General features: G+C 71.4%; 106 protein-coding genes and 5 tRNA genes (1 of these 111 only partly in view). 30 read left to right on the top strand and 81 right to left on the bottom strand.

What is annotated here, in order from left to right; all coding sequences use genetic code 11:
* From rlmN to rpsB, 6 genes are all read right to left on the bottom strand, one after another.
* Positions 1-631, bottom strand: the 5' portion of a protein-coding gene (rlmN, locus tag ACH5AO_RS30230) for a 23S rRNA (adenine(2503)-C(2))-methyltransferase RlmN (RefSeq protein WP_398930132.1). Its footprint begins 482 nt before the window's first position; 631 of the gene's 1,113 nt are visible here — the first part of the coding sequence; it begins with the start codon at positions 629-631; the stop codon falls past the left edge of the window.
* Positions 632-789: 158 nt separating this feature from the next.
* Positions 790-1,914, bottom strand: coding sequence for a phosphatidate cytidylyltransferase (locus ACH5AO_RS30225; RefSeq protein ID WP_398930130.1), 1,125 nt, complete (start codon positions 1,912-1,914; stop codon positions 790-792).
* A complete protein-coding gene (frr, locus tag ACH5AO_RS30220; protein WP_362489209.1) occupies positions 1,914-2,471 on the bottom strand; it encodes a ribosome recycling factor in 558 nt (185 codons plus the stop codon). Before frr ends, ACH5AO_RS30225 begins: the two co-directional genes overlap by 1 nt.
* Positions 2,472-2,592: 121 nt before the next feature.
* Positions 2,593-3,351, bottom strand: coding sequence for a UMP kinase (gene pyrH, locus ACH5AO_RS30215; RefSeq protein ID WP_398930128.1), 759 nt, complete (start codon positions 3,349-3,351; stop codon positions 2,593-2,595).
* Positions 3,352-3,542: 191 nt separating this feature from the next.
* Positions 3,543-4,379, bottom strand: coding sequence for a translation elongation factor Ts (tsf, locus tag ACH5AO_RS30210; protein WP_398930126.1), 837 nt, complete (start codon positions 4,377-4,379; stop codon positions 3,543-3,545).
* A 155-nt stretch (positions 4,380-4,534) separates the two neighbouring features.
* The gene (gene rpsB / locus ACH5AO_RS30205) at positions 4,535-5,419 is read right to left on the bottom strand and encodes a 30S ribosomal protein S2 (protein ID WP_398930124.1); all 885 of its coding nucleotides are present in this window, start codon (positions 5,417-5,419) and stop codon (positions 4,535-4,537) included.
* Positions 5,420-5,701: 282 nt separating this feature from the next.
* On the opposite strand from rpsB, the gene ACH5AO_RS30200 reads away from it, so the two are divergent.
* Positions 5,702-6,307, top strand: a complete 606-nt coding sequence (locus tag ACH5AO_RS30200; protein ID WP_398930122.1) for a M23 family metallopeptidase — start codon at positions 5,702-5,704, stop codon at positions 6,305-6,307.
* A gap of 19 nt (positions 6,308-6,326) precedes the next feature.
* Here the strand turns inward: ACH5AO_RS30200 and ACH5AO_RS30195 are convergent, their stop codons facing one another.
* The 17 genes from ACH5AO_RS30195 to ACH5AO_RS30115 form a co-directional block, all read right to left on the bottom strand.
* Positions 6,327-6,884 (bottom strand): helix-turn-helix domain-containing protein, encoded by a 558-nt coding sequence (locus tag ACH5AO_RS30195; RefSeq protein WP_398930178.1) that lies wholly within the window; start codon positions 6,882-6,884, stop codon positions 6,327-6,329.
* Between the two features lie 91 nt (positions 6,885-6,975).
* Positions 6,976-7,818 carry an RNA polymerase sigma factor WhiG gene (gene whiG / locus ACH5AO_RS30190; RefSeq protein ID WP_398930120.1) on the bottom strand — a complete coding sequence of 281 codons (843 nt, stop codon included), beginning with the start codon at positions 7,816-7,818 and terminating at the stop codon, positions 6,976-6,978.
* 281 nt (positions 7,819-8,099) lie between these two features.
* Positions 8,100-9,260 carry a DNA-processing protein DprA gene (gene dprA, locus ACH5AO_RS30185; RefSeq protein ID WP_398930118.1) on the bottom strand — a complete coding sequence of 387 codons (1,161 nt, stop codon included), beginning with the start codon at positions 9,258-9,260 and terminating at the stop codon, positions 8,100-8,102.
* Positions 9,257-10,882 carry a YifB family Mg chelatase-like AAA ATPase gene (locus tag ACH5AO_RS30180; protein WP_398930116.1) on the bottom strand — a complete coding sequence of 542 codons (1,626 nt, stop codon included), beginning with the start codon at positions 10,880-10,882 and terminating at the stop codon, positions 9,257-9,259. Before ACH5AO_RS30180 ends, dprA begins: the two co-directional genes overlap by 4 nt.
* A gap of 1 nt (position 10,883) precedes the next feature.
* Positions 10,884-11,357 (bottom strand): YraN family protein, encoded by a 474-nt coding sequence (locus tag ACH5AO_RS30175; protein WP_398930114.1) that lies wholly within the window; start codon positions 11,355-11,357, stop codon positions 10,884-10,886.
* Between the two features lie 79 nt (positions 11,358-11,436).
* Positions 11,437-11,745 carry a DUF2469 domain-containing protein gene (locus ACH5AO_RS30170; protein WP_003965949.1) on the bottom strand — a complete coding sequence of 103 codons (309 nt, stop codon included), beginning with the start codon at positions 11,743-11,745 and terminating at the stop codon, positions 11,437-11,439.
* A gap of 53 nt (positions 11,746-11,798) precedes the next feature.
* Complete coding sequence (locus tag ACH5AO_RS30165) at positions 11,799-12,326, bottom strand: NUDIX hydrolase (protein ID WP_398930112.1); 528 nt, start codon at positions 12,324-12,326, stop codon at positions 11,799-11,801.
* On the bottom strand, positions 12,316-13,077 hold the full coding sequence (gene lepB, locus ACH5AO_RS30160; protein ID WP_398930110.1) for a signal peptidase I: 762 nt from the start codon (positions 13,075-13,077) through the stop codon (positions 12,316-12,318). The genes ACH5AO_RS30165 and lepB (ACH5AO_RS30160) overlap by 11 nt, the downstream gene beginning before the upstream one ends.
* Before the next feature lie 33 nt (positions 13,078-13,110).
* Entirely contained in the window at positions 13,111-14,100 is a 990-nt protein-coding gene (gene lepB / locus ACH5AO_RS30155; RefSeq protein WP_398930108.1) for a signal peptidase I, read from the bottom strand.
* Positions 14,012-15,079: a signal peptidase I gene (gene lepB / locus ACH5AO_RS30150; RefSeq protein WP_398930106.1), complete on the bottom strand. Its 1,068-nt coding sequence runs from the start codon at positions 15,077-15,079 to the stop codon at positions 14,012-14,014. Before lepB (ACH5AO_RS30150) ends, lepB (ACH5AO_RS30155) begins: the two co-directional genes overlap by 89 nt.
* A complete protein-coding gene (lepB, locus tag ACH5AO_RS30145; RefSeq protein ID WP_398930104.1) occupies positions 15,072-15,815 on the bottom strand; it encodes a signal peptidase I in 744 nt (247 codons plus the stop codon). The genes lepB (ACH5AO_RS30150) and lepB (ACH5AO_RS30145) overlap by 8 nt, the downstream gene beginning before the upstream one ends.
* A gap of 45 nt (positions 15,816-15,860) precedes the next feature.
* On the bottom strand, positions 15,861-16,211 hold the full coding sequence (gene rplS / locus ACH5AO_RS30140; RefSeq protein ID WP_030866123.1) for a 50S ribosomal protein L19: 351 nt from the start codon (positions 16,209-16,211) through the stop codon (positions 15,861-15,863).
* A gap of 133 nt (positions 16,212-16,344) precedes the next feature.
* Positions 16,345-17,178 carry a tRNA (guanosine(37)-N1)-methyltransferase TrmD gene (gene trmD / locus ACH5AO_RS30135; RefSeq protein WP_398930176.1) on the bottom strand — a complete coding sequence of 278 codons (834 nt, stop codon included), beginning with the start codon at positions 17,176-17,178 and terminating at the stop codon, positions 16,345-16,347.
* Positions 17,178-17,753: a ribosome maturation factor RimM gene (gene rimM, locus ACH5AO_RS30130; protein WP_398930102.1), complete on the bottom strand. Its 576-nt coding sequence runs from the start codon at positions 17,751-17,753 to the stop codon at positions 17,178-17,180. The genes trmD and rimM overlap by 1 nt, the downstream gene beginning before the upstream one ends.
* Positions 17,754-17,862: 109 nt before the next feature.
* Positions 17,863-18,102: an RNA-binding protein gene (locus ACH5AO_RS30125; protein WP_005479813.1), complete on the bottom strand. Its 240-nt coding sequence runs from the start codon at positions 18,100-18,102 to the stop codon at positions 17,863-17,865.
* Positions 18,103-18,104: 2 nt separating this feature from the next.
* Positions 18,105-18,524 (bottom strand): 30S ribosomal protein S16, encoded by a 420-nt coding sequence (gene rpsP, locus ACH5AO_RS30120; RefSeq protein ID WP_217128865.1) that lies wholly within the window; start codon positions 18,522-18,524, stop codon positions 18,105-18,107.
* 407 nt (positions 18,525-18,931) lie between these two features.
* On the bottom strand, positions 18,932-19,531 hold the full coding sequence (locus tag ACH5AO_RS30115) for a hypothetical protein (RefSeq protein ID WP_030866134.1): 600 nt from the start codon (positions 19,529-19,531) through the stop codon (positions 18,932-18,934).
* A gap of 585 nt (positions 19,532-20,116) precedes the next feature.
* On the opposite strand from ACH5AO_RS30115, the gene ACH5AO_RS30110 reads away from it, so the two are divergent.
* Positions 20,117-20,965, top strand: coding sequence for a methyltransferase domain-containing protein (locus ACH5AO_RS30110; protein WP_398930100.1), 849 nt, complete (start codon positions 20,117-20,119; stop codon positions 20,963-20,965).
* Between the two features lie 59 nt (positions 20,966-21,024).
* Here the strand turns inward: ACH5AO_RS30110 and ffh are convergent, their stop codons facing one another.
* The 5 genes from ffh to ACH5AO_RS30085 form a co-directional block, all read right to left on the bottom strand.
* Complete coding sequence (gene ffh, locus ACH5AO_RS30105) at positions 21,025-22,575, bottom strand: signal recognition particle protein (RefSeq protein ID WP_398930098.1); 1,551 nt, start codon at positions 22,573-22,575, stop codon at positions 21,025-21,027.
* Between the two features lie 216 nt (positions 22,576-22,791).
* Positions 22,792-25,218: a [protein-PII] uridylyltransferase gene (locus tag ACH5AO_RS30100; protein WP_398930096.1), complete on the bottom strand. Its 2,427-nt coding sequence runs from the start codon at positions 25,216-25,218 to the stop codon at positions 22,792-22,794.
* A gap of 43 nt (positions 25,219-25,261) precedes the next feature.
* Positions 25,262-25,600, bottom strand: a complete 339-nt coding sequence (locus ACH5AO_RS30095; RefSeq protein ID WP_004924863.1) for a P-II family nitrogen regulator — start codon at positions 25,598-25,600, stop codon at positions 25,262-25,264.
* Positions 25,597-26,937: an ammonium transporter gene (locus tag ACH5AO_RS30090; RefSeq protein ID WP_398930094.1), complete on the bottom strand. Its 1,341-nt coding sequence runs from the start codon at positions 26,935-26,937 to the stop codon at positions 25,597-25,599. The genes ACH5AO_RS30095 and ACH5AO_RS30090 overlap by 4 nt, the downstream gene beginning before the upstream one ends.
* Positions 26,938-27,284: 347 nt before the next feature.
* Positions 27,285-28,781 (bottom strand): hypothetical protein, encoded by a 1,497-nt coding sequence (locus ACH5AO_RS30085; protein ID WP_398930092.1) that lies wholly within the window; start codon positions 28,779-28,781, stop codon positions 27,285-27,287.
* A 446-nt stretch (positions 28,782-29,227) separates the two neighbouring features.
* Between ACH5AO_RS30085 and ACH5AO_RS30080 the strand changes: the two genes are divergently transcribed.
* Together ACH5AO_RS30080 and ACH5AO_RS30075 are read left to right on the top strand one after the other, a co-directional pair.
* Positions 29,228-29,893 carry a bifunctional DNA primase/polymerase gene (locus ACH5AO_RS30080; RefSeq protein WP_398211880.1) on the top strand — a complete coding sequence of 222 codons (666 nt, stop codon included), beginning with the start codon at positions 29,228-29,230 and terminating at the stop codon, positions 29,891-29,893.
* Between the two features lie 402 nt (positions 29,894-30,295).
* Positions 30,296-30,475 (top strand): hypothetical protein, encoded by a 180-nt coding sequence (locus ACH5AO_RS30075; RefSeq protein ID WP_398930090.1) that lies wholly within the window; start codon positions 30,296-30,298, stop codon positions 30,473-30,475.
* Here ACH5AO_RS30075 and ACH5AO_RS30070 read toward each other — a convergent pair.
* Positions 30,472-31,416, bottom strand: a complete 945-nt coding sequence (locus ACH5AO_RS30070) for a zinc-binding alcohol dehydrogenase family protein (protein WP_398930088.1) — start codon at positions 31,414-31,416, stop codon at positions 30,472-30,474. The two genes, ACH5AO_RS30075 and ACH5AO_RS30070, sit on opposite strands and share 4 nt — an antisense overlap.
* A 2-nt stretch (positions 31,417-31,418) precedes the next feature.
* Positions 31,419-32,090: an NADPH-dependent F420 reductase gene (locus ACH5AO_RS30065; RefSeq protein WP_398930086.1), complete on the bottom strand. Its 672-nt coding sequence runs from the start codon at positions 32,088-32,090 to the stop codon at positions 31,419-31,421.
* A gap of 78 nt (positions 32,091-32,168) precedes the next feature.
* On the opposite strand from ACH5AO_RS30065, the gene ACH5AO_RS30060 reads away from it, so the two are divergent.
* Positions 32,169-33,083 carry an AraC family transcriptional regulator gene (locus ACH5AO_RS30060; RefSeq protein ID WP_398930084.1) on the top strand — a complete coding sequence of 305 codons (915 nt, stop codon included), beginning with the start codon at positions 32,169-32,171 and terminating at the stop codon, positions 33,081-33,083.
* Between the two features lie 343 nt (positions 33,084-33,426).
* Here the strand turns inward: ACH5AO_RS30060 and ftsY are convergent, their stop codons facing one another.
* The 5 genes from ftsY to ACH5AO_RS30035 form a co-directional block, all read right to left on the bottom strand.
* Positions 33,427-34,629 carry a signal recognition particle-docking protein FtsY gene (ftsY, locus tag ACH5AO_RS30055; protein WP_398930082.1) on the bottom strand — a complete coding sequence of 401 codons (1,203 nt, stop codon included), beginning with the start codon at positions 34,627-34,629 and terminating at the stop codon, positions 33,427-33,429.
* 201 nt (positions 34,630-34,830) lie between these two features.
* Positions 34,831-36,249 carry a sugar porter family MFS transporter gene (locus ACH5AO_RS30050; protein ID WP_398930080.1) on the bottom strand — a complete coding sequence of 473 codons (1,419 nt, stop codon included), beginning with the start codon at positions 36,247-36,249 and terminating at the stop codon, positions 34,831-34,833.
* Positions 36,250-36,442: 193 nt separating this feature from the next.
* Positions 36,443-40,132: an AAA family ATPase gene (locus ACH5AO_RS30045; RefSeq protein WP_398930079.1), complete on the bottom strand. Its 3,690-nt coding sequence runs from the start codon at positions 40,130-40,132 to the stop codon at positions 36,443-36,445.
* 283 nt (positions 40,133-40,415) lie between these two features.
* A complete protein-coding gene (locus ACH5AO_RS30040; protein ID WP_073936471.1) occupies positions 40,416-40,619 on the bottom strand; it encodes a hypothetical protein in 204 nt (67 codons plus the stop codon).
* Between the two features lie 377 nt (positions 40,620-40,996).
* A complete protein-coding gene (locus ACH5AO_RS30035; RefSeq protein ID WP_217130622.1) occupies positions 40,997-41,278 on the bottom strand; it encodes an acylphosphatase in 282 nt (93 codons plus the stop codon).
* Between the two features lie 176 nt (positions 41,279-41,454).
* Here ACH5AO_RS30035 and ACH5AO_RS30030 point away from each other — a divergent pair, with 176 nt between their 5' ends.
* A complete protein-coding gene (locus ACH5AO_RS30030; RefSeq protein WP_398930077.1) occupies positions 41,455-42,654 on the top strand; it encodes a CAP domain-containing protein in 1,200 nt (399 codons plus the stop codon).
* Between the two features lie 20 nt (positions 42,655-42,674).
* Here the strand turns inward: ACH5AO_RS30030 and ACH5AO_RS30025 are convergent, their stop codons facing one another.
* Genes ACH5AO_RS30025 through ACH5AO_RS30010 form a run of 4 tightly spaced genes read right to left on the bottom strand, consistent with a single transcriptional unit; the run spans position 42,675 to position 46,058 of the window.
* On the bottom strand, positions 42,675-43,916 hold the full coding sequence (locus tag ACH5AO_RS30025; RefSeq protein WP_398930075.1) for a tyrosine-type recombinase/integrase: 1,242 nt from the start codon (positions 43,914-43,916) through the stop codon (positions 42,675-42,677).
* Entirely contained in the window at positions 43,916-44,110 is a 195-nt protein-coding gene (locus tag ACH5AO_RS30020) for a helix-turn-helix domain-containing protein (RefSeq protein WP_070390434.1), read from the bottom strand. Before ACH5AO_RS30020 ends, ACH5AO_RS30025 begins: the two co-directional genes overlap by 1 nt.
* On the bottom strand, positions 44,107-45,504 hold the full coding sequence (repSA, locus tag ACH5AO_RS30015; RefSeq protein ID WP_398930174.1) for a replication initiator protein RepSA: 1,398 nt from the start codon (positions 45,502-45,504) through the stop codon (positions 44,107-44,109). Before repSA ends, ACH5AO_RS30020 begins: the two co-directional genes overlap by 4 nt.
* A 26-nt stretch (positions 45,505-45,530) precedes the next feature.
* On the bottom strand, positions 45,531-46,058 hold the full coding sequence (locus ACH5AO_RS30010; protein WP_398930072.1) for a hypothetical protein: 528 nt from the start codon (positions 46,056-46,058) through the stop codon (positions 45,531-45,533).
* Positions 46,059-46,252: 194 nt separating this feature from the next.
* Between ACH5AO_RS30010 and ACH5AO_RS30005 the strand changes: the two genes are divergently transcribed.
* Both ACH5AO_RS30005 and ACH5AO_RS30000 read left to right on the top strand, forming a co-directional pair.
* Positions 46,253-47,011, top strand: coding sequence for a GntR family transcriptional regulator (locus tag ACH5AO_RS30005; RefSeq protein ID WP_398930070.1), 759 nt, complete (start codon positions 46,253-46,255; stop codon positions 47,009-47,011).
* Entirely contained in the window at positions 47,008-47,565 is a 558-nt protein-coding gene (locus tag ACH5AO_RS30000; RefSeq protein ID WP_398930068.1) for an AAA family ATPase, read from the top strand. Before ACH5AO_RS30005 ends, ACH5AO_RS30000 begins: the two co-directional genes overlap by 4 nt.
* A 397-nt stretch (positions 47,566-47,962) precedes the next feature.
* Here the strand turns inward: ACH5AO_RS30000 and ACH5AO_RS29995 are convergent, their stop codons facing one another.
* A complete protein-coding gene (locus tag ACH5AO_RS29995; RefSeq protein WP_133027291.1) occupies positions 47,963-48,430 on the bottom strand; it encodes a hypothetical protein in 468 nt (155 codons plus the stop codon).
* 277 nt (positions 48,431-48,707) lie between these two features.
* Here ACH5AO_RS29995 and ACH5AO_RS29990 point away from each other — a divergent pair, with 277 nt between their 5' ends.
* A complete protein-coding gene (locus tag ACH5AO_RS29990; RefSeq protein WP_398930066.1) occupies positions 48,708-49,106 on the top strand; it encodes a winged helix-turn-helix transcriptional regulator in 399 nt (132 codons plus the stop codon).
* Here the strand turns inward: ACH5AO_RS29990 and mutM are convergent.
* The 9 genes from mutM to ACH5AO_RS29945 all read right to left on the bottom strand — a co-directional run bounded on the left by mutM (position 49,079) and on the right by ACH5AO_RS29945 (position 58,278).
* Positions 49,079-49,939: a bifunctional DNA-formamidopyrimidine glycosylase/DNA-(apurinic or apyrimidinic site) lyase gene (gene mutM, locus ACH5AO_RS29985; protein WP_398930064.1), complete on the bottom strand. Its 861-nt coding sequence runs from the start codon at positions 49,937-49,939 to the stop codon at positions 49,079-49,081. The genes ACH5AO_RS29990 and mutM overlap by 28 nt on opposite strands.
* A gap of 209 nt (positions 49,940-50,148) precedes the next feature.
* On the bottom strand, positions 50,149-50,967 hold the full coding sequence (gene rnc / locus ACH5AO_RS29980; RefSeq protein ID WP_398930172.1) for a ribonuclease III: 819 nt from the start codon (positions 50,965-50,967) through the stop codon (positions 50,149-50,151).
* Between the two features lie 19 nt (positions 50,968-50,986).
* The gene (gene rpmF, locus ACH5AO_RS29975) at positions 50,987-51,160 is read right to left on the bottom strand and encodes a 50S ribosomal protein L32 (protein WP_003951102.1); all 174 of its coding nucleotides are present in this window, start codon (positions 51,158-51,160) and stop codon (positions 50,987-50,989) included.
* A gap of 2 nt (positions 51,161-51,162) precedes the next feature.
* Positions 51,163-51,807 (bottom strand): YceD family protein, encoded by a 645-nt coding sequence (locus ACH5AO_RS29970; RefSeq protein WP_361738968.1) that lies wholly within the window; start codon positions 51,805-51,807, stop codon positions 51,163-51,165.
* Between the two features lie 128 nt (positions 51,808-51,935).
* Positions 51,936-53,000 carry a cell division initiation protein gene (locus ACH5AO_RS29965; RefSeq protein WP_398930062.1) on the bottom strand — a complete coding sequence of 355 codons (1,065 nt, stop codon included), beginning with the start codon at positions 52,998-53,000 and terminating at the stop codon, positions 51,936-51,938.
* An 88-nt stretch (positions 53,001-53,088) separates the two neighbouring features.
* On the bottom strand, positions 53,089-53,568 hold the full coding sequence (gene coaD, locus ACH5AO_RS29960; RefSeq protein WP_398930060.1) for a pantetheine-phosphate adenylyltransferase: 480 nt from the start codon (positions 53,566-53,568) through the stop codon (positions 53,089-53,091).
* Positions 53,569-53,594: 26 nt separating this feature from the next.
* Positions 53,595-54,182, bottom strand: a complete 588-nt coding sequence (rsmD, locus tag ACH5AO_RS29955) for a 16S rRNA (guanine(966)-N(2))-methyltransferase RsmD (protein ID WP_398930058.1) — start codon at positions 54,180-54,182, stop codon at positions 53,595-53,597.
* Positions 54,183-54,231: 49 nt separating this feature from the next.
* Positions 54,232-56,439 carry an ATP-dependent DNA helicase RecG gene (gene recG / locus ACH5AO_RS29950; protein WP_398930056.1) on the bottom strand — a complete coding sequence of 736 codons (2,208 nt, stop codon included), beginning with the start codon at positions 56,437-56,439 and terminating at the stop codon, positions 54,232-54,234.
* A gap of 27 nt (positions 56,440-56,466) precedes the next feature.
* Entirely contained in the window at positions 56,467-58,278 is a 1,812-nt protein-coding gene (locus ACH5AO_RS29945) for a DAK2 domain-containing protein (protein WP_398930054.1), read from the bottom strand.
* 267 nt (positions 58,279-58,545) lie between these two features.
* Between ACH5AO_RS29945 and rpmB the strand changes: the two genes are divergently transcribed.
* The gene (gene rpmB / locus ACH5AO_RS29940; protein WP_004924906.1) at positions 58,546-58,731 is read left to right on the top strand and encodes a 50S ribosomal protein L28; all 186 of its coding nucleotides are present in this window, start codon (positions 58,546-58,548) and stop codon (positions 58,729-58,731) included.
* 371 nt (positions 58,732-59,102) lie between these two features.
* Here the strand turns inward: rpmB and thiD are convergent, their stop codons facing one another.
* Together thiD and ACH5AO_RS29930 are read right to left on the bottom strand one after the other, a co-directional pair.
* Entirely contained in the window at positions 59,103-59,900 is a 798-nt protein-coding gene (thiD, locus tag ACH5AO_RS29935; RefSeq protein ID WP_398930052.1) for a bifunctional hydroxymethylpyrimidine kinase/phosphomethylpyrimidine kinase, read from the bottom strand.
* Positions 59,897-60,862, bottom strand: a complete 966-nt coding sequence (locus ACH5AO_RS29930) for a thiamine-phosphate kinase (RefSeq protein WP_398930050.1) — start codon at positions 60,860-60,862, stop codon at positions 59,897-59,899. Before ACH5AO_RS29930 ends, thiD begins: the two co-directional genes overlap by 4 nt.
* Before the next feature lie 206 nt (positions 60,863-61,068).
* Here ACH5AO_RS29930 and ACH5AO_RS29925 point away from each other — a divergent pair, with 206 nt between their 5' ends.
* Positions 61,069-61,302, top strand: coding sequence for an Lrp/AsnC family transcriptional regulator (locus tag ACH5AO_RS29925; RefSeq protein WP_030866193.1), 234 nt, complete (start codon positions 61,069-61,071; stop codon positions 61,300-61,302).
* 20 nt (positions 61,303-61,322) lie between these two features.
* Entirely contained in the window at positions 61,323-61,823 is a 501-nt protein-coding gene (locus tag ACH5AO_RS29920) for a DUF3515 domain-containing protein (RefSeq protein WP_398930048.1), read from the top strand.
* A 19-nt stretch (positions 61,824-61,842) separates the two neighbouring features.
* Here the strand turns inward: ACH5AO_RS29920 and ACH5AO_RS29915 are convergent, their stop codons facing one another.
* The 3 genes from ACH5AO_RS29915 to ACH5AO_RS29905 form a co-directional block, all read right to left on the bottom strand.
* Complete coding sequence (locus ACH5AO_RS29915; RefSeq protein WP_398930046.1) at positions 61,843-63,000, bottom strand: D-alanine--D-alanine ligase family protein; 1,158 nt, start codon at positions 62,998-63,000, stop codon at positions 61,843-61,845.
* Between the two features lie 81 nt (positions 63,001-63,081).
* The gene (locus ACH5AO_RS29910; protein WP_398930044.1) at positions 63,082-64,092 is read right to left on the bottom strand and encodes an NAD(P)H-dependent glycerol-3-phosphate dehydrogenase; all 1,011 of its coding nucleotides are present in this window, start codon (positions 64,090-64,092) and stop codon (positions 63,082-63,084) included.
* The gene (locus tag ACH5AO_RS29905; RefSeq protein ID WP_398930042.1) at positions 64,089-64,886 is read right to left on the bottom strand and encodes a lysophospholipid acyltransferase family protein; all 798 of its coding nucleotides are present in this window, start codon (positions 64,884-64,886) and stop codon (positions 64,089-64,091) included. Before ACH5AO_RS29905 ends, ACH5AO_RS29910 begins: the two co-directional genes overlap by 4 nt.
* Positions 64,887-65,107: 221 nt before the next feature.
* On the opposite strand from ACH5AO_RS29905, the gene cofC reads away from it, so the two are divergent.
* Together cofC and ACH5AO_RS29895 are read left to right on the top strand one after the other, a co-directional pair.
* Positions 65,108-65,746: a 2-phospho-L-lactate guanylyltransferase gene (cofC, locus tag ACH5AO_RS29900; protein ID WP_398930040.1), complete on the top strand. Its 639-nt coding sequence runs from the start codon at positions 65,108-65,110 to the stop codon at positions 65,744-65,746.
* Between the two features lie 9 nt (positions 65,747-65,755).
* Positions 65,756-65,959 (top strand): hypothetical protein, encoded by a 204-nt coding sequence (locus ACH5AO_RS29895; protein WP_398930038.1) that lies wholly within the window; start codon positions 65,756-65,758, stop codon positions 65,957-65,959.
* 95 nt (positions 65,960-66,054) lie between these two features.
* On the opposite strand, the gene ACH5AO_RS29890 is transcribed toward ACH5AO_RS29895, so the two are convergent.
* The 4 genes from ACH5AO_RS29890 to leuC all read right to left on the bottom strand — a co-directional run bounded on the left by ACH5AO_RS29890 (position 66,055) and on the right by leuC (position 69,362).
* Positions 66,055-66,693, bottom strand: a complete 639-nt coding sequence (locus tag ACH5AO_RS29890) for an HU family DNA-binding protein (protein ID WP_398930037.1) — start codon at positions 66,691-66,693, stop codon at positions 66,055-66,057.
* Positions 66,694-66,829: 136 nt separating this feature from the next.
* Positions 66,830-67,060 carry a hypothetical protein gene (locus ACH5AO_RS29885; protein ID WP_398930035.1) on the bottom strand — a complete coding sequence of 77 codons (231 nt, stop codon included), beginning with the start codon at positions 67,058-67,060 and terminating at the stop codon, positions 66,830-66,832.
* A gap of 277 nt (positions 67,061-67,337) precedes the next feature.
* The gene (leuD, locus tag ACH5AO_RS29880; protein WP_398930033.1) at positions 67,338-67,931 is read right to left on the bottom strand and encodes a 3-isopropylmalate dehydratase small subunit; all 594 of its coding nucleotides are present in this window, start codon (positions 67,929-67,931) and stop codon (positions 67,338-67,340) included.
* Between the two features lie 6 nt (positions 67,932-67,937).
* Positions 67,938-69,362, bottom strand: coding sequence for a 3-isopropylmalate dehydratase large subunit (gene leuC, locus ACH5AO_RS29875; RefSeq protein ID WP_398930031.1), 1,425 nt, complete (start codon positions 69,360-69,362; stop codon positions 67,938-67,940).
* A 194-nt stretch (positions 69,363-69,556) separates the two neighbouring features.
* Between leuC and ndgR the strand changes: the two genes are divergently transcribed.
* Positions 69,557-70,270 (top strand): IclR family transcriptional regulator NdgR, encoded by a 714-nt coding sequence (ndgR, locus tag ACH5AO_RS29870; protein WP_030866220.1) that lies wholly within the window; start codon positions 69,557-69,559, stop codon positions 70,268-70,270.
* Between the two features lie 120 nt (positions 70,271-70,390).
* Here the strand turns inward: ndgR and ACH5AO_RS29865 are convergent.
* From ACH5AO_RS29865 to ACH5AO_RS29840, 6 genes are all read right to left on the bottom strand, one after another.
* Positions 70,391-70,463, bottom strand: a tRNA-Glu gene (locus ACH5AO_RS29865).
* 27 nt (positions 70,464-70,490) lie between these two features.
* Positions 70,491-70,562 (bottom strand) — tRNA-Gln (locus tag ACH5AO_RS29860).
* Between the two features lie 21 nt (positions 70,563-70,583).
* Positions 70,584-70,656: transfer RNA gene (locus ACH5AO_RS29855), tRNA-Glu, on the bottom strand.
* A 29-nt stretch (positions 70,657-70,685) separates the two neighbouring features.
* A tRNA-Glu gene (locus ACH5AO_RS29850) sits at positions 70,686-70,758 on the bottom strand.
* Between the two features lie 39 nt (positions 70,759-70,797).
* A tRNA-Gln gene (locus ACH5AO_RS29845) sits at positions 70,798-70,869 on the bottom strand.
* 90 nt (positions 70,870-70,959) lie between these two features.
* Positions 70,960-71,694 (bottom strand): HAD family hydrolase, encoded by a 735-nt coding sequence (locus ACH5AO_RS29840; RefSeq protein ID WP_398930029.1) that lies wholly within the window; start codon positions 71,692-71,694, stop codon positions 70,960-70,962.
* Between the two features lie 298 nt (positions 71,695-71,992).
* Here ACH5AO_RS29840 and ACH5AO_RS29835 point away from each other — a divergent pair, with 298 nt between their 5' ends.
* Entirely contained in the window at positions 71,993-72,838 is an 846-nt protein-coding gene (locus ACH5AO_RS29835) for a Scr1 family TA system antitoxin-like transcriptional regulator (RefSeq protein ID WP_398930027.1), read from the top strand.
* On the top strand, positions 72,835-73,035 hold the full coding sequence (locus tag ACH5AO_RS29830; protein ID WP_398930025.1) for a DUF397 domain-containing protein: 201 nt from the start codon (positions 72,835-72,837) through the stop codon (positions 73,033-73,035). The genes ACH5AO_RS29835 and ACH5AO_RS29830 overlap by 4 nt, the downstream gene beginning before the upstream one ends.
* Positions 73,036-73,300: 265 nt before the next feature.
* On the opposite strand, the gene gltX is transcribed toward ACH5AO_RS29830, so the two are convergent.
* The 3 genes from gltX to ACH5AO_RS29815 all read right to left on the bottom strand — a co-directional run bounded on the left by gltX (position 73,301) and on the right by ACH5AO_RS29815 (position 75,906).
* Positions 73,301-74,785 carry a glutamate--tRNA ligase gene (gltX, locus tag ACH5AO_RS29825; protein WP_398930023.1) on the bottom strand — a complete coding sequence of 495 codons (1,485 nt, stop codon included), beginning with the start codon at positions 74,783-74,785 and terminating at the stop codon, positions 73,301-73,303.
* Positions 74,769-75,554 carry a fumarylacetoacetate hydrolase family protein gene (locus tag ACH5AO_RS29820; RefSeq protein ID WP_398930021.1) on the bottom strand — a complete coding sequence of 262 codons (786 nt, stop codon included), beginning with the start codon at positions 75,552-75,554 and terminating at the stop codon, positions 74,769-74,771. Before ACH5AO_RS29820 ends, gltX begins: the two co-directional genes overlap by 17 nt.
* 163 nt (positions 75,555-75,717) lie before the next feature.
* Positions 75,718-75,906 (bottom strand): hypothetical protein, encoded by a 189-nt coding sequence (locus ACH5AO_RS29815; protein WP_398930019.1) that lies wholly within the window; start codon positions 75,904-75,906, stop codon positions 75,718-75,720.
* Positions 75,907-76,511: 605 nt separating this feature from the next.
* Between ACH5AO_RS29815 and ACH5AO_RS29810 the strand changes: the two genes are divergently transcribed.
* The 8 genes from ACH5AO_RS29810 to ACH5AO_RS29775 all read left to right on the top strand — a co-directional run bounded on the left by ACH5AO_RS29810 (position 76,512) and on the right by ACH5AO_RS29775 (position 87,169).
* Positions 76,512-80,330, top strand: a complete 3,819-nt coding sequence (locus ACH5AO_RS29810) for a nitrate- and nitrite sensing domain-containing protein (RefSeq protein WP_398930017.1) — start codon at positions 76,512-76,514, stop codon at positions 80,328-80,330.
* A 9-nt stretch (positions 80,331-80,339) separates the two neighbouring features.
* Positions 80,340-80,753 (top strand): roadblock/LC7 domain-containing protein, encoded by a 414-nt coding sequence (locus ACH5AO_RS29805; RefSeq protein WP_003973453.1) that lies wholly within the window; start codon positions 80,340-80,342, stop codon positions 80,751-80,753.
* Positions 80,754-80,864: 111 nt separating this feature from the next.
* The gene (locus ACH5AO_RS29800) at positions 80,865-81,260 is read left to right on the top strand and encodes a DUF742 domain-containing protein (protein ID WP_004924977.1); all 396 of its coding nucleotides are present in this window, start codon (positions 80,865-80,867) and stop codon (positions 81,258-81,260) included.
* On the top strand, positions 81,241-81,831 hold the full coding sequence (locus ACH5AO_RS29795) for an ATP/GTP-binding protein (RefSeq protein WP_217130596.1): 591 nt from the start codon (positions 81,241-81,243) through the stop codon (positions 81,829-81,831). The genes ACH5AO_RS29800 and ACH5AO_RS29795 overlap by 20 nt, the downstream gene beginning before the upstream one ends.
* A 376-nt stretch (positions 81,832-82,207) precedes the next feature.
* The gene (locus ACH5AO_RS29790) at positions 82,208-85,516 is read left to right on the top strand and encodes a nitrate- and nitrite sensing domain-containing protein (protein WP_398930015.1); all 3,309 of its coding nucleotides are present in this window, start codon (positions 82,208-82,210) and stop codon (positions 85,514-85,516) included.
* A gap of 10 nt (positions 85,517-85,526) precedes the next feature.
* Positions 85,527-85,940 (top strand): roadblock/LC7 domain-containing protein, encoded by a 414-nt coding sequence (locus ACH5AO_RS29785; protein WP_004983065.1) that lies wholly within the window; start codon positions 85,527-85,529, stop codon positions 85,938-85,940.
* A gap of 94 nt (positions 85,941-86,034) precedes the next feature.
* Complete coding sequence (locus ACH5AO_RS29780; protein WP_398930013.1) at positions 86,035-86,607, top strand: DUF742 domain-containing protein; 573 nt, start codon at positions 86,035-86,037, stop codon at positions 86,605-86,607.
* Positions 86,588-87,169: an ATP/GTP-binding protein gene (locus tag ACH5AO_RS29775; RefSeq protein ID WP_030216560.1), complete on the top strand. Its 582-nt coding sequence runs from the start codon at positions 86,588-86,590 to the stop codon at positions 87,167-87,169. Before ACH5AO_RS29780 ends, ACH5AO_RS29775 begins: the two co-directional genes overlap by 20 nt.
* Before the next feature lie 314 nt (positions 87,170-87,483).
* Here ACH5AO_RS29775 and ACH5AO_RS29770 read toward each other — a convergent pair whose 3' ends face one another.
* The 3 genes from ACH5AO_RS29770 to ACH5AO_RS29760 form a co-directional block, all read right to left on the bottom strand.
* The gene (locus ACH5AO_RS29770) at positions 87,484-87,678 is read right to left on the bottom strand and encodes an acyl-CoA carboxylase subunit epsilon (RefSeq protein WP_398930011.1); all 195 of its coding nucleotides are present in this window, start codon (positions 87,676-87,678) and stop codon (positions 87,484-87,486) included.
* Positions 87,679-87,713: 35 nt separating this feature from the next.
* The gene (locus tag ACH5AO_RS29765; RefSeq protein WP_398930009.1) at positions 87,714-89,297 is read right to left on the bottom strand and encodes an acyl-CoA carboxylase subunit beta; all 1,584 of its coding nucleotides are present in this window, start codon (positions 89,295-89,297) and stop codon (positions 87,714-87,716) included.
* A gap of 258 nt (positions 89,298-89,555) precedes the next feature.
* A complete protein-coding gene (locus tag ACH5AO_RS29760; protein WP_398930170.1) occupies positions 89,556-90,419 on the bottom strand; it encodes an SDR family NAD(P)-dependent oxidoreductase in 864 nt (287 codons plus the stop codon).
* 284 nt (positions 90,420-90,703) lie between these two features.
* Between ACH5AO_RS29760 and hpnR the strand changes: the two genes are divergently transcribed.
* Together hpnR and ACH5AO_RS29750 are read left to right on the top strand one after the other, a co-directional pair.
* Positions 90,704-92,203, top strand: coding sequence for a hopanoid C-3 methylase HpnR (gene hpnR, locus ACH5AO_RS29755; protein ID WP_398930007.1), 1,500 nt, complete (start codon positions 90,704-90,706; stop codon positions 92,201-92,203).
* A gap of 23 nt (positions 92,204-92,226) precedes the next feature.
* The gene (locus ACH5AO_RS29750; RefSeq protein WP_398930005.1) at positions 92,227-93,105 is read left to right on the top strand and encodes a DMT family transporter; all 879 of its coding nucleotides are present in this window, start codon (positions 92,227-92,229) and stop codon (positions 93,103-93,105) included.
* Positions 93,106-93,339: 234 nt separating this feature from the next.
* Here ACH5AO_RS29750 and ACH5AO_RS29745 read toward each other — a convergent pair whose 3' ends face one another.
* Positions 93,340-94,632: a glycosyltransferase gene (locus ACH5AO_RS29745; protein ID WP_398930003.1), complete on the bottom strand. Its 1,293-nt coding sequence runs from the start codon at positions 94,630-94,632 to the stop codon at positions 93,340-93,342.
* A gap of 137 nt (positions 94,633-94,769) precedes the next feature.
* On the opposite strand from ACH5AO_RS29745, the gene ACH5AO_RS29740 reads away from it, so the two are divergent.
* Positions 94,770-95,375 carry a YceI family protein gene (locus tag ACH5AO_RS29740; protein ID WP_398930001.1) on the top strand — a complete coding sequence of 202 codons (606 nt, stop codon included), beginning with the start codon at positions 94,770-94,772 and terminating at the stop codon, positions 95,373-95,375.
* A gap of 486 nt (positions 95,376-95,861) precedes the next feature.
* Here the strand turns inward: ACH5AO_RS29740 and ACH5AO_RS29735 are convergent, their stop codons facing one another.
* From ACH5AO_RS29735 to ACH5AO_RS29700, 8 genes are all read right to left on the bottom strand, one after another.
* Positions 95,862-97,232 (bottom strand): hypothetical protein, encoded by a 1,371-nt coding sequence (locus ACH5AO_RS29735; RefSeq protein WP_398929999.1) that lies wholly within the window; start codon positions 97,230-97,232, stop codon positions 95,862-95,864.
* A 97-nt stretch (positions 97,233-97,329) separates the two neighbouring features.
* Positions 97,330-98,934 (bottom strand): citramalate synthase, encoded by a 1,605-nt coding sequence (gene cimA, locus ACH5AO_RS29730; RefSeq protein WP_398929997.1) that lies wholly within the window; start codon positions 98,932-98,934, stop codon positions 97,330-97,332.
* Between the two features lie 303 nt (positions 98,935-99,237).
* Entirely contained in the window at positions 99,238-100,515 is a 1,278-nt protein-coding gene (locus ACH5AO_RS29725; protein ID WP_398929995.1) for a hypothetical protein, read from the bottom strand.
* 291 nt (positions 100,516-100,806) lie between these two features.
* The gene (locus tag ACH5AO_RS29720) at positions 100,807-101,895 is read right to left on the bottom strand and encodes a branched-chain amino acid aminotransferase (RefSeq protein WP_398929993.1); all 1,089 of its coding nucleotides are present in this window, start codon (positions 101,893-101,895) and stop codon (positions 100,807-100,809) included.
* Positions 101,896-102,144: 249 nt separating this feature from the next.
* The gene (locus tag ACH5AO_RS29715; protein ID WP_398929991.1) at positions 102,145-103,188 is read right to left on the bottom strand and encodes a 3-isopropylmalate dehydrogenase; all 1,044 of its coding nucleotides are present in this window, start codon (positions 103,186-103,188) and stop codon (positions 102,145-102,147) included.
* A gap of 67 nt (positions 103,189-103,255) precedes the next feature.
* Complete coding sequence (locus ACH5AO_RS29710) at positions 103,256-103,387, bottom strand: hypothetical protein (RefSeq protein ID WP_398929989.1); 132 nt, start codon at positions 103,385-103,387, stop codon at positions 103,256-103,258.
* Positions 103,388-103,691: 304 nt separating this feature from the next.
* A complete protein-coding gene (pruA, locus tag ACH5AO_RS29705) occupies positions 103,692-105,323 on the bottom strand; it encodes an L-glutamate gamma-semialdehyde dehydrogenase (RefSeq protein ID WP_398929987.1) in 1,632 nt (543 codons plus the stop codon).
* Positions 105,324-105,358: 35 nt separating this feature from the next.
* Complete coding sequence (locus tag ACH5AO_RS29700) at positions 105,359-106,285, bottom strand: proline dehydrogenase family protein (RefSeq protein WP_398929985.1); 927 nt, start codon at positions 106,283-106,285, stop codon at positions 105,359-105,361.
* 138 nt (positions 106,286-106,423) lie between these two features.
* On the opposite strand from ACH5AO_RS29700, the gene ACH5AO_RS29695 reads away from it, so the two are divergent.
* The gene (locus ACH5AO_RS29695) at positions 106,424-107,641 is read left to right on the top strand and encodes a PucR family transcriptional regulator (RefSeq protein WP_398929983.1); all 1,218 of its coding nucleotides are present in this window, start codon (positions 106,424-106,426) and stop codon (positions 107,639-107,641) included.
* Here ACH5AO_RS29695 and ACH5AO_RS29690 read toward each other — a convergent pair.
* Positions 107,622-108,212, bottom strand: a complete 591-nt coding sequence (locus tag ACH5AO_RS29690) for a TetR/AcrR family transcriptional regulator (RefSeq protein WP_398929981.1) — start codon at positions 108,210-108,212, stop codon at positions 107,622-107,624. The two genes, ACH5AO_RS29695 and ACH5AO_RS29690, sit on opposite strands and share 20 nt — an antisense overlap.
* An 84-nt stretch (positions 108,213-108,296) precedes the next feature.
* On the opposite strand from ACH5AO_RS29690, the gene ACH5AO_RS29685 reads away from it, so the two are divergent.
* On the top strand, positions 108,297-109,838 hold the full coding sequence (locus ACH5AO_RS29685; protein ID WP_398929979.1) for an MFS transporter: 1,542 nt from the start codon (positions 108,297-108,299) through the stop codon (positions 109,836-109,838).
* Between the two features lie 46 nt (positions 109,839-109,884).
* On the opposite strand, the gene serA is transcribed toward ACH5AO_RS29685, so the two are convergent.
* Positions 109,885-111,474 carry a phosphoglycerate dehydrogenase gene (gene serA, locus ACH5AO_RS29680; protein ID WP_398929977.1) on the bottom strand — a complete coding sequence of 530 codons (1,590 nt, stop codon included), beginning with the start codon at positions 111,472-111,474 and terminating at the stop codon, positions 109,885-109,887.
* Positions 111,475-111,774: the final 300 nt, after the last annotated feature.

The following is a 111,774-nucleotide window of genomic DNA, read 5'->3' as shown; positions in this document are numbered from 1 at the left end:
CGAGGCCGTCCGGCTCGGGGTCGGTGAGGCGGCGGATGGCGCCGACGACCCGGTTGTAGTTGGCGAGCGGCTCGCCCATGCCCATGAACACGATGTTGCTCAGCCGCGCCGGGCCGCCGGGCACCTCGCCGTCCCTGAGCGCCCGCATCCCGTCCACGATCTGGTGCACGATCTCGGCGGTGGACAGGTTCCGGTCGAGGCCGGCCTGCCCGGTCGCGCAGAACGGGCAGTTCATGCCGCAGCCCGCCTGGGAGCTGATGCACATGGTCACCCGGTCCGGGTAGCGCATCAGCACGGACTCGACGAGCGTCCCGTCGAACAGCTTCCACAGCGTCTTGCGGGTGGTGCCCTGGTCGGTCGACAGGTGCCGTACGACCGTCATCAGCTCCGGAAGCAGCGCCTCCCGCAGCTTGCCGCGCGAGGCGGCGGGGATGTCGGTCCACTGCTCCGGGTCGTGCGCGTACCGCGCGAAGTAGTGCTGCGAGAGCTGCTTGGCTCGGAACGCCTTCTCACCGGCCGCGACGACCGCCTCCTTGCGCTCGGCGGGCGTGAGGTCGGCGAGGTGCCGCGGCGGCTTCTTCGCTCCGCGGGGGGCGACGAAGGTGAGCTCACCGGGAACGGGACGGGCCACGGTCGGGCAACTCCTCAGGACGATGGGGGCCTGGCGACTCCGCACAGGCGGGGACGGCGGCACCTCTGTGCCTGGGCCGGGAGACGACCCGCGCGGGGCGGGGACGTACGAAAGGGCCCGCAGTACACCGCGAGCCCTTCCAGAGTACCTGTTCGCCGTCAACCCGATCCGACGAAGATCACCAACAGCAGCCACACCACCGGTGCCGTCGGCAGCAGGGAGTCGAGGCGGTCCATGATGCCGCCATGACCCGGGAGCAGGGTGCCCATGTCCTTGATGCCCAGATCGCGCTTGATCATGGACTCGCCCAGGTCGCCCAAGGTGGCGCTGACCGCGACCGCGAGGCCCAGGAGCAGGCCCTGCCACCAGACGCCGTCGTCGATCAGGTACTGCATGCACAGCGCGCCGGCGACCATCGCGAAGGTCACCGCGCCCAGCAGGCCCTCGCGGGTCTTGCCGGGGCTGATGCGCGGGGCGAGCTTCGTCCTCCCGAAGCGCCAGCCGACCGCGTACGCCCCGGTGTCGCTGACGACCGTCAGCAGCAGGAAGGTCAGGACGCGCCACGGGCCGTCGTCGGCGGTGAGCATCATCGCGACGAAGGTCGCCAGGAACGGTACGTAGAACGCCGCGAAGACGCCCGCCGTGACGTCCTTGAGGTAGCCCTCGGGCGGCGCCGCCATGCGCCAGACCAGCACCGCCAGCGCGGTGAGCGCCACGGCGACCCATGCGCCCTCGGCCCCCCGGACGTAGCCGGCGACGACCATGGCCGCACCGCCCAGCGCGAGCGGTATCAGGGGCGCCTTGATGCCCTTGCGCTCCCGCAGCCGTGACGTCAGCTCCCACAGGCCCACCACCACGGCGACCGCGACCACGCCGACGAAGACCGCTTTGACGACGAACAGCGACGCGACGATCACCACGCCGAGTCCGACGCCGACGCCTATCGCGGCACCGAGGTCCCGCCCCGCGCTCTTCTTCTGCGGTGCGGCTGCCGGCTGCGGGGCGTCGGGCATGGGCTCCGGATTCTGCGGCACCTCCCCGGGAAGGGGGCGGGCCCGCGTCGGCTCGTCTCGGAACAGGGGGCCGCTCAGCCGAGCGGCCCCCCGGTCCGCATCCTGGTCTCCGCCGTGTTCGGGTACGTCGGGCACGATGGGCATGGGGCGCGTGTGCTGCGCGTTGTGCGCATCGTACGCGGGACCCGCCGGAGCGGCCCCCCAGCCTTGCCCGTGGTCGGACGGCCCCCAGTACCCGGTCTGCGGCGTCCCCCAGGAAGAGTCGTTCATCAGACCTCGAGCAGCTCCGCTTCCTTGTGCTTCAGGAGCTCGTCCACCTGGGCGACGTACTTCGCGGTGGTGTCGTCGAGCTCCTTCTCCGCACGGCGGCCCTCGTCCTCGCCGACCTCGCCGTCCTTGACCATCTTGTCGATGGCGTCCTTGGCCTTGCGGCGCACGGAGCGGATGGAGACCTTGGCGTCCTCACCCTTGCCCTTGGCGACCTTGATGTAGTCGCGGCGGCGCTCCTCGGTGAGCTCGGGGAACACCACCCGGATGATGTTGCCGTCGTTGCTCGGGTTGACGCCCAGGTCGGAGTCGCGGATCGCCTGCTCGATGTTGCGCAGCGCGCTCTTGTCGAACGGCGTCACCACGGCCATGCGCGGCTCGGGCACGGAGAACGAGGCCAGCTGGTTGATCGGCGTCGGCGCGCCGTAGTAGTCGGCCACGATCTTGTTGAACATCGCCGGGTGCGCACGGCCGGTGCGGATCGCGGCGAAGTCCTCCTTGGCGACCACGACGGCCTTCTCCATCTTCTCCTCGGCCTCGAGGAGGGTCTCTTCGATCACCACTTGCTCCTGCGTGTCTTGAGTAGGCCCGGCTGCGGTTCCTGGTCAGGGGTTGCGGCCGGCTGCGTCGCGTCTTCTTCCTGCACGGTTCCCGACCGGCAGGCCATTGTCCATCCCCCGGTCAGCCGCGGCCGGCCGGGTCACCCACCAGCGTGCCGATCTTCTCACCCTTGACGGCGCGGGCGATATTGCCCTCCTTCAGGAGCTCGAAGACGACGATCGGGAGGCTGTTGTCACGGCAGAGCGTGACGGCCGTGGCGTCGGCGACCTTCAGGTCCCGGGTGATGACCTCGCCGTAGCCGAGCGCGTCGAACTTCACCGCGTCGGGGTTGGTCTTCGGATCGGAGTCGTAGACGCCGTCCACACCGTTCTTGCCCATGAGCAGCGCCTCGGCGTCGATCTCCAGGGCGCGCTGGGCGGCGGTGGTGTCGGTGGAGAAGTACGGCATGCCCATTCCGGCGCCGAAGATGACCACGCGGCCCTTCTCCAGGTGCCGCACGGCGCGCAGCGGGATGTAGGGCTCGGCAACCTGACCCATGGTGATGGCGGTCTGCACGCGGCAGTCGACGCCCTCCTTCTCCAGGAAGTCCTGGAGGGCGAGGCAGTTCATCACGGTGCCGAGCATGCCCATGTAGTCGGAGCGTGCGCGGTCCATGCCGCGCACCTGGAGCTCTGCGCCGCGGAAGAAGTTCCCGCCGCCGATGACGATCGCGATCTGCGCGCCGTCCCGGACGACGGCCGCGATCTCACGCGCGATGGCGTGCACCACGTCGGGATCGACGCCCAGGCCTCCGCCACCGGAGAAGGCCTCTCCGGACAGCTTCAGCAGAAACCGGCCGCGTACTTTGCCGTCGTCGCTCTTCTCAGCCTTGGTGGTCATCGTCGGATCCCGCCTCTTTCACGTGTTGCACATACGAAGAAGGCCATTGCCGGTGGGGCGTGGTTCGCATCCCATGCGGCAATGGCCTCCTCGTCAGATCTGCTGTCGTCCGGCACGCGCCGTCGCGTGGACGCGTGTCCGAACGACTGCTGTCGACCCTATCGGGGTCGCGCGCCCGTCGCGGTGCGGACTCAGATGCCGACCTTGATGCGCGTGAAGCGCTTCAGGGTGACACCGGCCTCGTCCAGGACCTTCTGGACGGACTTCTTGTTGTCCAGCGCGTAGGGCTGGCCGAGCAGCGTGGCGTCCTTGAAGAAGCCGTTGAGGCGACCCTCGACGATCTTCGGCAGGGCGGCCTCGGGCTTGCCCTCGGCGCGGGTGGTCTCCTCGGCGACGCGGCGCTCGGACTCGACGACCTCGGCCGGCACGTCCTCCTTGGAGAGGTACTTCGGCGCGAAGGCGGCGATGTGCTGGGCGACGCCCTTGGCGATCTCGGCGTTCGGCTTGTCGAACTCGACCAGGACACCGATCTGCGGCGGCAGGTCGGGCATGGTGCGGTGCATGTACGCCGCCACGTAACCGTCGGCGAACTGGGCGAAGCGGTCCAGGACGATCTTCTCGCCCAGGTTGGCGTTGGCCTCGTCCACGAACGCCTGGACGGTCTTGCCGGCCTCGATCTCGGAGGCGAGCAGGGCCTGGATGTCGGCCGGGGAGGTCTTGACGACGTGCTCGGCGATGGCGGTGGCCACGGCCTGGAACTTGTCGCCCTTGGCGACGAAGTCCGTCTCGCACTTCAGCTCGACGAGGACGCCGGAGGAGTTGTCGTCGGCGATGATCGAGACCACGGCGCCGTTCTCGGCGGAGCGGCCCTCGCGCTTGGCGACGCCCTTCTGGCCCTTGATACGGAGCGCCTCGACGGCCTTCTCGACGTTGCCCTCGGCCTCGTCCAGCGCCTTCTTGCAGTCCATCATGCCGGCGCCGGTGAGCTCCCGGAGCTTCTTGACGTCGGCGGCGGTGTAGTTCGCCATGAGTCTGTGAGTCTTTCTCGAAGTCTGGAGGTTCGGAGATCTGCGGATCAGGACCTACTCGAGGGCAGGCGTGTGACGCTCCGCCGATCCACGGGTGAACGGCGGGAGCGGATCACTTGTCACCGCTCCCGCCGTCATCGCCTGTGACGGGGCGGTCAGGCCTGCTCGGCCTCGGCGGCGGGAGCCTCGGCAGCGGGGGCCTCAGCGGCGGGGGCCTCAGCAGGCTTCTCGGCCTCGGCCTCGGCCGGAGCGGCCTCCTCGGCCTTCTTCTCGCCCGCGAGCAGGTCGCGCTCCCACTCGGCCAGCGGCTCACCGGCGGCCTTCTCACCCTTGCCGGCCTCGGCGACGCCGGAGCGGGACATCAGGCCCTCGGCGACGGCGTCGGCGATCACACGGGTGAGCAGGGTGACGGAGCGGATCGCGTCGTCGTTGCCCGGGATCTTGTAGTCGACCTCGTCGGGGTCGCAGTTGGTGTCGAGGATGGCGACGACCGGGATGTTGAGCTTCCGGGCCTCGCCGACCGCGATGTGCTCCTTCTTGGTGTCCACGATCCAGACGGCGCTGGGCACCTTCTGCATCTCGCGGATACCGCCGAGGGTCTTCTCCAGCTTGGCCTTCTCGCGGGAGAGGACCAGCAGCTCCTTCTTGGTGAGGCCGGAGGCGGCCACGTCCTCGAAGTCGATCTGCTCGAGCTCCTTGAGGCGCTGCAGACGCTTGTAGACGGTCGAGAAGTTGGTGAGCATGCCGCCCAGCCAGCGCTGGTTGACGTAAGGCATGCCGACGCGGGTGGCCTGCTCGGCGATGGCCTCCTGCGCCTGCTTCTTCGTGCCGACGAACATGACCGTGCCGCCGTGGGCGACGGTCTCCTTGACGAACTCGTAGGCGCGGTCGATGTACGACAGCGACTGGAGCAGGTCGATGATGTAGATGCCGTTGCGCTCCGTGAAGATGAAGCGCTTCATCTTCGGGTTCCAGCGACGGGTCTGGTGACCGAAGTGGACGCCGCTCTCCAGCAGCTCCCGCATCGTGACGACGGCCATGGCCGTATCTCCTTGAATTTCTCGGTTGTGCCGCGGATGCCGGACGGCTCCCGCGCCTGACGCCCACGACGCGCCGTTGCCACGAAGGACCGAGGGGCGCTGACATCCGGAACCCGGCCGTGACCGGTCCGGATGTCGGGGCGTGCGAAGTCGACCCGGTGGCCCGGGTCGCCACCAGAAGTGTACGGGACCCGCGAGGCGCCGGGTGACGCCGTTGTCCACAAACGGCCGGTGGTCCACGGGCCCGGGCGGCGATCACGGAGGTCCGGAAGGCTTCACCGCATGCGAAAGAGTGCATTCACGAGGGCGTGTACGCGACTGGTCCTTCTGGTGGTCCTGACCCTGGCGGCGCTGCTGGCCCCGCCGCCGCCGGGCCTGTCCGCGGCGGGGACGGCGAAGGTGGCGCCGGCGGGCGAGGACGCCGGGACGCCGGCCGTCGGACGGGCGTGGCCGGTGGGGGTACGGCCGCGGGTGCTGCGCGGCTGGGAACCGCCGGCGACGGTGTACGGGCGCGGGCACCGGGGCGTGGACCTGGCGGCTCCACCGGGGACGCCGGTACGGGCGGCGGCCGCGGGCCGGGTCTCCTTCGCGGGCCGGGTGGCCGGAAAGGGCGTCGTCTCGGTGGAGCTGTCCGGCACGGGCGACCCCCCGTTGCGCACCACCTACGAACCGGTCCGCGCGTCGGTGACCGAGGACGAGGAGGTGACGGCGGGCGAGGTGATCGGCACGGTGGCCCCCACGGGCTCCCACTGCACGGCCCCGTGCGTCCACTGGGGCCTGCTGAGCGGGGACACCTACCTGGATCCGCTCATCCTGCTGCCCCCGTGGCTCCTGTACAGGGGCCCGTCGAGACTGCTGCCGGTGCTGGGGGTGCCGGTGCCGGAGTGAGGGGCCGGGGACGCGCCCGTCAGCCCCGTACGCCGCGGAGCGCCATCGAGACCGCCGCCTGCGTGATCACGTCCGGGTGCTCCGCCGCGCCCAGCTCGATGCGGCGCACGGCGGCGTCGACCACTCCCTGGAGGAGCATCGCCGCGAGGCGGGGCTCCGCGTGGCCCAGGCCCGCCAGGGCCTCGACGATCATCGCGACGAGACCGCCGTGGGCCGCGCGGATCTTTTCCCGCGCACCCGCGTCGAGCTCGCTCGCGGAGATCGCGACCACGGCACGGTGCCGCCGGTCCCCGACCAGTTCCAGCTGCTTGCGGACGTACGCCTCGATCTTGGCCTCGGCACCGGCGGCGGCCGCCATGGCCGCCTCGACCTCCGCCGCCCAGACCGGGAAGTCGACCTCGCACAGCTCCTCGACCACGGCGGCCCGCGAACGGAAGTACTCGTACACGGACGAACGCGCGAGACCGGTGCGCTCGGCGAGGGCCGGGAAGGTCAGCGCCTCCGTACCGCCCTCGGACAGCAGGGAGCGTGCCGCGTCCAGCAGGGCGGCTCGCTGCATCGACCGGTGCTCGGCCACGGAGGCCGCTCGAATCCTTGGCACGCCATCCACTTTACGGACGCCCCGCCCGCGGCGGCCAGGGGATCGGCCGGCTCTCCGCCGGAACGGCTCAGCGGCCGAAACCCGCCAGCTTCGCGCGCAGCTGCAGCACGGACTTGGTGTGGATCTGGCTGACCCGGCTCTCGGTCACGCCCAGCACGTTGCCGATCTCGGCGAGGGTGAGCCCTTCGTAGTAGTACAGGGTGACCACGGTCTTCTCCCGCTCGGGCAGCGTGTTGATGGCCCGCGCCAGGAACCTCCGCAGCTCCCGGTCCTCGGCCACCTCCACCGGATTGTCGGCGGCGGTGTCCTCCAGGGTGTCCATGAAGCTCAGCTGGTCGCCGCCGTCGCCCCCGGCGTGCAGCAGCTCCTCCAGGGCGACGACGTTCGCCAGCGACAACTGGCTGAAAACCGCGTGCAGCTCGGCCACCGTGATGCCCATCTCCTCGGCGACCTCGCTCTCGGAGGGGGTGCGCCGCAACCGCGCCTCCAGCGTGGCGTAGGCGCGCTCCACGTTGCGCGCCTTCTGCCGCACCGAGCGCGGGATCCAGTCCAGGGCCCGCAGCTCGTCGATCATCGCGCCCCGGATACGGGTGATCGCGTAGGTCTCGAACTTGATCTCGCGGTCGACGTCGAACTTCTCGATCGCGTCGATCAGCCCGAAGACCCCGGAGGAGACGAAGTCCGCCTGGTCGACGTTGGGCGGCAGCCCCACACTGACCCGGCCGGCCACGTACTTCACCAGCGGTGAGTAGTGCAGGATCAGCTGCTCCCGCAGCCGCTCGTCCCCCGTCGCCTTGTACGACCGCCACAGCTCGTCGAGCGTCGAGGGAGCGGGCGGCCGCACGCTGCCACCGTCGCGGGCGGCTGGGGGGATCGCCGCCCGGTCGGACCCGGAGGTGTGCTGGGGCATTCGTCGCCTTGTGCCGTTCTGCCGTGGACCGGTGCCGCCTGAGTGCGCCGTCTGTCCGATGTCTGGGTGCCTGTCCTTGCCTGTCCGTGTCGGGATCCTCGTGAGCGTAGCGTGACTGCGGCGTCGCGGTGTGCGAAGAGGTGAGGTGGGACCGTGCGCAGATTCGTTCCGGGTGCCGTCCCGCCGGGGCACACCCGTCGCTCTGAGTGATCGACGGGTGGCCCAACTGGCGTGAATTTCAAGGAGTGTGGGGGTTCCCCCGGACGGCCGAACACGCTGCGTCAGCGAGGCTCGGGGCCGTCCCGGACCGGTGTCGTCGCCTGGCGCGTCAACTTCCAGCCGTCGCCGTGTCGTTCGACGTAACCAAGTGCTCGCAGTTCGTACAGTCTCGCGATCGCGTCGTCCGGGGTGGTCCGCGCGGTGAGCGCGATCTCCTCCGGCCGGGCCGTTCCGCGTCCCGGCAGCGCGTCGAGGACCTGCCGTCCGGCCGGGTCGAGCAGGTCCCGGGGCAGCACCGGCCCCCGGCGTTCCGGCGCGAGTTCGCCCATGTCGCCGACCAGCTCGACGACCTCGGCGGCGTCGGTGACCAGCACCGCGTCCTGCCGCAGCAGTTCGTGCACCCCGGCGGAGAGTCCACTGGTGGCCGGCCCCGGCACTCCCATCGTGTGGCGGCCCAGCCGCTGGGCCGCCCGGGCCGTCACCAGGGAGCCGCTGCGGTGGGCGGCCTCGACGACGACGGTGCCCCGGGTGAGCGCGGCGATCACTCTGTTGCGGAGGATGAATCTGCTCGGTGTCGGGTGATCACCGGGCGGCAACTCCCCGACGACGAGGCCCTGTTCCGCGATTCTGCCGATCAGCCCGGTGTGGCCGCGCGGGTAGGGCCGGTCGACTCCGCAGGCGAGCACGGCGACGGTGGCGCCGCCCGCGCCGAGGGCGCCGCGGTGGGCGGCGCCGTCGACCCCGTAGGCGCCGCCGGAGACCACGATCCAGCCGCGTTCGGCGAGGCCGGCGGAGAGGGTGGCGGCCATGTGGGCGCCGTACTCGGTGCAGGCGCGGGCACCGACGACGGCGACCGAGCGCAGCGCCCACATCCGCAGGTCCGCTCCCCCGCGCACCCACAGACCGAGCGGCCGGGCGTCGCCCAGGTCGTCGAGCTGTCCGGGCCACTGCGGGGTGCCGGGACCCACGAAGCGCACCCCGGCGTCCCGCGCGACGGCGAGGTCCCTGCGCGGTTCGGCCCGCTCCGCCCGGGCCAGTAATCCGGCCCACCGCTTGCCGCTCGCTCCCGGCAGCGGATCCCCCCGTTCCCTCAGCCGTCGTACCACGGCGTCCACGCCGAGCTCCCGCACCCAGCGCCCGCCGGCCTCGTCACCGGGTTCGATGACCCGGGTGAGGAAGACCCGGCCGAGCAGTTCGCCGTCGGGGCCGTCCACGGCGCTCACACCCCCGCCCCGACGGCCATGGGCACCCCGCGGGGGACGCCGGTGCGCAACTGCAGGGCGAGGGCGACGTCCGCGGCGTCGGGCCGCTCGTGGCCGGTCAGGTCGGCGACGGTCCAGGCGACCCGCAGGACCCGGTCGAGTCCCCGGGCGGTGAGCACGCCCCGTTCCAGGCTCCGCTCGGCGTCGTCCATGGCGCCGGGGGCGGCGTGCCAGCGGCTGCGCAGTTCCCGTCCGGGCACTTCGCCGTTGGTGCGCCACGGGGTGCCGGCGAGCCGTGCCGCGGCGCGGTCCCGGGCCGCCCGCACCCGGTCGGCGACCGTGGCGGTGCTGTCCCCCCGGGCGCCGCTCGCCGTCAGTTGGTCACGCGTGACGCGGTCGACCTCGACCCGCAGGTCGACCCGGTCGAGCAGCGGCCCGGACAGCCTGGCCTGGTAACGGCGGATCGCCGAGGGCGGGCACTCGCACTGCTCGTTCGTCCGCGAGAAGCGTCCGCAGGGGCACGGGTTGGCGGCGAGCACCATCAGGAAGCGCGCCGGGAAGCGCACGACACCGGCACTGCGCGCGATGATCACGTGCCCGGCCTCCAGCGGCTGCCGCAGGGCGTCCAGGGCCCGGCTGCTGAACTCCGGCGTCTCGTCCAGGAAGAGGACGCCCCGGTGCGAGAGGGACACCGCTCCCGGCCGCGCCGTACCGGGGCCGCCGCCGACGAGTGCCTGCATGGTGGCCGAGTGGTGCGGGGCGCAGTAGGGGGCCGTGTCGATCAGGGGTTTGTCCGGGGGGAGCAGTCCCGCCACCGAGTGCACGGCCGTCACCTCGAGCGAGGCCTGCCGGTCCAGCGGCGGCAGGATCGACGGCAGCCGCTCCGCGAGCATGGTCTTACCGGCGCCCGGCGGTCCTTCCAGGAAGAGATGGTGTCCGCCCGCCGCGGCCACCTCCACGGCCGTCCGCGCCGCGAGCTGGCCCACGACGTCCGCGAGGTCATGGCCCTGGTCGTGCGGTGCCGCGCCGACGCCGTGCGTCCCGGTGTCCGCTCCGGTGCCCGGGGCGCGCAGCCCCGCCAGCAGCGAGTCGGGCCGCGCCTGATCCCCGGTGTCCTCCTCCGGTACGGGCTCGTCGGCGAGCACCGCGATCAGCTGACGCAGGCTGCGGATGCCCAGGACGGAGATCCCCGGCACCAGCGAGGCCTCGGCGGCGGCGCACTCGGGCACCACCACCTGCTCGTATCCCGCGTCGGCCGCCGCCAGTACGGCGGGCAGGATGCCGCGCACCGGCCGCACCCGGCCGTCGAGGCCCAGCTCGCCGATCATGACGATGTCGCCGAGCACCCGCGGATCGATCCGTTCGGCGGCGCCGAGCACGGCACAGGCGACGGCCAGGTCGAAACCGCTGCCGGCCTTCGGGACCGACGCCGGGCTGAGTCCCACGGTGAGTTTCTTCTGCGGCCACTCGCCGCCGGAGTTCACCACGGCGGCCCTGACCCGGTCCCTGCTCTCCGTCAGGCTCTTGTCCGGCAGCCCCACCAGGGTGAAGGCCGCGACCCCGGGCTCCAGGTCGGCCTGGACCTCCACGACCACACCCTCGACGCCCACCAGCGTCACCGAGCACGTGCGCGCGAACCCCATGTCAGGCCACCCCCCGGACGTGCTCGACCACGGGTGCGCCGCGGGCCGGCAGCAGCACGCCGACCAGGTCGATGCGGACCCCGCCGGGCGGCGCTCCCCCGTGCTCCCGGAGCCAGCGTTCGGCGAGGTCCCGCAGGCGGTCGGCCTTGGCGGGCGTGACCGCCTCCATGGGGTGCTGGAAGGATCCCGCCCTGCGGGTCTTCACCTCGCAGACGACCAGGGCGTCCCCGTCCCGGGCCACGATGTCGATCTCACCGGTCCTGCCGCAGCGCCAGTTGCGCTGCAGGACCGTCATCCCGCACTGGGTGAGCCGCCGCGCGGCCAGTGTCTCGCCGTACCTGCCGAGTGCACTGCGCGCCCGATGTGCGTTCTGCGCGTTCTGCGCGTTCTGCGCGCCCTGCACGTTCTGTGCGTTCCGCGCACTCTGTGTGTTCTGTGCGTTCATGTCGGCACCACCTCCGGCGCCAACGGTCACGCATCCCGTCCGACGGAGTGGATCTTGGTGCAGAACTCGGCGACTGTGGACAACCCCGTCACCCGCACGAGTGCGCCGGTCACCCGCCCGGCAGCTCCAGATCGCTCTTGTTGAGCTCCTCGATGTTCACGTCCTTGAACGTCAGGACGCGCACCTGCTTCACGAACCGGGCCGGCCGGTACATGTCCCAGACCCAGGCGTCCGCCATCGACACCTCGAAGAAGACCTCGCCCTGAACCGAGTGCACCTGCATCTCGTAGTCGTTGGTGAGATAGAAACGCCGCTCGGTCTCGATCACGTATTTGAACAGACCGACGACATCGCGGTACTCCCGGTAGAGCTTGAGCTCCATCTCGGTCTCGTACTTCTCGAGGTCCTCGGCGCTCATGGCATGTTCCCCTTCAGCCGTGCGATCCCACCATTGTGCGCCAGCCCCGGGAGTCACTGGACGATTTCGGTGTCCAGGGTCACGGGCCCGGCCGGGGGGCCTTCGTCGAGCAGCGTGCGCAGCAGCTCGGCGAGTCTGGTCGGATACACCGTCTCATGCGCCCGGGCGAGTTCCGGGCACGTCCACCAGCGTGCTCCGGTGACACTGCGCCGCTCCAGCTCGGTCAGCGCCGTGGCCGCGACCTCGGTCCGGGTGGTGCGGGCGAGGTAGTACCACTCGTCCTGGTCCCAGCGGCGGCCGGCGAACGGGAAGGAGCACCTCCGCCGCCACAGCACCGGGCCGAGCTCGACCTCGGTGATGCCGGTCTCCTCGGCGAGTTCCCGCAGGGCGGCCTGTTCACGGGTCTCGTCGCCCTCCACGCCACCGCCGGGCGTGAACCACCAGTCGTCGGCCGGATCGTCCAGTTCATGGCCGTGCAGCAGCAGGATGCGGTCCCGCGGGTCGAGCAGGACGACCCGGGCGACCCTGCGCGGTCCGCCCGTGCAGGAGTCCTCGGACGCCGGGACGGGCTCAGCGGACACCGGCGGTCCCCGCGTCGGCGCGGGTCCGGGACGCGCCCGCCCGCTTGGCGACGGGGCCGTACGCGGCCCCGCCGAGGATCAGCACGGCACCGGCGATCACCAGCGCGACGACGGTCCTGAACGGCCCCGGCGAGGAGAGCGCACCGAGCTGCTCGAAGCCGGTGGGCGCCTCGAGCATGCCGTTCATCGGCCAGACCACGGCGTCGACCCTGGCCTGGACCGCGTCACGGGAAACGGTGCCGCCGGCGGCGTCGGTCAGATGGGCCGTGGAGTCCAGCGACCCGGAGCGCTCGTCACCGAGCAGGAACAGGCGTCCCTCCGGCACGGTCACCTCAGGAATGGCACCGAACTCGGCCGCCGTGCCCCCGGCGAGGTACGGCTCGTCGATCTCCTTGCCGTTGACCTCCAGCTTGCCGTCCCGGCAGCAGGAGACCGTGTCACCGCCAACGGCGACCACCCGCTTCACCATGGGCAGGTCCGACCACGTCGTGTCCGTGAAGACGACCACGTCACCACGGCGGACGTCGGCGCCGTCGATGCGCTCGGCCAGCACCCGGTCACCGGCGCCGATCGTCGGCTCCATCGACGGGGTGGGCACGGTGTACGGCCGGTACAGCACCGCTCCCCAGACGAATCCGCCGAGGAACAGCACCATGCCCAGGGCCACGGCCAGCCCGGACAGACGCTGTCCGGCCCCGCTGCCCGGGCTCCTGGTGCCAGGGACCGTACGCGTCGTGCTCTGACCACTCATGGGCGGCACCCTACCCGGCGGTACCGGACCGGGTCAGCCCTCCCGGCGGCCCTCTCCGGCCCCGTACCGCCGGCGCCGCCAGAGCACCAGCGGCACCACGCCCGCGAGCGCGAGTGTCTGGGGCGCGGCCGTCAGGACCGCGGCGGACGACGGTCCCGCGGCCAGACCGGGCTGGTCGAAGGTGTCCGGGACGGGCAGGTTGGTCCAGCGGTTGACCGGCCAGGCGATGACGACGGCGCGGCCGACGACCTCGTCCACGGGGACCATGCCGTGGTTCTTGTCGCCCTGGTTGTAGCGGGAGTCCCGGGAGTTCTGCCGGTGGTCGCCCATGACCCAGATGCGGCCCTCGGGGACCTTCACCTTGAACTGGCCGCCCTGTTCGTCCTGGCTGCACGGGGTGTTGCCGGGGTACACGTACGGCTCGTCCAGCGCCGTGCCGTTGACCTTCAGCGGGCCGGTGCCCTTGCACTCGATCGTGTCGCCGCCGACCCCGATGACCCGCTTGATCAGGTCCTTCTCCTCCGCGGACGGCATCAGGCCGATCCAGCTGAGGGCCTTCTGCAGGAGGTTCGGGTCGGGCGTCGGCTCGCCGGCCAGCCAGTTGTCGGGGTCGTGGAAGACGACGACCTCACCGCGCTCGGGCTCGGAGCCGAACCAGGGGGTGAGCTTGTCGACGAGCACCCGGTCGCCCTGCTGGAGGGTGTTCTGCATCGAGTCGGAGGGGATGGAGAACGCCTGCACCAGGAACGTCTTGATGAGCAGCGCCAGCACCAGCGCGATGCCGATCAGGATCGGCAGTTCCTTCCAGAAGGAGCGGGGCCGCTGCGTCTGGGGGGTGCCGTCGCCCGAACCGCCTCGCGCCGTGGGGGGCTGATCGTCCCCGGGTCCGTCGCCGCCACCCGCCGGGGAGCCGTTCCCGGAGGTCACGAAGTCGTCAGCCGCCGGACCCGTCGCTCCCACGGGACGCCCGCGGTGTTCCTCGCCCTCGCGCCCGGACCGTGCGCCAACCGCCGCATCCCCCACGCCAACTCCTCACTCTCTGCCGCCGCCCGCGCCATGCCCGGCGCAGGCCCACCACTCCCATAACGAGCGGGAGTTCCGCAGGGCTCGGGAGCTGGACCATTCCATCGGGATCGTCCGGGGCAACCCTATGCGACAGCGGGGCGGCAGCGGTCGACCCGGACGCCGAGTCCGACACGGACGCGTAGGCCGTCGGCTCCTCCAGCGTGCTCCAGTGGCCGAGCGGCCAGGCGATGACCACGGCCCGGCCCACCACCTCGTCCTCGGAGACGGTGCCACCGTAGTCGGTGTCCTGGTGGGAGCGGGAGTCGGCGGAGTTCGCGCGGTGGTCGCCCATCACCCACAGCCGCCCCTCGGGGACGGTGACGTCGAACGGGGTCGTGGACGGGGCGTTGCCGGGATACAGGTAGTCCTCGTCGAGGGGAACGCCGTTGACCGTGACCCGGCCCTGCTTGTCGCAGCACTGGACGCGATCGCCACCGACGCCGACGACCCGCTTGATGAGGTCCTTCTCGTTCTCGGACGGCAGCAGTCCGATGAAGGTGAGCCCGTCCTTGATCTGCTTGATCCCGACGGGGTCGTCCTTCTGCGGCGCGGTCCCCTCGTCCTGGAGCCAGCCGCCGGGGTCCTTGAACACGACCACGTCCCCGCGCTGCGGCTTGGAGCCGAACCACGGGGTGAGCTTGTCGACCAGCACCCGGTCGCCGATCTGGATCGTCTGCTCCATGGAGCCGGACGGGATGACGAAGGCCTGGACGAGGAACGTCTTCAGCACCAGCGCTATCACGACGGCGACCCCCACGAGGAGGGGGATCTCCTTGACGGCGCTGCGCCTGCGGCGCCGCTTGACCTTGCGCTGGAGCTTGCGCCGTTCGGCCCGGCTGCGTCCGGGTGCCGGCCCGGACGCGCGGCGGGAGCCGGTGGGCAGCAGGTTCTCCGCGGCACTGTCCGGGACACCGCGCGGTTTGCCGCGGTTACCCATGGGTGCCCTCCGTCGCGTTCGTCGCCGGGGCGGGCACCCGCGCGTAGGCGTCGGGCCGGTGCAGCCGGGTGGCGCGGCCGAAGGGCCAGACGATCCCGTCGGCGCGGCCGATCACGTTGCCGACGGGGATCATGCCGCCGCCGGGCGAGCCGAGGTGGTCACGGGAGTCGCTCGAATCGCCGCGGTGGTCCCCGAGGACGAACAGGCGCCCGTCGGGCACGACGACGTCGAAGGGGACCGTGGAGGGGCTGTCGCCGGGGAACAGGAAGCCCGACTCGTCGACCGACCGGCCGTTCACCCGGAGCCTCCCCTCCCCGTCACAGCAGACCACGTGGTCCCCGCCCGTCCCGACGACCCGTTTGACGTAGTCGGCGTCACCGAAATAGCCGGTGCCGTCGAACACGATCACGTCGCCGCGCTGCGGCCCGGCGCCGAAACGGTATGCCAACTTGTTCACGAGCACGCGGTCCCCGACCCTCAATCCGTGTTCCATCGATCCGCTGGGGATCTGGAACGGTCGCGCCACGAACGTGTTCAGCGCCAGCAGGAACAGCAGACAGAGCAACAGGGTCAGGGTAATCCGCCCGCCGGGCAGCCATCGCGTGAGGCGCGACACCGAACGCGACACCAAAGCGGAGCGCGACCGCTCCTCCGGCCCCGCCGTCCCCGAGGTGTTCTCGGGTCCGGCCGGGGGGAGGGAGCGGTCGCGCTCCGTCGGCTGTGCTTCGGTGTCCATCGGGGCCAGATGCTATCCGGCCGCGATATGACGCCGGTAAAGCGCTCAGCTGTCGCGCTTCTCCTTGATCTTCGCCGCCTTGCCGCGCAGCTCGCGCAGGTAGTACAGCTTGGCGCGACGGACGTCACCGCGGGTGACGAGCTCGATCTTCTCCACGATCGGGGTGTGCACCGGGAAGGTGCGCTCGACGCCGACGGAGAAGGAGACCTTGCGGACCGTGAAGGTCTCGCGCACGCCGGCGCCCTGGCGGCGGATGACCACGCCCTTGAACTGCTGCACACGGGAGCGGTTGCCCTCGATGACGCGCACGTGGACGTTCACGGTGTCGCCGGGACGGAAGGCGGGGACGTCGCTGCGCAGCGACGCGGAGTCGACGGAGTCGAGCAGGTGAGACATTTCGTCTGCTTTCTTCGCTGATGCCGCAGGTCATCAACGGCAACTAGAGGCTGGGATCGATGCCGTGCGGTTCGGGACGGGCGTCGTGTCCCCCTGCGGCAGGGGCGCACGCCGGACGACGCACAGCAGCGGCCTATTCTTCCACGTCGCCGGTCCTGCGCCAAAATCGGCCGTACGGCTCTCCGGCGGGATCCGGTTCCCAGCCCAGGACGGACAGCGTCTCGCGGTCCTTCTTGTCGAACGCCCCGGGTTCGCAGCGCTCGATGAGGTCGGGCCGGTTGGCGGTGGTCCGGCGCAGCGCCTCGTCGCGCCGCCAGCGGGCGATCTTCCCGTGGTGGCCGCTGAGCAGCACGTCCGGGATGCCGCGCCCGCGCCACCGCGGCGGCTTGGTGTGGACGGGGCCCTCCAGGAGGCTCGCCATGGCCCCGGGCGCGAAGGAGTCGTCGCGGTGCGACTCGGCGTTGCCGAGGACGCCGGGGAGCAGCCGCGCGACGGCCTCCGTGACGACGAGGACCGCGGCCTCGCCGCCGGCCAGTACGTAGTCGCCGATGGACACCTCGTACACGGGCATCCGGGTGGCGTACTCGTCGATGACGCGGCGGTCGATGCCCTCGTAGCGGGCCGGGGTGAAGACCAGCCAGGGGCGCTCGGAGAGCCGGACGGCGAGTTCCTGGGTGAAGGGGCGGCCGCTGGGGGTGGGGACGATCAGGGCCGGCTCGCGGGAGCCGGTCTCGTAGCCGTCCGCCAGGACCGAGTCGAGCGCGTCGCCCCACGGCTCGGTCTTCATGACCATGCCGGGTCCACCGCCGTACGGGGTGTCGTCGACGGTGTTGTGCCGGTCGTAGGTCCAGTCGCGCAGGTCGTGCACGTGCACGTCCAGCTGTCCGCGTGCGCGTGCCTTGCCCACGAGGGAGACGTTCAGCGGTTCGAGGTACTCCGGGAAGATCGTGACGACGTCGAGCCGCATCACGCCTCGTCTCCGGAGTCCTGGGACGAGGCACTGTGCCCACCGGCGGCTTCGTCGGGGGCCGCGTGGTCGTCGATCAGGCCCGGCGGCGGGTCGATGACCGCGCGCTGCTCCTCCAGGTCGATCTCGGTGACGATCTCCTCGACGAACGGCACGTACACCTCGGTGCCGTCGGGGCGCTCGACCACGAAGAGGTCCTGGGTGGGCAGGTGCGAGATCTCGGTGATCCGGCCGACCTGCTCGCCGTCCTTCGTGACGACGTCGAGGTCGATCAGCTGGTGGTCGTAGTACTCGTCCTCGTCCTCGGGCCGCTCGTCCGGGTCAACGTCGGCGATGAGGAGGGTGTTGCGCAGGGCCTCGGCGGCGTTGCGGTCGCGGACGCCCTCGAAGCGCAGCAGGAGGCGGCCGCTGTGGACGCGGCCGGTCTCGATGGTGAGCGGCCCGGCGGAGGCGGGGTCGGTGGTCAGGACGGCGCCGGGCCCGAGCCTCAGCTCCGGTTCGTCGGTGCGGACCTCCACGGTGACCTCGCCCTTGATGCCATGGGCGCGGCCGATGCGCGCGACTACCAGCTGCACTGTGCTTGATCTCCTGTCGAACTGCGGCGAGCCGCCCACGGCTCGTACGACTGCGGGCCGGGGACGGCCCAGTGGCCTTCCCCGGCCCGAGCCGGTACTGCGTTCGGCGTCAGCGGACGTGGTCCACGTCGACGAGGTCGACGCGGACACCGCGGCCGCCGATGGCGCCCACGACGGTACGCAGAGCGCGTGCGGTGCGGCCGTTGCGGCCGATCACCTTGCCGAGGTCGTCCGGGTGGACCCGGACCTCGAGCACCCGCCCACGGCGCAGGTCACGCGAGGCGACCTGCACATCGTCAGGGTTGTCGACGATGCCCTTCACGAGGTGCTCGAGAGCCTCCTCGAGCATGCTCAGGCCTCGGTCGACGCGGACTCGGCGGCGGCCTCGTCCTTCTTCTCAGCCTTCTTCTTCTGGGTGATGGCCTCACCCTTGCCCTCGTCCTCGCCACCGAGCGCCTCGAAGGACGGGCGAGCAGGCTTCTCGGCCTGCTGCAGCAGCGGAGCCGGGGCGGGCTCGCCCTTGAACTTCTGCCAGTCGCCGGTCTTCTTCAGGATGGCGAGCACGGGCTCGGTCGGCTGGGCGCCGACGCCGAGCCAGTACGCCACGCGCTCGCCGTCGACCTCGATCACCGACGGGTTGTACGTCGGGTGGTACTTGCCGATCTCCTCGATGGCCCGGCCGTCACGGCGGGTACGGGAGTCGGCGACGACGATGCGGTAGTGAGGCGAACGGATCTTGCCCAGACGCTTCAGCTTGATCTTGACTGCCACGGGAGTGGGTTCTCCTGAATTTGACGTGGTTGGGCACGGCGGGATGTGCCGCGTGGGGTTGCGGTACCCGAGTGCCCGATGGACGCGTCAGCCGGAGGAGAGAGGGGTCCTGTGCGACTGTCGAGTACAGCTAGCCATTGTGCCACACCCCGCGGGGCGCGTTCGGCGGGGGGTGAGCGTGCTTCGGGGACACCCGGCGGTGGCGCGTACCGGGAGGAGGTCGCGACGGCCCGGCGCTCGCGGGGTGCCTCCCCTGAAGGAGACACCCCGACGCCCCGGAGGGGGCACGCCGGCACCCTGGAGGTGCCCCCGGGCCCTCGAGGCCCCGGGGAAGGCACGATCGCCCGCAGGGGCGGCGCGCACGACGGCGCCCCGTGTCTCCGGCACCCACGAGATGCCGGAGACGGTCAGCTCGCCGCCGCCACCACTTCCGGGATCCGGAAGGGTTTCCCGCAGCCGCCGCAGACGATGGGGGCCTGGGCGAGGACCGAGGGAACGACGCGGACGTTGCGGCCGCAGTCGCAGACGGCCTTGACGCGGACACCGCCCCCGGAGGAGCCGTGCCGGGCGGCCGGACCGCGGAAGCTGCGGGCCGTGTCGCCCGCGGTCGCCGCGGAGTGGGCCTTCAGGGCGCGCTGGAGGCGTTCCGTCGTCGGACGGTAGCGGCGCTTCGCCTCCGGGGTGAGCGTGACCAGCGAGAAGCCGCTGCTGGGATGCGGTTCCTCGGGGTGGTCCAGGCCCAGTTCCTCGGCGATCGCGAGGAATCTGCGGTTGTGGTATCGGCCGGCGCGGGATGTGTCGCGTACGCCGCGCGCGGCGGCGACGCCGTGGACTGCCTCGTGCAGCAGTCGTTCGAAGGAGAGTTCGTGACCGCACGCGGACGACGACTCCCCGATCAGGGACTCGGGCGCGGCAAGATCGGGCAGCTCGGGGTGGTACCGCTGAATGTCGGCCCACGCCTGCGCCAGTTCTGCGGCGAGAACAGGTGGTGTCTGTGTCGTGCTCACGTAACGACAACGAGCCTGGGTGTCCCTGTGTTCCGATTCCGGGGCATCCCAAATAATTTGCACGTACCCGTCAGTTGCCGCTGATGCGTCCTGACGAGTACGGGTGCGCTGATCTGCGGAGAAGCCTCGCAGCTCGCCTCAAGGTGGTGCGTAGGCTGACGTACGCCCCCGCGCGTAAGCGGTCTCGGCGCGCCGGTGCGTGTGGGGCTCGCGGATGCGCAAGAGGCGTTTCGGTCGCTCTCGCGGCGACGCGACGTCCGGCTCGGCGGACATGCCACGGGCGCGACGTTACCGGGTCCTCCCCCGCCTCCGCGCACCGACCCGCCACAAGCCGCTCCGGGCTTCGTCGACCTTGGCCGGAATCGGCGTACGGGTGCCTTCGTCATGGCGGATCAGCCGGACCGGGATTACCGGAATGTGAATTCTTGCCACTGGCACGAGCCGACTGCCGACCGTCGCCGCATTCCACTGGACGACACGACGAGGGCGGAGTTTCCTGGCATACGGGGGGTGTGCGGGGCGCACTGTACGGGGGCCAGGGAATCGGGCACTGCGGCAACTCTCGGCTGATTGGGGCGCTTACCTATGACACCTACGCTCGTGCGGCAGCACCCGCCTCGTACGGGGACCGTCCCCCGTGTGGACCCGCGCGCACGCGCGCGTGACTGGTCCGAGATCCAGGAGCGGATGCTCGTACCGCTCTACGAGGCCGTCTACGAGCGACTGGACGTGGGACCCGCGACACGGCTGCTCGGCCTCGGCTGCGGTTCCGGGCTGGCCCTGCTGATGGCGGCCTCGCGCGGCGCCACGGTCACCGGTGTCGACACCTGTGCCGACCGGCTGACCCTCGCGCGGGAGCGGTTGCTGCCCGACGAGCGGGACGCACGCGCGCGTGACGACACCCGGATCGTGCACGGCACGCCCGCACAGGCCGCGCGCACGGACACGTACACCGTGGTGACCGCCTTCGAGCCGATCGGCTGCCTGGCGGGCGACGCGGAGAGGCTGGACGACCTGCTCGCCGAGGCGGTGCCGCTCGCCGGCCGTGGAGCGGCCGTGGTGCTGGCCGGCTGGGGGCCGCCGGAGCGGTGCGCCACGGCGTCCGTGCTCCGGGTGGCCACCGAACTGGCGGAGCCGCTGCGCGGCGCGGGCAGCTGGCGCCCCACGGACCGCGACGACCTGGAGCGGGTCGCCGCGCGGGCGGGGCTGCGGCCGGACGGCTCCGGGCGGGTGGCCTGCCCCTTCGGCTACGCCGACGCGGACAGCGCGGTACGGGGGCTGAAGTCGACCGGGCTGTTCGACCCGGCGGTCACGGCCACGGACCAGGCGCAGGTCGACAAGGAGCTGGCGGAGGCCCTGCACCCGTACCGGCGGCAGGACGGGACCGTGTGGATGCCGAACGTGTTCCGGTACCTCGTCGCGCGCGTTCCCTGAGACACGCCACCGGGGCGCCCCCACGATGGGGGGACGCCCCGGTGCCGCACGACGGGCTCTCAGCCCATGAACTTCTTGAACTCGTCGGGCAGCTCGAAGTCCTTGCCGCCCTGCTGCGGCAGACCGAAGGCGCCCGCGCCCTCCGCGGCGGCGGCGCGGCGCGCGGCCTCTTCCTGCTCCTGCTGCTTGCGCTTCATCGGGTTGCCGGAGCGCTGCTTGCCCTTGGCCTGCTTCTGCTTCTTCTTCTGCCGGCCCGGACCGCCGCCCATGCCCGGCATCCCGGGCATCCCGGGCATGCCGCCGCCCTGGGCCATGCGGGACATCATCTTGCGGGCCTCGAAGAACCGCTCGACCAGATTCTTCACCGCGCTGACCTCGACACCGGAACCCTTGGCGATACGAGCGCGGCGCGAGCCGTTGATGATCGTCGGTTCCTGGCGCTCGGCCGGGGTCATCGACTTGATGATCGCGGCGGTGCGGTCGACGTCCCGCTCGTCCAGGTTGTTGATCTGGTCCTTGATCTGGCCCATGCCGGGCAGCATCCCGAGCAGCTTCGAGATGGAGCCCATTTTCCTGACCTGCTCCATCTGGGCCAGGAAGTCGTCCAGGGTGAAGTCCTGGCCCTTCTTCGACGCCAGCTTGGAGGCCATCTTCTCGGCCTCTTCCTGGCTGAACGTCTTCTCCGCCTGCTCGATCAGGGTGAGCAGGTCACCCATGTCGAGGATGCGGGAGGCCATCCGGTCCGGGTGGAAGGCGTCGAAGTCGTCGAGCTTCTCGCCGTTGGAGGCGAACATGATCGGCTTGCCGGTGACCTGCCGGATCGACAGCGCCGCACCACCGCGCGCGTCACCGTCGAGCTTGGACAGCACCACGCCGTCGAAGCCGACGCCGTCGCGGAACGCCTCGGCGGTGTTGACCGCGTCCTGACCGATCATCGCGTCGACGACGAACAGGATCTCGTCAGGGCTGACGGCGTCCCTGATGTCCGCGGCCTGCTGCATCATCTCCTGGTCGATGCCCAGGCGGCCGGCGGTGTCCACGATCACGATGTCGTGGACCTTGGTCTTCGCGAAGTCGATCGAGTCCTTGGCGACCTTCACCGGGTCGCCCACGCCGTTGCCCGGCTCGGGCGCGTAGACGGCGACGCCCGCGCGCTCGGCGACGACGCTGAGCTGGTTGACGGCGTTGGGGCGCTGGAGGTCGGCGGCGACCAGCACCGGCGAGTGGCCCTGCTCCTTCAGCCAGCGGCCGAGCTTGCCCGCGAGGGTGGTCTTACCGGCACCCTGCAGACCCGCCAGCATGATCACGGTGGGGGGCTGCTTGGCGAAGCGCAGGCGGCGGGTCTCGCCGCCGAGAATGGTGACCAGTTCGTCATTGACGATCTTGAGCACCTGCTGCGCCGGGTTCAGCGCCTTGGAGACCTCGGCGCCGAGCGACCTTTCCTTCACGTTCTTGATGAAGGCCCGGACGACGGGCAAGGCCACGTCCGCTTCAAGGAGGGCAATGCGGATCTCACGCGCCGTGGCGTCGATGTCCGCTTCGCTCAGCCGGCCTTTTCCGCGGAGATTTTTGAAGGTCGCGCTGAGGCGGTCGGAGAGAGTATCGAACACGGCGGCGTCGGTCCTCAGGGTCGGAGTCGGTACGGGCTGCCCTCCAGGGTATCCGGACCGGCAAGCAAATCGTCCCCTCCACCGACGTCGGTGGAGGGGACGCACACCCCGCTTCAGCGGGGACCACGCATTGCGCACCTCAGCGCCAAGGGCGCGTTCCGGACCACCCCCGCGACGGCGGGGACCACCCGATCAACGCATGGAACGACCGCAAGGTCACGCCCTCAATGTCTCCTCCAGTTTCCGCGCCACCGCCACCGCCTCCTCGGTGGGAAGCGACGTGCCGTCGAAACCGGTGACGTAGAAGGCGTCCACCGCGTTCGCCCCCAGTGTGCTCACGTGCGCGCTCCGCACCCGTACCGCCGCGTCCTCCAGTGCCCGCCCGATCCGGAACAGCAGCCCCGGCGCGTCCTGCGCGCGGACCTCCATCACGGTGGCGTGCCGGGAGGCGGCCGGGGCGACCGTCACGCGCGGCGGCGGGGCGATCACGCCCCTGCGGCGCGGGTAGGCGGCGTCCCGTTCGGCGAGGCGGGCGGCGATGTCCAGGCTGCCGTCGAGGGCGCGTACGAGGTCCGCGCGGAGCCGGGCGGCCTGGGGCAGGGAGCCGTACTCGGCGGCGACCCGCCAGTCCAGCAGCAGCACGGAGCCGTCCACGCCGTCCGGGAGGTCCACCGCCCGCAGCTCCGCGGTCCGCACGGTCAGCCGGTGCAGGGCGAGCACCCCGGCCACGGCGGGCAGCACGCCCGCCTGGTCGGGTACGGCGATGCGCAGTTCCACGCCCAGCGGTTCGGGGTCGCCGGAGGGCTCGGCGGGCGGCTCGGTCTGGGCCCGCAGGGACAGCACGGGCGCGCCCGTGGCGACGGCCTCGATCGCGAGGCGCTCCTGTTCCGCGGTGGGCGCGGCCTCCTCGGGCCCGTCCGGGGCGTCTCCGGAGAGCACGGCGGAGACCCGTTCGACCAGGTTCGTGACGAGCGAGGCGCGCCAGGACGACCAGGCGGCCGGCCCGGTGGCGAGGGCGTCCGCCTCGGTGAGGGCGTGCAGCAGTTCGAGGGTGCCCTGGGTGCCGACGGCCTCCGCCACCGCGCGCACCGTGGCGGGGTCCTCCAGGTCGCGCCGGGTGGCGGTCTCGACGAGCAGCAGATGGTGGCGTACGAGGGTGGCGATCACGGTGACGTCGTCGGCGTCGAAGCCGATGCGGGCGGCCACGTCCCGGGCGATGACCTCGCCGGCCACCGAGTGGTCGCCGGGCCAGCCCTTGCCGATGTCGTGCAGCAGCGCGGCGACCAGCAGCAGGTCGGGGCGGCTGACGCGGCGGGTGAACGCGGAGGCGCGCACGGCGGTCTCGATGAGGTGCCGGTCGACGGTCCACAGGTGCACGGCGTTGCGCTGTGGGCGGCAGCGCACCCGGTCCCAGTCCGGCAGCAGCAGGCTGACCAGGCCCTCCGCCTCCAGTGCCTCCCAGACCTCGACGGTGGGGCGGCCGGAGCCCAGCAGGGTCACGAGCTGTTCCCGTGCCTCGGCGGGCCAGGGCGTGGTCAGGGGGCGTGCGCCGGTGGCCATGCGCCGTGCGGCGTGCAGGGAGAGCGGGAGCCCGGCCTGGGCGGCGGCGGCCGCGGCGCGCAGGGGAAGCACGGGGTCGCGTTCGGGGCGTGCCGCGCGGGCGAGCACCACCTCGCCGTCCTGCTCCACGACCCCTTCGGCCAGCGGGGAACGCTCGGGTGCCGGTTTCCCGCCGCTCCACATGGCGCGCAGTCGGGGCCGCACCGCGCGGGAGCGCAGGACGCGGCCGACTTCGCGCCAGGTGACGTCACCGGCGTAGGCGATGACCCGCGCGGCCTCGTAGACCTGCCGCAGCAGCGCGTCCGCGTCGAGCACGCCCAGTTCGGCCGCGACCTGGTCCTGTTCCTGGAGCGCGAGCCGGTCGGTGGCGCGCCCGGTCGTCAGGTGCAGGGCGTCCCGTACGTCGAGGAGCCGGCGGCGGGCGTCGGCGAGGCCCTCGCGTGGGGCGTCGGCGAGCCAGGAGGCGGCCACGGCGCGCAGCGCGGTGGCGTCGCGCAGTCCGCCGCGGGCCTCCTTGAGGTCGGGTTCCAGGAGGTACTGCAGTTCGCCCTGGCGTTCGGCGCGTTCCTCGCACAGCTCCCGCAGGGCGGGGAGGCGTTTCGGCGCCTGGTTGCGCCAGTCGGCGAGGACCGCCGTGCGCAGGGCGGTGGTGAGGCCGAGGTCGCCGGCGACGTGCCGGGCGTCCAGGAGTCCGAGCTGCACTTTGAGGTCCTCGCCCGCGGTCTTGCGGGCCTCGGCCGGGGTGCGGACGGAGTGGTCGAGGGCGAGGCCCAGGTCCCAGACGGGGTACCAGAGGCGGTCCGCGAGGGCGGCGACCGCCTCGGGGTCGCCGCCGTCGTGCAGCAGGAGGAGGTCGAGGTCGCTGCGCGGGGACAGTTCCGCGCGCCCGTAGCCGCCCACGGCGACCAGGGACACCCCGCGCGCCCCCTGCGCGCCCGCGGCGAACAGCCCGCCGAGCCAGTCGTCGGTGAGGTCCGCGAGGGCGGCACGGCGCGGCGGCCCGGACCGCGCCTCCTCGGTGAGAAGGTGCAGCCGGGCCGCCGCGTAGCCGCTGGGTCCCGAGTCCGCTGTCCCGTTGTCCATGTCCGTCCCCGTCACCCGGCGGCTCCTATTCCGTTCGCCTGCCTCAGAGCGCGTCCGGACCGCGCTCGCCGGTCCGTACCCGTACGGCCGTCTCGACCGGGACCGACCAGACCTTGCCGTCGCCGATCTTGCCGGTGCGGGCCGCCTTGACCACGACGTCGATGAGCTGCTCGGCGTCGTCGTCCTCGACGAGCACCTCGATGCGGATCTTGGGCACCAGGTCGACGGTGTACTCGGCGCCGCGGTAGACCTCGGTGTGGCCGCGCTGGCGGCCGTAGCCGCTGGCCTCGGTGACGGTCAGGCCGTGTACTCCGAAGGCCTGCAGGGCCTCCTTGATCTCGTCGAGCCGGTGCGGCTTGACGACGGCGGTGATGAGCTTCATGCGTCCACCTTCTTGCTCTCGGCCGGGGCGACGGGGGCGGTGACGGCGGTGCGGGCCGCGCCGCCGCCGGCGCCGCTGAAGTCGTATGCGGTCTCGGCGTGCTCGGCCTGGTCGATGCCGGCCACCTCGTCGTCCTCGGAGACTCGCATACCGATGGTCTTGTCCAGGAGGAAGGCCAGGACCGCGGAGACGACCAGGGAGTAGGCGAGGACGCCGAAGACGCCGGCGCACTGCTTCCAGAACTGGTCCAGGCCTCCGCCGTAGAAGAGGCCCGCGACGTCGGACTGGCCCTTGCCGGTGGCGAAGAAGCCGATGAGCAGGGAGCCGAGGATGCCGCCGACGAGGTGCACGCCGACGACGTCGAGGGAGTCGTCGTAGCCGAACTTGTACTTGAGGCCGACGGCCATGGCGCACAGCACACCGGCGATGACGCCGACGGCGATCGCGCCGAGCGGGGAGACCGCGCCGCCGGCCGGGGTGATGGCGACCAGGCCGGAGACCGCGCCGGAGGCGGCGCCCAGCGTGGTGAAGGCGCCGTGGCGGATCTTCTCGTAGGCGAGCCAGCCGAGGACGGCGGCGCCGGTGGCGACCTGGGTGTTGACGAACATCAGCGCGCCGACGCCGTCGTCGTTGCCGAGCCAGGAGCCGGCGTTGAAGCCGAACCAGCCGAACCACAGCAGGCCCGCGCCGAGCATGACCAGCGGGAGGCTGTGCGGGCGCATCGGGTCCTTCTTGAAGCCGACGCGCTTGCCGATCACCAGGATCACACCGAGCGCGGCGGCACCGGCGTTGATGTGGACCGCCGTACCGCCGGCGAAGTCGATGACGCCGAGTTCGAAGGCCCAGCCGCCGGCGCCCCAGACCCAGTGCGCGACCGGGAAGTAGACGATCGTGGCCCACAGGGCGATGAACAGCGCCCACGCGGTGAACTTCACGCGGTCCGCGAGGGCACCGCTGATCAGCGCGGGGGTGAGGACGGCGAACATCAGCTGGAAGACCAGGAAGACGAAGACGGGGATGGTGTAGCCGTCCCAGAGTTCGGTGAGGCCGATGTCGCTCAGTCCGACCCAGTCGGAGTTCCAGCCGATGACGCTGCCGGAGTCGGCGCCGAACGCCATGGAGAAGCCGTACAGCACCCACAGGACGGTGACGATGCCGAGGCTGATGAAGCTCATCATCAGCATGTTCAGGGTGCTCTTGACGCGGACCATGCCTCCGTAGAAGAAGGCGAGACCCGGGGTCATGAGCATCACCAGGGCGGAACAGATGAGCATGAACCCTGTGTTGGCGGCGGACAGCGTGGGCGCGTCTGCGGCCAGGGTGATGGCTGGTGCCATCGGCGTCTCCTCGTCGTTGGTACGGCCCCGTGCGGGCGAAGCCTTGAGCGGATTGAGGGGTGGGCCGGTTATGCGCCATGAGATTGGCGCAGCGCCGTTTCGGTGGGAGCCCCTCGTTGTTTCGCCGCCGTGACGAAGGCGCCTGGCGTGTTACGGGTCGGTGAACTGCCGGATCCGGGGCGCGCCGATCGTTATCGTGGCGCAACCTTCGGTGTACGGCGGTGAGTCGTGGCCGGGCGGACACGCGACCGGCCGCGGCCGGCCTCCGAATGACCTGGCGTGGGGGAGCCGAGTCGGGCGGTTCGGGAGGGCCTGCCGCGGCCGGGGCCAGCGGTACCTCGGGAGTGTCAGACCGCGTCCGCGGTCTCGGGCAGCTCGATCGCGAGCCGCTCGCTGAGCTCGACGACTTCGGCGAGGTCCCCGAAGTCGCGCACGGCGGTGTCGACCGTCTTTCGGATACGAGTGTTGACGCGCTCGGAACGGACCTTCTTGGCCGCCTTGATGGCGTCGGTGGCGAGAACCGCGCTCTGCTCGGGCTCGCTCTGCAGCAGGTGGACGGTGGCCATGCCGATCAGGTTGAGGGCGTAGGAGCGCTGGTGCTCGCCGCCCTCCTTGCCGAACAGCTCCACGGCCCGCCGCATCAGCGGCTCGGCGAGCGAGGCGTAGGTGGGGCTGCGGCCGGCGACGTAGGCGAGGTCGCGGAAGGAGTGGGCGTTCTCCGCGTACAGCTCGGCCTCGGAGAAGAAGCCGATCCAGTCGGCGTCGGGCTCGTCCCACTCGTCGGCCTCGGCGAAGGTGTCCTCGGCCATCCGCACCGCCCGCTTGCAGCGGCCGGGCTGGCCCATGTTGGCGTAGGCGCGGGCCTCCATCGCATACAGCATCGACTGGGTGCGCGGGCTGGCGCAGTCCCGGCTGCCGTACTGCGCGAGGTGGATCAGCTCCAGGGCGTCCTCGGGCCGGCCGAGGTGGATCATCTGCCGGCTCATGCTGGACAGCACGTACGAGCCGAGCGGCCGGTCACCGGCCTCCTTGGCGGCGTGCAGGGCGAGCACGAAGTACTTCTGCGCGGTGGGCTGGAGCCCGACGTCGTACGACATCCAGCCGGCCAGCTCGGCGAGTTCGGCGGCGACCTTGAACAGGCGCCGGGTGGTGGCCTCGGGCTGGGGTTCCTGGAGGAGGTCGGTCACCTCGTGCAGCTGTCCGACGACCGCCTTGCGGCGCAGGCCGCCGCCGCACTGGGCGTCCCACTGCCGGAACATCACGGTGGTGGTCTCCAGCAGGTCCAGCTCCGGCTTGGACAGCCGGCCGCGGGCGCGCGCGGAGGAGGACACCGGGTCGGCCTCGGGCCGCGGCAGCGGGACGGACGGGGAGGGGACGAGCCAGCGCTGCATGGGCTCGATGAGGGACGGGCCCGCGGAGAGGGCCAGCGAGCTCCCGAGGAAGCCGCGCCGCGCCAGCATCAGGTCGCTGCGCGAGAACTCGCTGAGCAGGGCCACGGTCTGCGGGCCCGTCCAGGGCAGGTCGACGCCGGTCGCGGAGGGTGCCGGGCGGGTGGTGCGCAGGCCCAGGTCCTCGACGGAGACGACGACGCCGAAGCGTTCGGAGAACAATTCGGACAGGATTCTGGGGATCGGCTCGCGCGGGTTCTCGCCGTCCAGCCAGCGGCGCACGCGCGAGGTGTCGGTGGAGATGTGGTTGGCGCCCAGCCGACGTGCCCGGCGGTTGACCTGGCGGGCGAGCTCGCCCTTGGACCAGCCGCTGCGGACGAACCACGACGCGAGCAGCTCGTTCGGGCGTTTCTCCGCACTCGCAGCGCTCGTCCCGCCACCGTCGTTGCCGCTCACTGGAACGCCCCCATCCCTGAAGACCACTTGTCGCCGAGTGCGTCAAGCCCTATCAGAATGCCGGTTGTCGGGGCCGCCCGTCCGATGATTGTCACCCTTCGAACGGAAAGCCGCGTTGCCTCCGGCATACCCGCGAGTGCATGTGCCCCAAGAAGCCGTGCACACAAAGTAACCCTATGATCACTCGCCCCACCATGGCGGAACCGCAATCGCCACCATTCGCCACCCCTTCGAATGAACTCACCGTTGCCATCTCGCGATTCACTTGACACGGGACAACCAAAAGCGGGTGCAGCGGTGCATCGAGGGGCGCGCATTGCCTGACTCACCACCCCGGGCGCTTCGGGGCGCCGGTTGAGTGGAGCGGCACCGGGAAGCTGGAAACAGGGAGTCACATACCGCGTTCGGTGCGTGACCACCGGTATGTCGGACCCGTTGGAGGGGGCATGGGCTTCACGATCGGCATCAGTCGGGGCATCCGCGACATCCGGTCCGGTTCGCGTCGCCGGAGCCGCTCCTCGGACGGCACCGTCGTGGCGGAATACACCGGGCTGTGGGGCTGGGAGGTGGTGCCGGGTGTCCGGGCCGCCGCGGGCGCCTGCTCCTGCGGCCGCGCCGACTGCCGGGCTCCGGGCGCGCATCCGCTGGACCGCGCGCCGGTGATCCGCGCCGGGGCCCCGCTGGACGAGGTGACCGCGATCTGGTCGGAGTTCCCGGGGGCCTCGCTGATGCTGCCGGTCGGGCGGGCGTTCGACGTGATCGAGGTCGCGGAGGCCGCCGGACGGCACGCCCTGGCCCGGCTGGAGCGCATGGGTCTGCCGGTCGGGCCGGTCGCCGCCACCCCGGACGGCCGCGCCCACTTCTTCGTCGCCCCCGGTGCCGCCGCCGCGCTGCCCGAGCTGCTCTACCGCATGGGCTGGGACGATCCGGCCGCCCTGGACCTGCACGGCCTCGGGCCCGGCACGCACATCACGGCACCGCCGTCCGACCGGGGCGACCTGGGCCCGGTGCGCTGGCTCCGCTCCCCCGCCCTGGACTCGGCGTCCCGCCCGCCGGAGGCCCGCCTGCTCCTGGGCACGCTGGCGTACGTGGCGCACCGGTCGGGCGCCTAGCCGAGGCACCGGGGGCAGGCACGACCGCCCGCGGGAACGGCGACGAACAGCCGTGTGCGGTACCGAGGGGCGGGGTGGCCGCCGTACGGCTGGTGCTCCAGCAGCGGTTCGTGTCCTGAGCCGGCGACTGCCGTTGCCCCGGCACGGGGTTGTCCCGGCATGGAGGGGACGATCGAAGCCGGTTGCCTGGCTGTGGAGCCGGAAGCGGTGTTCGAGCGGATGGCGAGCCGGTTCGGTCAGGCGGATCCGCGGTGGCGGATGCGAAACCACGTGCGGGGCCTGCCGGGCCCGGCGGCAAGGAAGAACGGCCGACGGCCCGTGGAACGGCAGGCCACCGCACCCCGGACGGCTTCCAGCGGCTGCCGGACAGCAGCGTCCGTGAGGCGGATGCCCTGCTTGACGATGTCCGTGATCACGTCGGTGAGCGTCTCGGCCCGGACCGGGCTTCTGATCACCGGCGACACCGGGTTCGTCGAGGAGGGCATCGCGTCGGCGAGGGCGGGCCGGCCCCCGGCGCTCGAGGCCACCCGGCGCGACGCCACGACGCCACAGGCCGGCAGCGACGCGGGCCGGGGGGCCTAGAGCGGTGTGAACACGATGCGCTTACCGCTGTCGGCCGGGCGCGACCATGCGCGTTCGACGTCGCGCAGCGGTACGGGGTCGGGCTCCACGGCGAAGGTGCCACGGACTGCCTCGGCGGCCACGGCGGGGATCTCGGACGCCATTTCGGCACCGCTCAGCGATCCCTGGCCACTGCCGATGAGCCGCAGCCTCGACGATCGCAGCGCTCCGGCCGGCAGTGCGGCCCGCGCGCCGGCCATCTCGCCGAGGTTCACCCAGGCAAGCGGGCGGCCGAGGTCGGCGCGCCCGGCGACCAGGGCGGCCATCGCCGTGGCGGCCGGTTCGCCCCAGAGGAAGTCGAGCACCACGTCGACCTCGGAGCCGAGCCGGCCGATCGTCTCCGGAGCGCCGGTCAGGGCGGTCGCGGTGGCACCGGGGATCGCGGCGAGGCGCTCGGGATCGCGTCCCACGGCGATCACCTGGCCGGCCCCGAGCAGTCGGCACACCTCCACCGCCATGCGCCCGGTGCCGCCAGTGGCACCGACGACCATGACGTTCTGCCCCCGTTCGAAGGTGATCCGCCGCTTGAGCGCCAGCCAGGAGGCGATCACACAGTTCAGCGTCGCGGCCACCGACACCGGGTCCGAGCCGTCGGGCAGGACGACGCTGCGCCGGGTGTCGATCACCGCGCGCTGGGCCATCGAGCCGTACCGGCCGGCGAGGGACATGAAGTACCAGAGCCTGCCGTCGCCGCCGCGCCCCACGCCGTCGATGCCGGGCACAAGGGGCAAGGTCTCGCGCGAGCTGGTGTAGTGCGATCCGCCGGCCTGCATCCGGACCCGGGGGTGCAGGCCGGCGGCCAGCACGTCGACCGGGATCTCGTGCTCGTTCGCCGGCTGCGGCTCGGCACATTCCCGGTACTGCGGTGCCTTGCCGTACGCGGTGACCACCGCTGCCTTCATCGTCACCTCACCTCGTCGAGAAGGGCCGCGAGGTCGGCTGAGGTGGCCGGGCGGCCGGGGGCGGAGAACATGCCGTCCGGGTCCAGGAAGGCGAGCTGCGCGGGGGTGCCGGGCGCGAAGCGGCGGCTTTCGGCAAGTGGTCCCACGTCGTAGGCGTCGTAGCCGAGCGAGTCGATCAGGTCGACGACCACCGTCTTGGCCGCGGCGTCGTCGCCGGCGATGGGCACGGCGCTGCGGTCGGGTGCGCCGGCCGGGCGTGCGAGGTCCGCCAGGTGCTTGAAGAACACGGTGGTGAACGCCCTGACGACGGACGAATCCCTCAGGTGCGCCTGGAGCAGGAGGTGGGGCAAGGTGTCACCGGCTTCGATCTCCGGGACGCTGCCCTGGCGAGCCGGGTCGTAGTTGAGCGTGTCGAGGACGACCTTGCCGCGCAGCGGCTCGGCCGGCACCTGCCGGTAGGCCCGGACCGGGACGGCCACCACGACGACGTCACCCGCGGCGGCGGCCTCGGCCGGAGCCGCCGCGCGGGCCCGGGATCCCAGCCGTGCGACGAGCTCTCGCAAGGTCTCCGGCCCGCGGCTGTTGCTCAGGACGACGTCATGTCCGGCGCCGACTGCCAACCGCGCGAGCGCACTACCGATATTTCCACTGCCGATGAAGCCGATCGTTGTCATGATCCGAACCTAAACGGGCGATGCCGTACGTTCTATGCTTGAAAGCCCGTGTTTTGTTCGCGATCGTCCGGAGACCTGATGGATCCGCTGAGCGAGGTGCTCTCCCTCCTGAAGCCGCGCAGCTACATCACGGCCGGGTTCGACGCCGGTGGCCCGTGGGCGCTGGAACTCGACGACCTGGCCGGCCGGATCAAGTGCTACGCCGTCGTCAAGGGCTCCTGCTGGCTGACGCTCGAAGGCGGCACACCGGTGCGGGTCCAGGAGGGCGCCTGCTTCGTGCTGCCCACCGGTCGCGACGCCGTCATAGGCAGCGACCCGGACATCGAACCGGCGCGGGCGTCCGACGTGCTCGAACCCGACCGCAGCGGCCAGGTGGTCACTTACAACGGCGGCGGCGACGTCTATCTGGTCGGCAGCCGCTTCGAGGTCGACGGCCCGCACTCCGAGGTGCTTCTGCGCACCCTGCCGCCTCTCATGCTGGTCGAGACCCTCGGCGACCGTGCCAGGCTGCGCCGGTCCATCGACCTCATGATGGAGGAATTCCGTGAGGCACGGCCCGGCTCGGCCCTGATGGCACAGCACCTGGCCCACATGATGCTGGTCCAGGCCCTGCGCCTGTACCTGTCCACACGCTCGCACGACGACGTCGGCTGGTTCGCCGCCCTCGCGGATCCGCGGATGAGCGCGGCCCTCTCCGCGGTGCACGCCGACCCGGCCCACCCGTGGACCGTGCGGGAACTCGCCGCGCTCACCGGCATGTCCCGCTCCACCTTCGCCGAACGCTTCCGTGCCCGTGCCGGCGAGACGCCCATCGCCTACCTCACCCGCTGGCGCATGATGCTCGCCGGCGAAAGACTCCGTCACGGTGACGACACCATCGCCCGAATCGCGAGCTCCCTGGGCTACGAATCCGAGCACGCCTTCAACACCGCCTTCAAACGCGTCATGGGCATGCCGCCTCGACGCTACGCCCGCTCCACCTCGCTCGCATGAGCACCGTCCGCGGGGTCGGTGAGGATGCCGCCCCGGCCGTGCTCCGGCCGGCTCGGCCGTCCGGCCGGCCTTCTCGGCGCCCACCGGTTCGCCGCCGTCCTCGCCGGCGTGCCTCCGCCTGCCGGGCAGGGGGCCTGGAAGAGGTTCCCGGGGGCGGCGCGGACGGGCACGACGGCGTCCCGCGGGCGCCGGGCCGCGCGAACGCTCCCGGCCCGCACCTGCGCCGGGCGCCCGTGCGCCGGGAGCCGCACACCCCCGGACACGGCGAAGCGCCCGTCCCCTGGTCTGCTCGGGGGCGGGCGCTTCTTCGCGTCTGCCGGATCCGTCTGACGGAATCAGGGCCTCACTCCCCGATAAGGGCATCCACGAACGCCTCCGGTTCGAACGGCGCCAGATCGTCCGCGCCCTCGCCGAGCCCGATCAGCTTGACCGGTACGCCCAGCTCGCGCTGCACGGCGATCACGATGCCGCCCTTGGCCGTACCGTCCAGCTTGGTGAGCACGATGCCGGTGATGTCGACGACCTCGGCGAACACCCGCGCCTGTACCAGGCCGTTCTGCCCGGTGGTGGCGTCGAGCACGAGCAGCACTTCGTCCAGCGGGGCCTGCTTCTCCACGACCCGCTTGACCTTGCCGAGCTCGTCCATCAAGCCGGTCTTGGTGTGCAGCCGCCCCGCGGTGTCGATGAGCACGGCGTCGGCGGCCATCTCCTTGCCCTCCTTGACCGCGTCGAACGCGACGGAGGCGGGGTCACCACCCTCCGGGCCGCGCACGGTGTGGGCGCCGACCCGCTCGCCCCAGGTCTGCAGCTGGTCGGCGGCGGCGGCACGGAAGGTGTCGGCGGCGCCGAGCACGACGGTGTTGCCGTCGGCGACCAGGACACGGGCGAGCTTGCCGGTGGTGGTGGTCTTGCCGGTGCCGTTGACGCCGACGACCATCACGATGCCGGGGCCGCCGGCCGCGTTCTCGGTGTGCACGGTGCGGTCCATCTGGGGACCGACCAGCGTGATCAGCTCCTCGCGGAGCAATCCGCGCAGCTCCTCGGGGGTGCGGGTGCCGAGCACCTTCACGCGCTCGCGCAGCCGCTCGACCAGCTCCTGGGTGGGCTGCACACCGACGTCGGCGGTGAGCAGGGTGTCCTCGATCTCCTCCCAGGTGTCCTCGTCGAGGTGCTCGCGGGACAGCAGGACGAGCAGGCCCTTGCCCAGGGCGTTCTGCGAACGGGAGAGACGGGCCCGCAGCCGGACCAGACGGCCGGCGGTGGGCTCCGGGATCTCGATCTCGGGAGCCTCGGCGGCGGGCGGTTCCTCGATGACGACGGGACCCGCGCCCGCCGGAAGATCAACCTCCTCTATGGTGCGCCGCGGTTCCTCCCGCGGCGTCTCGGCCTCTTCGCCGACGTGCGGTTCGGCCGGAGGGGCGGTGATGTCGGGCGCGGCGGGCGGCGGCGGGGGCAGCGGCTTCTTGCGCCGGCTGCCGACGATGAGCCCGCCGAGCGCGCCGAGCACGACCACGGCGATGACTACAGCAAGGATGACGATGTCCATAACAGCCCCAGTATGGCGTGACCTCCCACGAGGCCGTTCGTTCTACGCGCGGGGTCCGCGGAGGCGCGCCCGGCACCCTGTCCCGGGGAGAACACGCCGCCGCCCTCGCCCGGGTGACCCGGGCGAGGGCGGCGGTGAGGGGACGAGGAGAGGGACAGCGGGGACTTGGGTCCTTCTCCCCGGACTCGGGGGGCCGTCGGCTCAGCCCATCTCCTCCAGCCTCTTGCCCTTCGTCTCCTTCACGAACTTCAGCACGAACGGGATGGAGAGCGCGGCGAAGACCGTGTAGATCACGTAGGTGAGCGACAGGTTCCAGTCGGCCAGCGAGGGGAAGCTGGCGGTGATGGCCCAGTTGGCGACCCACTGTGCGGCGGCGGCGACGCCGAGGGCGGCGGCGCGGATGCGGTTGGGGAACATCTCGCCGAGCATGACCCAGACGACCACGCCCCAGGACAGGGCGAAGAAGAGGACGAAGAGGTGGGCGGCGATCAGGGCGACCCAGCCCTGGGTGGCGGGCAACTGTCCGTCGACGAGGTCGGCGGAGAAGGCCCAGGCTTCCAGCGCCAGGCCGATCACCATGCCGACGGAGCCGATGACCGCCAGCGGCTTGCGGCCGATGCGGTCGACGAAGATCATCGCGATGACGGTGCCGACGATGTTGATGATCGAGGTGGTGAAGGAGTAGAGGAAGGAGTCCGTCGGGTCGACGCCGACCGACTGCCACAGCGTCGAGGAGTAGTAGAACGCGACGTTGATGCCGACGAACTGCTGGAACACCGACAGGCCGATGCCGATCCAGACGATCGGCTTGAAGAAGAAGCCGCCGCCGAGCAGGTCCTTGAAGCTGGACTTGTCCTCGCGGTGCATCGCCGACTCGATCTCGGTGACGCGGGCGGTCAGGTCGATGTCCGTGCCCTCGACCTCTTCGAGGATCTGCCGGGCGCGTTCGTGCTTGCCCACCGAGATCAGGTAGCGGGGGGACTCGGGGATGGCGAAGGAGAGCAGGCCGTAGAGGACGGCCGGGATCACCATGACGCCGAGCATGACCTGCCAGGCCTCCAGGCCCATCAGCTCGCCGCGCTGGTCGCCGTCGGCGGCGTTGAGGATGCCCCAGTTGACCAGCTGCGAGACGGCGATGCCGACGACGATCGCGGCCTGCTGGAAGGAGCCGAGCCGGCCGCGGTAGGCGGGCGGGGCGACCTCGGCGATGTAGGCCGGGCCGATCACGGAGGCCATGCCGATGGCGAAGCCGCCGACGACCCGCCACAACGCGAGGTCCCACAGGGCGAAGGGCAGCGCGGAGCCGACGGCGCTGAGGGTGAACAGGACCGCGGCGATCTGCATGCACCGGATGCGGCCGATGCGGTCGGCTATCCGGCCGGCGGTCGCCGCACCGATCGCGCAGCCGATCAGGGCGACGGCGATGACCTGCGCGAGCGCGGCGGAGCCGATGTCGTAACGGTCACGAATGGCCTCGACGGCACCGTTGATCACGGAACTGTCGTAGCCGAAGAGGAAACCGCCCATCGCGGCCGCCGCCGCGATGAAGACGACATGCCCGAGATGTTCGGGTTGAGCCGCCCGGGCTCCTGACTTCTGTGCCTGCGCTGTGCTGGTCACGTGTACTCCTCGGGCCACCGGCAACGCCGCCGGATGGGGGTCAGCCCTTCGAGGTCCAGCTGAAGGTACCTGAAGGTAAAAACAACATTGCAGAGACTATGCCTTCAACTTTTGAAGTCAATAGGCCATGTGCTGTGAGTTTTAAGACGTGAGGAAGTAGAGATCGTTCAGGACTTGAAGATTGTGTGCCGGTCTAGCGGAGCCGCTGGCTGATGACCTTGGAGACGCCGTCGCCCTGCATGGAGACGCCGTAGAGCGCGTCGGCGACCTCCATGGTGCGCTTCTGGTGCGTGATCACGATCAGCTGCGAGGCCTCCTGCAGCTCCTGCATGATCCGGATCAGCCGCTGGAGGTTGGTGTCGTCGAGGGCGGCCTCGACCTCGTCCATGACGTAGAACGGGCTGGGCCGCGCCTTGAAGATCGACACGAGCATCGCCACGGCGGTCAGCGACCGCTCGCCGCCCGAGAGCAGGGAGAGCCGTTTGACCTTCTTGCCGGGCGGACGCGCCTCGACGTCCACGCCCGTGGTGAGCATGTTGTCCGGGTCGGTCAGCACCAGCCGTCCCTCACCGCCCGGGAACAGCCGGGAGAAGACGCCCTCGAACTCGCGCGCGGTGTCCCGGTAGGCCTCGGTGAAGACCTGCTCGACGCGTTCGTCGACCTCCTTGACGACCTGGAGCAGGTCCGCGCGGGTCTTCCTCAGGTCCGCCAGCTGTTCGCTGAGGAACTGGTGGCGTTCCTCCAGCGCCGCGAACTCCTCCAGGGCGAGCGGGTTCACCTTGCCGAGTTGCTGGTAGGCGCGCTCGGCGGCCTTCAGTCGCTTCTCCTGCTCGGCCCGTACGAAGGGCCGGGGCCTGTTGCGCGGGTGCTCGGGGTCCTCCGGCAGCTCCTCACCCTCGGCGGGGGGCGAGGGCGGCACCGGCTGCTGCGGGCCGTACTCCGCCACCAGCCCGGCCGGTTCGACACCCAGTTCCTCCAGCGCCTTGGTCTCCAGCTGCTCCATCCGCAGCCGTTTCTCGGCGCCGAGTACCTCGCCCCGGTGAACTGAATCCGTCAACTTGTCGAGTTCCGCCTTGAGATCGCGCCCCTCGGCGCGGGCGCGGGCGAGTTCCCGCTCGCGGCGGGCCTTGGCGACGTCGGCGGCGGTGCGCTCCTGGTCGGCGCGGGCGAGGGAGACCTCGACGTGCGCGAGGAGGGTGCGGGCGCCGGCGGCGACGGCCCGGGCGACTTCCGTCTCGTGGCGCAGCCGGGCCCGGCGCTGTTCGGCACGCGCGCGTGCCTCGCGTTCCGCGCGGGCGGCGCGGTCGAGGGAGTCGGCCCGTCCGGCGAGCCCCTTGACCCGTTCCTCGTGCGTACGGGCCTGGAGGCGGGCCTCCATCTCGGTCTGGCGGGCGTTGGCCCCGTCGGCGGCGAGCCGGTCGCGCACGGAGGTGTCGGGCTCCTCCTCGAACGGCGTCTCCTCGGCGACGGCGAGCCTCTCGGCGAGTTCCTCGACGTCGGCGAGCGCCTTGTCGAGGGCTTCCTGCGCCCGGGCCGCGGCGGCATCGGCCCGCTCGGCCTCTCCGGCGGCGCCGCGCGCCTGCCCGGCGAGCCTGCCGAGCCGCTGGGCGACGGAGGACTTCTCCCGGTCCGCGGCCCGGCGCCGCTCGGCGAGTTCCTCGACGAGGGCCGCGCACTCCCGGCGCCGCCCGGCCGCCGTCTCCTGCGCCTCGGCCAGCTCCGCGCACCGCACGGCCAGCTCCTCCAGCTCGGCGGCGGCCTCGTCCACGGACGCCTGTACTTCCAGCAGGCTGGGGGCGCCTGCCGAACCGCCCTGCGCGAGGTGGGTGCCGAGGAGGTCGCCTTCGGCGGTGACGGCGGTGAGGTCGGGGTGGGCGGCGACGACTTCCCCGGCGTCCTCCAGGGTGCCGACGACGACGATGCGGTCCAGTAGCCGTCGCACGGCCGGCATGAGAGCGGGGGGTCCGCTGACGAGGTGCTCGGCGGGGAGGGCGGCTACGGGTTCGCTGCGGCCGGTCGCGCGGTTCCCCGTGTCCCTTCGAGGCGCTGCGGCGGGCCCCTCCGCCAGGTTCTCGGCGGGACGCTCCGCGGATGCGCCGGCGGCTGGGGGTTCGCTGTGGCCGGTCGCGTGGTCTCCCTCGTCCCTTCGGGGCGCTGTTTCGGCTGCTTCCGCCAGGAGGAGGGTCGCTCGGCCCGCGTCCTGTTTGCGCAGGAGACGGATCGCGTCGGCCGCGGCGGACGGTGAGGTGACCGCGAGGGCGTCCGCCGCCGTGCCGAACGCGGCCGCGAGCGGTACCTCGTAGCCGGGCGTCACCGTCAGCAGTTCCGCGGCCGGCCCCAGCAACCCGGTGAGGCGGTCCTTCGCGTTCAGCAAGGCGCCGGTGCCGTCCTTGCGGCGCAGGCCGAGCGCGAGGGTCTCGTGGCGGGCCTGGGTCGCGGCGCGCCGTCGTTCCGCGGCGGTGACCGCCTCGCGGGCGGCGGCGAGTGCGGTCTCGGCCTCCGCGAGCCGCCGCTTGGCGTCCTCGTGCCGCTCGGCGAGTTCGGCGTCGTCCGCGTCGAGGCCGTCGACCTCGGCCTTGAGGGCCTCGTACTCCTCCTGCGCGGCGACGGCCCGCTCCCTGGCCTCGTCACGGGCGGCGGCCAGCCGCTCGATCTCCGCCTGGGCGGCGGCGGCACGCGAACGGGCCGCGCCCACCTGTCCCTTGAGCCGGGCGAGCCCTTCACGCCGGTCGGCGATGGCCCGCGCGGCGTCCTTCAGGCGCCGTTCCTCCTGGGCGAGTTCGCGTTCCAGCTCCGCGCGGTGGGCGACCGTGTCCTCCAGGGCGCGTTCGGCCGCCTCCAGGGCTGCCTCCAGTTCGGCCTCCTGTTCCCGGATGCGCGCGGCCTCGCGCTCCATGTCCTCCGGGTCCCGGCCGCGCCGCTCCTCGGGGGGCGCGGAGGTCGCGCTCTTCACGCGCGCGTCGGCCAGCGAGATCGTGCCGCGCACCCGCTCGGCGAGCTGGGAGAGCTCGTACCAGGTCTGCTGGGTGCTGTGCAGCCGCGGGGTGAGCCGGCGCACCTCGTCCTCCAGGTGGGCCTCGCGCCGGAGGGCCTTCCCCAGCTCGGCCTCGGCCGCCTCCTTGCGCTCCTTGAGGGCCGCCTCGTCGGCGATCTCGGCCTGCAGCGCCTCGCGCAGCCGTACGAGGTCGTCAGCGAGCAGCCGCAGCCGGGCGTCGCGCAGCTCGGCCTGGATGACGGCGGCCCGTCGCGCGACGGCGGCCTGGCGGCCGAGTGGCTTGAGCCGGCGCCGCAGTTCTTCGGTGAGGTCCTGCACGCGGGCGAGGTTGGCCTGCATCGCGTCCAGCTTCCGCAGCGCCTTCTCCTTGCGCTTGCGGTGCTTGAGGACACCGGCGGCCTCCTCGATGAAGGCGCGGCGGCCCGTGGGGTCGGCGTGCAGCACGGAGTCGAGCCGGCCCTGGCCGACGATGACGTGCATCTCCCGGCCGATGCCGGAGTCGGAGAGCAGTTCCTGGATGTCGAGGAGCCGGCAGGTGTCGCCGTTGATCTGGTACTCGCTGCCGCCGTTGCGGAACATGATCCGCGTGATGGTGACCTCGGCGTACTCGATGGGGAGGGCGCCGTCGGAGTTGTCGATGGTCAGGGACACCTCGGCACGGCCCAGCGGCGGGCGGCCGGTGGTGCCGGCGAAGATGACGTCCTCCATCTTGCCGCCGCGCAGCGACTTGGCGCCCTGCTCGCCCATGACCCAGCTGAGCGCGTCCACGACATTGGACTTGCCCGAGCCGTTCGGACCCACGACGCAGGTGATCCCCGGCTCGAAGCGGAGTGTGGTCGCGGAGGCGAACGACTTGAAGCCGCGGAGGGTCAGGGCCTTGAGGTGCACGCCGTCGGACTCTACCCGCCGGTCAGGTCTCACTCCATGAACGCACGGTTTCGCGGGTGAACGCGCAGGGCACACCAGACGTTGAAGACGGTGAAAGGATGCGCGGGTCAAGGAGCGCCGTGCGCGGGGGCGTGGGTGCCGGGGGCGAGGTCGCGGAGGCGGGAAAGAAAGAAGGGACGCCGGGGGCGTCCCTTGCAGTTCTGACTGCTTGGCGGTGGTGACGGGCGGGCCCGACCACCGCTGTGCTGTTCGTACAGCGGTGAAGTGATCAGCGGTGCGATGATCAGGTGAGCGCAGGCTCCGCCTGGTGTGCGTCAACGCTCTCCATGATCCTGTCGTGAGAAGCGGCAGCCGAAAGCGCGTCGTTCTCCGCCTGGATCCGTACGAGCTCGGATTCCAGGTCCTGGACGCGCTGCTGGAGCCGTCGCATCTCGGCGAGGAGTCGCGGGTCGGAGCCGCCGACGTAACCGAGAAGCGCCTTTGCCATGATGGATGGTCCTCCACAATGAGTGACCGACCGATGCGGTGTGGGTCGTGAGGGATTCGCACCCGCGGTGCTTGGCAGGCCTGGAGTTGTGCTGCCGTTCAGCCATGCCAAACAGCTAAGGTGCGCGGGGCTTTCAGCGTCTCACCAAAAAGTTTGAGGGTCAACACGATCACGCCCCGTATGGGCGGACAACCGGGCGCGCACGGCCGGCGAACGGCGGCGGCGCGCGTCTCACGGGTCCTCGGGACGTGGCGATCATCCTGGCGGCCGGCGCCGCCCACGGCAAGCCCTTCTCGGCAATCACCAGGACTTTTTCTCCGGAAAGGGCTTGGCGCCCGGACCGTCCGCGACGCTCGGGGCCGCCGGAGCGAGCGGGATCAGCGGACGGCGAAGCCCTCGTAGCCGCCGCGCGGTGTGTCCCAGATCTCGGTGACCCCGTCCACGCGTCCGGGCGTGTCGCCGCCCTGGAGCCAGCCGAGCAGCCCTTCGCAGCGTTCGCGGGCGCCCTCGGCGACCACTTGGACCCTGCCGTCGCCCAGGTTGAGGGCGAAACCACTCAGGCCGCCGATCTCCAGCGCCTTGGCCCGGGTGAACCAGCGGAAACCCACACCTTGGACATGGCCGCGCACCCAGGCGACCAGTCGCACATCCTCGCTCATGGCTGCAACCTAACCGGACAAAGCCACTAGGGGCACACCGTGCCCTTGCGTCATGCGGTAGCGTCCCCACCCATGAATCTCATATGAAACTCACTCGTTCGTGTGAGTTTCGTGATCGTCGCGTTTCGGGTTGGTCGCCAGCACGAGTCGACCGCAAGGACGAGGAAGGCCAGGACATGGGACGCCACCGACGCTCCGCCGCCGGCCGCGCCGCCACGGGCCGCGCCACCGGGGTCACCCACGACGACCTCCACGGCGGCGGCCCGCACTCGAGAGGCGACCGGGGGGACGGCCCGCCCACGATGGGCACCGCGCCGTACCTGAACCCGGAGGCGTACGCCGAGACGTACGCGCGGAGCGCGGCCTACCTCTACGCGACGGACGGCGCCGACATCCCCGCCGGGGGCAGCGACTTCACCCGTGGCGGCTTCCCCGACGCCGGCTTCTCCACGGGCCCGGACCGGATCGGTCACGCCTTCCCCGGTGACGGACTCCCGCCCGACGACGCGCCCCGCGGCGGCGGACACCGGCGCCGGAAGAAGAAGGCCGCGGCCCCGGTCCGTACCGGCCTGCTCGGCGTCTCCGCCGCGGTGGCCCTCGGCACGGTGGCGGTGGCCACGGGCGCGGTGCCCGGTCTGGAGAACTACCGGCTCGGCGGCGACAGCACCCCCGGTGACAGCGTGCAGGCCGGGGACCTGCCCACCAACTCGCCCGGTGAGCAGGGCGGCAGGTCCGGCAGCCTGGAGAGCCCGAGCCGTGACGCCGGCACCCCGGCGAGCCGCGGCACCGAGCGCTCCACCTCGCCCGAACCGTCCGCGTCGGCCTCGGCGTCGGCCGCGCCGACGAAGACTCCGGAGAAGAAGACCCCGGAGAAGAGGACTTCGGAGAAGGAGGAGACCGCTGCGGCCCCGGAGAAGACCGCGGAGGAGGTGCCGTCCCGCAAGGCGACGCCGGAGCCGGAGAAGGAGACGAGCAGCAGTCCGGTGGCCGGGTCGGCGGAGGCCGTCGCCGGGGCCGAGGTGCTCCGGCTGGTCAACGTGGAGCGGGCCAAGGCGGGGTGCAGTCCGGTCACCTCGGACAGCGCGCTGACCGGTCTGGCCACGGCGTTCAGCGACGACATGGCCGCCCGCGGCTTCTTCGACCACACGAACCCCGACGGCGACACCCCGTGGGACCGGGCCGAGGCGGCCGGCATAAGCAACCTGGGCGGCGAGAACATCGCCCGGGGCCAGAGCGACGCCGAGTCCGTGATGCAGTCCTGGATGGACAGCCCCGGCCACAAGGCGAACATACTGAACTGCGACTTCAAGACGCTGGGCGTGGGCGTCCACATGGGGTCGGGCGGCCCGTGGTGGACCCAGAACTTCGGGTATTGAAATAACCGCAGGTCAGACGGCTAGGCACCCTCGTGGGCCGTCTCCGGGCCGTCAACGGCGGGTTCCGCCTCCGAGAAGATGCGGTCCACGGCGGCCCGGGTCCGGCTCCCGCTGGACGGCATCAGGTGCGTGTACGTCCGGAGCGTGAAGCCGGGGTCGTGGTGTCCCAGGTACTCGCTGAGAGCCTTGATGCTCTCCCCCGCGTCCAGCAGCACCGAGGCGTAGAAGTGTCGCAAGGCGTGCATGCCGTTGTCCCGGCCGGTCTCGACACCCGCGTCCCGAAGCGCCGGCCGCCACACGCGATCGTTGAAGCGGTTCCGGTCGAGCGGCAGCCCGGCAGGGCCAGTGAAGATGAGAGATGCCGTCATGGGAGGACCATCGAGGTTCTTCCACGGAAGCGTGACCCGCGTCGCGGGATGGCGCTTGAGGTGAGCAGCCAGGGCGAAGGCCACGGACGTGGGCAGAGGAACGTCACGCTCCTTGCCGCCCTTCGGCGGAGCGAACACCGGCCGGTGCTGCCGCAGTAGCTTGACCTGCCGGACGACGTGGACCACTCCCCCGAGGAAGTCGACGTCTTCCACGGCCAGGCCGAAGACCTCCCCCTGGCGCAGTCCGCACCCGGCAGCGACGTTGACGAGCGCCTGGTAGCGGTCCGGCAGAGCCGAGCGCACATCCATGATCCGCTCAGCAGGCCACGGCTTGACCTTGCGAGGCTCCGGACGCGGCGCCCGCACAGACCGAGCACTGCACGGGTTGGCACGGATGATCCGGTCTTCCACGGCAGCGGTGAACACCGTGGACACGTGGGCGAAGATGCCGCGTCGGTACCCGGCGGAGAGCCCGCGGTCCTCCAGCGTCCGCAGCCAGACACGCAGATGCGACGGTGTGAAGGACGCCAGAGGCCGCGTGCCCAGGTACGGGATCGCGTGCAGGCGCAGACGGCTTTCCACCGACTCACGGGTCAGCGGGTCAGTGATCTGCGAGGCCATCCACTCGGTGGCGTACTGCTCAAACGTGATCTTGCCAGCTCCGGGGTCCACGTAGTCGCCGCGCGACATGTCGGCCTCGATGTTGGCCAGCCACTGCTCTGCCTTGCGCTTCTGCTTGTCAGGGAAGCTCTTGGACTTCTCGGAGCCGTCGGGCCCGACGTACCGGGCGCGGTAGCGCAGGCCGACGCCGAAGCGATCGGTCCTGACCTTGACGGTCTTGCCGTCGGGGTCGGTCTCGACCTTGTACCAGCGGTCTTGGACGTGTCCGGCCATCAGGCGGCCCTTTCCATCTGGGACTCGACCCAGACGCGGACGTCTTCGGGGTCGAAGCGAAGGTGCCGGCCGACGCGGAAGCCCCGCGGTCCGGTCTGCTTACGGCGCCACTGGTAGACGGTCTCGACCGGGACGCCGAGAAGGTCAGCCAGGTCGACCGGGGTCAGGTAGCGGTCGGGCAGCGAGCGCTTCATGCCCACACCTCCATGTCGTCCATGTCGTGCAGGTCAGCGAGTGCTTCGCGTGCTGTCTCACGGTTCAGGCGCAGGTCCCTGGCGATCGAGGCGGCGAGCCAGGATTCGCCAGGGGTGTGGCCCTGTCCGGCGTAGGTCCAGTGGGCGAGGACGAGCGTGGAGCCCTCCGTGTCGTCGAGGTCTTCGGAGAGCCCGCGTTCGCGGCGTTCCTGCTGGGCCCGGAAGTCGGCCCGCACCTGGCGCAGCGCACCCAGGGTGGTGGAGTACTGGCGGGACTTAGTGGAGAAGTGTCCGCGGAAGCCGAGCATGTGAGCCCACCGGGCCAGCAGCCGTTCCGGGTAGGCGTCATCGAGCGTCCAGCACGCTTCGATGAGCCGTCGGGTGTGCGTGGGCAGCGACAGCTTGTCCAGCTCGGAGAGCTCCCCAATCCGGCGGTCGACGGTGCCGGTGGTCTCGGCCGCCTTGGTGGCGTACTTGGCGACGTAGGAGGCGACCGCCTGTTCGGTCAGCTCCTCACGGCCCAAGGCACCGATGGCCTGGACGTCGACCTGGGAACCCCACCGCAGGACCCGCGCCGGGTGGTCACCGGAGGCGGACACCGGTACCGAGACGCGCCCGGCGGCAGCCCGGATCGCCCCGTCCAGCAGAGCCACCGTGGCCCACGCCGGCGGAGCGGTGTCGGGACCGGCCGGGCCGTCCAGGCGCACCACGGCGTGGAAGTGCACGGCTCCGCGCTTTTGGAACTCGGCGACCTTGCCGAAGGAGACCCGGCACACCTCCCGCATGGCCGACTGTGTCAGGCCCGCCCGCGCGGCGATCTCCCGGCGCAGGTAGATGGTGAAGCGCCGCCACAGGTCCCCGGCGTAGTTGTTGAACAGCACCGACCCCGCGTAGTCGTACGAGGCAGGGTCGAGGGCCGTACCGAGGGCGGGGTCGTCCTCGGTGTGGGAGCTCCCGCAGCGGCAGCGGCCGGAGTCGGGACGGTTGTGGACCGGGCCGAACGAGGGCGCGGTGAGGGTGGCGAAGACGCGGGGGTGATCCCGCACGGTCGCGGGCACGTCCTTGCGTTCGTCGCCGGTGATCCCGGCCCGGATCAGGTGGTAGGTGTCGCCCGCGTAGGTCCAGGCGCAGGCCGGGCAGCGCGAGGCCCGCCGGTTGCCGCACGCCACGCGGAGCATGCCGCCCGGCTCAGCCTCTGTGCTGTAGGAGTACAGGACGTCACCGGTCTTGGCATCGCGGGTCACGGTCTGGCCCTGAAGCCGGATCGGGTGAGCGCAGCCGCCGGTACGGCGAACCTGTTCCTGCCAGCGGTCGAAGCCCGGCGCGTTCGCCACCCGCAGCAGGTCCGCCAGGGTCACGGGGTCAACGCCCAGGGAGGCCGCAGCACCGGCCACGGCCTCCGGGGGGACGGGGAACACCGTCACGCGGCACCCCCGCACAGCGAGCACGGGCCGTAGCCCTCCTCGTACCACTCCGCGTCCACGTCCACGGCCCAGCACGCCCACACCTGCCGGGTGTCGCCGCACTCGGGGCACGGCCCGTCCAGCAGGAACCGAAGACCCCGCTCCCGCGCCTCATCACTCATGGAGACGGAGTACGTCACCAGCGACGCCAGCTCACCGGCCCGCCGGTCACGCTCGGGGTCAGGGAACCGCTCGGCGTGGGCCCTCTCCTGCTCGGCCGTGGCCATGTTCCGCGCGACGAAGCGCCGGTATCCGCCCTCCAGCGCGGCGACATGGCGGAGCCGGTCCAGACCCAACCGGTTGGCCCCCTGGATGATCCAGGCGACAAGCTGCGCGGTGTCCCCGCGCTTGTAGTGGTAGCCGTCCGGCAGGTCCGAGGCGTACAGCGCCACGGTCCGCTCACCGTTCGACAGATCTTCGACCGACACGGACGGCACAGATAAAGCGACCGAGGAGACGTGCTCAGCAACCAGAGTTGCGGGCATGATGGGACTTCCCTTCAAGGGAGCCAGGGGCGGCGGTTCTTCTTGGCGGTTGAGCGCCGCCCCTGGGCATGCGTAGTTGGTGCCGGACCTCGCTGATTCACGCAGCGGGTACATCCCTAAGGTTCCCTAGGGCACCTTAGGGTGTCAAGGGGTACGCTAGGGATGCAACCAACTGAGACAAGGGAGCTGACCCGATGGCAGACCAGGCCGACAATCGAGCGCCCTATGCGCAGATTGCCGCCCATTACGCGGAACTGATCACGTCCGGCGAACTACAGCCTGGCTCGCTTCTGCCGAGTATCAAGAACCTCTCGCAGGAGTGGAAGGTCAGCGCCGCGACCGCCGAGAAGGCGTTGCGGAAGCTGCGTAACGAGGGGCTCGTTAGGGGCATCCACGGCATCGGAACCGAGGTCCTGGACCGTCCTGCCCCTATGTCCTCCGGGTCTCAGCGCCAGGACCGAGGCCGCCGCACCGGGTCCAGTTGGGGAACCGGCGAACGGTCCGACTCGCACCAGGCGTCGGTGGTGCCGGCGCCCGCAGACGTGGCGCAAGCACTGGACCTCAAGCCCGGTTCCAACGTGATCCGGCGCAGCCGGGTCTACCGCGACCGACACGGCATCGTCGCGCACTCGACGTCATGGATTCCCGTCCGATACGGAGAGCTGATTCCACAGCTCACGAGCAGTGAGCGACTGACCGGGGGGACGTCCCTGCAACTCATCGCTCAGGCAACCGGACGCCCCATCACGCACCGGTTCGACACCGCGTCGGCTCGACTACTCACGCCCGAGGACGCGGAGCTGTTGGAGCTGGACCCCGAGAAGGCACCGCGGGACCCGGTGGTCGTCATGACTGCGAAGTTCGTCGACAGTGAAGGCGCCGTTGTTGAGTACGGCGTCGACCTCGGCGGCCCCGGTCGTACGTGGCAGACGGAATCGGAAGTCACCCAGTGACCGCCGTAGACAGCACTCGTCAACCGTTCTGCGTTCTCATGGCGGGGCTCCCCGGCTCAGGGAAGACCACTCTGGCCCGTGCGCTGACAGCACGAGGGTTCGTCAGACTCTGCCCGGACGAAGAGATGTTCCGCCGACATGGGGTGTACGGGGTCGACTTCCCCCGAGGGACGTTCCCGACCCTTGAGCGGCCGATCCTCGAAGAGACTTCGGTGGAGCTCCGTGAGCAGCTCCAGGCCGGGCACGATGTGGTGGTGGACCATGGCTTCTGGACGCCGGAAGACCGTGCTCACTGGCGATTGGTTGCGACCGAAGGCGGCGCGGTCTCCGTCGTTGTCTACCTCGAGGCCAGCCACGAGGAGCTGTGGTCCCGCGTGAGCAAGCGCAATGCCCGGCACGAGGACGATCCGAACTCGATCTACTTCGCCGAGAGCGACCTGATCCGCTACCGCAAGCGATTCGTGGCCCCGGAGCCCGACGAGCCACACCTTGTCTACGACGGGGACCCTGAGTCTGTTCTTAAGACGCTGCAATCGGAGCTCGACCGCTCATAGCCGGGACCACGGGGCTGCCAAGGCACGAGTTACAGGTTTCCCTACCTCATCAAGCCCCGGCTGCGCTCCGCTCCGCCGGGCGCGCTTCCCGGCTCCGCTCCGGGCGCCGCTCCTGCCTTCGGCCCGCTCCGCCCGCGCTGCGCCGACGCGCGCCCTGGTGAGGGTTGGCCGGCGGCATGAGGTCAGAACACGTCGTGGCTGGGGCGGTCGGCTCCACGGCTTTAGGCAGCCACTTTGGGGCGAGCCTCTAAGATCATGGCCCCAACGTCGTGCTTTAACGGGCAGGTCCACAGACTGCCCGACGCGCCGGAAGCTTACGGGGCCATGATCACTCGCCCCAAAGCAGCTCCAGCCCAAAGCCGCTACGCCGACCTAGTCGCGGAGGCAGGAGGAGCGCCTATGAACGACGCTCCAGACTGAAGCGCATGGCGTCGATCAGTCGATACCGAGCTTCCCGGTAAGCCCTTCGTGCCTCTACACACTCAGGATCTTCCCTCATGAAGCCGTTGATCACGCTGTCCCGGTAGCCCGCTAATTCGTTTGCAGCATTGATCGCGAGTCGTACAACCTTCACCGGCGCTGTGAGTTCAAGCTGATGCTGCCTGGCATACACGCCATGCCGTCCGATGACAGTGCGCACGTTCTCAGCCCGTTGTTCGGCTGTAAGGCCAGGGTCACGACTGGTCTGGGTGATCTCATCACGTGCTTGGGTCAGCGCCTCAACGTACTGGGCGTACGAAGTCCGCATCGCATCCCTGTCCCGCTCAGAAAGATCACGTCGCCATCGGACATGGTCTGCGGTCAGAGTGCTCACAACGCCAATGACTGCGCCAATCGCAGTCGCCACTATCGCCGTCCACTGCATGACCAGCAGCGTAAGAAGACCGAAGGCAGCTTGTTGCCCCTTTCGCCTTCTGTCCTGGCTCAGCGCCCCGCTGCTTCCAGAACTGGGGCCGTCTCCGGGCCGTCGAAGGGTGCTCAACGACGACCAACGCTGACAACCACCGACAGCTAAGTCGCAGGTCGCAGCGTTGATCGATTGCATGGCCGCAGGTCAGAACCTCGGCCCACCACTTCTTCGGGTACTGACTTTCAGTTAGCGCAATCCGGTGGTCAGCGCTGCTCTGGCGTAGGCTGGTCGTATGACGACCGTGCGGCGCCCGGAGGAGCGGGAGCTCCCCTTCAACGTGTTCGCCAAGGCGTGCCCGTCCCGCGGCACGCTGGAGCATGTGACCGGGCGCTGGGGCGCGCTGACCCTCGGCGCGCTCCACGAGGGCTCGCTCCGGTTCAACGAACTGCGCCGCCGGGTCGACGGGGTGAGCGAGAAGATGCTCTCCCAGACGCTGCACGCGCTGGAGCGCGACGGGCTGGTGCACCGCGAGGCCCAGCCGACCAACCCGCCCCGTGTGGACTACGAACTGACGCCGCTGGGCCACGAGGTCACCCGGCGTCTGCTGTCCCTCATCGAGTGCGTCGAGGGCAGCATGGACGCGGTGCTCCGGGCGCGTGATCGCTACGACGAGACGCGCGGCGCCCGCTGACACCTCGGGCAGAAGTAGCTGGACCGGTTCATCCACGCCCGTCGGCACATCGGCGTACCGCAGCGGCGGCAGGGCAGACCCTCACGTCCGTACGCGTCCAGGGACCGGTCGAAGTAGCCGGACTCCCCGTTGACGTTGACGTAGAGGCTGTCGAAGCTGGTGCCGCCCACCGCGAGCGCGGCGTTCATGACGTCCCGGACGTGGCCCAGCAGGAGCAGGGTGCGCGGGCGGGTGAAGCCGGCCGTGGGGCGCTCGTAGTGGATGCGGGCCCGCCACAGCGCCTCGTCGGCGTAGATGTTGCCGACGCCGCTGATCAGTGACTGGTCGAGCAGGGCCCGTTTGATGGTGGTCCGCCTGCGGCGCAGTGCCTGGTGGAACGCCTCCTCGTCGAAGAGCGGGTCGAGGGGGTCCCGGGCGATGTGCGCGATGACGTCGGGCAGTCCGTCGGGGGTGGTGTCGTGCAGCGACAGACCGCCGAAGGTGCGCTGGTCGACGAAGCGGAGTTCGGTGTCCAGGGCGTCGGTGAAGCGGACGCGGACGCGCAGGTGCTTCTCGTCCGGCGCCGTGCGCGGCTGGACCAGCAGCTGGCCGCTCATGCCGAGGTGGGCCAGGACCGACTGGCCGGTGTCCTCCAGGGGCAGCCACAGGTACTTGCCGCGGCGGCTGGGGACGCCGATGCGGTGCCCTTCGAGCCGGTGCGCGAAGTCGTCGGCGCCGGCCACGTGACGGCGTACCGCGCGCGGGTGCAGCACCTCGGCGTCGGCGACGGTCCGGTGGGCGACCCACCGCTCGAGTCCGCGCCGTACGACCTCGACCTCGGGCAGCTCGGGCATGGTGTCCCCTCCAAGGACCGGTGTACTGGGAGCCGTCCGGGAGGGCGTCGGCGGTCGGCGGCCCGCCGCGCCCGGCCTCTCCCCCGTGCACGGAGGCCCCGTCGCGTTCAGGTCCCCCGGACGGCTCCGGCCCGGACGGCCGGACAGGCTCTGGCGTCACGAGCGCCCGCCCCCGGTCCGGGTGCGGGCGCTCGGGTCGTGCTGTTCTCTCAGGCGGAGGCCGACGGGGCGTCGGCGCTCTCGTCGGAGGCATCGGCCTCGGCGGTCCGGACGACCTCCTCGGCCTCCGCCGCCGCCTTGGCGCGCTCGTCCGCGGCGGCGCGGATGGCGCGCCACGCGGACTCGGCGGCCTGCTGCTCCGCCTCCTTCTTGCTGCGGCCGGTGCCGGTGCCGTACGAGACGCCTCCGACGCGGGCGGCAGCAGTGAAGGTCTTCTCGTGGTCGGGGCCGGTCTCCGTGACCAGGTACTCGGGCACGCCGAGTCCTTCGGTCGCGGTGAGCTCCTGGAGGCTGGTCTTCCAGTCCAGGCCGGCACCGAGGTTGGAGGACTTCTCGATCAGCGGGTCGAACAGGCGGTGCACCAGCTCCGCCGCCGAGTCCAAGCCCTGGTCGAGATAGACCGCGCCGATCACCGCTTCCAGGGTGTCGGCGAGGATGGACGCCTTGTCCCGGCCGCCCGTGCCCTCTTCACCGCGACCGAGCCGGATGAAGGAGCCCAGGTCGAGCCCACGGCCCACCTCCGCCAGCGCACGCGAGTTGACCACCGCGGCCCGCAGCTTGGCCAGCTGTCCTTCGGGCAGGTCGGGGTGGGTGCGGTACAGCGTGTCCGTGACGACGAGGCCGAGCACGGAGTCCCCGAGGAACTCCAGCCGCTCGTTCGTCGGCAGGCCGCCGTTCTCGTACGCGTAGGAACGGTGGGTCAGCGCACGCACCAGAAGGGCGGACTCGAGCTTGTACCCGAGCCGCCCTTCCAGAAGCGTGTGGGACGAGGCCTGGTTGTCCGCTGAGTTCTTCTTCGGCGTCGACACAGTGCCTCTCACCAGCCGCTCAGACCTCGAGGACCTGGCGCTTGTTGTAAGTGCCGCAAGACGGGCACGCGATGTGCTGCTGCTTGGGCTCGTGGCAGCGCTCGCACGCAACCAGGGTGGGGACCGCAGCCTTCCACTGCGACCGGCGGTGGCGCGTGTTGCTGCGCGACATCTTCCGCTTCGGAACAGCCACGGCTACTTCTCCTGCTTCTCGTCGACGCCCGGTTCGGCGCCGCTCATCTCGTCCTTCTCGCCGTCCTTGACGGTGCCGGCGAGTCCCTGCAAAGCCGCCCAACGGATGTCGACGGCGTCATGGTGGTGGTCCGGGTCGTCCGCGAGCCGTGCTCCGCACTCGGAGCACAGACCCGGGCAGTCTTCCCGGCACACCGGCTGCATCGGCAGTGCGAGCACCACCGCATCGCGCAGCACGGGCTCGAGGTCGAACATGCCGTCCTCGAGGAAGAGCCTGTCCTCGTCGTCCTCGGCGTCGTCGCCCGGTTCCGCGATCACGCGGCCCCGGTCGTCGGCGTCAGGGTACGAGAACATCTCCTGGAAGTCCGCTTCGAGCTCCTGCTCCAGCGGCTCCAGACACCTTACGCACTCCCCCTCGGCCTTGGCACGGGCGGTGCCTGTGACGAGCACACCTTCCATGACCGACTCGAGCCGGAGTTCGAGCTCCACCGGGGCGCCTTCCGGCACTCCGATGACGTCCTTGATCCCGAGGTCCTGGGGAGCGTCGACCGTGCGGGTCAGGCGCTGCAGCGCACCGGGCCGCCGCCCCAGCTCGTGCGTGTCGAACACGAGGGGGTTGCGGTGGTCGAGGCGGGCGTTCAGAGCCATTCCTGCTTTCGGTCTTCGAGCTCAGAGGTACCGCTGCCGTGCGATGTTCCCGGGCAGCGTGGATCGCGGACACAAGCGCGACCGAAGAGCCAGGATACTGGACCTTTCGCTCTCGGCCCAATCCGCCCCTACAGGCCCCGCTCGCGCTCGTAGGCCCGCAGTTGTTCGGGCGTGATCATGCTGGTGTCGAAGAGGCTGGTCTCGTCCAGGGCGTAGCCCTGCTGGGCCTGCTGTGCCTGCTGGTCGTGCCCGGCCTGCCGCCCCTGGTCCGGGTCGTACGCCTGCGCGTCGTAGCCCTGGTACGCGGCGTACGGGTCCGGCTGCTGCTGATAGCCGTAGGCGTCCTGCCCGGCGCCGTACTGCTGCTGGTAGTCGGCGTAGGGGTCCGGCTGCTGATAGCCGTACGCGGGCTCCGGCTGGGCGTAGGGCTGCTGCTGCGGCGGCTCGGGCTGCCTGGCCGGGGCGGCGTCCTGCTCGGCGAGGGACGCGAGGTCGGCGAGGTAGTCGGCGTCGCTGGAGTGCCGGACGGTCGTCGGGTCGTCGGCGAGGGCGCCGAGGTCGTCGCTGGCGATCCGGCCGTGCAGCTTCTGCCGGCCCTTCCCGACCGCCTCCAGGGTCTTGGCGAGGACCGCCTCGAAGGCGCCGAGCTTGACGTCGACGTACTCGTCGGCGGTGCGGCGCAGGGTCTCCGGGTCGTGGCTGCGCTCGGGGGCGTCCTCGTCCTCGTAGCCCTGCTCGTCGAGGCCGGGGCCGGTGCCGAGCAGCTTCTCCCGGCCGCGGCCGACCGAGCCGAGCGTCTTGGTGAGGACGACCTCGAAGTTGGCCAGCTTGGAGTCGACGTAGTCGTCGGCCTCCGCGCGGACCTCCTCGGCCTCCCTGCGGGCCTCCTCGAGGATCCGGTCGGCCTCGGCCTGGGAGCGGCGGGCGATCTCCGTGTCGGAGATCAGGGAGCCGCGCTGCGCGTGCGCGCCCTCGATGATCCGCTCGGCCTCCTGGCGGGCCTGCTCGACCATCTGCTCCCGGCCGCCGATCAGTTCCTCGGCCTGGGCGAGGGAGTCGGGCAGCGCCGCGCGCACCTCTTCGAGCATCGCGAGCAGTTCGGCGCGGTTGACCACGCACGAGGCCGACATGGGCATCGACCGGGCACTGGAGACCGCGGCGACGATCTCATCGAGCTTCTTCTGCACGTCCACCGTGTGCTCGCCACTCCCTACAGCTGTGTTGGAGACGGACGGGACGACTGTACGGCGCTGGGGCGTCCGGTGGACACCGGGCGGCCGGTCAGTCCCGGCGCAGGCGTTCGGTGAGGGCCGTCAGAACCTCCGGCGGCACCAGGTGGGAGACGTCGCCGCCCCAGGCCGCGACCTCCTTGACGAGCGAGGAGGACAGGAAGCTGTAGGTGGGGTTGGTGGGGACGAAGAGGGTCTCCACGCCCGAGAGGCCGTTGTTCATCTGGGCCATCTGCAGTTCGTAGTCGAAGTCGCTGACCGCGCGCAGGCCCTTGACGATGGCGGGGATCTCGCGTTGCTTGCAGAAGTCGACGAGCAGGCCGTGGAAGGCCTCGACGCGGACGTTGCCGTACTCGGTGGTGACCCGGCGGATCAGGTCGATCCGCTCCTCGATCTCGAACAGGCCCTTCTTGGACTGGTTGATCATCACCGCGACGTAGACCTCGTCGTACAGCCGGGAGGCCCGGGCGATGATGTCGAGGTGTCCGTTGGTGATCGGGTCGAACGACCCGGGGCATACGGCGCGGCGCACTTGTGATCCCTCGCTCTCCGGTCCGGTCATCGTGCGTCTTCGCACGTAGAGGCGGCGCGACCGTACCAAAACGTTCCCTCGCCGTAGCGACGGGCCCGGATCGCCTCGAAGCCGGGTGGCCAGCCGAATTCCCCTCCTCGGGTGCTGCGCTCCACGGTGACGAGGGCTTCCTCGGCGAGCCAGCCCTCCGTGCGGAGTGTGAGCAGGATCTCGCGAAGATCGGCGTCGGAGACGGCGTAGGGCGGGTCGAGGAAGACGAGGTCGTAGGGCTCTCGCGGGGGCGCGGCACGGATGATCTGTTCCGCTTTGCCGGATCTGACCTCGGCGCCGGGGAGTCCGAGCGACTTCACGTTCTCCCGGACCGTGCGGACGGCGCGGGCGTCGGCCTCCACCAGCAGGACGTGTCCCGCGCCCCGGGACAGTGCCTCCAGGCCGACGGCGCCGGAACCGGCGTACAGGTCGAGGACGCGGTCGCCGTCCAGCGGGCCGCCGAGCAGGGACTGCCAGGTGGAGAAGAGGCCCTCGCGCGCGCGGTCGGAGGTCGGGCGGGTCCCCTGTCCCGGCGGAACGGCCAGGCGGCGTCCGCCGGCCGCGCCGGCGATCACGCGAGTCATGTCCTCGGTCCTTGTCGGTGTGTGCTGGTCGGTGGGCCGTCCCAGTCTGTCAGCCCTTCTCCAGGTACTGCTCCCGCTCGTCGTCCAGCAGGGCGTCCAGCGCCGTGCGCAGGGCGGGCAGGCCGGTCAGGTCCGGGTCGGCGGACACCACCGCCGTCGCCTCCTCCCTCGCCTCGGCGATGATCTCCTCGTCGTCGATGACGGCGAGGACGCGCAGGCTGGAGCGGGTGCCGGACTGGGCCTGGCCCAGGACATCGCCCTCGCGGCGCTGCTCCAGGTCGATGCGGGAGAGTTCGAAGCCGTCGAGGGTGGAGGCGACGGCGTTCAGCCGCTGCCGGGCCGCGCTCGCCTCGGGCATCTCGGTGACCAGCAGGCACAGGCCCGGGGCCGAGCCGCGGCCGACCCGGCCGCGCAGCTGGTGGAGCTGGGAGACGCCGAAGCGGTCGGCGTCCATGATCACCATCACGGTGGCGTTGGGGACGTTGACCCCGACCTCGATGACGGTGGTGGCGACCAGGACGTCGGCCTCGCCGGCGGCGAAGCGGCGCATGACGGCGTCCTTGTCGTCGGGCTGCATGCGCCCGTGCAGGACCTCCACCCGGAGCCCTCGCAGCGGCCCCTTCGCCAGTTGCTCCGCGATGTCCAGGACGGCGAGCGGGGGCCGCTTCTCCGCCTCGTCCTCGGGGGACTTCTTCCGGCCGGCCTTCTTCGGGTCGTCCTCCTCGTCACCGATGCGCGGGCAGACCACGTACGCCTGGTGCCCGTTCGCGACCTCCTCGCGGACGCGCTCCCAGGCGCGGGCGAGGAAGTGCGGCTTGTCGGCGGCCGGGACGACATGGCTGGCGATGGGCGAGCGGCCGGCCGGGAGCTGGTCGAGGACGGAGGTCTCCAGGTCGCCGAAGACCGTCATCGCGACCGTGCGCGGGATGGGGGTGGCGGTCATGACGAGCAGGTGCGGGGGCTGCTTGCCCTTGCCGCGCAGGGCGTCGCGCTGCTCCACGCCGAAGCGGTGCTGTTCGTCGACCACGACCAGGCCCAGGTCGTGGAACTTCACCTTGTCCTCGATCAGCGCGTGCGTGCCGATGACGATGCCGGCCTCGCCGGTGGCCAGGTCGAGCAGCGCGTGGCGCCGCGCCGCCGCCCCCATGGAGCCGGTGAGCAGCACCACTTTGGTGGCGCCGTCGGCTCCGCCGAGCATCCCGCCCTCGGCCAGCTCCCCCATCATCTCGGTGACCGACCGGTGGTGCTGCTGGGCGAGCACTTCGGTGGGCGCGAGCATCGCCGCCTGTCCGCCCGCGTCGACGACGGCGAGCATGGCGCGCAGGGCGACCAGCGTCTTGCCCGATCCCACCTCGCCCTGGAGCAGGCGGTGCATGGGGTGTTCGGTGGCGAGGTCGGCGAAGATCTCCGCGGAGACCTTCCGCTGGCCCTCGGTGAGGGTGAAGGGGAGGCGGTCGTCGAAGGCGCTGAGGAGGCCGTCCGGCTCGGGGCGGCGGGCCACGGCGGGAAGCTGCGCGTCGGCGTGGCGGCGGCGGGCGAGGGCGACCTGGAGGACGAAGGCCTCGTCCCACTTGAGGCGGGCGCGGGCGTCCTCGATGTCCGCCTTGGTGTGCGGGCGGTGGATCTTGAGGAGTGCTTCGGGGAGGGCCACCAGGCCGCGGCCCTCGCGGAGGGACTCCGGAAGGGGGTCGACGGCCTCCTGGGCGCTGGGCAGCACCGTCTGGAGCGCCTTGCCGATCTTCCAGGACTCCAGCTTGGCGGTGGCGGGGTAGATCGGGATGAGCGCGCCGGCCCAGGTCTCGACCGTCTCCTCGGCGTCGCCGCGCAGCAGTTCGTACGCGGGGTGGGCGAGCTGGAGGCGGCGGTTGAAGACGGAGACCTTGCCGGCGAACATCGCGCGGGTGCCCGGCAGGAGTTCCTTGTGCGGCTTGTGGACACCGGCGCCGAAGAAGACCAGTTGCAGCCGGCCGCTGCCGTCCGTGATGGTCACCTCCAGGCGCTGGCCCTTGCCGCGCGGGGCCTTGGCGGAGGCGAAGGTGTGCAGGCGGGCGTCGGCGACCTGGGCGACCACCGTGACATGCTCGTCCATGGGGAGGTCGGCGAGGTGGGTGAGCTGTCCGCGCTCCTCGTATCTGCGCGGGTAGTGGTGCAGGAGGTCGCCGACGGTGTGCAGGCCGAGGTGCTCGGCCATCACCTTGGCGGTGGCGGGGCCGAGCACTTTCTTCAGTGGTTCTTCCAGTGCGGGCACGGCATCCATTGGACACCACGCCACTGACAACGGAGGTCACTCCACCCCGATGAGCAGCAGGGCGCCCTGCCTGCCGCCGTGGTACACCACCGTGTCGACGGCGAGGTAGCCCTCGCGGACGCGGGTCCGCAGGTGCGCGGCGACGGAGTCGGGGGTGTCGTCGCCGAGGACCAGGGTGACCAGTTCGCCGCCGGCCGCGAGCATGCGGTCGAGGACGGCCTCGGCGATGGCCGTGAGGTCCTGCCCGATCACGGCCACGTCCCCGTCGACCAGGCCGAGGACGTCCCCCGCCTGGCAGATGCCCGCCATGGTCCAGGACTGGCGCTCGGCGACGGTGACCTCGGCGTAGCGGGTCGCGCCCGCCGCCGACGTCATCGACACCACGTCCTCGTCGAAGCGGCGCTCCGGCTCGTGCACCGCGAGCGCCGCGATGCCCTGGACCGCGGAGCGGGTCGGGATGAGGGCCACCCTGACCCCCTCCGCCCGGACCTGCTCGGCCGCCGCGGCGGCGGTGTGGCGCAGGTCGGCGTCATTGGGCAGCAGCACCACCTCGCGCGCGTGCGCACGCCGTACCGCCTGGACGAGTTCACCGCTCGCGGGCGGCTCCCCGGGACGGGCCAGCACGGTGGTCGCGCCGGCCTCGGCGTACAGACCCGCCAGGCCCTCGCCGGGCACCACGGCCACGACGGCCCGCTGAGCGCGTTCCCCGGGCGCCGCCGGCTCCGCCCCGGTCGTGTGGACGTCCCCCGCGCCGAAGTGGGTGATCCGGATCCGGTACGGCCGTCCGGCCTCGACCCCGGCCTCCACGGCGGCGCCCGCGTCGTCGACGTGGACGTGGACGTTCCACAGCCCGTCCCCGCCGACCACCACGAGCGAGTCGCCCAGCGCGTCGAGCCGGTCCCGCAGCCGCGCGACGGCCGCGTCCCCGGCCTCCAGCAGGTAGATCACCTCGAAGGCCGGACCGCCGGCCCCCGGTACGGCCCCGGCGTCGGCGCACTCACCGGATCCGGCGGCCCCCTGGGGGAGATCTCCGCACGCGTCGACGCGCGCGTGATACGGCGCCCCGTCACCCGGATCCGCCGCGCCCCCGGCGGGCGGCTCGGCCACCTGCCGCACGCGCGCGTGCGGCCCGGGACCGGTGACGCGTACGGAGCCGCTCCACGAGCCCCCCACCGCCGGCATCGCCCGCGGCGCCTCCCCCGTGAGCGTCTCCACCAGTGCCGCGAGCACTGCCACCAGCCCCCTGCCGCCCGCGTCGACCACTCCGGCGCGCCTGAGGGCGGCCAGCCGGGCCGGGGTCTCGGCGAGTGCCGCGCGGGCTCCCTCGTGGGCCGCCCGCGCCACCACCCCGCAGTCGCCCTCCGTCCGGCCGGCCGCGTCGGCGGCGGCCGAGGCGACGGTGAGGACGGTGCCCTCGACGGGATGCGCGACCGCCCGGCGCGCGGAGTCGGCCGCGTGCCGCAGGGCGGTCCGCAGCCCCTGCCCGTCGGCGTGCGCCGGGGCGTCGTCACCGGCCAGTTCCTGGGCCATGCCGCGCAGCAGCTGCGCCAGGATCGTCCCGGAGTTGCCGCGGGCGCCGATCAGCGCCCCGTGCGCCATCGCCCGTACGGCGTCGGCCAGCGTGGGCCGCCGGTCCCCGCCGGCCCGGTGCCCCTCGAACACCGCCTCCACCGCCGCGGCCGCCGACTCGACGGTCAGATAGAGGTTCGTCCCGGTGTCCCCGTCCGCCACCGGGTAGACGTTGATCGCGTCGATCTCCTCACGGGCCCGTCCCAGCGCCTCGAGCGCGAGACCGCACCAGGAACGCACCGCGAGAGCATCGAAGAATGTCTGCGGCACCTGCGCCACCTGCGCCTCCCTGAGCTGCCGGCCGTGCCAGGCAGCGTAGACCGTGGGGCGCCGCCCACCGGAAGAGGGCGGGAGGCGGGCCTCTGAGCTGCCGTGGTAGTTTCGTTCTACGGGTGCAGCCGTTGTATGCTGCTCCGGTTGCCCGATCTGATCGGGCCTTTCACCCGGTAACGCCACTCAGATTCCACGGGGCTCCTGGAGCCCGGAATTTCGATCCCGGCCTGCCGGGATCATCCGTAAGTGCATCTGAAGTCTTTGGAGTGACCCGTGGCTGCCAACTGCGACGTCTGCGGCAAGGGGCCGGGCTTCGGCAACAACATCTCGCACTCGCACCGCCGTACGCCCCGTCGCTGGAACCCGAACATCCAGCGTGTGCGTACCGTGGTCGGCGGGACGCCGAAGCGCGTGAATGCCTGCACCTCGTGCATCAAGGCCGGCAAGGTCTCGCGCTGACGCTTTCGCTGAGCGCGCGGCCATCGTCGGTTTCGCCGCACTTAGCCGGTCCACCTCGGGGTGGGCCGGCTTCTTGCTGTGGGGCGGCGCGTTCGTAAGGTGCCTCGGCGTGGGTGTGGGCCGGGGGGTGTTTGCGCAGCCCGGCGCTTGCGGGGTGCCTCCCCCACTCTCGGCTTCTCCCCCACTCTCGACTCCGCTCGAGCGGGGGGACCCCCATGAGCGGGAGGTACCCCCATCGCCCACCCTCCCCCACCCTCGGCTGCGCTCGGGCGGGGGACCCCCATCGCCCTGGGGGTACCTCCCAGGCCCTTAAGGCACTGGGGGAGGCACGACTGCCCGCGGGAACGACGGCGGCGGGGTGGTCGGTCGTATCAGTGGGGTGGGGTCAGGTTCCAGGCGTGGTTCACCGGGCCTATGCCCGCGCCCAGGGCGAAGCCGGAGGCTATGGCGCCGGTGACGTAGGCCTTGGCCTCCTTCACCGCCTCCGGGACCGGGCGGCCCATCGCCAGGTGTGACGCGATCGCCGACGCCAGTGTGCAGCCCGTGCCGTGGGTGTGGCGGTTGTCGTGTCTCGGGGCGCGCAGCCAGTGTTCCTCGGATCCGTCGGTGAGCAGGTCCACGGCGTCGCCGGACAGGTGGCCGCCCTTGATCACCACCCAGCGCGGCCCGAACTCCAGTACCGCCCGGGCCGCCCGGCGCAGGTCGCCCTCCGTCTCGACCCGGACGCCGGTCAGTTGCGCCACCTCGTCCAGGTTCGGTGTGGCCACGGTCGCCACCGGCAGCAGCCTCGTCCGTACGGAGTCCAGCGCGGAGGCGGCCAGCAGCGGGTCCCCGTGCTTGGAGACCCCCACCGGGTCGACGACCGCCGGCGCGTCCGTGCCGGCGATCAAGTCGGCCACCGCCTCCACGAGTTCGGCGGAGGACAGCATGCCGGTCTTGACCGCCCGCACCCCGATGTCGTCGACGACGCTGCGGTACTGGGCCCGCACCGCCTCCACGGGCAGCTCCCAGGCGCCCTGCACGCCCAGGGAGTTCTGCGCGGTCACCGCGGTGAGCACGCTCATGCCGTGCACGCCGAGCGCCAGCATCGTCTTCAGGTCGGCCTGGATGCCGGCGCCGCCGCCGGAGTCGGAGCCGGCCACGGTGAGCACCCCGGGCGGCGCGCTCATGACTCGATGTCCCCGAAGTGGTCCCAGCCGCCCTGCGCCGTCCAGGGCGCCCCGTCGACCGTCACCTGGGGAAGCGCCGAGGGGTTGAGCACCTCGCCGATCACCTTCCAGCGGGCGGGCAGCTTCACGTCCGGCGGGAAGGTCGCCACGATCGCGTGGTCCTCTCCCCCGGTCAGCACCCACTGCATGGGGTCGACGCCGACGGCCTGGCCGATGTCGTTCATCTGCGAGGGGATGTCGATCGCGCCGGAGTGGATGTCGATGCGGACCTTGCTGGCCTCGGCGATGTGCCCGAGGTCCGCGATCAGCCCGTCGCTCACGTCGCACATCGCGGTCGCGCCGAGCCCGGCGGCGGCCGGTCCCGCGTGGTACGGCGGTTCGGGGCGCCGGTGCGCCTCGACGAAGGCGCGCGGCGAGCGGAAGCCCCGGGAGAGCACCGCGTACCCGGCCGCGGACCAGCCCAGCCAGCCGGTCACCGCGACGAGGTCACCGGGCTGCGCGCCGCCCCGGGTCACGGGCTCCTGGTTGCGCAGATCGCCGAGCGCCGTGATCGACACCATGATCGTGTCGCCGCGCACGACGTCGCCGCCGACGACCGCGGCACCGGCCACCTGGCACTCGTCGCGCAGGCCGTCCATCAGCTCGCTGGGCCAGGTCACCGGCAGTTCCGCCGGGACGACGAGGCCGAGCAGCAGAGCGGTCGGCACGGCACCCATGGCGGCGATGTCGGCGAGGTTCTGCGCGGCGGCCTTGCGGCCGACGTCGTAGGCCGTGGACCAGTCGCGGCGGAAGTGCCGGCCCTCCAGCAGGATGTCGGTGCTGGCCACGACCCTGCGGTCGGGCGCGGAGACCACCGCGGCGTCGTCGCCGGGGCCGACCCGGACCGCCGGGGTGGTGGTGAGACGGGAGGTGAGCTCCCTGATGAGCCCGAACTCGCCGAGCTCACCAACAGTGCCCTTCATTTCCCTTTCGACCCTTCTATCCCTGTCCGTGCCCGGTCGCGAGTGGTCCGAGTCCTCGCTACGGTCGACATGACCGTCAACTCCCCCCGTGCCTGTACCCCGGCGCGCAAGGCCCGGTTCCCGCAGGTCTCCCCGCGACGAGCGGTGACGCGATACCGTGGCGTTCCTTTTCCCCACATGATCCTCGTGGCCGCCCTGGAGGTTCCGTGGTACAGGCGTACATCCTGATCCAGACGGAGGTCGGCAAGGCGTCGACCGTCGCCGAACTGATCGGCAAGATCCCTGGAGTCATCCAGGCCGAGGACGTGACCGGACCGTACGACGTGATCGTGCGCGCCCAGGCCGACACCGTCGACGACCTGGGCCGCATGGTGGTAGCCAAAATCCAGCAGGTGGACGGCATCACCCGTACCCTGACCTGTCCGGTCGTCCATCTGTAGCCCCCGTCTACCCTGTGCCGGTGAACTCCTTCCGTCACCGGCACACCGTCCTGTCCGCGCTCGCGGTGCTGATCACCGCCGCGGGCTGCTCCTCGGCAGACGACAGCGCGTCCACGGCGGTTCCCAGCCCGGACGCGAAGGTCACCGGACTGTGCCGGAACCTGGACAAGGCCCTGCCGGCGGAGGTGGACGGTGAGAGTCGCGACGATCCCGAACCCGCGTCCGAACTGACCGCGGGCTGGGGCGGCGTGGCGATCATACTGCGGTGCGGTGTCGAGCGGCCCCCGAAGATGACCGACCCCAAGGTGGCCAACGGCAACGACGCCGACGCGGTGCCGGGCGGAGTGAACGGCGTCGACTGGCTCATGGAGACGCGGGACGGCGACGTGCAGCGCTTCACCACCGCCAACCGCGAGGCCTACGTCGAGATCCAGGTGGCCGACGGACGGGACAGCACCGGCGTGCTGATCGATCTCGCCCCGGCCCTGAAGGAGGCGATCCCCGAGGGGGTCGCCCCCTGAGGCGTGCGCGCGCGGCGGCTCAGCGCAGCCCGGTCGACCGGCGCAGTGCCGCCCGCACCAGCAGGTCGACCAGCTCCGGGTAGCTCACCCCGGTGGCCTGCCACATCTGCGGGTACATCGAGATGGGCGTGAAGCCGGGCATGGTGTTGATCTCGTTGATCACGAACTCGCCGTCCTCGGTGAGGAAGAAGTCCGCGCGGACCAGCCCCTCGCAGGAGGCCGCGTCGAACGCCTCCACCGCGAGCCGCCGCACCTCGGCCGTCTCCTCGTCGGTCAGCGGCGCGGGCACGACGCCGGGCGTGGAGTCGATGTACTTGGCCTCGAAGTCGTAGTACGCGTGCGCGTCGGGCGGCGGGATCTCGGCCGGCAGCGAGGCGCGCGGGCCGTCCTCGAACTCCAGCACGCCGCACTCGATCTCACGGCCGCGCAGCGCCGCCTCGACGAGGATCTTCGGGTCGTGGCGCCGGGCCTCGGCGATCGCCTCGTCCAGGCCGGAGAGGTCGTCGACCTTGGTGATGCCGATCGACGAGCCCGCGCGGGCGGGCTTCACGAACAGCGGCCAGCCGTGCTCGCCGGCGAAGTCGACGATCCTCTTGCGGGCGGCGGACTCGTCGCGCTCCCACTCGCGCGGCCGGATCACCACGTACGGGCCGACCTTCAGCCCGAAGGAGGTGAACACCCGCTTCATGTACTCCTTGTCCTGGCCGACGGCCGAGGCGAGCACGCCGGAGCCGACGTAGGGGACGCCGGAGAGCTCCAGGAGGCCCTGGAGGGTGCCGTCCTCGCCATAGGGGCCGTGCAGCACCGGGAAGACCACGTCGACCTCGCCGAGCGCCTTGGGCACCGAGCCCGGCTCGCTGTAGACGACCTCGCGGCTGGCGGGGTCGACGGGGAGCACCACACCGCCCTCCGTCGACTCGGCGAGCTGGTCGACGCTGGGCGTGCGGCGGTCGGTGATCGCCATGCGTTCCGGCTCGTCGGCGGTGAGCGCCCAGCGGCCGTCCGTGGTGATGCCGATCGGCAGGACGTCGTACGCGGTCCGGTCGATGGCCTTGAGGACGGCGCCGGCGGTGACCACGGAGATCCCGTGTTCGGAGCTGCGCCCGCCGAACACGACGGCCACACGCGGCTTGCGGGACGGCTGCTCGGGGCTCTGGGGGAGGTTCTCGGTGCTCATATCGCGATGAGAGTACCTGCCCGCGAGGCCGGGACACAGCGCCCGCAACGCCGTGCGTGAGCCGAACGGAGGGGCCGTCGCTCAGCGTCGCTCGGGCTTCGCGCTGCGCGACATCAGCTCCTCGACGGCGACCACCGGGGGCTTGCCCTCGTGCACGATGGAGACGACCGTCTCGGTGAGCGGCATGTCGACGCCGTGCCGGCGGGCCAGGTCCAGCACCGACTCGCAGGACTTGACGCCCTCCGCGGTCTGCCTGGTGACCGCGATGGTCTCCTGGAGGGTCAGGCCCTTGCCGAGGTTGGTGCCGAAGGTGTGGTTGCGCGACAGCGGCGAGGAGCAGGTGGCCACCAGGTCGCCCAGGCCCGCGAGTCCGGAGAAGGTCAGCGGGTCGGCGCCGAGCGCGACGCCGAGCCGGGTGGTCTCGGCGAGGCCGCGGGTGATGAGCGAGCCCTTGGCGTTGTCGCCGAGCCCCATGCCGTCCGCGATGCCGACGGCGAGACCGATCACGTTCTTCACGGCGCCGCCCAGTTCGCAGCCGATGACGTCGGTGTTGGTGTACGGCCGGAAGTACGGGGTGTGGCAGGCGGTCTGGAGCCGCCGGGCGACGCCTTCGTCGGTGCAGGCGACCACGGCAGCGGCCGGCATCCGGGCGGCGATCTCCCGGGCCAGGTTGGGCCCGGTGACCACGGCGATGCGGTCGGCGCCGACCTTGGCGACGTCGTCGATCACCTCGCTCATCCGCATCGCGGAGCCGAGTTCGACGCCCTTCATCAGCGACACCAGGACCGTGCCGGGCGCGAGCAGCGGCGTCCACGCGGCGAGGTTGCCGCGCAGCGTCTGCGAGGGGACCGCGAGGACGGTGAAGTCGGCGTCTCGCGCGGCCTCGGCGGCGTCCGCGGTGGCCCGCAGGCTCTCCGGGAGTTCGATCCCGGGCAGGTAGTCGGGGTTGGTGCGGGTGGAGTTGACCGCCTCGGCGAGTTCGGGGCGCCGTCCCCACAGCACGACGTCGCAGCCCGCGTCGGCGAGGACCATGCCGAAGGCCGTCCCCCACGATCCGGTGCCGAAGACGGCCGCCTTGACCGGCTCGCTCACGTGCCCAGCCCTTCTTCCCGCGCGGTGGGCCTGCCGCCCCGCGCCCGTTCCTCCCGCTTCTGCGTGTGCGTCCTGCGGCGCTGCTCGATCCGCTCACGGCGCGGGTCGTACGGCGTCTCGGGTGCCCGCTCGCCGCGGATCTGCTCCAGCTGGCGCGTGACGGCCGCCATGATGACCTCCGTCGCCTCCTTGAGCAGTTCCGGGGTCATCTCCCGGTCGTAGAAGCGGTCGAGGTCCACCGGTGTCCCGGCCAGCACACGGTGGGTCTTGCGCGGCAGCAGGCTGGGCTTCTTGGCGTACGGCGGCAGCAGTTCGTTGGCGCCCCACTGGGCGACCGGGATCACGGGGCACTTGGTCTGCAGGGCGACGCGCGCGGCGCCGGTCTTGCCGGTCATGGGCCAGCCGTCGGGGTCGCGGGTGAGGGTGCCCTCGGGGTAGAAGGCGACGCATTCCCCGCGCTCCACGGCGTCGATCGCCGCGCGGAAGGCGCTGAGCGCGTCGGTGCTCTCGCGGTAGACGGGGATCTGCCCGGTGCCGCGCATCGCGGCACCGATGAATCCCTTGTTGAAAAGCCCGCTCTTCGCCAGGAATCGCGGAACACGTCCGGTGTTGTACTGAAAGTGCGCGTAGGCGAAGGGATCGATGTGCGAATTGTGGTTCACCGCGGTGATAAATCCGCCCTCGGCCGGAATGTTCTCCATTCCGCGCCAGTCCCGCTTGAACAGAACCACCAGCGGCGGTTTGCAGAGAACCGCGGCGAAGCGGTACCAGAAGCCGATTCTGCGGCGCGGCACAAGTACACCTTCCTCTTCCGAATGACGGGCCCGGGACCCGGACCCGAAGGCCGGGCGGGCCGCACAAGTGTCGCCCCGAGCCGTCGGTCTGTCGAGAACACCGTACGCCCGCCCGTCTCCCGCCACCGCCCCCGCGAGGAGCCCCGCGCCCCTTCCCCGGCCCCTTCGGCGCCCGGTTCTCCGGGGGACAATGGCCGCGACAAGAGAGGGACGTAACACTCGTGCAGTGGACCCTGGTGGTACCCCTGAAGCCGCTGGACCGGGCCAAGAGCAGGCTCGCGGACACCGCGGACGACGTCCTGCGCCCGGGCCTCGCGCTGGCCTTCGCCCAGGACACGGTGGCGGCCGCGCTGGAATGCCCGGCGGTACGGGATGTGGTGGTCGTCACGGACGACGCCCTGGCCTCCCGTGAGCTGGCCGCGCTGGGCGCGGGGATCGTCGCGGACGTGCCGGGCGGCGGCCTGAACGCGGCCCTCGCCCATGGCGCGGCGGTGGCGGGCGCCGCTCGCCGCGCGGCGTGTGTCGCGGCCCTCAACGCCGATCTCCCGGCGCTCCGCCCGCCGGAACTGGCCCGTGTCCTCGACGCGGCCGCCGCGTTCCCGCGCGCGTTCCTCGCCGACGCCGCCGGGCTCGGCACGACGTTGCTGGCCGCGAGCCGGGGCCGGGAACTGCGCCCGTTCTTCGGCCCCGCCTCCCGGGCCCGGCACCGGGAGTCCGGGGCCGTGGAGCTGGGCCTCGACGGTGTGGACTCGGTACGGCAGGACGTGGACACCGGTGACGACCTGCGGGCCGCGCTGGCGCTGGGCGTCGGCCCCCGCACGGCCGCGGTCGCCGCGCGGTCGCTCATCACCGAGCAGTAGGCTGCCGGCATGCAGGCCACCGCGTACACCTACGACCCCGACAGCCGCAGCGGCCAGGTGCTCCTGGACGACGGCACGCCGGTGCCCTTCGACGCCCCGGCGTTCGACGCGGGGGGCCTGCTGCTGCTGCGTCCCGGGCAGCGGGTGCGCGTCGAGACCGAGGGCGAGGGCGAATCCCGGCGGATCACGCTGGTGACGCTCCAGACGTTCTGACCGCGGCGCTCCCGCACACACCGCGGGCCGGGCTCCCGAGGGAGACCGGCCCGGCGCGTGAGTTCCGCTTTCCCGAAGGGAGGGGCCCCGGCCCGTTACTTCTTGCGGGCGGTGGTCTTCTTGGCGGTGGTCTTGCGCGCGGTCGACTTCTTGGCGGGCGCCTTCGTGGCCGTCGCCTTCTTCGCCGGGGCCTTCTTGGCGGTCGTCTTCTTCGCGGCGGCGGTCTTCGCCGTCGCCGCGGTCTTGGCGGGCGCCTTCTTGGCCGTGGTCTTCTTGGCCGCCGCCGTCTTGGTGGTGGCCTTCTTCGCCGGGGCCTTCTTCGCCGCCGTCTTCGCGGTGGCGGCCTTCTTCGCCGTCGTCTTCTTCGCGGCGGCCTTCTTGACCGTGGCCGAGGCGCCTCCGCTCAGGCTGCCCTTGGGCGCCTTCTTGACCGAGACCTCGCCCCCGCGCGGCAGCTTCTTCGAGCCGCTCACCAGGTCCTTGAAACCCTGCCCCGCGCGGAAGCGCGGAACGGAGGTCTTCTTGACCCGAACCCGCTCGCCCGTCTGGGGGTTACGGGCGTAGCGGGCCGGGCGGTCGACCTTCTCGAACGAACCGAAGCCGGTGACCGAAACCCGCTCACCCGAGACGACCGCGCGGACGATGGCGTCCAGTACGTGGTCGACGGCATCGGCGGCCTGCTGGCGGCCGCCCACCTTGTCGGCAATCGCTTCTACGAGCTGCGCCTTGTTCACGTCTTCCCCTTCGGAGACATCGCCAGAACGAATGTGTTCAAGCTTTTTCGCACGTTAGGCAGATATATACCGCAAATCAAACACGAAACGGGCTAATCACCCTTGTGCCGCAACGAACTCGGCTGTCTCGACTGGTTCAGCGTTCCTCTTCGGGGAATCGACCCTCGTCGAGGTCCTCGGCGAACCGCTCCAGACGCCTTGCCGCACCGGCAAGATCGTGTTTGGCCGCGGCCGTAATGACCAGCAGCTTCCGGGCCAGCGCCATCCGTACGCCCTCCGGGACTTGCAGTGCGCGCACCTTCGCGTGCGCTTCCTTGAGCTGGACCGCGACCGCCGCATGGAGCTGGAGTTGGCCGTCGTGTTCCATGCACAGATTGTGCCATCTGGGGCGAGTTGTCGCCTGCGCAGGGGGCAACTGCCGCCTCGGACGGTCGTCCGGGCACACACGAAGATCACGGGCACGTGACACGTGTACCCAGACAACCGCCTTCATAACGCGGTGAGTTGAGGGCCCTCACGAGGGCACGCGGAACCGTACGGGTGCAGACGCGCCCGTACCCCCGATCGGGGCGATCGGGGGTACGGGCGGGGTGATCAGGTGGCCGAAAGTCGGCCTTCGGCGAGGATTTCGGCCGGGGCCGGGGTCAGACCGTGAGCGTCCTCGGCTTGAACGACGGGCGCTTCGCCTCGTACGCGGCGATGTCCGCCTCGTTCTGCAGCGTGATGGAGATGTCGTCGAGCCCGTTCAGCAGCCGCCAGCGGGAGTTCTCGTCGAGCTCGAAGGAGGCGGTGACGCCCTCGGCGCGCACCTCGCGGGCCCGGAGGTCGACGGTGATCTCGGCGGTGGGGTCGGCTTCGGTGAGTTCCCACAGCGCGTCCACGGTCTTCTGGTCGAGGACCACCGTCAGCAGGCCGTTCTTCAGCGAGTTGCCGCGGAAGATGTCGGCGAAGCGGGAGGAGATCACGGTCTTGAAGCCGTAGTTCTGCAGCGCCCAGACGGCGTGCTCGCGGGAGGAGCCGGTGCCGAAGTCGGGGCCGGCGACCAGCACGGTCGCGCCCGCGCGCTCGGGCTGGTTGAGGACGAAGGAGGCGTCCTTGCGCCAGGCCTCGAACAGCCCGTCCTCGAACCCGTCCCGGGTCACCTTCTTGAGCCAGTGGGCGGGGATGATCTGGTCGGTGTCGACGTTGCTGCGGCGCAGCGGGACGGCCCGGCCGGTGTGGGTGGTGAATGCTTCCATGGCTGATCAGACTCCAGCGGGCGTGGGGGCGGCGGCGAGGTCGGCCGGGGAGGCCAGGTGGCCGAGGACCGCGGTGGCGGCGGCGACCTGCGGGGACACCAGGTGGGTGCGGCCGCCCTTGCCCTGCCGGCCCTCGAAGTTGCGGTTGGAGGTGGAGGCGGAGCGCTCACCGGGGGCGAGCTGGTCGGGGTTCATGCCCAGGCACATCGAGCAGCCCGCGTGCCGCCATTCGGCGCCGGCCTCCTTGAAGACCACGTCCAGGCCCTCGGAGACGGCCTGCAGGCCCACCCGCGCGGAGCCGGGGACGACCAGCATCCGCACGCCGTCGGCGACTTTGCGGCCCTTGATGACGTCCGCGGCGGCGCGCAGGTCCTCGATGCGGCCGTTGGTGCAGGAACCTACGAAGACGGTGTCCACGTCGATGGAGCGCAGCGCCTGGCCGGCCTCCAACCCCATGTATTCCAGGGCCTTTTCGGCGGCGAGCCGCTCCGAGGCGTCTTCGTACGAAGCCGGGTCGGGGACGGAGGCCGAAAGCGGGGCGCCCTGGCCCGGGTTGGTGCCCCAGGTGACGAACGGCGACAGTTCGGCGGCCTCGATGACGACCTCGGCGTCGAACTCGGCGTCGTCGTCGGACTTCAGCGTCTTCCAGTAGGCGACGGCCGCGTCCCAGTCCTCGCCCTTCGGGGCGTGCGGACGGCCTTCGAGGTAGGCGAACGTCGTCTCGTCGGGGGCGATCATGCCCGCGCGGGCGCCGGCCTCGATCGACATGTTGCAGATGGTCATCCGGGCCTCCATCGAGAGCTTCTCGATGGCCTCGCCGCGGTACTCCAGGACGTAGCCCTGGCCGCCGCCGGTGCCGATCCTCGCGATGATCGCCAGGATCAGGTCCTTGGCCGTGACGCCCTCGGGCAGCTCGCCGTTGACGGTGATCGCCATGGTCTTCGGGCGGGCCATGGGCAGCGTCTGGGTGGCCAGCACGTGCTCGACCTGGGAGGTGCCGATGCCGAACGCGAGTCCGCCGAAGGCGCCGTGCGTGGAGGTGTGCGAGTCGCCGCAGACGACGGTCATGCCGGGCTGGGTCAGACCCAGCTGCGGGCCGACGACGTGCACGACGCCCTGCTCGACGTCGCCCAGCGGGTGCAGCCGGACGCCGAACTCGGCGGCGTTCTTGCGCAGCGTCTCCAGCTGGATCCGGGAGACCGGGTCGGCGATCGGCTTGTCGATGTCGAGGGTCGGGGTGTTGTGGTCCTCGGTGGCGATGGTGAGGTCGAGGCGGCGCACCCGGCGGCCGCTCTTGCGCAGGCCGTCGAAGGCCTGCGGGCTGGTCACCTCGTGCAGCAGGTGCAGATCGATGAAGAGGAGGTCGGGCTCGCCCTCGGCGCGCCGGACGACGTGGTCGTCCCAGACCTTCTCCGCGAGTGTCCTACCCATCGCTGTCCCTCCGGCCGGCCGTGGTGCGCCGGCCCAACTAGATCTGTGGGGAGACGGCGCCCGCACCCCTGCTTCCGGGCGTCCGCCGCCAGGCCCGGTGGTCCACGGGCCTCGTTGCTTCCGTGCTTCCAGAGTGGCGGGTTCCACCGAAAATTGAACTTGCGTTTCACAGAGTGAGACGCAAGTATCGTTGCATGGACAACAGTAGCGGCGTCGGCGTTCTGGACAAGGCGGCCCTCGTCCTGAGCGCTCTGGAGTCCGGTCCGGCCACCCTCGCGGGGTTGGTCGGGGCCACCGGACTGGCACGACCCACGGCCCACCGCCTGGCCGTGGCGCTGGAACACCACCGCATGGTGGCGCGCGACATGCAGGGCCGTTTCATCCTCGGCCCGCGCCTGGCCGAACTGGCCGCGGCGGCGGGCGAGGACCGGCTGCTCGCCACGGCGGGCCCGGTGCTCACGCACCTGCGCGACGTGACGGGCGAGAGCGCCCAGCTCTACCGCCGCCAGGGCGACATGCGCATCTGCGTCGCCGCGGCGGAGCGCCTGTCGGGCCTCAGGGACACGGTGCCGGTGGGTTCCACGCTCACGATGAAGGCCGGTTCCTCGGCGCAGATCCTGATGGCCTGGGAGGAGCCGGAGCGGCTGCACCGGGGCCTGCAGGGTGCCCGGTTCACGGCGACGGCCCTCTCGGGCGTACGACGCCGGGGCTGGGCCCAGTCGATCGGTGAGCGCGAGCCGGGCGTGGCGTCGGTCTCCGCGCCGGTGCGCGGGCCGTCGAACCGGGTGGTGGCCGCCGTCTCGGTCTCCGGTCCCATCGAGCGCCTGTCCCGCCACCCGGGCCGGATGCACGCCCAGGCCGTCATCGACGCCGCCGGCCGCCTGTCGGAGGCGCTGCGCCGCTCCTGACCCCCTCGTCCCGTGGGTACGGGCCCGCCTCAACGCCGCGGCGGGTCCGCTCCCCGGTTCCCGGGCGCATGTCTCGGAACGCCGAAAGCCCTCCACCGAGGTGGAGGGCTTTCGTTTGTGTACCCCCGACCGGATTCGAACCGGCGCTACCGCCTTGAGAGGGCGGCGTGCTAGGCCGCTACACAACGGGGGCTTGGATCATGCGTTTCCGCAGATCCTGCTGGTCTACCTGGACTCGAACCAAGACTAACTGAACCAGAATCAGTCGTGCTGCCAATTACACCATAGACCAATGATGGTTTAGACCAGTCAGTACCCCCGACCGGATTCGAACCGGCGCTACCGCCTTGAGAGGGCGGCGTGCTAGGCCGCTACACAACGGGGGCCCTAGCAGTCCCGAGATGATCGGAACCAGTACCCCCGACCGGATTCGAACCGGCGCTACTGCCTTGAGAGGGCAGCGTGCTAGGCCGCTACACAACGGGGGCTTGCGGATGAGATCCGCTGGTGCAGATGAGCTCTGCGAGCTGGCCTACCTGGACTCGAACCAAGACTAACTGAACCAGAATCAGTCGTGCTGCCAATTACACCATAGGCCACTGGAACGCAAGCCCCTGAGGGGTTCTTGTTCTAGCTTGACGCTTGGGTCTCCGGCCTTCCGGCCCGTTCCCCTCGGCGCAGGAAGAACATTACCCGAAGGTGGACGGGGCTCCAAAACGAGTATCGGCGGCGAGCACCGCGGGAAGTTCGGCGAGGGAGGCGATACGACGCGGCCCCGTCGGCGGTTCGACGGCCACCCACTCCTTCCCGCGGTCGATCCACACCGACAGCAGCCCGGCCTCCGCGGCGCCCCGGCCGTCGATCTCCGGGTGGTCGCCGACGTACGCCACCTGGTCCGGGGGCAGCGACAGCGCGTCGCAGGCGGCGAGGAACGCGCCGGCCTCGGGCTTGGAGACGCCCAGCTCGGCGGCGCACAGGATGGCCTCGAAGCGGTCGTGGACGCCGAGGGCGCGCAGCTTGCGGTCCTGGACGTGGAGGCTGGAGTTGGAGAGCACCGCGTGCCGGTGGCTGGCGGCGAGGGCTTCGAGGACGGGCAGCACGTCCGGGAAGAGGCTCCAGGCGGACTCGTAGTACGTGACGTACCGCTGGAACCAGTCGTCGGCCTCGGTGTCCGTCAGCTCGGGGCGGTCCAGGAAGATCCGGGTGCGGTCGCGCCGCTGCGTCTCGTAGTCCACCTCCCGCGCGGCGAACCGCGTCCACTGCTGCCGTGTCACCTCCCGCCACCGCTCCAGCGCCTCCTCCACGGAGGCGTACCCGTCCATCAGCCCCTCGGCGAGCAGGTGGGCGCGCATGCCCTCGCGGTCGGCGGTGGTGTAGTCGAACAGTGTGTCGTCCACGTCCCAGACGACGGCTCGGATCGGCATGCCGCCCAGCTTAGGCAGCCGGAGCCGCGGGCCGGGCCATCCGCCCGGTTTCACGGAGATTCCTCCGACTCCCCGGCCCTCGGACGCCGGCCTCCACGCGTACGGGCCGTGCAGAACTCCTGAACCGGCTGCGGAAGTCGGCAGATGTCCCCAGAAGAGTGTGTTTCTGTCGTCATGGGCACGAGCCTGGTCCGATGTGCGTACCGTCACCAGCGACGACTCCCTCACACAGCGCGTCCGTGCGGCTGCCGTGGGTGCCCTGTCGGGGTCGTGTGAGCCAGGTACGGGAGGAAGAGCGATGACACAGATTCCGGAGCAGGTCGTTGCGCGGCGGGGACAGGACCCGGCCGACGAGCTCCTGAGGTCGTTCGGCCGACAGATCAAGATCCTCCGGCAGCGCGCCGGGCACACCCAGGCCGACCTGGGACAGCTCCTCGGGTACAGCGAGGCGCAGGTCGCGGCCATCGAGCAAGGGCGGCGCATTCCGCGCCCCGACACCATCGAGAAGCTCGATCAACTGTTGGAGGCCGACGGCGTGCTGCTCGTCATGAAGCGGCCCGTGGCGTTGACCCGGTACCCGGCGTTCTTCCGGGACGCGGCCCGGATCGAGGAGACCGCGGCCGAGTTCCACCAGTACGCCCCGCTGATCATGCCCGGCATGCTCCAGACCGAGGAGTACGCCAGGACCATGTTCACCGTCTGGCGCCCACGGCGGAGCGAAGCCGAGATCGAGCAAATGGTCTCGGCACGGCTTGAACGGCACAAGCTCTTCGACCGCAACCCGGCGCCTGTGCTCAGCTTCGTGTTGGAGGAAGCAGTCCTTCAACGCCCCATCGGCGGGGTGGATGTCCTCCGGGGCCAACTGGAACACCTGCTCCTGGTCGGGCTGAACCCCAACGTGGAGATCCAGGTGATGCCGACCCGAACGGTCGACCACGCGTGTGTGGACGGTCCCTTCACCTTGATGGTGCCGGAGGGAGGGGAGCAAGTGGCCTACTTGGAGAGCCAGGGAAGCGGCCGCGTCCTCAGCTGTCGGGAAACCGTCCGAGGGATCGCCGCCCGGTATGGAATCATCCGGGCACAGGCGTTGTCCCCGCGGGAATCCCAGCGCCTCATCGAAAAGTCGCTGCAAGGAGACCTATGAACACCGTGCGGTCCATGGCTCTACAGCTCCACTGGGTCAAGAGCAGCTACAGCGGAGGCTCGGGCGGCGATTGCGTCGAGGTCGCCCCCGCCCCCTCCGCCGTACACGTCCGGGACTCCAAGGACACCGACCAGGGCACCTTCACCGTCGCCCCGGCCGCCTGGACGGCGTTCCTCGGCCTTGCCCGTCAGGATTGACCGAAACCCCGTACCGCCTCACCTGTGGCCGTCCCTTCGGGGGCGGCCACAGACGTGTTCCGGAAAGTTCGGTGCGTCTGTGCTGCATCGACGAGGCGGGCAACGGGCAGACGTCCACCCCGTGAGGCCTGACGCCCCTGCGGTCCTTCGCCTCCCGACCCCCGCAGCAGCCGCCGACAGGTGAGAACCGGCCTCGGCGCTGCCCGGCAGCGTGAAGGGGTGGCGCCCGGACACTTCCGGGCGCCACCCCTGACCGGTCTGCGGGTTACGCGGTGAGCTTGGTCAGCGCCGCGTCGATCCGCGACAGGGTCTTCTCCTTGCCCAGGATCTCCAGGGACTCGAAGAGGGGCAGGCCGACCGTGCGGCCGGTGACGGCGACGCGGACCGGGGCCTGGGCCTTGCCGAGCTTGAGGCCGTGGGCCTCACCGGCGGCCAGGACGGCCTCCTTGAGGGAGTCCGGGGACGTCCAGTCGGCGGCGTCCAGCTTCTCGCGGGCCGTGCGGAGCAGGGCGTCGGAGCCCTCCTTCATCGCCTTGGTCCAGGACACCTCGTCGAAGACCGGCTCCGGCAGGAACAGGAAGTCGACGTTGTCCGTGATCTCCGACAGCACCTTCAGGCGGGTCTGCGCGTGCGGGGCGATCGCCTGCCACTTGGCCTCGTCGAAGGCCTCCGGGGCCCAGGGGGCGAAGGGAGCCTTGAGCCAGGGGGCGCAGCGCTCGGTGAAGTCCTTCACGTCGAGCATGCGGATGTGGTCGCCGTTGATCGCCTCGCACTTCTTCAGGTCGAAGCGGGCCGGGTTGGGCTGCACGTCCGCGATGTCGAAGGCCGCGATCATCTCGTCGATCGAGAAGACGTCCTGGTCGGCGGAGAGCGACCAGCCGAGCAGGGAGAGGTAGTTGAGCAGGCCCTCGGGGAGGAAGCCGCGCTCGCGGTAGAGGTTGAGGGAGGACTGCGGGTCGCGCTTGGAGAGCTTCTTGTTGCCCTCGCCCATCACGTACGGCAGGTGGCCGAAGGCGGGGGTCCGCTTGGCGATGCCCAGTTCGGTGAGCGCCTTGTAGAGGGCGATCTGGCGGGGGGTGGAGGAGAGCAGGTCCTCGCCGCGCAGGACGTGGGTGATCTCCATCAGGGCGTCGTCGACCGGGTTGACCAGCGTGTAGAGCGGGGCGCCGTTGGCGCGGACGATGCCGTAGTCCGGAACGTTCTCCGGGGTGAAGGTCAGTTCGCCGCGGACCAGGTCGGTGAAGGTGATCGTCTCGTCGGGCATCCGGAAGCGGACGATCGGCTCGCGGCCCTGGGCCTTGTACTCCTCGACCTGGGCGTCGGTCAGCTCGCGGCAGTGGCCGTCGTAGCCGGAGGGCTTTCCGGCGGCGCGGGCGGCCTCGCGGCGGCTGTCCAGCTCCTCCTGGGAGCAGTAGCAGTGGTAGGCGTGGCCGGCTTCCAGGAGCTTCGCCGCGACGTCCTTGTAGAGGTCCATGCGCTGCGACTGGCGGTACGGCGCGTGGGGGCCGCCGACCTCGGGGCCCTCGTCCCAGTCGAAGCCGAGCCAGCGCATGGAGTCCAGGAGCTGGTTGTAGGACTCCTCGGAGTCGCGGGCCGCGTCGGTGTCCTCGATGCGGAAGACCAGGGTGCCGCCGTGGTGCTTGGCGAACGCCCAGTTGAACAGGGCGGTGCGGACCAGGCCCACATGGGGGTTACCGGTGGGCGACGGGCAGAAACGTACGCGGACGGGTGCGCTAGCCACGCTTGACAACCTTGTTGGTGAGAGTGCCGATGCCTTCGATGGTGACGGCGACCTCGTCGCCGACGTTGAGGGGGCCGACCCCGGCCGGGGTGCCCGTGAGGACGACGTCGCCGGGGAGCAGCGTCATGGCCTCGGAGATGTTGACGATCAGGTCCTCGATGGAGTGGATCATCTCGCTGGTGCGGCCGAGCTGGCGCTGGGCTCCGTTGACCGTGAGCTGGATGGTCAGGTCGCCGGCGGCGGCGATGTCGAGGTCCGTCTCCACCCAGGGGCCGAGCGGGCAGGAGGTGTCGAAGCCCTTGGCGCGGGCCCACTGCTTCTCGCGCTTCTGGACGTCGCGCGCGGTGATGTCGTTGGCGCAGGTGTAGCCGAAGATCACGTCCTTGACGCGCTCGCGCGGGACCTCGCGGCACATCCGGCCGATGACCACGGCCAGCTCGGCCTCGTGGTGCACGTCCTGGGAGAAGGAGGGGTACTGGATGTCGTCGCCGGGGCCGATGACGGAGGTGGAGGGCTTGAAGAAGGCGAACGGGGCGTCGGGGACCTCGTTGCCGAGTTCCCTGGCGTGTTCGGCGTAGTTGCGGCCGAAGGCCACCACCTTGTTGGGGAGCACCGGGGGCAGCAGCCTGACCTTGCTCACCGGGACCTTGGTGCCGGAGAGCTCGAAGTCTGCGAACGGGATGCCCTTGATGATGTCCAGGACGAGTTCGTCCTGCTTCTCGCCCTCGACCGCGCCGAAGGCGACGTTCCCGTCGATGGAGAATCTGGCGATGCGCACGGGATGCTTGTCCCCTTGACCGATCGGCTGACGTCTGACGCTCCAGGCTAACGCGCGGGGGTCCTCGCCCCGCGCAACGACGAGGGGCGCCCCCGTCGCCGTGGGGCGCCCCTCGTCCGGTGGGCCTTGAGTGTTTCGCGGCCGGTGTCCGTATGGACCGGTGTCACTGTGCGGCGTCGGCCGCGACCGGGATCTCCATGAGGATGGTGCGCTTGGGGTTGGCAGTCTGGGCCGGGAGGTCGACGGTGTGCTCCTGCTGGGCCGGCTTCTGCAGTTCGTCGGCACCCTTCAGGTGGGCCAGCGTGGTGCGCCGCGGGTTGGCGATCTTGTGGAACATCGTCGTCGTCTTCACTGTTTACTTGACCCTGTCCTGTTCACGGGCGCCCGGAGGGGGTCGGAGACCCCGCGAGGGCGCGGGTTGTCGGTTTTGCCATCCCTGTAAAGCGTCAGGCTAAACATGCGATTCCCCGCCGACCGTGGCCGGAGACCCTGACCGGGGTGTGAGTTTGCTCACGAGCTGCCGGACAAATCTCGCATTCCGACTCGGGTCCCGCCGAGACGGAATCGGACATTCACCCATTGAAGCCATCATTCCGCTCCCGATCATGGCGACTGGGACACCCGGACCGCCCCGCCGACTCGTGACCATATGTCCCTTATTGAGGAGGTCGCTTTCCACCCGCGGTGACTCGCCACTCACGTGGTGTCACGTATCTCACGGGTAAGCCCATGGGCCTTGTTGGAGGTCCTGCACTGTGCTGGAATTCCACGGAACCGCCGCAGGATCGAGCCGGCGCACAGGGGGCGCACAGACGCGCCGAGTGGCGGGCGAGAAGGGGGAACCAGCGCCGGTCACTCACGACCACCACGGGGGCGTATTCAGGGCGCCCCTATGACGCCGACACCGTGCCTCGCCGTTCACGCGGAGGGGTGCCTGGTTCAGAGGTTGCGACGCTAGTGCAGGGACGTTTCAAGAGGGATGGCAGCGCTTCGGCGGAGCCGGAGCCGCACGGCGGGACTGGCCCCAAGGCCGTCAGCTCCTCGCCCCAGCACGCCCAGAACCAGGGCTCGACCACGCCCGGGAACGGCGGCGAAGGCACCGCCGCGCCGTCCGGAGCACCGGGCACGGCGCCGGCCGCGCCGAAGGGGCCGACCGGCCCGGGACCGCGAATAGCCCTGCGGAACTGGCGGATCTCGACCCGCCTGGTGTCGCTGCTCGCCCTCCCGGTGGTCGCGGCCACCTCGCTGGGCGGGCTGCGCATCAACCAGTCGATGGACGACATCCAGCAGCTCGACAACATGAAGCTGCTGACGGACATGACCAAGCAGGCCACCGAACTGGCCGCCGCGCTCCAGGAGGAGCGCGACCAGTCGGCCGGCCCGCTGGCCCACGGCGGCAAGGCCACCGACTTCGCGGTCAAGGGCTACCGCGAGAAGACCGACCGGGCGCGCAACCTCTTCATCGACAGCTCCGAGGAGATCGACGACGCCAGCAAGGACGGCGACCTCAAGGGCGTCCGCGACAACCTGGTGCAGCTCGCCGGTGAGCTGGGCGAGCTCGAGAAGATCCGCAACACGGCGTTCCAGTCGAAGGACAACTCCACGCAGACGGTCGAGGGCTACCACCGTCTGATCGAGAAGCTGATCGAGCTCTCGCAGGACATGGCGGAGGCGACCAGCAACCCCGACATGATCCAGCGCACCCGCGCCCTGGCGTCCTTCTCCTCCGCCAAGGAGTACGCGTCGATCCAGCGAGCGGTCCTCGCCGCGGCCCTGCCCGCCACCAACACCACCAAGGGCCGGCTCTTCGACAACGACCGGCTCTACGCAGAGTCGGCGCTGGCCAGCCAGAAGTCCGAGATCCGCAGCTTCAAGAGCATCTACGGCGACGTCGCCGCCACCGATCTGCTGCTGCCGATCGAGGAGGGCAACGCCACGATCAAGGCCACCGACGAGTACGCCGGGCGTGCCCTGGCCTCGCAGTTCGGCCTCTCGTCGGTCGGCCAGCGGTCCTACCGCGACTGGCTGGACGACAGCTCCATCAAGCTCCAGCAGATGAAGAACATCGAGCTCCACCTGCTCGAGGACATGGAGCAGAAGGCCCGTGAGCTGCGCAGCGCCACCGAGCGCGACGCGATCGTCTCCGGTGTGCTGATCCTGCTCGTGCTCGGTGTGTCGCTGGTCGGCGCCTTCGTCGTGGCCCGCTCCATGATCCGCTCGCTGCGCCGGCTGGAGGACACCGCCACCAAGGTCGCCCAGGAACGCCTGCCCGACCTGGTCAAGCAGCTCTCCGAGTCCGACCCGCAGGACGTCGACACGTCCGTGGAGTCGGTCGGTGTGCACTCCCGGGACGAGATCGGCAAGGTGGCCGCGGCCTTCGACGACGTGCACCGCGAGGCGGTCCGCCTCGCCGCCGAGCAGGCCCTGCTGCGGGGCAACGTCAACGCGATGTTCACCAACCTCTCGCGCCGCTCCCAGGGTCTGATCCAGCGCCAGCTGTCGCTGATCTCCGAACTGGAGTCCCGCGAGGCCGACCCGGACCAGCTGTCCTCGCTGTTCAAGCTGGACCACCTCGCCACCCGTATGCGCCGTAACGGCGAGAACCTCCTCGTCCTCGCGGGTGAGGAGCCCGGCCGCCGGTGGACCCGTCCGGTCCCGCTGGTCGACGTGCTCCGTGCCGCCGCCTCCGAGGTGGAGCAGTACGAGCGCATCGAGCTGGCCTCCGTGCCGAGCACCGAAGTGGCCGGCCGCGTGGTCAACGACCTCGTGCACCTGCTCGCCGAGCTGCTGGAGAACGCGACCTCGTTCTCCTCGCCGCAGACCAAGGTCAAGGTCACCGGTCACGCGCTGCCCGACGGCCGGGTGCTGATCGAGATCCACGACACCGGTATCGGTCTGTCGCCGGAGGACCTGGCGGCGATCAACGAGCGGCTCGCCGCGCCGCCCACCGTGGACGTCTCCGTCTCCCGCCGCATGGGTCTGTTCGTGGTCGGCCGTCTGTCGCAGCGCCACGGCATCCGCATCCAGCTGCGTCCGTCCGACTCCGGTGGTACGACCGCGCTGGTCATGCTGCCCGTCGACGTCGCCCAGGGCGGCAAGAAGCCGCAGGGCAAGCCGGGTCAGCCGGGCGCGGGTGGCGGTGGCCCCGCCGCCGCGCAGGCGGCCGCGGGTGCCGCGGCCGCACGGCGTGCCGCCGGCGCCGGTCAGTCCGCGGGCGGTGCTCTCGGTGCCGGCGCGTCCGGCGGTGGCCTGCTCGGTGCCGGTCAGGGTCCGCGGGCCGCGCTGCCCGGGCGGGACGGCGCGGGCCGGCCCGACGGAGCGCGGGGGCCGCAGGGCCAGCCGGGCAACTCCACGCCGTCGCTGTTCGACCGGGGTGCTCCCGGTGCGGCTCCGCAGGGCCGTCCGGCCGCGCAGGGCCGTCCGGCTCCGGCCGGCTTCGGCGGCCAGGCACCCGGTGCCCCACAGGGCATGCAGGCCACCGGCCCGGGCGCACAGCAGCAGGAGCAGGACGCCTTCGGCGGCGGTCGCGCCCAGGTGCCGCCGCAGCGTGGCAACGGAAAGCCCGAGCGCGGTCGTCGTCCGCAGCTGCCGCCGCGCGGTGGCGCGCGTCCGGAGCTGCCCGGCGGTGACCAGCAGCAGCCGCGCGTGCCCAGCTGGAGCGACGAGAACGCCCAGCCGCCGGTGCCGCGCGCCTCGCTGGACGTCCCGCGCGGTCACGAGGAGCCGGACGTCGCCCGGACCGCGTCCATGCCCCGGTTCGACGACCGGCAGGGCCCCGGCGCGACGGCGGAGATCCCCCGGTTCGACGAGCGTCAGAACCCCGGTGCGCCCGCCTACGGCGCCTCCGGCGCGAACGGCGTCCAGAACACGGGCCAGTACGCCCGCAGGGACGGCTTCGCCGCCCCGCAGGGCGGTCCGGGCGGGCAGAACCCGGCCGCGACGGGCCAGTTCCCCGTCCCGCAGGGCTACGACAACGGCTCCACCGGCCAGTTCTCCATGCCGGGCCAGGACAACGGCTCCACCGGCCAGTTCCCTGCGCCGAGCCAGGACAACGGCTCCACCGGCCAGTTCTCCATGCCCGGTCAGGACAACGGCTCCACCGGCCAGTTCCCTGCGCCGAGCCAGGACAACGGTGCCACCGGCCGTCGCCCCTCCTTCCCGGAGCGGCCGAACGCCGGGGGCCCGGCCGTCACCGGCCAGTTCGAGCACCCGCAGCCGAACGGCACGCACGGAGGCGGCCCGGTCGCCCCGCGCCCGCAGGCCCCGCAGCAGCGGTCCGACGAGCGCGCGGTGTCCGACGCGTGGGCGCTGCCGCCCGCGTCCGGTCCGGGCGACGGCCGTACGCCGCTGTACGACACGTTGGAGACCAACTGGTTCCACGGCGGCGGACAGGAGCAGGGCAACGGCTCGGCTCCGGCACCCCAGCAGCCGCAGCAATACCAGCAGCCGCAGGGACCCACCGGTCCTCAGCGGTCCGCTTCCACCGCTTGGCGCAGCTCGCCCAACGACGAGCTGGTCCGACAGGCCGAACGCGTCCGGCAGCCGGCCGCGGGCGGCGTCACCACCTCCGGCCTGCCGCGCCGGGTGCCCAAGGCGAACCTCGTCCCGGGCACGGCTCAGCAGCAACAGCACCAGAGCGGTCCTCAGGTCTCGCGCGCCCCCGATGACGTGCGCGGCCGGCTGACCAATCTCCGTCGGGGTATCGCACAGGGTCGTCAGGCCGGCACCACCCAGACCGGCAGCTTCCCGAACCCCACTCACCAGCAGGAGCGTTAGTTGAGCCCGATGAGCCAGGCGGCACAGAACCTCAACTGGTTGATCACCAACTTCGTGGACAACACCCCCGGGGTGTCCCACACCGTCGTCGTGTCCGCCGACGGTCTTCTGCTGGCCATGTCCGAGGGGTTCCCGCGCGACCGCGCGGACCAGCTCGCGGCCGTCGCTTCGGGACTGACCTCCCTGACGGCCGGCGCCTCCCGGATCTTCGAAGGCGGCAACGTGGCCCAGACGGTCGTCGAGATGGAGAGGGGATTCCTCTTCCTCATGTCCGTCTCGGACGGCTCGTCCCTGGCCGTTCTCGCGCACCCCGAGTGCGACATCGGCCTCGTCGGCTACGAGATGGCGCTCCTGGTCGACCGTGCGGGAGCGGTCCTCACCCCGGACCTCCGCGCCGAACTACAGGGAAGTCTGCTCCACTGATCGGCCCCGGCACCACCCGTCTCACCAAATCACCGTCCGGCCGCCACATTCCCCCCACCGGCCCCGTCAGACGGCTTGACTGACCGACTTGCTGTCCCGTCCGGAGGACCCATGACCCCGCCCACCGCCTCTCATGATCCGTACGCGGAACCGTACGAGGACGAGGGCGACCAGCCGCTGGTGCGTCCCTATGCGATGACCGGCGGCCGGACCAGGCCGCGTTATCAGCTGGCCATCGAGGCACTGATCAGTACGACGGCCGACCCGGCAGCGCTCATGGGGCTCCTCCCGGAGCACCAGCGCATCTGCCATCTGTGCCGTGAGGTGAAGTCGGTCGCCGAGGTCTCGGCGCTGCTCAACATGCCACTGGGTGTTGCCCGGATCCTGGTGGCCGACTTGGCGGAGGCGGGACTCGTCGCCGTGCACCAGCCGGGCGGCGACGAGACGACCGGCGCCCCGGATGTGACACTGCTCGAAAGGGTGCTCAGTGGACTTCGCAAGCTCTAGCGGCGGGACGGTCTCCGACAGCCGTACCACCACGTCCGCGAAGATCGTGGTGGCGGGCGGCTTCGGCGTGGGCAAGACCACGTTCGTCGGCGCCGTCTCGGAGATCAACCCGTTGCGCACCGAGGCCGTGATGACCTCCGCCAGCGCGGGTATCGACGACCTCACCCACACCGGGGACAAGACCACCACCACGGTGGCCATGGACTTCGGCCGTATCACCCTGGACCAGGACCTGATCCTGTACCTGTTCGGCACGCCCGGCCAGGACCGCTTCTGGTTCATGTGGGACGACCTGGTGCGCGGCGCCATCGGCGCGGTGGTCCTGGTGGACACCCGCCGGCTGGCGGACTGCTTCCCGGCGGTGGACTACTTCGAGAACAGCGGACTGCCCTTCGTGGTCGCCCTCAACGGGTTCGACGGGCAGCAGCCCTACCAGCCGGAAGAGGTGCGCGAAGCGCTCCAGATCGGACCCGACACCCCGATCATCACCACCGACGCCCGCCACCGCGCGGACGCGAAGAGTGCGCTGATCACCCTGGTCGAGCACGCCCTCATGGCGCGTCTCAGGTAGAACCGGGCGGGAAGCGGCATACGACAGCTGTCGTAGACGCACCGGAGCCGGCTGTGTCCTTTGACACGGCCGGCCCCGGTGTTCATAACGTTTCGGCAGAGGAATCGGCGGATGCCGACACGCGATGCGGTCAGGCGGTACCGCTACGCGCACGAACGCCCCGCCTTTTGCCGGTGCTCGCTCTTTATGACCGTTTTATCTAGGGCTTACATCACTTGAATTCCTCGCCTTCCAGTGTTTTGAAGAGCGCTGGTCGGCATGCTGGAATGCCTGAACTGCCCATCGGTCAAAGACGTACTCCGTAGTCGATGGCACACCGGGTTCTGAGACACTGCGGCACAACGTTGGTGCCGACCGCCGAGAGGTTGTTGGTCGAGTGAGGCGAAGCAAGAACAGTCCCGAGCCGTCGGCCCGGGGCAACTTCACGCCGCCGTCGCGCGCGGCGGCGCCCGCCCCCGTGCCCGGTCCCGAGCCCACGGCGGCGCCCGCCAAGAGCGGAGGACGCCTCTCCCCTCGCAACTGGCGCGTGACGACCAGGCTGAACGCGATCCTGCTCATACCCGTGCTGGTCGGCCTGGTCATGGGCGGCTTCCAGGTGAAGGGCTCGATCGACACCTGGAACGAGGCCGAGGACGCGGAGAACACCGCGCGTCTGGTCGAGGCCTCCCTCACCTACGCCAACGCCCTCTACAACGAGCGTGACGTCACCGCGGTCCCCCTGCTGCAGGGCAAGGGCAAGGACGACCCGGACGTCGCCAAGGCCCGCGCCGCGACCGACAAGGCCGCCGACGCCTTCGACGAGGCCGCCCGGAACATGCCGGACAAGCCCGGCCTGAAGCGCCGGATGGAGCTGTTCCGCGAGGCCGAGCCCCAGCTGACCGCGCTGCGCGCCGGGGCCTACACCTCCAAGCTCAAGGGCGTCGCGACCGAGGAGGGCTACGTCACCGTCGCCCACCCCCTGATGGAGTTCGCCAACGACCTCGGTCTGGGCACCGGCAACATCACCAGCTACGGACGTACGGTCTACGCGATCTCGCTGACCAAGTCGGCCCTGTCGCTGCAGCGTTCCATCGGCATGCACCTGCTGGTGAAGCCCGGCCCGACCGACAGCCAGCTCGCCAGCCAGCGCGTGGCCCTCACCTCGTACGCCTACCTCGAGCGCATCGCCGTCGAGGAGTACCGGGGCGGTGGCACCGAGGCCGACGCGGAGAAGCTGGAGCAGACCGCTCAGCGGATCCAGGCCGAGGGCACCGAGATGGCCCGGGACGCCAAGCAGCGGGACCCGGACTACGTGGCGCCGCCCGCGAAGACGGAGACGATGATCTCCGAGCTGGGCCGGCTGCCCTCCACGGACGCGGCCGCGCGCGGCGCACTCGCAGCCCAGGGCATCACCCCCGCCAACTGGTGGGCCGTGAACACCCTCAAGTTCGACGGTTACCGCGAGATCGAGTCCGACCTGACCGACAGCGCGGTGAGCGAGGCCGCGCAGATCGCCGACGACGCCCAGCGCGACGCCCTCATCACCGGTGCCGCCGTCGTCATCGCCCTGCTCGCCGCGTTCATCCTGGCCGGCATGGTGGCCCGCCAGATGAGCCGCTCCATGCGCCAGCTGCGCAACGCCGCCTTCGGCATCGCCGAGCAGCGGCTGCCGATGCTGGTCGACCAGCTCTCCCGTACCGACCCCGGCCGGGTCGACACCAAGGTCGCGCCGATCCCGATCTCCACCACCGACGAGATCGGCGAGGTCGCCCGCGCCTTCGACCAGGTCCACCGCGAGGCCGTCCGGCTCGCCGCCGAGCAGGCGCTGCTGCGGGGCAACATCAACGCGATCTTCACCAACCTGTCGCGCCGCAACCAGTCGCTGATCGAGGGCCAGCTGACCCTGATCACCGACCTGGAGAACAACGAGGCCGACCCGGACCAGCTGGAGAGCCTCTTCCGCCTGGACCACCTGGCCACCCGTATGCGCCGCAACGGCGAGAACCTCCTGGTCCTCGCGGGCGAGGAGCCCGGCCGCCGCTGGGACCAGCCGGTTCCGCTGGTCGACGTGTTGCGGGCCGCCTCCTCCGAGGTGGAGCAGTACGAGCGCATCGAGCTGTCCGGCGTTCCCGAGGCCGAGATCCACGGCCGCGCGGTGACCGACCTCGTGCACCTGCTCGCCGAGCTCCTGGAGAACGCCACCACGTTCTCCTCCCCGCAGACCAAGGTCCGCGTCACCGCGACCCGTCTCCCCGACGGCCGCGTGATGGTCGAGATCCACGACAAGGGCATCGGCCTCACCGCCGAGGACTTCGCGGACATCAACCACAAGCTGGCCAACCCGCCCACCGTCGACGCCGCGATCTCCCAGCGCATGGGCCTGTTCGTGGTCGGCCGGCTGTCCGACCGGCACGGCATCCGGGTCCAGTTGCGCCCCTCGGGCGAGCAGGCCGGCACCACCTCGCTGGTCATGCTGCCGGACGCGATCACCCACGGTGGCGGTGGCGAACAGCCGCTGGAGCGCGACGAGTTCACGGTCTCGCAGATCATCCCGGAGCAGGCCTTCCAGGGCGAGGACTTCAACCGGCAGCCGCTGCGCACCGCCGCGGAGCTGGGCTTCGACGACAGCCGCTACGCGGAGGTCCCGGACGACATCCGCGACCTGGACCCGGTCGGCCGTTCCCTGATGCGCGAGGAGCGCCGGGCGGCCCTGGATTCCCAGGCGCATCCGCAGCAGCCGGAGCCGGCCTCCACGAACGCCCAGGAGGCCCCCGAGGCGCCCGCGTACCCGGACGAGTTCGCCGCCCCGCAGGGCTACGGCAACGGCCAGGGTTACGACGGCAACGGCCAGGGCTTCGACGGCGGCTACCAGGAGCAGCAGAGCGCCGGGTACGACCAGCAGGCGGCCGGGTACGACCAGCAGGCGTACGACAACGGGCAGCGGACGGCGTACGAGGAGCCGCAGCAGCAGGCGTACGGCGAGGGGTTCTACGCGCCGGACGGCCAGGTACCGCAGAACGACGCCTTCCCGGCCGACGGCGGCTACCCGGCACCCTCCTACGGGCAGCAGGCCCAGGACGGCGGTGCGGCGGCGGGTGCCGCCGACCCCTTCTCGTCCTTCGCCGGCCGACGCCAGGCGGACGACTGGCCGCAGCAGGACGGTTACCGGAACGACCACTCGGACCAGTACTCTGCTCAGGCCCCGGAATCGGAAAATACGCAGGCCGCTGACGCTCGCGAGCAGGACAGCGTAGGCTTCGACCGTCCGGAACCGGCTGTCTCCGACGTCCACGCGCTGACCGACGCCGGGCTTCCCCGCCGCGGATCCACCGCGGGCGGCGCGAACGGCCCGGGCGGACCGCAGCACGTGCAGCAGGAGCCGTCGGCCTCCACTCCGGAGAGCGACGGCGGCAGCGGCTGGCGTTCGGCGAACGACGAGCGCTGGCAGCAGGCATCGGCGCTCCGGAAGCCCAAGGCGGGCGGAGTGACCTCCTCCGGTCTGCCGCGACGGGTCCCCAAGGCCAACCTGGTCCAGGGAGCCGCCGAAACCACCCCTCAGGGAGGCCCCCAGGTCTCCCGCGCCCCGGAAGACGTCCGGGGCAGGCTGAGCAACCTGCGACGCGGTGTCCAACGAGGCCGTGGCGCGGGCAGTGAAACGAACGGCCAGGGCTTCGGTCCTGACAGCACCTACGACCAGGAGCGTTAGTGTGAGCCCGATGAGCCAGGCGGCACAGAACCTGAACTGGTTGATCACCAACTTCGTGGACAACACCCCGGGGGTGTCCCACACGGTGGTGGTCTCCGCCGACGGACTCCTTCTGGCTATGTCCGAAGGCTTTCCCCGCGACCGCGCCGACCAGCTCGCGGCCGTCGCCTCCGGCCTGACGTCACTGACGGCAGGCGCCTCCCGGATCTTCGAGGGCGGCAGCGTGAACCAGACGGTTGTGGAGATGGAGCGGGGATTCCTCTTCATCATGTCCATTTCCGACGGTTCGTCGCTCGCGGTTCTCGCACATCCCGAGGCGGACATCGGCCTCATTGGGTACGAGATGGCCCTTCTGGTGGACCGCGCCGGTACGGTCCTCACCCCGGACCTCCGGGCGGAGCTCCAGGGGAGCCTTCTCAACTAAAGGACAGACGGTGCGTTTTGGCGTCCCGGGGTCGTAAGGTTTCGGGACGCGGCTCCACAGTGATGGGTGCCAGGCACAGCCGGAGGAGGAGAAAGTGGCAACACCCCCAGGCGGTTCATCGTCGGGCGACTGGTCGTACGGTCCCGTACAGGGCCAGAACGACGGCGCCCAGAGCGGGTACGGCTACCCCTCCGCCCCGAGTCACCGGCAGCCGTACGTGCCGCAGGGCCCCGGCCCTTCGCCGTACGACCAGCCGCACGCCCCGCGCATCCAGCCGGTGCAGCCGCAGCGCCGGGCACCCGAGCCGACGCCCGCCGGGGCGTCGAACAATCCCCTGGTGCGCCCGTACGCGATGACGGGCGGTCGCACCAGGCCGCGGTACCAGCTCGCCATCGAGGCGCTGGTGCACACCACCGCGCAGCCGCACCAGATGCAGGGCCAGCTGCCCGAGCATCAGCGGATCTGCACCCTCTGCCGGGAGATCAAGTCGGTGGCCGAGATCTCGGCCCTGCTGACCATTCCTCTCGGCGTGGCCAGGATCCTCGTCGCCGACTTGGCGGAGGCGGGACTGGTCGCCATCCATCAGCCCGGCGGCGACGAGAGCGCCGGCGGCCAGCCAGACGTGACACTGCTCGAAAGGGTGCTCAGTGGACTTCGCAAGCTCTAGCGGCGGTCCTTCCCGCTCCACCACCTCGGCGAAGATCGTGGTGGCGGGTGGCTTCGGCGTGGGCAAAACCACGTTCGTCGGGGCCGTTTCGGAGATCAACCCGCTGCGCACGGAAGCCGTCATGACGTCTGCTTCGGCGGGCATCGACGACCTCACCCACACCGGGGACAAGACGACCACGACGGTCGCCATGGACTTCGGCCGTATCACCCTGGACCAGGACCTGATCCTGTACCTGTTCGGTACGCCCGGCCAGGACCGCTTCTGGTTCATGTGGGACGACCTGGTGCGCGGCGCCATCGGCGCGATCGTGCTGGTCGACACCCGGCGTCTCGCCGACTGCTTCCCGGCGGTCGACTACTTCGAGAACTCGGGTCTCCCGTTCGTGATCGCGCTCAACGGCTTCGACGGCCAGCAGCCGTACCAGCCGGACGAGGTCCGGGAGGCGCTGCAGATCGGGCCCGACACCCCGATCATCACCACGGACGCGCGTCACCGTGCGGACGCGAAGTCGGCGCTGATCACTCTCGTGGAGCACGCGTTGATGGCGCGCCTGCGCTGACGGCTTCCGCCGGCGCGGGCGGCATCTCGCCGGCGCGGGCGGCTCTCGCCGGCGCCGAGCGGAGCGACAGCCCCTTGCGACCACTGGGTCGCCGGGGGCTGTCGCATTTTGCCGGGTGCGGGCAGTCCGTGGCTGGTCGCGCAGTTCCCCGCGCCCCTAGGGGGGTGGCCGCTGATGGATGCCGGGTGCGGGTAGTTCGTGGCTTGTTGCGCAGTTCCCCGCGCCCCTGAGGGGGATGGCCGCCGCCCTGTTGCCAGGGGGCGGGGCGGGATGTGGAGAAGGGCCCCTCCGCCAGGGAGGGGCCCTTCTTGGGGTCAGCGCCAGCTGTGGGGGGCGCGGAAGCCGTTCTCGCGTTCCAGGCGGCGCCAGCCGGCCCGCGCGCTCCCCCCGTGCCCTGGGGCCGCGGCAGCCGGCTGTGCGGCCGCCCGCGCCAGCAGGATCGCCGTGATCGCGGCGACCTCCTCCGGTCCGGCCTGGCCCTTCTCGACACGGATGTCAGGTGTGCTCATGGCTATCGGTCTCCCTGGGAGAGATGTCCGCCGGGTCACTGCGGCGGGTTGCCGTGCTTACGGGACGGCAGGTCGGCGTGCTTGGTCCGCAGCATCGCCAGCGAACGGATCAGCACCTCGCGCGTCTCGGCCGGGTCGATGACGTCGTCGACCAGTCCGCGCTCGGCGGCGTAGTACGGGTGCATCAGCTCGGACTTGTACTCCTTGACCATGCGCGCCCGCATGGCCTCGGGGTCCTCGGCCTCGGCGATCTGACGCCGGAAGATGACGTTGGCCGCGCCCTCCGCGCCCATCACGGCGATCTCGTTCGTCGGCCAGGCGTAGGTGAGGTCGGCGCCGATGGACTGGCTGTCCATGACGATGTACGCACCGCCGTACGCCTTGCGCAGGATCAGCGAGATCCGCGGCACGGTGGCGTTGCAGTAGGCGTAGAGCAGCTTGGCGCCGTGGCGGATGATGCCGCCGTGTTCCTGGTCGACGCCCGGGAGGAAGCCGGGGACGTCCAGGAAGGTGAGGATCGGGATGTTGAAGGCGTCGCACATCTGGACGAAGCGGGCGGCCTTCTCGGACGCCTCGATGTCCAGCACGCCGGCCAGCGTCTGGGGCTGGTTGGCGACGATGCCGACGACCTGGCCGTCCATCCGGGCCAGGGCGCAGATGATGTTGCGCGCCCAGCGCTCGTGGACCTCCAGGTACTCGCCGTCGTCGACGATCTCCTCGATGACCTTGGCCATGTCGTACGGCCGGTTGCCGTCGGCGGGGACCAGGTCGAGGAGGACGTCGCCGCGGCGGTCCGCGTCGTCGGAGCACTCCACGCGCGGCGGGTTCTCCCGGTTGTTCTGCGGGAGGAGGGAGAGGAGGTAGCGCACCTCGTGGATGCACGTCTCCTCGTCGTCGTAGGCGAAGTGGCAGACACCGGAGGTCTCGGCGTGCACGTCCGCGCCGCCCAGGCCGTTCTGGGTGATCTCCTCGCCGGTGACCGCCTTGACGACGTCCGGGCCCGTGATGAACATCTGCGAGGTGTCGCGGACCATGAACACGAAGTCGGTGAGGGCGGGGCTGTAGGCCGCGCCGCCCGCGCAGGGGCCGAGCATCACGCTGATCTGCGGGATGACGCCGGACGCCTTGGTGTTGCGCTGGAAGATGCCGCCGTACCCGGCGAGGGCCGAGACGCCCTCCTGGATGCGGGCGCCGGCGCCGTCGTTCAGCGACACCAGCGGCGCCCCGGCCGCGATGGCCATGTCCATGATCTTGTGGATCTTGGTGGCGTGGGCCTCGCCCAGCGCGCCGCCGAAGATCCGGAAGTCATGGGCGTAGACGAAGACCGTACGGCCCTCGACGGTGCCCCAGCCGGTGATCACACCGTCCGTGTACGGCTTCTTCTGCTCGAGACCGAAGCCGGTGGCCCGGTGCCGGCGCAGCTGCTCGACCTCGCGGAAGGACCCCGGGTCCAGCAGCAGCTCGATGCGCTCCCGCGCCGTCAGCTTGCCCTTGGCGTGCTGCGCGGCGGTCGCCTTCTCGCTCGGGCCGGCCAGTACCTGGGCACGGATCTCGTGCAGTTCGGCCACGCGTCCGCGCGCGTCGGTCGGCTCGCCCGGCGCCTCATCCAAAACGGTCATGTAGTGACCTTACGAAGCCGACCCGGAAATGCGAGCCGTCGACTCCTCACAGTCTCCGGGGTGTTTTCCTGGTACCCCTGAACAGAACCCCGGCTGCATGCAGCCGTTCCGACTGCTCAGAGGGCGTCCGGCTTGTAGGGGTCGCACAAAGACGTCATCTGAGAGCCGCCTCACATTCACGGGGAGCCCATGCACCCGTTCGGGTCGGTCCGCTCCCCCGGAGCGTAGCGGTGGCGGTGACCCGCCCGCGCCGGGGCCTCAGCCGAAGCGGTTCAGGAGCCTGCGGTAGAGGCCGGGGGTGAGGGCGCGCACCCGGGGCGGGAGGGCGAGCCAGGCGGGGACGCAGGTGTCGTCGCGGCCCTGGGAGACGGCGTTCCAGACGGCGGCCGCGACCCGGCCGGGCGAGGTGGGGCGCGGGTGGGAGCGCCGGTACGGCGTGCCGCGGCGGTCGAAGAAGCCCGTCTCGACGGGGCCGGGCACGACGAGCGTCACCCCCACGCCCGTACCGCGCAGTTCCTGCCGGAGCGCCTCGGCGAACGCGGCGAGCCCGGCCTTGGCCGCGGAGTACACCGCCTCCTCCCGTACGCCGACCGAGCCGGCCACCGAGCCGACGAGCACCACCCGGCCGCCGCCGGCCTCCACCATCGCGGGCAGCACCTCCCGTACGAGGTGCAGCGTCGCGTTGAGGTCCAGGAACAGCACCCGGTCGATGTCGGTGTGCGGCATCGTCAGGAACGGTCCCGCCCAGCCGATGCCCGCCCCGGCGACCAGCACGTCGACGCGTCCGGCCTCCCGCAGCGCGGCCTGTGCCAGCAGCCTGGCCCCGTCCGGCGCGGCGAGGTCGGCGGGCAGCAGGACCGCCGAGGTCCCGGACGCCGTCTCCTCGAGGCGCCGCCGGTCCCGGCCGCTGAGCAGCAGGTGCCAGCCCCCGGCGGCGAAGCGCCGCGCGGTGGCCGCGCCGATGCCCGAGGAGGCGCCGGTGACGAGGGCGACGCGCCGCTCCGCGCGCGTCGGCGGCACGGGGCCGCGCGCCGCCGACGGGGCGGGGGCTGCGGCGCGGGCGGCGCCGTGTGCGGGGTCCGCCGGGGGGTCGTAGGCGGAACCGGAGCCGGTGGTGGTCACGAGTCGGTCTCCCATGCGCTGTCGCTGCGGGTCCTCGTCTTCCAGGACACCCCCGCTCCGGTGCACCGCGCCAGCGCTGGAGCCCGTCCGCCCGGCCCGCCCCGACCCCGCCGACGTGCGGTGTCCGGGCCCTCGGGGTCCCGTGCGCCGCCCCGCGGGACCACTCCTGCGGGCCGCGGGATGCGGCCAGGCGGGCGTACGGCGGGTACGCGGCCGCGCGTGCCGGGATACGAAGGAAGGACCCCTTCCGTACCCGGTCCGTCCGGCCCCGTGGCGAGGTCCCCATGCGTCTGCTGCTCGTCCACCCCAGCGCCCTGATGTACTCCGAGATCTTCCTCCGCCTCGAACCGCTCGGCCTGGAGCGGGTGGCGGGCGCCGCCCGCGAGGCCGGTCACGAGGTCCGGGTCGTCGACCTCCAGGTGCTGGGTGTGAACCGGCTGCGCGACGAGGTGCGGTCCTTCCGTCCGGAGGCGCTCGGCGTCTCGCTCAACTACCTGGCGAACATCCCCGAGGCGATCGCGCTGGCGACGCGGGTGAAGCGGGAGGTGCCGGACTGTTTCGTGTTCCTCGGCGGGCACAGTGTCTCGTTCGTCGCCGAGGAGGTCATCGAGCAGGCGGCGGGCGCGGTCGACGCGGTGGTCCGCGGCGAGGGGGAACCTGCGGTCGCGCCGCTGCTCGAGGCGGTGCGCGACGGCGGGGTGGAGGGCGTGCCGGGCGTCGTCACGGCGGCCGGGCGCGGGCCGGCGCCGCTGATGCTGCACGGCATCGACGGACCGCTCCCGGCCCGCGACCTGATGCGGGGCCGGCGCCGCTACTTCATCGGCGAGCTCGACCCGTGCGCGTCCGTCGAGTTCACCCGCGGCTGCCCGTGGGACTGCTCGTTCTGCTCGGCGTGGACGTTCTACGGCCGCAGCTACCGCAAGGCCTCGCCCGAGGCGGCGGCGGAGGAGCTGGCCAGGATCCGCGAGCCGAACGTGTTCGTCGTGGACGACGTGGCCTTCATCCGGCCCGAGCACGGGAACGCCATCGCCGCCGAGGTGGAGCGGCGCGGCATCCGCAAGAAGTACTACCTGGAGACCCGCGCCGACGTCCTGCTGCGCCACCCGGAGGTGTTCGAGCGGTGGGCGCGGCTGGGGCTGCGCTACATGTTCCTCGGCATGGAGGCGATCGACGCGGAAGGGCTCGACCTGTACCGCAAGCGGGTCAGCCCGGACGAGAACCTGAAGGCGCTGGAGACGGCCCGCCGGCTCGGCATCAAGGTCGCGATCAACCTGATCGTGGATCCGGCCTGGGACGAGGAACGCTTCCGGGTGGTGCGGGAGTTCGCGCTGGCCGTGCCGGAGATCGTGCACTTCACGGTGATGACGCCGTATCCGGGTACGGAGATCTGGCACACCGAGTCGCGCCGGCTCACCACCCGCGACTACCGCCTCTTCGACATCCAGCACGCGGTGGTGCCGACGACGCTGCCGCTGGAGCGCTTCTACGAGGAGCTGGTGCGCACCCAGGCGGTCATCAACCGCAAGCACCTGGGGATGCGCACGGCGTTCGGCGCGGCGCGCGTGCTCGCCCGCAACCTGGCGCACGGGCAGACGAACTTCGCCCGCATGCTGTGGAAGTTCAACCAGGTCTACGACCCGCGCCGGCAACTCGCCGACCACGCGCGGCCGGTGCGCCACGAGCTGCCGCTCCCCCAGCGCCTCGACGTCGGCGACCGGCGCACGCTGTACGTCCACACGCGGGGGGCGGCGCGGGGCGCGCCGACCGGCCGGACCCCCGACTAGTCCGCTGCCGGGGCTCTTCCGTCATGGCGGTCGCCGTCCTCGCCTCGCTCGCCGCCGGTGTGTGTTTCGCCGTCGCGGGGGTCCTGCAGCAGTGGGCGGCGGCCGGGCGGCCGGACGCGGAGGCGCTCACCGCGCGGCTGCTGGGCCGGCTGGCGCGAGATCCCCTATGGCTGTGCGGGATCGGGCTGGCCGTGGTGGCGTACGGGTTCCAGTCGCTGGCGCTGGCGTTCGGGCCGCTGAGTCTGGTGCAGCCGCTGATCGTCGCCGAGCTGGTCTTCGCGGTCCCGCTGTCGGCGCGGCTGTACCGGCTGCGGCTGGGGCGGCGGGAGTGGTCCGGCACGCTCGCGGTGGCGGCGGGGCTGGCGCTGGCGCTGCTCTCCGCCCGCCCGCACGGCGGTGACCCCCGGGCGGCCGGTCCGCTGTCCTGGCTGGCGGCCGTCGGCGCGGTCGCGGCCGTGGTGTGCGCCGCGCTCGCGGTGGCGCGGGTGCTGTCCGGTCCGTGGCGGGCCTCGGCGACGGCGCTCGCCGCGGGGGCGGTGATGGGCACCCAGTCCGTGCTGCTGGCCTCGACGGTGGACCGGCTCCGGCACGGGCTGCCCGCGGCCCTGGCCGCCTGGCAGACCTACGCGCTCGTCGTCGCCAGCGTGGGTGGCCTGCTGCTCATCCAGAGCGCCTTCCAGCAGGGTCCGCTGGCGGCGAGCATGACGGTTCTGGACGCGACGGAGCCGGTGGTCGCGGTGGCCATGGGCACGCTCCTCTTCGACGAGACGATCCGCACGGGCCGGCTGGTCTCGGCGGTGACGCTGGCGGGGCTGGTCCTGGTGGCCGCGGGCATCGCGGCCCTGGACACGTCGCCGGTCGTCGCGGCGTCGCACGGGCGGCACCGGGCCGCCGACGGGTGACCGGGTCCCGGCCGCCGGGTTCTTCGCCCCCGCCGCCCTTTCCCTTCCCGTCCCTGTGGGCTCCGCCCCCAGACCCCCGTTTGCGCAGTTCCCCGCGCCCCTGATATGCCCAGCCCCCTTCGCGCCCCCAGGGGCGGGGAACTGTGCGATCAGCCACGACGCGGCCGCAGCAGCCGTGGGACGGAACCACCCGTGCTCTCCCGCGCGCACCCCTTCCTCGCGTAGACCGAGGGCTCAGGCGGTGCGGGAGTCGGCCCGGTGGGGTGTGCGGGTGGGCCGGGTCCAGACCGGGAGGAGGTCCTCCTCGAGTACGCGGTCCCAGGTGGGGTGGGCGGTCCTGGACGTCTCCAGGGCCCGGCGCCGTACCGCCTCCCGCGCGGCGGGCCGCCCGACCAGCGGGTGCAGGGCGTCCGCCCAGACCGCCGGGGAGTCGGCCGGGACGACGATGCCGTCGAGCCCCGGCGCGGCCAGCCAGCGGGTGGTGCGCGCGCCCTCGGGCAGGACCACCGCCAGCCCGCACGCCATCGCCTCGGCGACGACGTTGCCGCTGGTCTCCGTACGGGACGGGAAGGCGAAGACGTCGCAGCCGGCGTACACCCGTGCCAGCCGGTCCTGCGGGAGCGGCCCGAGCAGGGTGACGTCCCGGCCGAGCGCGCGGCGCACGGCGTCCTCCTCGGCGCCGGACCCCGCCGTGACCAGGTGCGGGACGTCGCCCCGGGCGCGCAGCAGCCGGACGCTCTCGGTCAACAGCGGCACGCCTTTGCTGGCGTCCAGCCGGCCGGCGAACAGCACCAGCGGGCGGTCGGCCGGGACGCCGTACGCGCGGACGAGCCAGTCCCGCGCGGTGGGGTCGGGCCGGAAGAGTCCGTGGTCGACGCCCCGGCGCAGCAGGGCGACCCGGTGCGGGCCGAGGACGCGGGCGAGTTCCGCGCGGCCCTCCGGGGTCGGGACGAGGACGCGTTCGCAGGGGTCCAGCAGCCGGTCCCGGCGGCGGCGCAGCGCGTTCTCGGCCCGGTCCGCGAGCAGGTCCTGCGCCCCCGGGTGGCGCCCGGGCAGCCAGCGTCCGGCCAGATAGCGGGCGTAGACGGAGGCCAGCAGCGGTACGTCGGTGTGCACGGAGCCGATGAGCCGGGGCCGTGGGGCGGAGCGGCGGGCCGCGCGGCGGTGGAGTCGTACGGCGGTGGCGGCGAAGGCGAAGCTGTGCGTCAGGTGCCAGACGTCGTGGCGGGGCAGCAGGGCGGCGAGCCCGGGGTGGTACGGGGCGAGGTCGCAGACGTCCTCCGCGCGGTCGGCCGAGCGCGTCGCCGCCGAGCTGAGCACCGGCCGGAGCATGACGAGCCGGACGTGCGGGGAGAGCGGCTCGATCCGTTCGCGTTCGCCGAGGAAGTAGACGGTCAGGTCGAGGGGGCCGTCGGGCAGGCGCTCCGGGAGGCGGGCGGCGCTCCGCGCGAAGTGCTCCCAGCACTTCACCTGGCCGCCCGACGTATCGCGCCGCACCAGTTCCACCAGGACCGCGACCGAGGACACGACCGGCGGGTACCACCCGTCACGACGGTGCAATCCCGCCAGTTTCGCCAAACATGTTGAAAGTTAAAGGGGGTGGGTCTACGGTGGACTCCATCAGGTTAGTTGAACGATAAACTTCACCTCCTCGGGAGAACACCATGGGCATCTTCGGCCGCAAGGACGACGAGACCGCCACCGCGACCGCCACCGAGATCAACCCGGACCTGGCCGCGCTGACCGGCGAGTACACGATCGACCCCGCGCACTCCACGCTCGGCTTCGTCGCCCGGCACGCCATGGTCACCAACGTCAAGGGCAGCTTCCAGGACTTCACCGGCACGCTGCACCTGGACGGCACCGACCCGGCCAAGTCCACGGCCACCATCGACGTGGTGATGGACAGCATCGAGACGGGCAACGCCGACCGTGACGGCCACCTGAAGAGCGCCGACTTCTTCAAGGCGGACGAGTTCCCGACGATGACCTTCCGCACCACCGGGGCGGAGGCCCTCGGCGGCGACGACTACCGCATCACCGGCGACCTGACCATCCTGGGCACCACCCGGCCGCTCACCATCGACCTGGAGTTCAACGGCGCCGCGAAGGACCCCTTCGGCAACGAGCGCGTCGGCTTCGAGGGCAAGGCGGAGATCCTGCGCTCCGAGTGGGGCCTGACCTGGAACGCGGCGCTGGAGACGGGCGGCGTCCTGGTCTCCGACAAGATCAAGCTGAACTTCGACATCTCGGCGATCAAGCAGGCGTGACCACGGGAACCGGCTTCGAAGGCCTCGCCTCCGCGCATTGAGGAAGTACGTTTCCCGGAACTACGCTTCCCCAACGGTCGGTGACGCGTTCGGGTCACGGGAGAGGTGCATCATGGCCGGTACGACAGTCGGTGGAGCGTTCTCACGGCCCGGGTGGGTCGTCGTCGCCGGGTACGAGGACCTGCCGGGCCCCCCTCGCCCCTGGGCTGCCGTGTGCGGTTGACTGCGTGAGCGGGGGATCGACTGGATGCCGTTCACCGCGGAGGAACTGCGGCTGGATCACACGTGCGGGCCGGGTCGCGACGGGCGGTGGCGGGGGTGGATCACCGTGTCCGTCGACGTGGAGGCGCTGCGGCGGCTCGGGCTGGGCCCCGGGCGGGCCGGTTTCGCCGCCCCGGGCGGCGCGTCGCCGCCCGGGTGGTGGCATGCCGCGGGGGAGCGGTACGCGGTGGAACGCGGGTGGCCGAGGCGGGACACCCCGGCCGGTCAGAAGCCGCCGCCGCCGAAGTCCCCGCCGCCGCCTCCGAAGTCGCCTCCGTCGAAGCCGCCGCCCCCGCCGAAGTCGCCACCGAAGTCCCCGCCGTCGAAGTCGGCGCCCGAGACGTCGCCGCCCCCGTAGCCGCCGAAGTCGCCGTAGCCGGCGCCGTAGTCGGCCGCGTAGGCGGGACCGGCCATCATGCCGCCGAGCATGGTGCCGACGAGCAGGCCGGGCAGCAGTCCGCCGCCGAAGTAGCCGCCGGCCCAGGGGCCGTACGCGGGACCGGCGTCCCAGTAGGGCCGGCGCCCGTACTCGGTGTCGACCTCGCGGACGGCGGGGTCGAGGCCGTCCGCCAGCCGGGCCCGGTCGGCCGCGCACACCGGGACCTCGCGCTCGGCGCCGCCCGGCGGCGTCCAGACGGCGTCGGCGACCGAGGGGCCGTGGCGCGGGTCGAAGAAGCAGGGCGGGCGGCGCTCCGGCAGCGGGCGCCCCTCCCGGCGCGCGGCGAGGGAGGCGAGGGCGAAGCGGCCGTCCTCCACGGCCTGGGTGACGGCCCGGACGTCCTCCGGTTTACGGGCCGCGGCCATGAACGACTTGGACTTGTCGTAGGCGTCCAGCGCGCGCTCGTAGTCCGCGCGCATCGCGTCGTCCGCGCCGGGCTCGGCCGGGTGGAAGTCGAGGCGGTCGAGTTCCTCGCCGAACGCGGTGATGTCCTCGTCCACCACCACCCGCAGCTTCTCCAGCGCGGCCCGCTGCTCCTGCTCGTGGCGCCGCCGGTTGCGCCGGACCAGGACGTACGCGCCCGCGCCGCCGGCCGCCAGCACCGCTCCGGCGGTGATCAGGCCGCCGACGGGGACGTCACCGCCGGCCCCGTCGCTCCAGGAGTCGGGCGCGGAGCCGCCGGTGCTGCGCAGCGCGCTGTCGACGAAGTCGTTCAGCTGGGCCTTGGCGTCACCGGCGCCCTGCACGGACGCCACCAGGTTCCGCACGCCCTGGTTGCTGAGCACGCTGCTGTCGGCGCGCGCGTCGAACTCGTCGCCGAGGCGGATGCCGTACAGACCGGTGATACCGGTCTCGGTGCGCAGGTTCCGGAAGAGGTTCCGCGTCGGGTAGTCCGCCGGGAGGACCGCCACGAAGACGGGTTCGTCCGCGTCCTCGATCCTGTCGGCGAGGGCCTCGGCGTCGGACTCCGCCAGGATGTCCCGGGCCGCGGGGTCGACGTAGACGGGACTCTCGCGCAGTGCGCGGGCGATCTCGGAGAGGTCCGTGGCCGCCTGCGCCCCGGGCGCACCGGCCATCAGGACCGCCAGTGCGGCGGCCACCGGCATGATCAGCAGGCGTATCAGACGTATGTGGATACGCGTCGGTGCGGCCTCCATACGTTCGCACGTACCCAAATGGGTGATAAACAGACATCTGACCCGGCGGGAATTCCCGTCCCGCCGGTCCCACCGGGCCCGTCGTCCGCAGTGCTCCCTACGCGGCCGGTTCCACCCCGGCCCGCAGCAGCCCGTACGCGTAGGCGTCCTCCAGGGCCTGCCAGGACGCGGCGATGACGTTGTCGGCGACGCCCACCGTCGACCACTCCCCCGCCCCGTCGGACGTGGAGATCAGGACGCGGGTGGTGGACTGGGTGCCGTGCTTGCCCTCCAGGATGCGCACCTTGTAGTCGACCAGCTCCAGCTCGGCGAGCTGCGGGTAGATCTTCTCCAGGGCGACGCGCAGCGCGCGGTCCAGGGCGTTGACCGGGCCGTTGCCCTCCGCGGTGGCGACGATGCGCTCGCTCTTGGCCCACAGCTTGACCGTGGCCTCGTTGGCGTGGGTGCCGTCGGGGCGGTCCTCGACGATCGCGCGCCAGGACTCGACCTCGAAGTACTTCAGCGGCCCGCCCTCGGCCTCCGCGCGGAGCAGCAGTTCGAAGGAGGCGTCGGCCGCCTCGTAGGTGTAGCCCTTGAGCTCGCGCTCCTTGACCCGCTCGACGACCCGGCCGACCAGTTCGCGGTCGCCGCCGAGGTCGATGCCGAGCTCCTTGCCCTTGAGCTCGATGGAGGCGCGCCCGGCCATGTCGGAGACGAGCATCCGCATGGTGTTGCCGACCTGCTCGGGGTCGATGTGCTGGTAGAGGTCCGGGTCGACCTTGATCGCGGAGGCGTGCAGTCCGGCCTTGTGCGCGAAGGCGGAGACGCCGACGTACGGCTGGTGCGTGGAGGGGGTGAGGTTGACGACCTCGGCGATGGCGTGCGAGATGCGAGTCATCTCGCGCAGCCGGCCGTCGGGGAGGACCTTCTTGCCGTACTTCAGCTCCAGCGCGGCCACCACCGGGAAGAGGTTGGCGTTGCCGACCCGCTCGCCGTAGCCGTTGGCGGTGCACTGGACGTGGGTGGCGCCCGCGTCGACGGCGGCGAGGGTGTTGGCGACCGCGCAGCCGGTGTCGTCCTGGGCGTGGATGCCGAGCCGGGCGCCGGTGTCGGCGAGCACGGTGGCGACCACGGCCTGGATCTGCGCCGGGAGCATGCCGCCGTTGGTGTCGCACAGGACGACCACGTCGGCGCCGGCCTCGGAGGCGGCGCGGACCACCGCCTTGGCGTACTCGGGGTTGGCGCGGTAGCCGTCGAAGAAGTGCTCGCAGTCGACGAAGACCCGGCGGCCCTCCCCCGTGAGGAAGGAGACCGTGTCGCGGACCATCTCCAGGTTCTCGTCGAGGGTGGTGCGCAGGGCGAGCTCGACATGGCGGTCGTGGGACTTCGCGACCAGCGTGATCACCTGCGCGCCGGAGTCGAGGAGCGCCCTGACCTGGGGGTCCTGCGCGGCGGTGGTGCCGGCGCGGCGGGTGGAGCCGAAGGCGACCAGCGTCGCGTGCCGGAACTCGATCTCCTGCCGGGCGCGGGCGAAGAACTCGGTGTCCCGCGGGTTCGCGCCGGGCCAGCCGCCCTCGATGAAGCCCACGCCGAACTCGTCCAGGTGCCGGGCGATGGCGAGCTTGTCGGCGACCGTGAGGTTGATGCCCTCACGCTGGGCGCCGTCGCGCAGGGTGGTGTCGAAGACGTGGAACGAGTCGTCGGGCTCGCTGGTTGCGGTCATGGTCTGAAGGCTCCTGAGTTGATCTCGGTCTACCGGAATGACCGGTTCCACCGTTCCCCCATGGTCCCTCGCGCCCCGTCCCCGGCCGCGGGTGGGGCCGGGAAACAGAAAAACCTCTCGCGGGTGCGAGAGGTCTGCGCGCGGGTCGAGGACGACGGTGTCCGCCCGTACGGTGTCGTACGTGCGGTCACTGCGGACCGGCGCGCCTGCTGCCAATAATCGTGGCGAACGAGAGCACGGGGGCAGTCTGGCACAATCCGCCCCCGCGCTCACGATCCGTCTCAGGATGCGGGCGGTGCGTGGTCAGCGCAGGCGGCGGACGAAGCCGTCGTGGTGGCCGCCGGTGTCGCCCGGGACGAGCTGGGCGGAGGCACTGCCGAGACCGATCCGCCGGGCGCCGGCGCCCAGCCAGGAGACCGTCACGGGGGCGTCCGTCACGGGCCCCGAGGTGACGGACTCGCTGACCAGCCGGGTGCCGCCGGTGCGCAGGTCGCGGAGGTAGACGTTGGCGGGCCCGAGCCGTCCGTCCGTGAGACGCGGCGCCGCCCGGTAGGCCACGTACCGGCCGTCCGGGCTGAGCACGGGCTCCTGGGGCCGGTCCTCGCCGGCCGGGCCGGGATCGATCCGCCGGGTGACGTCGTCCCGCAGATCGCGGACGTACAGGTGGGTGTCGTCCCCGGGCTCCTCGCCCGGGACCAGGTCGTCGCCCCAGTACTGGAACGCGACGGTGCGGCCGTCGGCGGAGAGCGAGGCCGGCGTGGCGTACCGCTGGGCGGGGGTGCCGTCCGCGCGGACGTTGACCCGTTCCTCGGTGCCGGTGCGGCGGTCGTGCACCCAGGTGGCGCCGTACGAACTGCGCGGCACCGCCTGGGTGTACATCACGAAGGTGCCGTCGGCGCTGATGCCGTCCAGGATCACCTGGTCGGTCGGGCGGTCCCGGTTGGCGGTCCGCTCCACGGCGCCGGTGCGCCGGTCGAGGACGTACACGGCTCCGAAGAGGTCGCCGGGGGCGTTCTCCATCCGGTCGGCCTTGGCGCTGAAGGCGATGTGGCGGGCGTCCGCCGACATCACGGCGCCGCCCGCGTAGGCGGACCCCCCGTCGAGGCCGACGCTGATCCGCTCGGTGCCGCCGGTGCGCCGGTCGTGCAGGTAGATGTCGTGGGCCCCGGTGTCCGCGGGCGGATTGTCCCAGTGCACCAGGTTCCGGGCCCGGGAGCGGAACAGGACGTACCGGCCGTCGGCGCTGATCCCCAGCGCGGACGAACCCCCGTCGGCCTGCGCGCCGTCCGGGCCGACGCTGACCCGCTCGACGGTCCCCTCGCGCAGGTCGCGCACGAAGACGTCCGTGTCCCCGTTGGTGTCGCCGGGCACCAGGTTGGACGCGTCCGCGCTGAAGGCCGCGAACCGGCCGTCGGTGCTCAGCCGGGGCCCGTAGGCGGGGCCGTCGCCCTGCTCCCCCGTCGCCGACAGGGTGACCCGCTCGGTCTTCGGCGCCGGTGCCGGTGCCGCCGAGGTCGCCGACAGCGCGACCATCGCCCCCGCGACCACCGCGACGGACGCCCCCCGCATGGCTCTGTGCATGACTCTCCCCCAGATTCCCCGTGTCCCGCGTCCCTGCGTCCCGGGTCCCGCGTCCCCGCATCTCGGGTCCCGTGTCCCCGTGGACGCCGCTCCCCCCGGCCCCGCGCCGAGGGCTCCCCAGAGCCAACCGCACCTCCGGACGGCCGGTCAATCCGCTGTTCTCCGTACAACCCGGACACGGGTTCGGGCGTCCGCGAGGCGCCGAACCGCCTTGCGTCACCCGGAACTTGAGGAAAAGGGCCGCCCCCGACCGGAAGTCGGGGGCGGCCCTCGGCGAGCGGGCGCGGAACCTCAGCCGAGCCTGTGCATCCAGCCGTGCTTGTCCTCGGCCGTGCCCCGCTGGATGTCCAGCAGCGCCTGGCGCAGCCGGGTGGTGACCTCGCCGGGCTCGCCGCCGCTCTGCCGCCACTCGGCGCCGGCCCGCTTCACCGTGCCGACCGGGGTGATGACGGCCGCCGTACCGCAGGCGAAGACCTCGGTGAGGGTGCCGTTCTCCGAGTCGCGCTGCCACTGCTCGACGGAGACGCGCTCCTCGACGGCCTCGTAGCCGAGGTCGCGGGCGACGCCCAGCAGGGAGTCACGGGTGACGCCCTCCAGGATGGAGCCGCTGAGGGCGGGGGTGACGATCTTGTCGCCGTACACGAAGTACAGGTTCATGCCGCCGAGTTCCTCGACCCACCGGTGCTCGACCGCGTCGAGGTAGCAGACCTGGTCACAGCCCTTGGTGGCGGCCTCGGCCTGGGCGAGCAGGGAGGCGGCGTAGTTGCCGCCGGTCTTGGCGTCGCCCATGCCGCCGGGGACGGCGCGGACGCGGTCCTCGGAGACCCAGATGGAGACGGGCTTCACACCGCCCGGGAAGTAGGCGCCGGCCGGGGAGGCGATGACCAGGAACAGGTACTCGTTGGCGGGCTTCACGCCCAGCCCGACCTCGGTCGCGATCATGAACGGGCGCAGGTAGAGGGACTCCTCGCCGCCGTGCGCCGGCACCCACTCCTTGTCCTGGGCGACGAGGGCGTCGCACGCCTCGATGAAGGTCTCGACCGGCAGCTCGGGCATCGCGAGGCGCTTGGCGGAGCGCTGGAAGCGCTCGGCGTTCTTCTCGGGGCGGAAGGTGGCGACGGAACCGTCGGGCTGGCGGTAGGCCTTCAGGCCCTCGAAGATCTCCTGCGCGTAGTGCAGGACGGTGGTCGCGGGGTCGAGGGAGATCGGCGCGTACGGAACGAGCTGGCCGTCGTGCCAGCCACGGCCCTCGGTCCACTTGATCGTCACCATGTGGTCGGTGAAGTGGCGGCCGAACCCGGGGCTGGCCAGGATCGCCTCGCGCTCCGCGTGCGGGAGCGGGTGCGCCGAGGGCTTGAGCTCGATCGTGGGCGTCGTCATGAGTGGTTGTCCTTCACCGGTTGTAGTGACGGGCCGCGCACACGTCCGTACGGCCGGTGGCCAGTGCTAGGACGTCCGAGCATTCCCTCATTCCGCGGCTCCGCGTTCGATTATCGCCCGGTGGCGACGGCGGACGGAACAGGGTGGATGCGGCCCGGTGGTCGATGGTGGCACCCGGCGGGGACAGGGGAAAGCCGCCGGGTGCGGATGCGACCCGGCGGCTTCGAGTGTTCTCGATGGAGCGCCGGGTCAGCCGGCTACTCGTGCGGCGAGCGCGTCGCCGATCTGCGAGGTGGAGCGGGCGGGCAGGTCGCCGCGCTCCGCGAGGTCGGCGGAGACGGCGTCCTCGATGCGGGCCGCCTCGGCGTCGTGGCCGAGGTGGCGCAGCAGGAGGGCGACGGACAGGACCGTGGCGCTGGGGTCGGCCTTGCCCTGGCCGGCGATGTCCGGGGCCGAGCCGTGGACGGGCTCGAACATGGACGGGTACACGCGGTCCGGGTTGATGTTGCCGGAGGCCGCGACGCCGATGCCGCCGGAGACGGCCGCGGCGAGGTCGGTGATGATGTCGCCGAAGAGGTTGTCGGTGACGATGACGTCGAAGCGGGCCGGGTCGGTGACGAGGTAGATCGTCGCGGCGTCGACGTGGATGTAGTCGGTGGTGACCTCGGGGTATTCCTCGGCCACCTTGTTGAAGACGTTCGTCCACAGGTGGCCGGCGAAGGTCAGCACGTTGTTCTTGTGGACCAGCGTGAGCTTCTTGCGGGGGCGGGCCTGGGCGCGGGCGAAGGCGTCACGGACCACGCGCTCGACTCCGAAGGCCGTGTTGACGGACACCTCGGTGGCGACCTCCTGCGGCGTGCCCTTGCGGATGGTGCCGCCGTTGCCCGTGTAGGGGCCCTCGGTGCCTTCGCGGACGACCACGAAGTCGATCTCGGGCTGCCCGGCGAGCGGCGTGGCGACACCCGGGAGGAGCTTGCTCGGCCGCAGGTTGACGTGGTGGTCGAAGGCGAAGCGGAGCTTGAGCAGGAAGCCGCGCTCCAGGACGCCGGAGGGGACCGACGGGTCGCCGATGGCGCCGAGCAGGATGGCGTCGTGCCGCTTCAGCTCGTCGAGGTCGGCGTCGGTGAGGGTCTCACCGGTGGCGTGGTAGCGCCTGGCGCCGAAGTCGTACTCCTTGGTCTCCAGCTTCACATCCTGCGGAAGGACGGCGGAGAGGACCTTGAGACCTTCGGCCACGACCTCCTGGCCGATGCCGTCACCGGGGATCACTGCGAGATTGATGCTGCGAGACATGCGGGCACCCTACTCCTCGTCCCACGGGATGACATGCGGTGTCCGACATACGGACGCCGTCGGCGTGTCAGTGGCCGGTCGAGCCGCCGTTGTCCCTGCGGTCGAGGGCGCGCTGGAGCGCGGCGGCGGCGTTCCTGCGGTCGGATTCGCTGGTGCGGGAGGTGTGACGGACGCGGCGGCGGGCGGTCGTCTCGGCCATGGGTCATCGACTCCTTCGACGTACGTGGAGTGCGGAAAAGGGGGTTGCGAGACACCGGAAGGGGCGGGGAGCCGCGGGCCGCAGGGATTGCCTGCGCGGGGCCCGGCTCACGACCGCCGTTCGCTCGGTCGAGCGATTCGTTCGGCTCCTACAAAGCTAGAGGAGCGGACCGCATCTGTCTGCACAATTACTCGGACTTCCTACTATCTGAGACGGCAGCCCCGCCCGCACCGCTCCCACCTGCGAAAACACCGAACGGGCCAGGTCGGGGGGTGACCTGGCCCGTCCGGGGTCGGGGTGGGCGTCAGCCCATGTGCGGGTAGCCGTAGTCGGTCGGCGGGACCAGCGTCTCCTTGATGGCGCGGGTCAGCGTCCAGCGCATCAGGTTCTGCGGGGCACCGGCCTTGTCGTTGGTGCCGGAGGCACGGCCGCCGCCGAAGGGCTGCTGGCCGACGACGGCGCCGGTCGACTTGTCGTTGATGTAGAAGTTGCCGGCCGCGTAGCGCAGCTTCTCCATCGTGTACGCCGCCGCCGCGCGGTCGTTCGCGATGACCGAGCCGGTGAGGGCGTAGTCGGACACCGACTCCATCTGGGTCAGCATCTCGTCGTACTTGTCGTCCTCGTAGACGTGCACGGCGAGGATCGGGCCGAAGTACTCGGTGCGGAACACCTCGTTCTCCGGGTCGGCGCACTCGATGACGGTCGGGCGGACGAAGTAACCGACCGAGTCGTCGTAGGAGCCGCCCGCGACGATCGTGCAGGCCGCGTCCTCCTTGGCACGGTCGATGGCGGCCTTGTTCTTGGCGAAGGACCGCGCGTCGATGACGGCGCCGATGAAGTTGGACAGGTCGGTGACGTCACCCATCTTGATGCCGTCGACCTCGGCCGCGAACTCCTCCTTGAAGCCGGAGTTCCAGATCGACGCCGGGATGTACGCGCGCGAGGTGGCGCTGCACTTCTGGCCCTGGTACTCGAAGGCACCGCGGGTCAGGGCGGTCTTCAGCACCGCGCGGTCGGCGCTCGGGTGGGCGACGACGAAGTCCTTGCCGCCGGTCTCGCCGACCAGGCGCGGGTAGGTGCGGTACTTCTCGATGTTCTGGCCGACCGTCTTCCACAGGTGCTGGAAGGTCTTGGTCGAGCCGGTGAAGTGGATGCCGGCCAGGTCCCGGTGGTTCAGGGCGACCTCGGAGACCTCCAGGCCGTCACCGGTGACCAGGTTGATGACGCCCTTGGGCAGACCGGCCTCCTCCAGCAGCCGCATCAGCAGCACGGCGGCGTGGGTCTGGGTCGGGGACGGCTTCCAGACCACCACGTTGCCCATGAGGGCCGGCGCGGTGGGCAGGTTGGCGGCGATCGCGCTGAAGTTGAACGGCGTGATCGCGTAGACGAAGCCCTCCAGCGGGCGGTGGTCGAGGCGGTTCCACACGCCCGGGGAGTTGGCCGGGGGCTGCTCGGCGAGGATGCCGCGCGCGTAGTGGACGTTGAAGCGCCAGAAGTCGACCAGCTCGCAGGGGCTGTCGATCTCGGCCTGCTGGGCGGTCTTGGACTGGCCCAGCATGGTGGAGGCGGCGATGGTCTCGCGCCAGGGGCCGGCCAGCAGCTCGGCGGCGCGCAGGATGATCGCCGCGCGGTCGTCGAAGGCCATCGCGCGCCAGGCGGGCGCGGCGGCGAGGGCCGCGTCGATGGCGTCCCGGGCGTCCGCCTGCGTGGCGTTGGCGTAGGTGCCCAGGCGGGCCTTGTGGTTGTGCGGCTGCACGACGTCGAAACGCTCGCCGCCGCCCATCCGCTTGACACCGCCGATGGTGCAGGGCAGGTCGATCGGGTTGTCGGCCAGCTCCTTGAGCTTGGCCTCCAGCCGGGCGCGCTCGGGCGACCCGGGCGCGTAGCCGTGCACCGGCTCGTTGACGGGGGTGGGGACCTGGGTCACAGCGTCCATGGGTGGCGTAACTCCTTGTCGTGAGCGGTGTGGTGTCAGCCCTTGGTGATCATGCTGCGGGCGAAGAAGCGCAGGTTCGCCGGCTTCTCCGCCAGGCGGCGCATGAAGTAGCCGTACCAGTCGGTGCCGTAGGCCGTGTAGACGCGCATGCGGTGGCCCTCGGCGGCCAGTCGCAGGTGCTCGTCGCCGCGGATGCCGTAGAGCATCTGGAACTCGTACTCGTCGAGCTTTCGTCCGGCGGTGCGGGCCAGCTCCTGGGCGATGGAGATCAGGCGCGGGTCGTGGGACCCGATCATCGGGTAGCCCTCGCCCTCCATCAGCGTCCGCAGGATGCGCACGTACGCCTTGTCGATCTCGTGCTTCTGCTGGTAGGCGACCTCGGCGGGCTCCTTGTAGGCGCCCTTCACCAACCGTACGCGACTGCCGGCCGCGGCGAGGCGGCGCGCGTCCTCCTCGGTGCGGAAGAGGTAGGCCTGGATGACGCAGCCCGTCTGCGGGAAGTCCTTCCGCAGCTCCTCGTGGATGGCGAACATCGAGTCGAGGGTGGTGTGGTCCTCCGCGTCCAGGGTGACCGTGGTGCCGATCCCGGCGGCGGCCTCGACGACCGGGCGGACGTTGGCGAGGGCCAGCTCGTGGCCGCCGTCCAGCGCCTGGCCGAACATCGACAGCTTGACGGACATCTCCGCGCGGGTGCCGAGCTCCAGCGGCTTCAGCCGGCCGATCAGCTCCAGGTACGCGTCGCGGGCGGCGGCGGCCTGCTCGGGGGTGGTGATGTCCTCGCCGACGACGTCCATGGTGAGTTCCAGGCCGTTGCCGGTGAGTTCCCGGATGATCGGCAGGACCTCGTCGACGGTCTCCCCGGGGATGAAGCGGTCGACGACCTGCTTGGTCACCGGGGCCGCCGAGATCAGGCGTCGCATCCGGTCGCTGCGCGACGCGGCGAGAATCACGGGACCCAGCACGGGGCACCTCCACAAGCTGCACGAGGCCGTCACCCGACGATTCGGGTACGGCACGGAGAACCACCGTGAAACCTACGGATGCCCCCGATCGTGGGCCATCGACAGCTGTCACGCATCCGCGCCGCAGATCTCAGACAGATGTATGAAGGCTCCTGGATCGTGCGGCAGAATGCCCGGGTGACGTCGGAACACAGGGACGACCACCAGGAGCTGGTGGACGAGATCTCGGAGCTGCTGGGCGCTCCGGCGACCCTGGAGAACCGCGACTTCGAGCTGATCGCCTTCGGGGCGTACGACAGCGAGGGCGACCTCGATCCGTCCGCGCTGGACCCGGTGCGCACCCGCTCGATCCTGACCCGCCGTTCGACGGCCGCCGTCCGCGCCTGGTTCGAGGGCTTCGGCATCACCCGGGCGACCGGCCCGGTCCGCATCCCGCGCACCCCCGAGGCGGGGGTCCACCGGGGGCGGATCTGCCTGCCGGTACGCCATCGGGGAGTCGTCCTCGGCTACGTCTGGCTGCTCGACTACGACCCGGGCCCCTCGGAGCGGCAACTGGAGGCGGCCATGCGGGTGACGGCCCGGATCGGCGCGCTGCTCGCGGACGAGGCCCAGCACGGCGCCGACCTCACGCGGGAGCTGCGCGCGGTGCTGACGGCGGAGCGGGACTGGCAGCGGGAGATGGCCGTCGCCGAGCTGCGCACCGCCCTCGGCGGCCGCGCCGACGGTCCGTACACGGTGGTCTGTGTCGCCCCCTGGCCCGCCGCCGACCCGGACGACGCCCCCTCGGTGCGTACGGTTCCGGGGGCGACGGCGCTGTGCACCCTGCCGTGGGGGGCCACCGCCCTGTCGCTGGCCCTGCTGCTGCGGCTGCGCTCGACGGACGTACTGGCCCCGGCGGCGACGGCGGCCTCACGGCTGCTGGAGCGGGCGGGCTCGGGCGGTCCCCCGGTCGCCGCCGGGATCGCCGCGCCCCGCGCGGGTCTCACCGGCCTGGGCGCGGCCTGGGCTGAGGCGTCGGCGTCGGCCCGTGCGGCGCTGGCCGAACCCCGGCTCGGACCGGTCGCCCGGTGGTCGTCGATCGGCCCCTTCCGGCTGCTGACCGCGCTGCCCCCGGGCGCCGCCCACGACCCCGCCGTCGGCCCCCTGCTCTCCCCCGCGCACACCGAACTGGCCCGCACCGCCGAGGTCTACCTCGACCGCGCGGGCCAGGCCGGCCGCACCGCCGCCGAACTGGGCATCCACCGCCAGACCCTGTACTACCGGCTGTCGCGGATCGAGCGGCTCACCGGCCTGGACCTGGACGACGGCGAGGACCGGCTGCTGCTGCACATGGCGCTCAAGGCCGCTCGCCTGTAGTGGCGGCCCCGATCACCCGGCGCAGGCCGGCGGTCAGCCGCCCGCCGTCGGGCGCGGACTTCGGGTCGAAGGTCCACTGGGCGATGAGGCCCGTCATCAGGGTCACGTAGAACGCGCCGACCGTGTCCGCGGTCTCGTCGGACACGTCCTCCTCCCGGCCGCCCATCAGCAGCGGGACCAGACCGCGCCCGGCCTCGCGCTGCGCCGCCGCCAGATGGTCGCGGACCTCGGGGAGCCGGTCGCCGAGGGCGAGGACCTCCATGCTGAGCCGCCACACCGAGCCGGGCTCCTTCATGGTGCCGATGATGTTCGACCACACCCGCTCGAACCGCTCCAGGGAGCCGGGCGCGGTCTCGTCCACGGTCCCGTCGCCCTCGAAGGCGCCGCCCATCCCCTCGACCAGGGACACATAGGCCTGCGCGAGCAGCGCGTCCTTCGACCCGTAGTGGTAGCCGATGGACGCCAGGTTGGTCCCCGACTCCTTGACGATGTCCCGCGCCGTGGTGCGCACGAAGCCCTTGGCGAGCAGGCAGCGCTTGGCGCCCTCCAGCAGATCCTCACGGTGTCCCATGGCGTCACCTTACCCATCCCTCCATACGCACGTCTTATACGCTTGTTCTAGACAGACGTATAAGACGTGCGTACAGTCACCGCCATGACAACGAATCCGCCCCGTGCCGGCCGCCGCGAGTGGACCGCGCTCACCGTGCTGATGCTCCCGCTGCTGCTGGTCTCGATGGACGTCTCCGTCCTCTACTTCGCGATTCCCCAGATCAGCGCCGACCTGGCACCGAGCGGCACCCAGCAGCTGTGGATCTTCGACATCTACGGCTTCGTGCTGGCCGGCCTGCTGATGACCATGGGCGCGCTCGGCGACCGCATCGGCCGCCGCCGGCTGCTCCTCCTCGGCGCCGCCGCCTTCGGCGCCGCCTCGCTCCTCGCGGCCTACGCGCACACCGCCGAGACGCTGATCGCGGCCCGCGCGGTCCTCGGCATCGGCGGCGCCACCCTGATGCCGTCGACGATGGCGCTGGTCCGCACGATGTTCACCGACCCCGCCCAGCGGGCCAAGGCGATCGGACTGTGGTCCGGGGTGATGACGGCCGGCATCGCGCTCGGCTCGGTGATGAGCGGCGTCCTCGTCGAGCACTTCTGGTGGGGCTCGGTCTTCCTGGTCAACCTGCCCGCGATGGCCCTGCTGCTGGTCCTCGGCCCGGTGCTGCTCCCCGAGTCGAAGAACCCCTCCCCCGGCCGCTTCGACCTGCTGAGCGTCCCGCTGTCCATGGCGGCGGTCCTGCCCGTGGTCTACGGCCTGAAGGAGCTGCCCTCCGAGGGCTGGAACGTCCGCTACGTCGTCTCGATCACCGTCGGCCTGCTGTTCGCGGTGCTGTTCGTGCACCGGCAGCGCACCACGGACTCACCGATGATCTCGCCGGCCCTCTTCCGCGGGCACGGCTTCACCCCGGCGCTCGCCCTCAACACCCTGTCGGCCTTCGGGATGATGGGCTCGTCGTTCTTCACCACCCAGTACCTGCAGTCGGTCCTCGGCAAGAGCGCGCTGGAGGCCGCCCTGTGGAGCCTGCTGCCGTCGCTGCTGATCGGCGCCGCCGCACCGGTCGCCGCCCAGCTGGTCCAGCGGGGCGTGGAGCGCGCGTACGTCGTGACGGCCGGCTTCGTCATCGCGGCGGGCGGCTACGGGCTGCTGGCCCCGGCCGGTACGGACTCGCTGTGGCTGGTGCTGGCCGCGTGCGGGGTGATGGCCTCGGGCATCGTCATCGTGATGTCGCTCCTCACCGACCTGGTCCTGAGCTCGGCGCCGGTCGAGAAGGCGGGGGCCGCGTCCTCCCTGCTGGAGACCGGCACCGAGTTCGGCGGTGCGCTGGGCATGGCCGCCCTCGGCTCCATCGGCACGGCCGTCTACCGCCACGAGATGCCGGGCACGGCCCCGGCCCCGGCGCAGGAGACCCTGGGCGGCGCGCTGGCCGTCGCCGCCGAGCTGCCGGGGCGCGCGGGGGACGCCCTGGTGACGGCGGCACGGGAGGCGTTCACCAGCGGGATGCAGGCAGCGGCGGTCGCGGGCGCGGTGCTGCTTCTGGGGGCGGCGGGACTGGCGGCGGCCGGGCTGCGACGGATCCGGGTCCGCGCGGACACGGACAACGCCGGACAGGCTGACCGACTCAGCCCGTCCGGCGTGTGAGAACCAGACCCGAAGCGAGGGACCAAGGGCACTGCCCCCGGGTACCTCAGACCAGGTTGACCGACCGGGCGGACGTCGCCCCGATCTCCGCGGCGAGCTCACCGAGCACCCCGGCGGCCACCGTGTCGTCGACCGTCAGCACCGCGAGCGCCTCGCCGCCGACCGTCGCGCGGGCGACCTGCATGCCGGCGATGTTGATGCCCGCCTCGCCGAGGATGCGGCCCACGGTGCCGACGACACCCGGACGGTCCTCGTAGCGCAGGACGACCATGTGGTCGGCGAGCGCGAGGTCCACGTCGTAGTCGCCGACCGCGACGATCTTCTGGATGTGCTTGGGGCCGGCCAGCGTGCCGGAGACCGAGATCTCCTCGCCGCCGGAGAGGGTGCCGCGCACGGTGACGACATTGCGATGGTCGGCCGACTCCGAGCTGGTGGTCAGCCGTACCTCGACACCGCGCTCCTGGGCGAACAGCGGGGCGTTGACGTAGGACACCGTCTCGTCGACGACGTCCTCGAAGACGCCCTTGAGCGCGGACAGCTCCAGCACCTTCACGTCGTGCTGGGTGATCTCGCCGTACACCTCGACGTCGAGGCGGGCCGCGACCTCACCGGCGAGCGCGGTGAAGATCCGGCCGAGGCGCTCGGCGAGCGGCAGACCCGGCTTGACGTCCTCGGCGATGACACCGCCCTGCACGTTCACCGCGTCCGGGACCAGTTCACCGGCGAGGGCCAGGCGCACCGAGCGGGCGACGGCGATACCGGCCTTCTCCTGTGCCTCGTCCGTGGAGGCACCGAGGTGCGGGGTGCAGACGACCTGGTCGAACTCGAACAGGGGGGAGTCGGTGCACGGCTCCTTGGCGTACACGTCCAGGCCGGCGCCGGCGACGCGGCCCTCCTTGAGCGCCGAGTACAGCGCCTGCTCGTCGACGATGCCGCCGCGCGCGGCGTTGATGACGCGGACGCCCGGCTTGACCTTGCGCAGCGCCTCGTCGCCGATCAGGCCGAGGGTCTCGGGGGTCTTGGGCAGGTGGACGGTGATGAAGTCGGAGACCTCGAGCAGCTCGTCCAGCGAGAGCACCTTGACGCCCATCTGCGCGGCCCGCGCGGGCTGTACGTAGGGGTCGTAGGCGACGACCTTCATGCCGAAGGCGGACATGCGCTGCGCGACGAGGGCGCCGATCCGCCCCAGACCCACGACACCGAGGGTCTTCTCGGCGAGCTCGACGCCCGTGTACTTGCTCCGCTTCCACTCGCCGTTCTTCAGCGCGGCGTTGGCCTGCGGGATGTGGCGGGCGGTGGCGACGATCAGACCGCAGGCGAGCTCGGCGGCGGTCACGATGTTCGAGGTGGGGGCGTTGACGACCATCACGCCGGCCTTGGTGGCGGCGGAGACGTCGACGTTGTCCAGGCCGACACCGGCGCGGGCGACGACCTTGAGCCTGTTCGCGGCGGCGATCGCCTCGGCGTCGACCTTGGTGGCCGAGCGGATCAGGATCGCGTCCACCTCGGCGATGGCCGGGAGCAGCTCGGCGCGGTCCGCGCCGTTGCAGTGGCGGATCTCGAAGTCCGGACCGAGTGCGTCGACGGTGGCGGGCGACAGCTCTTCAGCGATGAGTACGACGGGTTTCGAGCTCACGTGAGTCCTCACAAGTCCAATGCGGACGGCCGTCCCGACGGCCGCAGGCGGTGAAGAAGTGCTAGCCGCGTGGAAGACGCACGACACTGTGGGCCTGACGCGTTTGTTGTACAGCAGTCTAGTGGCGCGGGGCGGGTCGTCTTGCGCCTCTGCGGAATGGTCACCCGGAAGAGGCCGGGTCCGGGCCGGAGTCCCGGGGGGGGGGGGGGGGGCCCCCCCCCCCCCCCCCCCCCCCCCCGCCGCCCCCCCCCCCCCGCCCCCCCCCCCCGCGCCCCCCCCCGGCGAGCACACCGCGGCGGC

The organism is Streptomyces sp. NPDC018964, from assembly GCF_044390325.1.
GTDB lineage: Bacteria > Actinomycetota > Actinomycetes > Streptomycetales > Streptomycetaceae > Streptomyces.
Note: the sequence above shows the minus strand (reverse complement) of the source record. Positions and strands in the feature narration are given on the sequence as shown.

Bases quoted from the DNA above. Each gene is read 5' to 3' on its own strand.
- ACH5AO_RS30225 (WP_398930130.1), bottom strand. From the start codon at position 1,914: ATGAACGACTCTTCCTGGGGGACGCCGCAGACCGGGTACTGGGGGCCG.
- pyrH (WP_398930128.1), bottom strand. From the start codon at position 3,351: ATGACCACCAAGGCTGAGAAGAGCGACGACGGCAAAGTACGCGGCCGG.
- tsf (WP_398930126.1), bottom strand. From the start codon at position 4,379: ATGGCGAACTACACCGCCGCCGACGTCAAGAAGCTCCGGGAGCTCACC.
- rpsB (WP_398930124.1), bottom strand. From the start codon at position 5,419: ATGGCCGTCGTCACGATGCGGGAGCTGCTGGAGAGCGGCGTCCACTTC.
- ACH5AO_RS30200 (WP_398930122.1), top strand. From the start codon at position 5,702: ATGCGAAAGAGTGCATTCACGAGGGCGTGTACGCGACTGGTCCTTCTG.
- whiG (WP_398930120.1), bottom strand. From the start codon at position 7,818: ATGCCCCAGCACACCTCCGGGTCCGACCGGGCGGCGATCCCCCCAGCC.
- ACH5AO_RS30180 (WP_398930116.1), bottom strand. From the start codon at position 10,882: ATGGGGTTCGCGCGCACGTGCTCGGTGACGCTGGTGGGCGTCGAGGGT.
- ACH5AO_RS30170 (WP_003965949.1), bottom strand. From the start codon at position 11,745: ATGAGCGCCGAGGACCTCGAGAAGTACGAGACCGAGATGGAGCTCAAG.
- lepB (WP_398930110.1), bottom strand. From the start codon at position 13,077: ATGAGTGGTCAGAGCACGACGCGTACGGTCCCTGGCACCAGGAGCCCG.
- lepB (WP_398930106.1), bottom strand. From the start codon at position 15,079: ATGGGTAACCGCGGCAAACCGCGCGGTGTCCCGGACAGTGCCGCGGAG.
- lepB (WP_398930104.1), bottom strand. From the start codon at position 15,815: ATGGACACCGAAGCACAGCCGACGGAGCGCGACCGCTCCCTCCCCCCG.
- rplS (WP_030866123.1), bottom strand. From the start codon at position 16,211: ATGTCTCACCTGCTCGACTCCGTCGACTCCGCGTCGCTGCGCAGCGAC.
- trmD (WP_398930176.1), bottom strand. From the start codon at position 17,178: ATGCGGCTCGACGTCGTCACGATCTTCCCGGAGTACCTCGAACCGCTG.
- ACH5AO_RS30125 (WP_005479813.1), bottom strand. From the start codon at position 18,102: ATGCTCGAGGAGGCTCTCGAGCACCTCGTGAAGGGCATCGTCGACAAC.
- ACH5AO_RS30110 (WP_398930100.1), top strand. From the start codon at position 20,117: ATGACACCTACGCTCGTGCGGCAGCACCCGCCTCGTACGGGGACCGTC.
- ACH5AO_RS30100 (WP_398930096.1), bottom strand. From the start codon at position 25,218: ATGGACAACGGGACAGCGGACTCGGGACCCAGCGGCTACGCGGCGGCC.
- ACH5AO_RS30095 (WP_004924863.1), bottom strand. From the start codon at position 25,600: ATGAAGCTCATCACCGCCGTCGTCAAGCCGCACCGGCTCGACGAGATC.
- ACH5AO_RS30090 (WP_398930094.1), bottom strand. From the start codon at position 26,937: ATGGCACCAGCCATCACCCTGGCCGCAGACGCGCCCACGCTGTCCGCC.
- ACH5AO_RS30080 (WP_398211880.1), top strand. From the start codon at position 29,228: ATGGGCTTCACGATCGGCATCAGTCGGGGCATCCGCGACATCCGGTCC.
- ACH5AO_RS30075 (WP_398930090.1), top strand. From the start codon at position 30,296: ATGTCCGTGATCACGTCGGTGAGCGTCTCGGCCCGGACCGGGCTTCTG.
- ACH5AO_RS30070 (WP_398930088.1), bottom strand. From the start codon at position 31,416: ATGAAGGCAGCGGTGGTCACCGCGTACGGCAAGGCACCGCAGTACCGG.
- ACH5AO_RS30065 (WP_398930086.1), bottom strand. From the start codon at position 32,090: ATGACAACGATCGGCTTCATCGGCAGTGGAAATATCGGTAGTGCGCTC.
- ACH5AO_RS30060 (WP_398930084.1), top strand. From the start codon at position 32,169: ATGGATCCGCTGAGCGAGGTGCTCTCCCTCCTGAAGCCGCGCAGCTAC.
- ftsY (WP_398930082.1), bottom strand. From the start codon at position 34,629: ATGGACATCGTCATCCTTGCTGTAGTCATCGCCGTGGTCGTGCTCGGC.
- ACH5AO_RS30040 (WP_073936471.1), bottom strand. From the start codon at position 40,619: ATGGCAAAGGCGCTTCTCGGTTACGTCGGCGGCTCCGACCCGCGACTC.
- ACH5AO_RS30035 (WP_217130622.1), bottom strand. From the start codon at position 41,278: ATGAGCGAGGATGTGCGACTGGTCGCCTGGGTGCGCGGCCATGTCCAA.
- ACH5AO_RS30030 (WP_398930077.1), top strand. From the start codon at position 41,455: ATGGGACGCCACCGACGCTCCGCCGCCGGCCGCGCCGCCACGGGCCGC.
- ACH5AO_RS30025 (WP_398930075.1), bottom strand. From the start codon at position 43,916: ATGGCCGGACACGTCCAAGACCGCTGGTACAAGGTCGAGACCGACCCC.
- ACH5AO_RS30020 (WP_070390434.1), bottom strand. From the start codon at position 44,110: ATGAAGCGCTCGCTGCCCGACCGCTACCTGACCCCGGTCGACCTGGCT.
- ACH5AO_RS30010 (WP_398930072.1), bottom strand. From the start codon at position 46,058: ATGCCCGCAACTCTGGTTGCTGAGCACGTCTCCTCGGTCGCTTTATCT.
- ACH5AO_RS30005 (WP_398930070.1), top strand. From the start codon at position 46,253: ATGGCAGACCAGGCCGACAATCGAGCGCCCTATGCGCAGATTGCCGCC.
- ACH5AO_RS29995 (WP_133027291.1), bottom strand. From the start codon at position 48,430: ATGCAGTGGACGGCGATAGTGGCGACTGCGATTGGCGCAGTCATTGGC.
- ACH5AO_RS29990 (WP_398930066.1), top strand. From the start codon at position 48,708: ATGACGACCGTGCGGCGCCCGGAGGAGCGGGAGCTCCCCTTCAACGTG.
- mutM (WP_398930064.1), bottom strand. From the start codon at position 49,939: ATGCCCGAGCTGCCCGAGGTCGAGGTCGTACGGCGCGGACTCGAGCGG.
- ACH5AO_RS29970 (WP_361738968.1), bottom strand. From the start codon at position 51,807: ATGGCTCTGAACGCCCGCCTCGACCACCGCAACCCCCTCGTGTTCGAC.
- rsmD (WP_398930058.1), bottom strand. From the start codon at position 54,182: ATGACTCGCGTGATCGCCGGCGCGGCCGGCGGACGCCGCCTGGCCGTT.
- recG (WP_398930056.1), bottom strand. From the start codon at position 56,439: ATGGATGCCGTGCCCGCACTGGAAGAACCACTGAAGAAAGTGCTCGGC.
- thiD (WP_398930052.1), bottom strand. From the start codon at position 59,900: ATGAGCGCGCCGCCCGGGGTGCTCACCGTGGCCGGCTCCGACTCCGGC.
- ACH5AO_RS29930 (WP_398930050.1), bottom strand. From the start codon at position 60,862: ATGAAGGGCACTGTTGGTGAGCTCGGCGAGTTCGGGCTCATCAGGGAG.
- ACH5AO_RS29915 (WP_398930046.1), bottom strand. From the start codon at position 63,000: ATGAGCACCGAGAACCTCCCCCAGAGCCCCGAGCAGCCGTCCCGCAAG.
- ACH5AO_RS29895 (WP_398930038.1), top strand. From the start codon at position 65,756: ATGCAGGCCACCGCGTACACCTACGACCCCGACAGCCGCAGCGGCCAG.
- ACH5AO_RS29885 (WP_398930035.1), bottom strand. From the start codon at position 67,060: ATGGAACACGACGGCCAACTCCAGCTCCATGCGGCGGTCGCGGTCCAG.
- leuD (WP_398930033.1), bottom strand. From the start codon at position 67,931: ATGGAAGCATTCACCACCCACACCGGCCGGGCCGTCCCGCTGCGCCGC.
- leuC (WP_398930031.1), bottom strand. From the start codon at position 69,362: ATGGGTAGGACACTCGCGGAGAAGGTCTGGGACGACCACGTCGTCCGG.
- ndgR (WP_030866220.1), top strand. From the start codon at position 69,557: ATGGACAACAGTAGCGGCGTCGGCGTTCTGGACAAGGCGGCCCTCGTC.
- ACH5AO_RS29840 (WP_398930029.1), bottom strand. From the start codon at position 71,694: ATGCCGATCCGAGCCGTCGTCTGGGACGTGGACGACACACTGTTCGAC.
- ACH5AO_RS29835 (WP_398930027.1), top strand. From the start codon at position 71,993: ATGACACAGATTCCGGAGCAGGTCGTTGCGCGGCGGGGACAGGACCCG.
- ACH5AO_RS29830 (WP_398930025.1), top strand. From the start codon at position 72,835: ATGAACACCGTGCGGTCCATGGCTCTACAGCTCCACTGGGTCAAGAGC.
- ACH5AO_RS29805 (WP_003973453.1), top strand. From the start codon at position 80,340: ATGAGCCAGGCGGCACAGAACCTCAACTGGTTGATCACCAACTTCGTG.
- ACH5AO_RS29800 (WP_004924977.1), top strand. From the start codon at position 80,865: ATGACCCCGCCCACCGCCTCTCATGATCCGTACGCGGAACCGTACGAG.
- ACH5AO_RS29785 (WP_004983065.1), top strand. From the start codon at position 85,527: ATGAGCCAGGCGGCACAGAACCTGAACTGGTTGATCACCAACTTCGTG.
- ACH5AO_RS29770 (WP_398930011.1), bottom strand. From the start codon at position 87,678: ATGAGCACACCTGACATCCGTGTCGAGAAGGGCCAGGCCGGACCGGAG.
- ACH5AO_RS29765 (WP_398930009.1), bottom strand. From the start codon at position 89,297: ATGACCGTTTTGGATGAGGCGCCGGGCGAGCCGACCGACGCGCGCGGA.
- hpnR (WP_398930007.1), top strand. From the start codon at position 90,704: ATGCGTCTGCTGCTCGTCCACCCCAGCGCCCTGATGTACTCCGAGATC.
- ACH5AO_RS29750 (WP_398930005.1), top strand. From the start codon at position 92,227: ATGGCGGTCGCCGTCCTCGCCTCGCTCGCCGCCGGTGTGTGTTTCGCC.
- ACH5AO_RS29740 (WP_398930001.1), top strand. From the start codon at position 94,770: ATGGGCATCTTCGGCCGCAAGGACGACGAGACCGCCACCGCGACCGCC.
- ACH5AO_RS29735 (WP_398929999.1), bottom strand. From the start codon at position 97,232: ATGGAGGCCGCACCGACGCGTATCCACATACGTCTGATACGCCTGCTG.
- cimA (WP_398929997.1), bottom strand. From the start codon at position 98,934: ATGACCGCAACCAGCGAGCCCGACGACTCGTTCCACGTCTTCGACACC.
- ACH5AO_RS29725 (WP_398929995.1), bottom strand. From the start codon at position 100,515: ATGCACAGAGCCATGCGGGGGGCGTCCGTCGCGGTGGTCGCGGGGGCG.
- ACH5AO_RS29720 (WP_398929993.1), bottom strand. From the start codon at position 101,895: ATGACGACGCCCACGATCGAGCTCAAGCCCTCGGCGCACCCGCTCCCG.
- ACH5AO_RS29715 (WP_398929991.1), bottom strand. From the start codon at position 103,188: ATGTCTCGCAGCATCAATCTCGCAGTGATCCCCGGTGACGGCATCGGC.
- ACH5AO_RS29710 (WP_398929989.1), bottom strand. From the start codon at position 103,387: ATGGCCGAGACGACCGCCCGCCGCCGCGTCCGTCACACCTCCCGCACC.
- pruA (WP_398929987.1), bottom strand. From the start codon at position 105,323: ATGGACGCTGTGACCCAGGTCCCCACCCCCGTCAACGAGCCGGTGCAC.
- ACH5AO_RS29695 (WP_398929983.1), top strand. From the start codon at position 106,424: ATGTATGAAGGCTCCTGGATCGTGCGGCAGAATGCCCGGGTGACGTCG.
- ACH5AO_RS29690 (WP_398929981.1), bottom strand. From the start codon at position 108,212: ATGGGACACCGTGAGGATCTGCTGGAGGGCGCCAAGCGCTGCCTGCTC.
- ACH5AO_RS29685 (WP_398929979.1), top strand. From the start codon at position 108,297: ATGACAACGAATCCGCCCCGTGCCGGCCGCCGCGAGTGGACCGCGCTC.